This window comes from Pseudomonas sp. p50(2008) (assembly GCF_015351605.1).
Taxonomy (GTDB): domain Bacteria; phylum Pseudomonadota; class Gammaproteobacteria; order Pseudomonadales; family Pseudomonadaceae; genus Aquipseudomonas.
In genome coordinates, this window is the sequence record NZ_JACMYF010000010.1 from 115,344 (window position 1) to 230,686 (window position 115,343).

Annotated in this window: 97 protein-coding genes and 1 riboswitch (2 of these 98 cut by a window edge); of the genes, 55 read left to right on the forward strand and 42 right to left on the reverse strand. The window is 58.4% G+C overall.

Annotated features, from left to right (window positions below):
• Positions 1-257, reverse strand: the start of a protein-coding gene (locus tag H7698_RS25845) for a LysR family transcriptional regulator (RefSeq protein WP_194693224.1). The gene continues 664 nt to the left of window position 1, outside the view; only the first 257 of its 921 coding nucleotides appear in the window; it begins with the start codon at positions 255-257; its stop codon lies off the left edge, out of view.
• 86 nt (positions 258-343) lie between these two features.
• On the reverse strand, positions 344-784 hold the full coding sequence (locus tag H7698_RS25850; RefSeq protein ID WP_194693225.1) for a carboxymuconolactone decarboxylase family protein: 441 nt from the start codon (positions 782-784) through the stop codon (positions 344-346).
• A 204-nt stretch (positions 785-988) separates the two neighbouring features.
• Between H7698_RS25850 and pdxR the strand changes: the two genes are divergently transcribed.
• From pdxR to H7698_RS25885, 7 genes are all read left to right on the forward strand, one after another.
• A complete protein-coding gene (gene pdxR / locus H7698_RS25855) occupies positions 989-2,422 on the forward strand; it encodes a MocR-like pyridoxine biosynthesis transcription factor PdxR (protein WP_194693226.1) in 1,434 nt (477 codons plus the stop codon).
• A gap of 123 nt (positions 2,423-2,545) precedes the next feature.
• Positions 2,546-2,839: an antibiotic biosynthesis monooxygenase family protein gene (locus H7698_RS25860; RefSeq protein ID WP_162436736.1), complete on the forward strand. Its 294-nt coding sequence runs from the start codon at positions 2,546-2,548 to the stop codon at positions 2,837-2,839.
• Between the two features lie 199 nt (positions 2,840-3,038).
• On the forward strand, positions 3,039-3,455 hold the full coding sequence (locus H7698_RS25865; protein WP_194693227.1) for a cupin domain-containing protein: 417 nt from the start codon (positions 3,039-3,041) through the stop codon (positions 3,453-3,455).
• Positions 3,456-3,685: 230 nt separating this feature from the next.
• Positions 3,686-4,396, forward strand: coding sequence for an ATPase (locus H7698_RS25870; RefSeq protein WP_194693228.1), 711 nt, complete (start codon positions 3,686-3,688; stop codon positions 4,394-4,396).
• 182 nt (positions 4,397-4,578) lie between these two features.
• Complete coding sequence (locus H7698_RS25875; protein WP_194693229.1) at positions 4,579-5,205, forward strand: hypothetical protein; 627 nt, start codon at positions 4,579-4,581, stop codon at positions 5,203-5,205.
• 82 nt (positions 5,206-5,287) lie between these two features.
• Positions 5,288-5,779, forward strand: a complete 492-nt coding sequence (locus tag H7698_RS25880) for a hypothetical protein (RefSeq protein ID WP_194693230.1) — start codon at positions 5,288-5,290, stop codon at positions 5,777-5,779.
• An 84-nt stretch (positions 5,780-5,863) separates the two neighbouring features.
• Positions 5,864-6,412, forward strand: a complete 549-nt coding sequence (locus H7698_RS25885; protein ID WP_194693231.1) for a hypothetical protein — start codon at positions 5,864-5,866, stop codon at positions 6,410-6,412.
• A 54-nt stretch (positions 6,413-6,466) separates the two neighbouring features.
• Here the strand turns inward: H7698_RS25885 and H7698_RS25890 are convergent, their stop codons facing one another.
• Positions 6,467-11,374: an NAD-glutamate dehydrogenase gene (locus tag H7698_RS25890; RefSeq protein WP_194693232.1), complete on the reverse strand. Its 4,908-nt coding sequence runs from the start codon at positions 11,372-11,374 to the stop codon at positions 6,467-6,469.
• 116 nt (positions 11,375-11,490) lie between these two features.
• On the opposite strand from H7698_RS25890, the gene H7698_RS25895 reads away from it, so the two are divergent.
• The gene (locus H7698_RS25895; protein ID WP_194693233.1) at positions 11,491-11,853 is read left to right on the forward strand and encodes a hypothetical protein; all 363 of its coding nucleotides are present in this window, start codon (positions 11,491-11,493) and stop codon (positions 11,851-11,853) included.
• A gap of 74 nt (positions 11,854-11,927) precedes the next feature.
• Here the strand turns inward: H7698_RS25895 and H7698_RS25900 are convergent, their stop codons facing one another.
• Positions 11,928-13,019, reverse strand: coding sequence for an RHS repeat-associated core domain-containing protein (locus tag H7698_RS25900; RefSeq protein WP_194693234.1), 1,092 nt, complete (start codon positions 13,017-13,019; stop codon positions 11,928-11,930).
• Positions 13,020-13,187: 168 nt separating this feature from the next.
• On the opposite strand from H7698_RS25900, the gene H7698_RS25905 reads away from it, so the two are divergent.
• The 15 genes from H7698_RS25905 (at position 13,188) to H7698_RS25975 (ending at position 33,316) form a co-directional block, all read left to right on the forward strand.
• Positions 13,188-13,544, forward strand: coding sequence for a hypothetical protein (locus H7698_RS25905; protein WP_162436740.1), 357 nt, complete (start codon positions 13,188-13,190; stop codon positions 13,542-13,544).
• 112 nt (positions 13,545-13,656) lie between these two features.
• A complete protein-coding gene (locus H7698_RS25910) occupies positions 13,657-14,367 on the forward strand; it encodes a FadR/GntR family transcriptional regulator (protein ID WP_194693235.1) in 711 nt (236 codons plus the stop codon).
• 107 nt (positions 14,368-14,474) lie between these two features.
• Positions 14,475-15,668, forward strand: coding sequence for an L-2-hydroxyglutarate oxidase (gene lhgO / locus H7698_RS25915; RefSeq protein WP_194693236.1), 1,194 nt, complete (start codon positions 14,475-14,477; stop codon positions 15,666-15,668).
• 60 nt (positions 15,669-15,728) lie between these two features.
• Positions 15,729-17,057 carry an MFS transporter gene (locus H7698_RS25920; RefSeq protein WP_194693237.1) on the forward strand — a complete coding sequence of 443 codons (1,329 nt, stop codon included), beginning with the start codon at positions 15,729-15,731 and terminating at the stop codon, positions 17,055-17,057.
• 691 nt (positions 17,058-17,748) lie between these two features.
• Complete coding sequence (locus H7698_RS25925; RefSeq protein ID WP_235992955.1) at positions 17,749-18,576, forward strand: YcaO-like family protein; 828 nt, start codon at positions 17,749-17,751, stop codon at positions 18,574-18,576.
• Positions 18,577-18,955: 379 nt separating this feature from the next.
• The gene (locus tag H7698_RS25930) at positions 18,956-20,671 is read left to right on the forward strand and encodes an ATP-binding cassette domain-containing protein (RefSeq protein WP_194693238.1); all 1,716 of its coding nucleotides are present in this window, start codon (positions 18,956-18,958) and stop codon (positions 20,669-20,671) included.
• Positions 20,672-20,841: 170 nt separating this feature from the next.
• Complete coding sequence (locus H7698_RS25935; RefSeq protein WP_003218556.1) at positions 20,842-21,801, forward strand: AAA family ATPase; 960 nt, start codon at positions 20,842-20,844, stop codon at positions 21,799-21,801.
• Between the two features lie 5 nt (positions 21,802-21,806).
• Positions 21,807-22,751, forward strand: a complete 945-nt coding sequence (locus H7698_RS25940; protein WP_162436745.1) for a DUF58 domain-containing protein — start codon at positions 21,807-21,809, stop codon at positions 22,749-22,751.
• Entirely contained in the window at positions 22,748-23,242 is a 495-nt protein-coding gene (locus H7698_RS25945) for a DUF4381 domain-containing protein (protein WP_162436746.1), read from the forward strand. Before H7698_RS25940 ends, H7698_RS25945 begins: the two co-directional genes overlap by 4 nt.
• Positions 23,235-24,314, forward strand: a complete 1,080-nt coding sequence (locus tag H7698_RS25950) for a vWA domain-containing protein (RefSeq protein ID WP_194693239.1) — start codon at positions 23,235-23,237, stop codon at positions 24,312-24,314. The genes H7698_RS25945 and H7698_RS25950 overlap by 8 nt, the downstream gene beginning before the upstream one ends.
• Positions 24,311-26,050, forward strand: coding sequence for a tetratricopeptide repeat protein (locus tag H7698_RS25955; protein WP_194693240.1), 1,740 nt, complete (start codon positions 24,311-24,313; stop codon positions 26,048-26,050). Before H7698_RS25950 ends, H7698_RS25955 begins: the two co-directional genes overlap by 4 nt.
• Positions 26,047-27,696, forward strand: coding sequence for a BatD family protein (locus tag H7698_RS25960; protein ID WP_194693241.1), 1,650 nt, complete (start codon positions 26,047-26,049; stop codon positions 27,694-27,696). The genes H7698_RS25955 and H7698_RS25960 overlap by 4 nt, the downstream gene beginning before the upstream one ends.
• A 144-nt stretch (positions 27,697-27,840) precedes the next feature.
• Positions 27,841-29,085, forward strand: coding sequence for an exonuclease SbcCD subunit D C-terminal domain-containing protein (locus H7698_RS25965; protein ID WP_194693242.1), 1,245 nt, complete (start codon positions 27,841-27,843; stop codon positions 29,083-29,085).
• Positions 29,082-32,723, forward strand: a complete 3,642-nt coding sequence (locus H7698_RS25970) for an AAA family ATPase (RefSeq protein ID WP_194693243.1) — start codon at positions 29,082-29,084, stop codon at positions 32,721-32,723. The genes H7698_RS25965 and H7698_RS25970 overlap by 4 nt, the downstream gene beginning before the upstream one ends.
• Entirely contained in the window at positions 32,720-33,316 is a 597-nt protein-coding gene (locus H7698_RS25975) for a glutathione S-transferase (RefSeq protein WP_194693244.1), read from the forward strand. Before H7698_RS25970 ends, H7698_RS25975 begins: the two co-directional genes overlap by 4 nt.
• Positions 33,317-33,610: 294 nt before the next feature.
• Here the strand turns inward: H7698_RS25975 and H7698_RS25980 are convergent, their stop codons facing one another.
• The 7 genes from H7698_RS25980 to H7698_RS26010 all read right to left on the reverse strand — a co-directional run bounded on the left by H7698_RS25980 (position 33,611) and on the right by H7698_RS26010 (position 40,558).
• Positions 33,611-33,868 carry a hypothetical protein gene (locus H7698_RS25980; protein WP_194693245.1) on the reverse strand — a complete coding sequence of 86 codons (258 nt, stop codon included), beginning with the start codon at positions 33,866-33,868 and terminating at the stop codon, positions 33,611-33,613.
• 482 nt (positions 33,869-34,350) lie between these two features.
• A complete protein-coding gene (locus H7698_RS25985) occupies positions 34,351-34,530 on the reverse strand; it encodes a hypothetical protein (RefSeq protein ID WP_162436755.1) in 180 nt (59 codons plus the stop codon).
• Positions 34,531-34,686: 156 nt separating this feature from the next.
• On the reverse strand, positions 34,687-35,856 hold the full coding sequence (locus H7698_RS25990) for a lactonase family protein (protein ID WP_194693389.1): 1,170 nt from the start codon (positions 35,854-35,856) through the stop codon (positions 34,687-34,689).
• Positions 35,849-36,145, reverse strand: a complete 297-nt coding sequence (locus H7698_RS25995) for a DUF5629 family protein (protein WP_194693246.1) — start codon at positions 36,143-36,145, stop codon at positions 35,849-35,851. Before H7698_RS25995 ends, H7698_RS25990 begins: the two co-directional genes overlap by 8 nt.
• Before the next feature lie 355 nt (positions 36,146-36,500).
• Entirely contained in the window at positions 36,501-38,081 is a 1,581-nt protein-coding gene (locus H7698_RS26000; RefSeq protein ID WP_194693247.1) for an aldehyde dehydrogenase (NADP(+)), read from the reverse strand.
• Between the two features lie 10 nt (positions 38,082-38,091).
• Positions 38,092-39,084, reverse strand: a complete 993-nt coding sequence (araD1, locus tag H7698_RS26005) for an AraD1 family protein (RefSeq protein WP_194693248.1) — start codon at positions 39,082-39,084, stop codon at positions 38,092-38,094.
• 151 nt (positions 39,085-39,235) lie between these two features.
• Positions 39,236-40,558 (reverse strand): MFS transporter, encoded by a 1,323-nt coding sequence (locus H7698_RS26010; protein ID WP_162436759.1) that lies wholly within the window; start codon positions 40,556-40,558, stop codon positions 39,236-39,238.
• 193 nt (positions 40,559-40,751) lie between these two features.
• On the opposite strand from H7698_RS26010, the gene H7698_RS26015 reads away from it, so the two are divergent.
• The 4 genes from H7698_RS26015 (at position 40,752) to H7698_RS26030 (ending at position 53,305) form a co-directional block, all read left to right on the forward strand.
• Complete coding sequence (locus tag H7698_RS26015) at positions 40,752-42,488, forward strand: IlvD/Edd family dehydratase (protein ID WP_194693249.1); 1,737 nt, start codon at positions 40,752-40,754, stop codon at positions 42,486-42,488.
• 163 nt (positions 42,489-42,651) lie between these two features.
• Complete coding sequence (locus tag H7698_RS26020) at positions 42,652-43,368, forward strand: FadR/GntR family transcriptional regulator (RefSeq protein WP_194693250.1); 717 nt, start codon at positions 42,652-42,654, stop codon at positions 43,366-43,368.
• Between the two features lie 153 nt (positions 43,369-43,521).
• Entirely contained in the window at positions 43,522-48,207 is a 4,686-nt protein-coding gene (locus H7698_RS26025) for a dermonecrotic toxin domain-containing protein (RefSeq protein WP_194693251.1), read from the forward strand.
• Positions 48,208-48,457: 250 nt separating this feature from the next.
• Positions 48,458-53,305 (forward strand): dermonecrotic toxin domain-containing protein, encoded by a 4,848-nt coding sequence (locus tag H7698_RS26030; RefSeq protein ID WP_194693252.1) that lies wholly within the window; start codon positions 48,458-48,460, stop codon positions 53,303-53,305.
• A 68-nt stretch (positions 53,306-53,373) separates the two neighbouring features.
• Here the strand turns inward: H7698_RS26030 and H7698_RS26035 are convergent, their stop codons facing one another.
• The 8 genes from H7698_RS26035 to H7698_RS26070 form a co-directional block, all read right to left on the reverse strand.
• Positions 53,374-55,758, reverse strand: a complete 2,385-nt coding sequence (locus tag H7698_RS26035; protein WP_194693253.1) for an efflux RND transporter permease subunit — start codon at positions 55,756-55,758, stop codon at positions 53,374-53,376.
• A gap of 28 nt (positions 55,759-55,786) precedes the next feature.
• Entirely contained in the window at positions 55,787-56,839 is a 1,053-nt protein-coding gene (locus H7698_RS26040; protein ID WP_194693254.1) for a WD40/YVTN/BNR-like repeat-containing protein, read from the reverse strand.
• A 398-nt stretch (positions 56,840-57,237) separates the two neighbouring features.
• On the reverse strand, positions 57,238-59,895 hold the full coding sequence (gene pepN / locus H7698_RS26045) for an aminopeptidase N (RefSeq protein WP_194693255.1): 2,658 nt from the start codon (positions 59,893-59,895) through the stop codon (positions 57,238-57,240).
• Positions 59,896-59,905: 10 nt separating this feature from the next.
• A complete protein-coding gene (locus H7698_RS26050) occupies positions 59,906-60,736 on the reverse strand; it encodes a DUF2797 domain-containing protein (protein WP_162436768.1) in 831 nt (276 codons plus the stop codon).
• Complete coding sequence (locus H7698_RS26055; RefSeq protein ID WP_194693256.1) at positions 60,733-60,993, reverse strand: YeaC family protein; 261 nt, start codon at positions 60,991-60,993, stop codon at positions 60,733-60,735. Before H7698_RS26055 ends, H7698_RS26050 begins: the two co-directional genes overlap by 4 nt.
• A gap of 34 nt (positions 60,994-61,027) precedes the next feature.
• Positions 61,028-61,897: a rhomboid family intramembrane serine protease gene (locus tag H7698_RS26060; RefSeq protein WP_194693257.1), complete on the reverse strand. Its 870-nt coding sequence runs from the start codon at positions 61,895-61,897 to the stop codon at positions 61,028-61,030.
• Positions 61,894-62,865: a metallophosphoesterase gene (locus H7698_RS26065; protein ID WP_194693258.1), complete on the reverse strand. Its 972-nt coding sequence runs from the start codon at positions 62,863-62,865 to the stop codon at positions 61,894-61,896. Before H7698_RS26065 ends, H7698_RS26060 begins: the two co-directional genes overlap by 4 nt.
• Positions 62,865-63,755, reverse strand: a complete 891-nt coding sequence (locus H7698_RS26070; protein ID WP_162436772.1) for an NAD(+) kinase — start codon at positions 63,753-63,755, stop codon at positions 62,865-62,867. The genes H7698_RS26065 and H7698_RS26070 overlap by 1 nt, the downstream gene beginning before the upstream one ends.
• Positions 63,756-63,867: 112 nt before the next feature.
• On the opposite strand from H7698_RS26070, the gene H7698_RS26075 reads away from it, so the two are divergent.
• Positions 63,868-64,818: a DUF1853 family protein gene (locus H7698_RS26075; protein ID WP_194693259.1), complete on the forward strand. Its 951-nt coding sequence runs from the start codon at positions 63,868-63,870 to the stop codon at positions 64,816-64,818.
• 165 nt (positions 64,819-64,983) lie between these two features.
• Here H7698_RS26075 and H7698_RS26080 read toward each other — a convergent pair whose 3' ends face one another.
• Entirely contained in the window at positions 64,984-66,267 is a 1,284-nt protein-coding gene (locus tag H7698_RS26080) for an arsenic transporter (protein WP_162436774.1), read from the reverse strand.
• Between the two features lie 255 nt (positions 66,268-66,522).
• Complete coding sequence (locus tag H7698_RS26085; protein ID WP_162436775.1) at positions 66,523-67,083, reverse strand: NADPH-dependent FMN reductase; 561 nt, start codon at positions 67,081-67,083, stop codon at positions 66,523-66,525.
• A gap of 176 nt (positions 67,084-67,259) precedes the next feature.
• On the opposite strand from H7698_RS26085, the gene H7698_RS26090 reads away from it, so the two are divergent.
• Both H7698_RS26090 and H7698_RS26095 read left to right on the forward strand, forming a co-directional pair.
• Positions 67,260-67,520 carry a hypothetical protein gene (locus tag H7698_RS26090; RefSeq protein ID WP_162436776.1) on the forward strand — a complete coding sequence of 87 codons (261 nt, stop codon included), beginning with the start codon at positions 67,260-67,262 and terminating at the stop codon, positions 67,518-67,520.
• Positions 67,521-67,608: 88 nt separating this feature from the next.
• On the forward strand, positions 67,609-68,502 hold the full coding sequence (locus H7698_RS26095) for a LysR substrate-binding domain-containing protein (protein WP_194693260.1): 894 nt from the start codon (positions 67,609-67,611) through the stop codon (positions 68,500-68,502).
• Here H7698_RS26095 and H7698_RS26100 read toward each other — a convergent pair.
• The 5 genes from H7698_RS26100 to H7698_RS26120 form a co-directional block, all read right to left on the reverse strand.
• Positions 68,468-69,082 (reverse strand): GNAT family N-acetyltransferase, encoded by a 615-nt coding sequence (locus H7698_RS26100; protein WP_194693261.1) that lies wholly within the window; start codon positions 69,080-69,082, stop codon positions 68,468-68,470. The genes H7698_RS26095 and H7698_RS26100 overlap by 35 nt on opposite strands.
• A 14-nt stretch (positions 69,083-69,096) precedes the next feature.
• Positions 69,097-71,352 (reverse strand): Orn/Lys/Arg decarboxylase N-terminal domain-containing protein, encoded by a 2,256-nt coding sequence (locus H7698_RS26105; protein WP_194693262.1) that lies wholly within the window; start codon positions 71,350-71,352, stop codon positions 69,097-69,099.
• A gap of 154 nt (positions 71,353-71,506) precedes the next feature.
• Entirely contained in the window at positions 71,507-72,265 is a 759-nt protein-coding gene (gene dnaQ, locus H7698_RS26110; RefSeq protein ID WP_162436780.1) for a DNA polymerase III subunit epsilon, read from the reverse strand.
• Positions 72,266-72,468: 203 nt separating this feature from the next.
• Positions 72,469-72,921 carry a ribonuclease HI gene (rnhA, locus tag H7698_RS26115; protein WP_008028618.1) on the reverse strand — a complete coding sequence of 151 codons (453 nt, stop codon included), beginning with the start codon at positions 72,919-72,921 and terminating at the stop codon, positions 72,469-72,471.
• Positions 72,922-73,013: 92 nt separating this feature from the next.
• The gene (locus H7698_RS26120; protein ID WP_194693263.1) at positions 73,014-73,772 is read right to left on the reverse strand and encodes a methyltransferase domain-containing protein; all 759 of its coding nucleotides are present in this window, start codon (positions 73,770-73,772) and stop codon (positions 73,014-73,016) included.
• A 65-nt stretch (positions 73,773-73,837) separates the two neighbouring features.
• Between H7698_RS26120 and gloB the strand changes: the two genes are divergently transcribed.
• The 8 genes from gloB (at position 73,838) to fabI (ending at position 84,630) form a co-directional block, all read left to right on the forward strand.
• Positions 73,838-74,605 (forward strand): hydroxyacylglutathione hydrolase, encoded by a 768-nt coding sequence (gloB, locus tag H7698_RS26125; RefSeq protein ID WP_194693390.1) that lies wholly within the window; start codon positions 73,838-73,840, stop codon positions 74,603-74,605.
• A 99-nt stretch (positions 74,606-74,704) separates the two neighbouring features.
• Positions 74,705-76,135, forward strand: coding sequence for a transglycosylase SLT domain-containing protein (locus tag H7698_RS26130; RefSeq protein WP_162436782.1), 1,431 nt, complete (start codon positions 74,705-74,707; stop codon positions 76,133-76,135).
• Between the two features lie 315 nt (positions 76,136-76,450).
• Entirely contained in the window at positions 76,451-78,265 is a 1,815-nt protein-coding gene (locus tag H7698_RS26135) for an extracellular solute-binding protein (RefSeq protein WP_442966332.1), read from the forward strand.
• On the forward strand, positions 78,262-80,103 hold the full coding sequence (locus H7698_RS26140; protein ID WP_194693265.1) for an extracellular solute-binding protein: 1,842 nt from the start codon (positions 78,262-78,264) through the stop codon (positions 80,101-80,103). Before H7698_RS26135 ends, H7698_RS26140 begins: the two co-directional genes overlap by 4 nt.
• Positions 80,104-80,107: 4 nt before the next feature.
• A complete protein-coding gene (locus H7698_RS26145; RefSeq protein ID WP_162436785.1) occupies positions 80,108-81,181 on the forward strand; it encodes a microcin C ABC transporter permease YejB in 1,074 nt (357 codons plus the stop codon).
• A gap of 1 nt (position 81,182) precedes the next feature.
• The gene (locus H7698_RS26150) at positions 81,183-82,202 is read left to right on the forward strand and encodes an ABC transporter permease (protein ID WP_162436786.1); all 1,020 of its coding nucleotides are present in this window, start codon (positions 81,183-81,185) and stop codon (positions 82,200-82,202) included.
• Between the two features lies 1 nt (position 82,203).
• A complete protein-coding gene (locus H7698_RS26155) occupies positions 82,204-83,814 on the forward strand; it encodes an ABC transporter ATP-binding protein (RefSeq protein ID WP_194693266.1) in 1,611 nt (536 codons plus the stop codon).
• Positions 83,815-83,835: 21 nt separating this feature from the next.
• The gene (gene fabI / locus H7698_RS26160) at positions 83,836-84,630 is read left to right on the forward strand and encodes an enoyl-ACP reductase FabI (protein WP_008152082.1); all 795 of its coding nucleotides are present in this window, start codon (positions 83,836-83,838) and stop codon (positions 84,628-84,630) included.
• A 160-nt stretch (positions 84,631-84,790) separates the two neighbouring features.
• On the opposite strand, the gene H7698_RS26165 is transcribed toward fabI, so the two are convergent.
• Positions 84,791-85,669, reverse strand: coding sequence for a LysR family transcriptional regulator (locus H7698_RS26165; RefSeq protein WP_162436788.1), 879 nt, complete (start codon positions 85,667-85,669; stop codon positions 84,791-84,793).
• Positions 85,670-85,776: 107 nt separating this feature from the next.
• Between H7698_RS26165 and H7698_RS26170 the strand changes: the two genes are divergently transcribed.
• The gene (locus H7698_RS26170) at positions 85,777-86,202 is read left to right on the forward strand and encodes a VOC family protein (RefSeq protein WP_194693267.1); all 426 of its coding nucleotides are present in this window, start codon (positions 85,777-85,779) and stop codon (positions 86,200-86,202) included.
• 18 nt (positions 86,203-86,220) lie between these two features.
• Here H7698_RS26170 and H7698_RS26175 read toward each other — a convergent pair whose 3' ends face one another.
• From H7698_RS26175 to H7698_RS26200, 6 genes are all read right to left on the reverse strand, one after another.
• Complete coding sequence (locus tag H7698_RS26175) at positions 86,221-86,835, reverse strand: GGDEF domain-containing protein (protein WP_194693268.1); 615 nt, start codon at positions 86,833-86,835, stop codon at positions 86,221-86,223.
• 74 nt (positions 86,836-86,909) lie between these two features.
• Entirely contained in the window at positions 86,910-87,488 is a 579-nt protein-coding gene (locus H7698_RS26180; RefSeq protein ID WP_162436791.1) for a hypothetical protein, read from the reverse strand.
• A gap of 1 nt (position 87,489) precedes the next feature.
• On the reverse strand, positions 87,490-89,658 hold the full coding sequence (locus H7698_RS26185; protein WP_194693269.1) for a xanthine dehydrogenase family protein molybdopterin-binding subunit: 2,169 nt from the start codon (positions 89,656-89,658) through the stop codon (positions 87,490-87,492).
• A gap of 24 nt (positions 89,659-89,682) precedes the next feature.
• Positions 89,683-90,138, reverse strand: coding sequence for a (2Fe-2S)-binding protein (locus tag H7698_RS26190; RefSeq protein WP_162436793.1), 456 nt, complete (start codon positions 90,136-90,138; stop codon positions 89,683-89,685).
• A gap of 203 nt (positions 90,139-90,341) precedes the next feature.
• Positions 90,342-91,520 carry an NnrS family protein gene (locus H7698_RS26195; protein WP_194693270.1) on the reverse strand — a complete coding sequence of 393 codons (1,179 nt, stop codon included), beginning with the start codon at positions 91,518-91,520 and terminating at the stop codon, positions 90,342-90,344.
• Positions 91,496-91,744 carry a transmembrane sensor/regulator PpyR gene (locus H7698_RS26200; protein ID WP_194693271.1) on the reverse strand — a complete coding sequence of 83 codons (249 nt, stop codon included), beginning with the start codon at positions 91,742-91,744 and terminating at the stop codon, positions 91,496-91,498. The genes H7698_RS26195 and H7698_RS26200 overlap by 25 nt, the downstream gene beginning before the upstream one ends.
• A gap of 289 nt (positions 91,745-92,033) precedes the next feature.
• Between H7698_RS26200 and H7698_RS26205 the strand changes: the two genes are divergently transcribed.
• The gene (locus tag H7698_RS26205) at positions 92,034-92,867 is read left to right on the forward strand and encodes an AraC family transcriptional regulator (RefSeq protein WP_194693272.1); all 834 of its coding nucleotides are present in this window, start codon (positions 92,034-92,036) and stop codon (positions 92,865-92,867) included.
• A 30-nt stretch (positions 92,868-92,897) separates the two neighbouring features.
• Here H7698_RS26205 and H7698_RS26210 read toward each other — a convergent pair whose 3' ends face one another.
• Positions 92,898-93,485: a LysE family translocator gene (locus H7698_RS26210; RefSeq protein WP_194693273.1), complete on the reverse strand. Its 588-nt coding sequence runs from the start codon at positions 93,483-93,485 to the stop codon at positions 92,898-92,900.
• A 169-nt stretch (positions 93,486-93,654) separates the two neighbouring features.
• On the opposite strand from H7698_RS26210, the gene H7698_RS26215 reads away from it, so the two are divergent.
• From H7698_RS26215 to H7698_RS26225, 3 genes are all read left to right on the forward strand, one after another.
• On the forward strand, positions 93,655-94,275 hold the full coding sequence (locus H7698_RS26215; RefSeq protein WP_194693274.1) for a LysE family translocator: 621 nt from the start codon (positions 93,655-93,657) through the stop codon (positions 94,273-94,275).
• Positions 94,276-94,336: 61 nt separating this feature from the next.
• Entirely contained in the window at positions 94,337-95,419 is a 1,083-nt protein-coding gene (locus H7698_RS26220; RefSeq protein ID WP_194693275.1) for a bifunctional transcriptional activator/DNA repair enzyme AdaA, read from the forward strand.
• 1 nt (position 95,420) lies between these two features.
• Positions 95,421-96,050 (forward strand): DNA-3-methyladenine glycosylase family protein, encoded by a 630-nt coding sequence (locus H7698_RS26225; protein ID WP_194693276.1) that lies wholly within the window; start codon positions 95,421-95,423, stop codon positions 96,048-96,050.
• Positions 96,051-96,085: 35 nt separating this feature from the next.
• On the opposite strand, the gene mntP is transcribed toward H7698_RS26225, so the two are convergent.
• The gene (gene mntP, locus H7698_RS26230; RefSeq protein WP_194693391.1) at positions 96,086-96,655 is read right to left on the reverse strand and encodes a manganese efflux pump MntP; all 570 of its coding nucleotides are present in this window, start codon (positions 96,653-96,655) and stop codon (positions 96,086-96,088) included.
• A riboswitch (yybP-ykoY riboswitch) is annotated at positions 96,654-96,831 on the reverse strand. It overlaps the preceding gene by 2 nt.
• A 161-nt stretch (positions 96,832-96,992) precedes the next feature.
• Between mntP and H7698_RS26235 the strand changes: the two genes are divergently transcribed.
• A complete protein-coding gene (locus H7698_RS26235; RefSeq protein WP_194693277.1) occupies positions 96,993-97,388 on the forward strand; it encodes a PaaI family thioesterase in 396 nt (131 codons plus the stop codon).
• A gap of 54 nt (positions 97,389-97,442) precedes the next feature.
• Positions 97,443-97,931 carry a GFA family protein gene (locus H7698_RS26240; protein WP_162436802.1) on the forward strand — a complete coding sequence of 163 codons (489 nt, stop codon included), beginning with the start codon at positions 97,443-97,445 and terminating at the stop codon, positions 97,929-97,931.
• Between the two features lie 28 nt (positions 97,932-97,959).
• Here H7698_RS26240 and H7698_RS26245 read toward each other — a convergent pair whose 3' ends face one another.
• Positions 97,960-98,568 (reverse strand): tRNA-(ms[2]io[6]A)-hydroxylase, encoded by a 609-nt coding sequence (locus H7698_RS26245; protein WP_162436803.1) that lies wholly within the window; start codon positions 98,566-98,568, stop codon positions 97,960-97,962.
• Between the two features lie 160 nt (positions 98,569-98,728).
• Here H7698_RS26245 and H7698_RS26250 point away from each other — a divergent pair, with 160 nt between their 5' ends.
• The gene (locus tag H7698_RS26250; RefSeq protein WP_194693278.1) at positions 98,729-99,592 is read left to right on the forward strand and encodes a universal stress protein; all 864 of its coding nucleotides are present in this window, start codon (positions 98,729-98,731) and stop codon (positions 99,590-99,592) included.
• Between the two features lie 139 nt (positions 99,593-99,731).
• Here H7698_RS26250 and H7698_RS26255 read toward each other — a convergent pair whose 3' ends face one another.
• Positions 99,732-100,202, reverse strand: coding sequence for a DUF1289 domain-containing protein (locus tag H7698_RS26255; RefSeq protein WP_162436805.1), 471 nt, complete (start codon positions 100,200-100,202; stop codon positions 99,732-99,734).
• A 511-nt stretch (positions 100,203-100,713) separates the two neighbouring features.
• Here H7698_RS26255 and acnB point away from each other — a divergent pair.
• Positions 100,714-103,323 carry a bifunctional aconitate hydratase 2/2-methylisocitrate dehydratase gene (acnB, locus tag H7698_RS26260; protein WP_162436832.1) on the forward strand — a complete coding sequence of 870 codons (2,610 nt, stop codon included), beginning with the start codon at positions 100,714-100,716 and terminating at the stop codon, positions 103,321-103,323.
• 245 nt (positions 103,324-103,568) lie between these two features.
• On the opposite strand, the gene H7698_RS26265 is transcribed toward acnB, so the two are convergent.
• Together H7698_RS26265 and H7698_RS26270 are read right to left on the reverse strand one after the other, a co-directional pair.
• Positions 103,569-105,221: a SulP family inorganic anion transporter gene (locus H7698_RS26265; protein WP_194693279.1), complete on the reverse strand. Its 1,653-nt coding sequence runs from the start codon at positions 105,219-105,221 to the stop codon at positions 103,569-103,571.
• 94 nt (positions 105,222-105,315) lie between these two features.
• A complete protein-coding gene (locus H7698_RS26270; RefSeq protein ID WP_162436807.1) occupies positions 105,316-106,596 on the reverse strand; it encodes a serine/threonine transporter in 1,281 nt (426 codons plus the stop codon).
• 278 nt (positions 106,597-106,874) lie between these two features.
• Between H7698_RS26270 and H7698_RS26275 the strand changes: the two genes are divergently transcribed.
• The 8 genes from H7698_RS26275 (at position 106,875) to H7698_RS26310 (ending at position 112,580) form a co-directional block, all read left to right on the forward strand.
• Entirely contained in the window at positions 106,875-107,258 is a 384-nt protein-coding gene (locus tag H7698_RS26275; RefSeq protein ID WP_194693280.1) for a tautomerase family protein, read from the forward strand.
• A 29-nt stretch (positions 107,259-107,287) separates the two neighbouring features.
• Positions 107,288-107,872 carry a TetR/AcrR family transcriptional regulator gene (locus H7698_RS26280; RefSeq protein ID WP_194693281.1) on the forward strand — a complete coding sequence of 195 codons (585 nt, stop codon included), beginning with the start codon at positions 107,288-107,290 and terminating at the stop codon, positions 107,870-107,872.
• Positions 107,873-108,097: 225 nt separating this feature from the next.
• Positions 108,098-108,622, forward strand: coding sequence for a DUF4822 domain-containing protein (locus tag H7698_RS26285; protein WP_194693282.1), 525 nt, complete (start codon positions 108,098-108,100; stop codon positions 108,620-108,622).
• Positions 108,623-108,722: 100 nt separating this feature from the next.
• A complete protein-coding gene (locus tag H7698_RS26290) occupies positions 108,723-109,163 on the forward strand; it encodes a hypothetical protein (RefSeq protein ID WP_194693283.1) in 441 nt (146 codons plus the stop codon).
• Between the two features lie 210 nt (positions 109,164-109,373).
• Positions 109,374-110,339 (forward strand): 2-hydroxyacid dehydrogenase, encoded by a 966-nt coding sequence (locus H7698_RS26295; protein ID WP_162436812.1) that lies wholly within the window; start codon positions 109,374-109,376, stop codon positions 110,337-110,339.
• Positions 110,340-110,483: 144 nt separating this feature from the next.
• A complete protein-coding gene (locus H7698_RS26300; protein ID WP_194693284.1) occupies positions 110,484-111,551 on the forward strand; it encodes a phosphotransferase family protein in 1,068 nt (355 codons plus the stop codon).
• Between the two features lie 44 nt (positions 111,552-111,595).
• Positions 111,596-112,363: an SDR family oxidoreductase gene (locus tag H7698_RS26305; RefSeq protein WP_162436814.1), complete on the forward strand. Its 768-nt coding sequence runs from the start codon at positions 111,596-111,598 to the stop codon at positions 112,361-112,363.
• 61 nt (positions 112,364-112,424) lie between these two features.
• Positions 112,425-112,580, forward strand: coding sequence for a hypothetical protein (locus tag H7698_RS26310; protein WP_162436815.1), 156 nt, complete (start codon positions 112,425-112,427; stop codon positions 112,578-112,580).
• 277 nt (positions 112,581-112,857) lie between these two features.
• Here the strand turns inward: H7698_RS26310 and H7698_RS26315 are convergent, their stop codons facing one another.
• The 3 genes from H7698_RS26315 to H7698_RS26325 all read right to left on the reverse strand — a co-directional run.
• A complete protein-coding gene (locus H7698_RS26315; protein ID WP_194693285.1) occupies positions 112,858-113,106 on the reverse strand; it encodes a DUF1652 domain-containing protein in 249 nt (82 codons plus the stop codon).
• A 194-nt stretch (positions 113,107-113,300) separates the two neighbouring features.
• Positions 113,301-114,797 carry a helix-turn-helix transcriptional regulator gene (locus H7698_RS26320; protein ID WP_194693286.1) on the reverse strand — a complete coding sequence of 499 codons (1,497 nt, stop codon included), beginning with the start codon at positions 114,795-114,797 and terminating at the stop codon, positions 113,301-113,303.
• Positions 114,798-115,104: 307 nt separating this feature from the next.
• Positions 115,105-115,343: the final stretch of a LysR substrate-binding domain-containing protein gene (locus H7698_RS26325; protein WP_194693287.1), read on the reverse strand. The gene runs 658 nt beyond the window's last position; only the last 239 of its 897 coding nucleotides appear in the window; its start codon lies off the right edge, out of view — the gene reads right to left on this strand; it ends in the stop codon at positions 115,105-115,107.

Here is a 115,343-nt window from a genome sequence, read left to right on the forward strand (position 1 = left end):
CGCTCATGGGCCAAGGCGATCAAGTGCGCCTGAAACTCCAAACCATCGCGACTCAACGACACGCCATTGTCCGAGGGATTGAACAGCGAACACTGCAGCTGCGTTTCCAGCTGCGCCAGTTGCTTGCGCAATTGGGTCGCCTTGATGTTCAGGCTGCGAGCCGCTTGTGTGAAGCAGCCACAACGGGCGCTGACCCGGAAAGACCGCGCCAGCACGGGATCAATGTAGCGGGTGCGGGTGGTTTCGATCGTTGGCATCGCTGACTCCCTGTCGATCTGTCGGTGAAAGCTTCATCTTGCGCACTATTGATGAATTCACTGTGACAGGTGGGGGCATCAACGCATCAGGCGCTGGGGGTTTGTCTGAAGCTCACGGCCAGGCGATTCCAGCTGTTGATCGCGGTGACGGCAACGGTCAGGTCGACCATTTCGCTTTCATTGAACTGCTCACGGGCCTGGGCGTAGACATCGTCCGGCACGTGGCTTTGCGAGAGTAAGGTCACCGCTTCGGTCCAGGCCAGTGCGGCGCGCTCGCGGGGATTGAAAAAACCGCTGTCGCGCCAGACCACGACTGAATACAGCCGGCGATCGGTCTCCCCCAAACGCCGGGCGTCTACCGAATGCATGTCAGTGCAGAACGCGCAGCCATTGAGCTGCGAGGCACGGATCTTGATCAGGTGCAGCAAGGGCTGTTCGATACTGAGGTTACTGGTCAGCGCTTCCATGGCGATCATGGCTTTCATCGCTTTGGGTGATGCGCTGTAGTAATCCAGACGGGAATTCATGGCGAGCCTCGAGTGTCGATGGATACGCTTTACGGTAGGCGCTCAAGGAGGACGATTACAGGTCCAATTATGCGAAAAAACCGTGGACCACCCTGGCCTCAGACCAATCCTCGGTTTTTCGCCCACGCAACTACTGCGCGAGCCCTCATGCAGGTAATCTGGCGCGACGCACACGCGCTCAACAGCTCCGGGAGCCCCGCCGGTATGGAACTTCATGTTGTCATCAATGGCCGCAAGGACCTCACCGGCCAGCTCTATACACAGCTGCGTAGCGCCATTGAATCCGGGCGCCTGGCCGCCGGGACACAACTGCCTCCCAGCCGTTTGCTGGCGGAACAACTGGGTATTTCGCGCAAGACCATTTCTGATACCTACGCGCAACTGACGTACGAAAACTTCCTCACCGGCGTGATCGGCAAAGGCACTTACGTCAACGCCAGACCGTCAAAAGTCACCCGCAAGCAAAGCCACTCGGAACTGGCCAGTGCCGAGGTCATCGAGTCCTGGCGCAACCTCCCGGTGTTTCTGCGTCACCCGACCCTGGAAGGCTCGCTGCGCTATGACTTTATCGGCGGCGCCACCAGCAAGGGACAGTTTCCCCAGGACGACTGGCGTCGCTGCACCTCCCATGCCTTGCGCCAGATGGCCGGCTCCAAGGGTTTGTACAGCCTGCCTGAAGGTTTGCCGGCGTTGCGCAATGCGATTGCCCGGCACATTGCGTTTTCTCGCGGGGTCAATTGCCAGGACGAAGACGTGGTGGTGTGCAACGGCGCGCAACAGGCGCTGGACTTGATCTCACGGGTAATGACTCGCCCCGGCAACATTGTGGCCATGGAAGATCCCGGCTATCCGCCTGCCCGCCTGTTGTTTGGCAGCCACGGCGCTACCGTGATCGGCGTGCCGGTAGATGCCGAGGGTATCCAGGTGGACAAGATTCCGCTGGGAACGCGACTGATTTATGTGACGCCGTCTCACCAGTTCCCGCTGGGTATTCCGATGAGCCAGGAGCGGCGGATCGCGTTGCTCGAACGGGCCTATGAGCTGGGTGCAATCATCATCGAGGACGATTACGACAGTGAATTTCGTTACGAAGGCCGACCTACCGACTCGCTGCAAAGCATGGATGAGCGGGGCATCGTCGCTTACGTCGGGACATTCTCGAAAACCCTGTTGCCGGAACTGCGCCTCGGTTACGCCATTTTGCCACCGGCGATTCTTGAAGCGGTGATCCGCGCCAAGCAATTGACCGATCTGCACACGTCCACCCTGCCCCAATGGGCGCTGGCCAAGTTCATCGCTGAAGGCTGCCTGCTCAAGCACATTCGACGTTGCCATACGATTTATGCCGGGCGGCGCGAGCGGATTCTCACGCGCGTGGCCACCGACCTTTCTCCTTGGCTGGAGGCGGTGCCTTCCACGGCAGGTTTCCACATGGTGGTTATGTGCAAAGTGCCTATCGATATGCCTTTACTGATCGAACTGGCCAAAAAAGTTGAAGTCGGGCTCTATTCGATTGAAGGCTTTTATTATCAGCAAGCGCCACAGGCCGGACTTCTCATGGGGTTCGGGGCCATCGAAACCCTGGACATCGACACCGCCCTGGACCGCTTGCGCGACATTTTGCAGCAACTGGCCTGACGCATTGGTGTGGGGGTTTATCCGGCGATTGGCTATTGGTGGTCCGGGGGTGCAAGCCTATCCTGCATAGGCGTTATCCCTCAGTGAGCAGGATTCGTCCGGCCTGATTCAGGAGTGTGAGCAATGTCCAATGATGTGATCAACACCGTACAGGTGCAGGCCGCCCCCGGCCGAACGGAAGAGCTGGGCAAGCAACTGCAAAAGATTGTCGAAACCCTGCGCGAACTTCCGGGCTGTGATTCCTATATGGTCGACCGCTGCCCAGAGGACAGTAACCGCTGGAGCGTTAGTGCACGCTGGCAATCGGAAGCGGCCATGCAATCGCATTTCAACTGCCCTGAAGTCCAGGGTTTTATCGGGCTGATTGACAGCCAACTGGCCAATGCCGTGGATTTCAACAGTTTTCCGATTCGCTGAAAAAAACGAAGCCTTGCAGCAACCTTGCAGCAACCTTGTAGCAGCTGCCGAGCCAACGCAGCCTCGCAGGCTCGACAGCTGCTACACGTTTCGCCGCGTTTTGATTGGTCACCTGACCTTCCAGAAAATTGGCCGTTTGTTTGCCGTTACTTGCGGATTAATGTGGTTTACGACAACTACTCTGCGCAGGTGATAAACCATGAAAGCTTTGCGTTTCTGTACCGCTTCCCTCGCCGCCCTGGCCCTGACTGTTTCTGCTGCGGCTTTCGCCCACGAAGGCGACCCTTCGGAAAAAGTCACCGTGTTGCAGGACCAACTGCTGAAAAACGTTCTCGGCAAGAAAGCAATGATGATCGAGGTCGACTACGAGCCCGGCCAATCGTCCATTGCCCACAAACACCAAGGCACCGCGATGGCGTATGTCCTTTCCGGAGAAATAACCTCACAAGTGAAGGGCGAAAAAGCGATCACCTACAAGGCCGGTGAATACTGGTATGAGCCGGCGGGCTCGGAGCATCTGGTCTCGAAAAATGCCAGTGCCACCCAGCCTGCGAAGTTGCTGGTGTTCATGGTGTTGTCGCCGGATGAGAAAGTGCTGATCCCCTTGAAAAACTGATAGCTGAGCACCGATGTATAAATAAAAAGGCCCGAATGACAACTTCGGGCCTTTTTATTTCTCAACGCTATTAATCAGTGCGGGTTAAGCCAAACAAAACTATTCATTTCTCGATATAAGCCGCGAGTGCCTGTTTCATTAGGGAACGACAGGTTTAGTCTAAAACCTGATGCCGGCTACTACCGGCGCTCTTAACTTGCCGACTCAGGTTGTTTCACTGGAGTAACACCATGAAACGTGCACTTGCCAGTACCTTTGTAATAACCATTGCTTTAACCGGCTGCTCAATTCCCACGGCGCCCACGGCGGTGTCGTCGCTCGATGGGATTTTCACTCAACCGGTTGGCCGCAGCAGTGCGACACAGGTTGCCAGCGGTGCGAATGTGTCTCTGGGTATCGTCTATAGCCGAAACACCCAGACCAATCGCGCCTATCTGCAGGATTACCAGGCCAACGCCGGCACCGGTTTCGGCCAGAGCCTGCTGGTGCAGCCCATCCACGACGCCTACGTGGCCACCTCCAAGCCGGATCTGGCAGTGGACTGGGTCAAGGCTTCGTTGCAGCGTCAGTTCGGCTCAGTGTCGGTGTACCCGGACATGGAAAGCCTCAAAGCCGCGAAACCTGATGTGGTCGCCATTGTGGACAGCCGCAGTCAGTTGATCACTTCCCGCAGTTCGGATGTCTCAGCGGATGTCAGCGCGGATTTCTACGACAGAAACTTCAACTACATTGGCACAGCGCATGGGCACGATGCCAAAGCATTGAGTCCGGTATGGGCGGATTACAAACGCAGTGAAGAAATCGTGGCGGATATTAATGAACAGCAAAACGTTCAAGTTCGAGCGCTGCAGAAGTTCGACCAGTCGCTGGCTGGTTTACTGACTCAACAAACCAGTGAAGTATCAATGTTCGACCACCGAAACAACGGCAAATCACTTTGACATGAACGACCTCTTCGGGACTGTTCTCGAAGAGGTTATTCGAAACAAGGTATTCACTACCCTCCCACCCACTTGTCAAAACGACAAGCAACACAACGCAATACTTTGTAAGTATCAATAATCGACCGGTGTATTATTTTAATTCGGCAAAGATGCCACCCTACTCAAACAAGGACGCTATGATGAGTACCGAACAAGAAAGATCTTTTATTGCACGTATCCGATACAACGGTGATTACCTGGGTTTTCTCCAAGAGAAGTATATCCTCAGTGGACCGCAGCCAAACTTGCTGACCAGTTATGATCATGAGGAAAGACTCAGCAGATCTTCATATGGCTGGTCGATGAGCGGAGGACTCCCGGATAGTCGCGCGTTCGCCGAGGAGCGCGTAGGCCAGCAAAACCTACATCTCGAAATGATCGTATATTTCAGGTGCTACGAGAACTACTACAACATACAGATTCGTAATAAATATTTCCTCGGACAGTTTTTCAGCAAGAGTGAAGACGGCAGTCTCGGGGCGTACCCTCCGGCGGGTGGTAACACCACATCATACAATCTGCTCGACGCAAACCTAAACATCATAACCCTGGACGATATTGAGACGGATGAAGCGAGGGTTTATTTCAAAGCCCGGAATGCAGGCCTCATCAATTCACGCAAAAATCAGCTGCGCGATCCAGGCGTCCGGAAAAAACATCAGCAATTCAATACTTTTGGTGATCATTCCGGAACACCCGCTCAGTTCGAGCTGAAGATACTGGAGCGAAATGTTCCTTACCCAACCAAACATGTGCCTTATACCTGATGCTTCCCGCGACATTCGCAGCGACAACGCTAACCTTTTAAGTCTTGCATGACGCAAGGCTCTTCCAGACAAGGACGAACTCATGAGTACCGAACAGGAAAAATCTTTCATCGCTCGCATCCGATGTGGTGCTGCAAAACTGGGCTTTATTCGTGGATGGTTATCAGGCAACGAACCGAACCTGCTGACGACCTCAGATGACAACGATGATTTGATTGCCTACTTCAGATGTTACGAGGATTACTACAACATCCAAATTCGCAGTGCAGCTTGTTTCGGAAACTTTATCAGCAAAAACAGCAATGGGAATCTTGCCGCCTGCCTGCCCGCTGGCGGCAATACCACCTCATACAACTTGTTGGATACCCACCAACGAATCATCACACTCGATAGTATTCAGGGCGACGAAGCCATCATTTACTTGAAGGCCCGAAGCGCGTCGACCATCAAGTTAGAAGAAACCCCTGCCTATGAATGGTTTAGCGGCGACCCTCATGGAAACGTCGTGCAGTTCGAGCTGAAAATTCTCGAGCGAAACGTTCCTTATCCAACTAGTAATGAGCCGTACTCCTGATATCAAGAACACTGTATACAAACCGCCCATCGTTCGCAGTTATGTGAAAAGCTGCACTTCGATACATGCAAACAAAGGGGTAATATGAGCACTGAACAGGAGAGATCTTTTATCGCACACATTGCATGCGACAACTCCGAGATTACTTTTTTCGAGGAAGAGCTGCATGAAAGCTGGTTTCAACTCAGATCACCCTATGATCACAGACCTTCCTTGCAGTGGAACTGGCTAACGACCAATCCAGGAAATTTCCAATTAAAGCAGATGATCGTATATTTCAGATGTTACGAAAACTACTACAACCTACAGATTCGCAGCGCTGGCTATTTCGGAAAATTTTTCAGCACCAATAGAGAGGGCACACTGGGTGCCTATACGGCAGCCGGCGGAAAAACCACTTCGTTCAATTTACTCGACGCCAGTTTCAACATCATCACGCTCGACGACATCAAGACGAATACGACCAGCGTTTATATGAAAGCTCGTAATTCAGGCGTCATCAATGGAGCACAAATGTACGATCCAGACATCTATAGTTACGGTAATAAACCTGGAGATCCGGTGAAGTTCGATCTCACCATTCTCGAGAGAAACGTGCCGTACCCCACCGACAACGAGCCTTACCGCCTTTGAAATAAAAAAAAGCCCCGTATTTCACAATACGGGGCTTTTCAGTTCAACGACTTATCAGGCCGCTGGCTCCAGTTCGGCGCTGACACTGGAATTGGCAATGGCAGGCACTACCGCTTGCCCGCTCAATGCCAGGTCCAGCAACTCACGGTTGGCTACCGCGTACATGGCGTAATCAGTGCCGCTGGCGGCACGGATTTCCACCAGCATGGCACGCCAGCGTTCGATCATGCCGTCGTGCTGCTCCATCCATAGCGCCAGACGGGTTTCCACGTCCTGGGTGCCGTCGCCCTGTTGCAGGACCGAGATGGTGATCGCACGTTGCTGCCAGTCGACGTCATCGCGGAACGCTTCACGGGCCAGGGCTTGCCAGTTGTTTTCAACCGGCAGGGCACTGATCTGTTGCAGGTACCAGGTGATGTCCAGCGCGCTGCCCACAGCGAAGTAAGCCTTCGCCACGTCGGCTGCGTTCTGGCCGGTCACATCGGCGGCCTCGATGATTGGCAGCAGGGTGTACAGGTGAGTGGTGCCTGCAACCATGCGCGCCAGCAACTCAGGTACGCCAGCGGCGACGTAAGCCTGGTAGCGGGTTTGCCAGCCTTCGCGAGTCGGGCCTTCCAGCAGTTCGTCGAGCTTGAGGCCCAGCGCTGCGAGATGTGGACCGAAGTGCGCGACGTCACGGGCAGCGTTCTGCTCGTTGCGACGGCTGCGCAGGAACCAGCGCGTTGCACGGCGACCCAGGCGCATCAACTCGTCCATCAGCTCCAGTTGAACGTCGGCCGACACCTGGTAATCCAGGGCTTCGATCTGACGGAACCAGTGCGGAAGGTGGAAGATGTCACGCACGATCACGTAAGCGCCAGCTACGTTCGCCGGGCTCATGCCGGTCGACTCTTTGAGACGCTGAACGAACGTGATGCCCATGTGGTTGACCAGGTCGTTGGCGATCTGGGTGCTGACGATCTCGCGCTTCAGACGGTGGCGGCGCATGGCTTCGGAGAACTTGCTCACCAGGCTTGGCGGGAAAGCGGTTTCCATGTCGCGCGTCAGGTAGTCGTCGTCCGGCACCAGGGAGTTGAGCAGCTGCTCCTTGAGGTCGATCTTGCTGTAGGAGATCAGTACCGACAACTCGGCACGGGTCAGGCCGTGACCTTCCGCGACGCGTTCGTTGATAGCCTCTTCAGCCGGCAGGAACTCAATGGCGCGATCGAGCTTGCCGCGGCTTTCCAGATCGTTCATCAGACGCTTGTATTCGGCAATACGCGGCAAGGCGCGACGGGCCGCCAGGGACAGCGCCTGGGTCTGCTTGTAGTTGTTGCCGAGCACCAGATTGCCCACTTCGTCGGTCATGCTCGCCAGCAACTGGTTACGTTGCTTGTCGGTCATGTCACCGGCCTGAACCACTTCGTTCAGCAGGATCTTGATGTTCACTTCGTGGTCGGAGCAGTCCACACCACCGGCGTTGTCGATGAAGTCGGTGTTGGAGCCGCCGCCATTGAGGCCGAATTCGACACGACCCAGCTGGGTCATACCAAGGTTACCGCCCTCGCCCACGACTTTGCAGCGCAATTCGTTGCCGTTGACGCGCAGTGCATCGTTGGCCTTGTCGCCGACATCAGCGTGGCTTTCGGTGCTGGCCTTGACGTACGTACCGATGCCGCCGTTCCACAACAGGTCCACCGGCGCCTTGAGCAAGGCATTCAGCAGTTCGGTCGGGGTCAGCTTGTCAGCCTGGATGTCGAAGCGTTCTTTCATCTGCGGGGAAATCGCGATGCTTTTCGCGCTGCGCGAGAAGATGCCGCCGCCTTCGGACATGATGCTGGTGTCGTAATCCGACCACGCCGAACGCGGCAGGTCGAACAGGCGCTGACGTTCGGCGAAGCTGTTCGCCGGCTGCGGATTCGGGTCGATGAAGATGTGCAGGTGGTTGAATGCAGCGACCAGTTGCAGAGTTTCGGACATCAACAAGCCGTTACCGAAAACGTCACCGGCCATGTCACCGACGCCGACCACCGTGATGCTGTCTTTCTGAACATTGATGCCACGTTCACGGAAGTGACGTTGTACGCCAACCCACGCGCCCTTGGCGGTGATGCCCATTTTCTTGTGGTCGTAACCGGCGGAACCACCGGACGCGAACGCGTCGCCCAGCCAGAAACCGTAGTCGATGGCAATGCCGTTGGCGATGTCGGAGAAGGTCGCAGTGCCTTTGTCCGCGGCCACTACCAGGTACGGGTCATCGTCGTCGTGGCGAACCACATTCAACGGTGGAACCAGTGCGCCGTCCTTCAGGTTGTCGGTAATGTCCAACAGGCCCGAAATGAAGATGCGGTAGCAGGCGATGCCTTCGGCCGCGATCTCGTCCCGGCTGCCGCCCAGTGGCAGGCGACGCGGCAGGAAGCCGCCCTTCGCGCCGACCGGCACGATGACCGAGTTCTTCACTTGCTGGGCTTTTACCAGGCCCAGGACTTCGGTACGGAAGTCTTCTTCACGGTCGGACCAGCGCAGGCCGCCACGCGCAACGTTGCCGAAGCGCAGGTGCACGCCTTCGACGCGTGGCGAGTAGACGAAGATTTCGAACTTCGGAACCGGCTTCGGCAGCTCTGGAATCTGGTGCGGATTGAACTTGAAGCTGAAGTAGGACTTGTTCTGACCGTTGGCATCGGTCTGGTAGAAGTTGGTCCGCAGCGTGGCCTTGATCAGGTCCAGGTAGCGACGCAGGATGCGGTCTTCGTTCAACACCTGGACGTCGTCCAGTGCGGTGACGATGGCTTGCTCCAGACGTTGTTGCTTGTCTTCCAGATCATCGCTGGTGAGCTTGCGCGCCAGGTAGAAACGGGTCTTGAACAACCGGGTCAGCTCGCGAGCGATGTCGGTGTGGTTGTTCAGGGTGCTGGCAATGTAGCCCAGGTCGAAGCCAAGACGAATCTGCTTCATGTAGCGCGCGTAGGCACGCAGCAACGCCACATCGCGCCATGGCAGGCCGGCAGTCAGCACCAGCCGGTTGAACGCATCGTTCTCGGCATCGCCACGCACGATGTGGACGAAGGCGTCCTGCAAGGTGTCGTTGAGCTGCTGGATGTCGAGTTCCAGGCCTTCAGCGGCGGTGAACGCGAAATCGTGAATCCAGAACTCGCGACCATTGTTGTGACGCAGGCGATACGGGAACTCACCCAGCACGCGCAGGCCGAGGTTTTCCAGGATCGGCAACACATCGGACAAGGCCAGCGGGGTATCGGCGTGGTACAGCTTGCAGTGCAGTTCGCGCTTGCCGGACACCTGACCCAATGGCTGATAAAAACTCATCACCAGTGGATTTTTTTCGTTCAGGCTCAGCAGGTGCTGCATGTCGACCACAGCCGAATGCGCGGCGAACCGCTCGCGGTAGCCGGCCGGGAAGCCTTTCGGGAAGTCAGCCAGCACGTTGGTGCCGTGGGCTTCACCGAAGCTTTCGACAACCAGGCTCGCGTAGTCGTCCTGCCAGCTGCGGCAGGCCTGCACCACTTCTTTTTCCAGCAGTACGGGGTCGATATCCAGGCGATTCTTCGGATCGACACGCAGGATCAACTGCACGCGAGCCAGCACGGATTCGGAGAAGAAGGTCCAGAACTCGCAGTCCGAGGCTTTCAGGCGATCCATCAGCACTTGCTGGATCTTCTGGCGCACTTCGGTGGAGTAGATGTCGCGCGGCACGTAGGCCAGGCAGTAGCAGAAACGACCGTACGGGTCTTTGCGCAGGAACACGCGAATCTTGTTGCGTTCCTGGATCTGCACAATCGACATCACGGTGGTGAACAGTTCGTCGACCGGGGTCTGGAACAGGTCGTCACGCGGCAGCACTTCGACCACCTGTGCCAGTTCCTTGCCCAGGTGAGCCTTGGCCTGGAAGCCGGAACGGCGTTCGATTTCTTCGACCTTGCGGCGGATGTACGGGATGACCCGCACGCTCTCGCCATACACCGATGAGGTGTACAGGCCCATGAAACGGCATTCCTTGATGACTTTACCGTCGGCATCGATTTCGCGAATCGACACGTAGTCGGGGTAAGCCGGGCGGTGTACACGGCTTGGGTGAGCGGCCTTGGCGAACGACAGCAAAGTCGGTTCGCGCAGGTAGTTCACGGCGTAATCTTCGATGCGCAGGTCATCGTAGGTCAGGCCGGTGCGCAGCAATTTGGTCAGACCGAGGAACGAATCCTGGTCGTAGACGATGTGGCCGCCGTCGGCTTCATCGCGCACCACGAATTCTTCATAGCCGAGGAAAGTGAAGTGGTTGCCCACCAGCCATTCCAGGAAGCTTTTGATTTCGGCCTTTTCTTCTGGGTCGACGTTGAACTGGCTATTGTCCAGACCGGTCAGGATTTCCAGGACCTTGTCTTTCATCGGTTCGAAATCGGCCACCGCGACGCGGACTTCACCGAGAACCTGTTCCAGTTCCTTGCTCAGGACATTCAGCTCGGCCGCGTTGGCACAACGGTCGATTTCCAGGTACATAAGGGATTCTTGCAGGATCCCTTCGCCCTGAGTGCCTTTTGGCAAGATTTCCAGCAACTCGCCCTTGCTGCCGCGACGCACGCTCAGCACGGTGGTTTGCAGGGTATGTATGCTATAGCCGCGACGGTTCAGCTCGGTACGCACCGAGTCGACCAGGAACGGCAGGTCGTGGTGCAGCACTTCGACCGCCGTGTGGGTCGACTGCCAGCCGTGGCGTTCGTAATCAGGGTTGTAGACGCGCACCTGCGGTTGCGCGTGATCGAAGCGCTCAAGCAGGCGCCACGCAGAAAGGGTACAGCCAGCAAGGTCGGACAACCGACGCTGCGTCAGCTCGTCAAGGGAAATGATGCCGAAGAATTGTTCAGCGAACAGCGCCACTTGTGGCAGTGCCTGTTCACTGATGTGCTGCGCCAGTGCCGCTTGCAGTTGGTGCTGGAAGTCGGCTTTGCTGGCTGCGGTGAAGAACGCCATCTGTGGTACTCCGCTTGGGCTTGTTATTGATGGAAGCGTCGCGTGTAACACCCCTTTCGGGGCGATCCGTCACCCTGTTCCTGATTCTCGGGCAGAGGAAACAGGGAGACAGGTGGGTGAAGCTGGACGAGACACTCAGGTCACATTCACCTTCCATGAATGGGCATCTGCAAAAACGCCTGGGCGATCGATTGCGCAAGGTTTTTACGGGTATCCATTCGATGCGCAGCTTACCCAGTGCGGCAAGGCCCGTGCTTGCGGTGCTGCGACATATTCGGTCATCGGTATGCAGCTTGGTGGTGGAGCATCGACTAACACTAGCAGCCGGGGGGCAGTTTTGGACTATTTATGAGCATACAAATGGTATGGCTGCACCAGAAATGACTGATGGGAATGATAACGCCTTCAGAATAGAAGGCTTTTTGTCTACCTTTGCATTTTCTGCCAAACCACTCGACATGTGCACTCCGAAAAATTGAGATCGGGGGGAGAAACGCACTCGTCTTTCAATCAACATTGAGTACCGGTTTTTATTAAGGCTCAATAGACATGGTTAATCGCCTCTCACATTTGTATTTAAACGATCTAGACCTGCAAAGTGGACCGGCCGATATTGCGCACCATACCGTACGAGAGCGCCAGCATCCTTTGCAATTCCGAAGTAATAGGGACCCGCGTAAGTCTCACTTACTTTTAGGCCTTCGAACACGCCTCCAGTATTGATAGCACCCACTACCCCTTCATAGGCTTTAACCGGACGCTTTGCCAATTGACTAAACCCTTCAGCAAAAGAAATATCCGCTATACCATAGATGTTTTTTTCTACATCTGCCGAATGACAAACCACCATCCGAACATAGTCATATTTTTGAACATCGACACCCTGTCGCCTGGCGAGATCATGCAGTTCTAATACACTAAAGCCTTCTCCCACCTCCCCTTGAAAATAATGTCCGTCGAAGGTAAGCCTTGAGCGCCCCTTGTAAACATCTTCAAATGTATAAATGCCTTCGGAGAGCCGCGTTACATTCTTAACAGCTTTAAGTTTAATACCAAGTTCAAAAGATCTGGCCATCGCTGAAACCTTTGAAAGATACTGACTGAGCGCAGAAAAAAAATGCCCCGTTTGATCACTTCGATTTATTGGATCTCCTTGACAATACGCATACGAATTCAGCCCACCCTTTCCAAACGGACTAAAATTATCGGGGCTGTTGAACCGCATCAATACCGGGTTGAACGCACGATAACCATTACCCAACAAATAATGCCCCGTCACCGGTTCCGGTCGCTGCCCATTGAAGCCCAACAAGCTGCTCAAACCACTGTCAACAACCCGATGACCGTAAGCAGAGTACGCAACGGTTCGCATGCACCTCGCTCGAAGCGCGTGAAGTACAGAACGCTGCTGGTCCGCAGCAATCAAGGCACTATCGACCTCACCGCCGTGAAGCCGTTGCTGCGCGAGCAATTGATCGCCATTTTGAACGATTGAAATATGCTCATCGCCTTGAACCTCGGTGACCAAATGACTTGCGCAATAGAAGCGCTGGCAATCGGAGTTGTCCAATTGGCGATGGCTCGATAAACGATCCAGCGCATCGTATCGATAGCGGATAAGCGGGGTTTGCTGCTGGCGCGACATGGGCACTCCGAAAAAACATGACCAGGGACGCCCTTCACTGTCGAACGTTTTGCCAAACACGGCAACTATCAGAACTGCTAGGTTCAACGCGCCCCAGCAAAAAATACCCGATGCTGGCAAAATCGCGCTTTTCCTGCCAACACCGCGCCCAGCGCCAGGACCTCTCACATGCAAATGACCACCTCCCTCTTGATCGTCAACCCATGCGATGACGAAGAAGACAACATGGCCATGCTCGCCTGCCACAGCGATCAGGGCGATATGTTCCTGATGACCCGCTACCCGGACGAGGACGAACTGGAGATCACCCTCGACGGCGAACCGTCCACCCTCGACGGCGTAAAAGTCACTCTCAGCCCTACCCGCCTGCTGATCGAGATTGCCGCGGCGGATGCGGATGCACTGAATGGCGATGATTCGCTGGAAATTACTCACAGCACGGATGCCGGCGATCTGGCGGAAGTGGAAGAAACCTTGCAGAACATTCTCAAGGGGACGGGGACCTATATCAGCGAGCTGGTCTGACAGCTCCAAGAATGATCGTCCGCTGAGCCGATTCCCGGAAGCCTGCAGTTTCTTGACAACAAATAAGCCCACTGGCATTGTCTGACAACCTGATCTGCGAGCCACACTTCTCATGCTTCAGCTACAGCGCCCCGACTCCCTGGTTGAACGAGTGGTCAATGCCATCCGCGAAGAAATCGAATCCGGCCGGCTGACCGCCGAATCGCGCCTGCCCACCGAACAACAATTGACCGAACAGTTGAATGTCAGCCGCTCGGTGGTGCGTGAGGCCGTGGCTCAGCTCAAGGCTGATGGCATCCTGGTCAGCCGCCGGGGTCTGGGCTCTTTCATTTCCCAGAATCCCAGCGGCACGGTGTTTCGGTTTCCCAGCCAGAAAGGCCGCAAGCCAGACCTGGTGCAGTTGTTCGAAATGCGCCTGTGGACCGAAACCCAGGCCGCGTCCATCGCCGCGCAGCGCCGTGACGAAGCGGACCTGCTGCGCATGCGCACCGCCTTGCAGGAAATGCATGACAACCGCAGCGACTTCGCCGCAGCGGCCCTGGCCGACGTCGAGTTCCACCGGGCGATTGCCGACGCCAGCAAGAATGACTATTTCGTCGCGTTCCACGATTTCCTGCGCGGCCAACTGGCCGAAGCCCGACGCACCGCCTGGGAAAACTCCGCAGCGCACTCAGTGGGCGGCTCCGCCGATGCTGGACGCGAGCACCAGGCGCTGTACGACGCCATTGCGGCAGGAGACCGTCACCGAGCGGCCGCCTGTGCTGAAGCGCACCTGCGCGCAGCTGCCAAACGCCTGAAGATTGACCTTCCCAGCATCGACTGATTTCCGGCTGCACCGAGGACGCTGCGATTGAGCGTCTTTTTTACCAATTACTTTGTCTGACAACCTGATAAGCAGACTCTCTGCCAGCAATTCAAGGTGACACCTGCATGATCTATGACTATTGCATCATCGGCGGCGGTATCGTCGGCCTCGCCACCGCCATGGCGCTGCTCAAACGCCAGCCCGGCGCCTCCTTAGTGATCCTGGAAAAGGAACCGATGCTGGCGCAACACCAGACCGGGCATAACAGCGGCGTGATCCACGCCGGCATCTACTACGCCCCTGGCAGCCTCAAGGCCGACCTGTGCAAGCGCGGCGCGGAAGCGACCAAGGCGTTCTGCACCGAGCACCGGATCAAATTCGACGTCTGCGGCAAGTTGCTGGTGGCCTCGACACCGCTGGAAGTCAGCCGCATGCATGCCCTGTATGAGCGCTCGAAACAGAACGGTTTGAAAGTCGAGCAACTGGATGCCACCGAACTGCGCCGCCGCGAACCGAACATCGTCGGTCTCGGCGGCTTGTTTCTCGATGCCACCGGGATTGTCGACTATCGCCAGGTGTGCCAGGCCATGGCCCGGGTAATCGAGGCCGCGGGCGGCGAAATCCACCTGCAGACCAGCGTCACTGCGATCCGCGAGAGCGCCGACAGCGTTACCGTCAGCAGCCTCGACCAGGTCTGGCAGGCCCGACAACTGGTGGCGTGCGCCGGTTTGCAGTCCGACCGGCTGGCGAGAATGGCTGGGGTCAAGATCGACCATCAGATCATTCCGTTTCGTGGCGAGTACTACCGCCTGCCAGCGTCCAGAAACGAGATCGTCAACCACCTGATCTACCCGATTCCCGACCCGGAGCTGCCGTTCCTCGGGGTGCACCTGACACGGATGATCGATGGCAGCGTCACGGTCGGCCCCAATGCCGTACTCGGCCTGGGTCGGGAGAACTACCGCAAGTTTTCGATCAACTGGCGCGACGTCGCCGAGTACGCGGGCTTTCCGGGCTTCTGGAAAACCATCTGGAACAACCTCGGCTCCGGCACCACGGAAATGAAGAACTCGTTGTTCAAACGCGGCTACCTGGAACAGTGCCGCAAGTACTGCCCTTCGCTGGAGGTCGATGACCTGCTGCCCTACGAAGCCGGGATCCGTGCCCAGGCGGTGATGCGCGACGGCACCCTGGTCCACGACTTTTTGTTCGCCGAGACGCCGCGCATGGTGCACGTATGCAATGCCCCCTCGCCGGCCGCGACCTCGGCCATTCCAATCGGCCAGATGATCGCCGAGAAAATTCTTACAAGTCGCTGAACCCGCTGCACGGGTGCCATCACCCTTAAAAATAACTACAAAGACCAAAGGAAATCATCGATGTCTGTACATCAAGCGGCCCCGACCGCCCCGGAAACTCCGCTCCAAAAGCAAAAACGCCTGCGCAAGGTGGCTGCCGCAACAATCTTCGGCTCAATGCTGGAGTGGTATGACTTCTATCTGTACGCCACCATGGCGGCGATTGTCTTCTCGAAGATCTTCTTTGATCCGAGCAATCCGGCGGTCGCATCACTGCTGGCCTTCTCGACCTTTGCCATCGGTTTCATCGCCCGCCCGTTTGGCGGCATCCTGTTCGGCTACCTGGGCGACCGTTTTGGCCGCAAGCAAGTACTGGTCATCACCTTCTGCATGATGGGCGTGTGCACCACCCTGATCGGACTGATCCCCAGCTATGCCTCGATTGGCATCTGGGCACCGATCATCCTGGTGCTGGTGCGGATCATCCAGGGGCTGGGCGCGGGTGCCGAACTCTCCGGCGCAGCCGTCACGTCCTACGAGCATGCCAGCGAAGGCAAGCGCGGCAGCCAGGGCGCCTGGCCTGCCTTGGGCCTGAACCTGGGCTTGCTGCTATCGTCGCTGACCGTCTACGTGCTGACCATGAATGGCAACGAGTTTCTGTTGTCCGGCGGCTGGCGCATTCCGTTCATCTGCAGCATCGTGCTGGTGGGTGTTGGCCTGTGGGTTCGTCGCAGCATTCCGGAAACCCCGCAATTCAAGGAACTCGACACGACCGCCGCCAAAGAACAGGTATCGCCGCTTAAACTGCTGTTCAGGAATGACATGAAGGGCCTGGTGGTGGTGCTGTTCGTGGCGATTGGCTACAACGCCCTGAGCTATATCTTCAAAACCTTTTCCCTGGCCTACCTGACCCAATTCAAAGGTGTCGAAGCCCACGTCACCGCGTTGTCAGTCACCATCGCCAGCCTGGTGGCAATCGTTGCCGTGCCGTGCTTCGGCTGGCTCTGCGACAAGTGGAGCAGCAAAAAGGTACTGATGCTCGGCGGCCTGTGCTCAGCGATATTCGCCTATCCATTCCTGACCCTGCTCAACACCGGCGAGCCGCTGATGATCTATCTGGCCATCGCCATCGGCACCGGGATTCTCGCCCCCATGATGTTTGCCCCCCAAGGCTCGTTCCTTAGCCGCCAGTTTCCGACCCAGACCCGCTCTTCGGGGTTTGGTACCGGTCGTGAAGTCGGTACAGCGATCGCCGGTGGTCTGGCGCCTCTGGGCGGCCTGGCGCTGGTGGCGAATTCGGCGACCCATTCCACCGATGGCGTGGCGGTAATCCTGCTGATCTCCGGGGTGCTGGTGGTGGTTTTTGCGTTGTTTGACCAAGGGCGTAAGCACTCCAGCTTCAAGAACTAACGTTTGTGATGGCAGCGGGCGCCTATCTATTTCTGTGGTAGCGACCGCTGATGGTTTACGACCATTTACGGCGGGTTACTTTGAAGTGGCTGCGCGCCCCAGCGCTCAGTTACCCGTCGTGAAAGCAGAATCACTTGAGGTCGTATTGGCAGAAATGGACGACGATCCTTTGATCTTTACTCTGTCGCGCCTATCAATATCTCTGCGAGAGCCGATAGATAACGCTCGAAAACGCCTCAAAATCGATCGAAAAACTTATATCCTCGCAAAATCTTAAACACTGCAAGGCATTGTATTTAAACCACAAATACCCAGAAACAAGCGAAAACGCAAATCCCGCCCGTTTCCTCCTACCTGATGACAAGAGCTCACCTACATCAGTATCGGAAGGTCTGATCTAGCCCACCAATAACCATCCTGCTATTAATTAGTCACTTGCGAAAAAAACTTCGCAAGTGAGGCGCCTGCTATTGCAGCGCTCAAAAATAAATATCAAAGGAGTTAATTGATATGGGTAACAAACGCTCTGAAATAAACACAATGACCGGGCTGCCGTGGGGACCTAAGGATTGGTTGATGTCTGAAACTGATTTCTTCTGTTCTCTAACTAACTGAAATCACTGATCGACTATTCATCCATAAAAAGATGCCGAAGGGGCCCTTTCGGCATTCATAACTTCAAGAGGGTATTATGTTCGAGCGCGAAACAACATCGTCTGAAGCTTTATACAACATCATGTCCACGATCCACGCGCTAGGTCTAAACCCCATTGCGCGCTACGCAGATGCGACCAAGCTCGTGGCTACAGCTCAGCTTTTTGACAACTGCAATAATTTTGTTGAGTCTGGAGCAGGAAAAGGCCCCGACGCGCTGATAGGTGCGCTGGCCGAAAGTATTGAGCATTTCAGCACCTTCCGCTCGCATACTGACGATCACATATCACAGCGGTCCGAAAGTATAGCCACTCAGAAAACCGCTGAAAACGACGGGCTTTTTATCAATCTGCCGCACAGCGAAGAGCTGATCAAATGCTTCAAACTTACAACTCTCGACAACAAGCAAACCCTCCTTATTCCATGTATCCTTCTTTGCCCTCGCACAGCAGATAAATCTCTCAGCAAAAACAGTTCTGCGGTAAATTTCCTTGATCGGTATTCTTCTAATTCAGGAATTGCTTATGGATGCACAGAAGACGAAGCTCTCCTGCACGGGACCCTTGAGGTAATAGAAAGACACATTCTCTCGCTTTTCTTTATGGCTACTTGCGCAATCGGCCCAAAAATTGACTTATACAAGCCCTCTAAGGACCTGCTTAGAAAATCGTTGCAAAACGATGAATCTTCACTAGAGCGCGCTGACAAGCTCCAAATAATAATCATAAAAGATGTAATGTCGGTCTACTTCTCGGTAGCAATCCCTAAAGAAGGTCCTAGAGGTCTCCATTTGTCATCTATCGGCTCAGGGTGCTCTCTGGATATTTGCACCGCCATTCAAAGGGCTGTTACTGAGCAGTTTTAAGCCGATGTTCTTTATGACGCTGCCGAAGAAGCCAACGATAGAAAAACCCTAGATCTGCTTTCCAGCTCAAAAAACTTAAAATCTCTTATAGACTTCTCACCTATAAAAAATTTAAGGCTACCTACGTTTCATTATCATTCACAAAACTCGAGAATAACTGTGTCAGAGCAAATAAAAACCCTAGACGCAGAGCTACTGAAAACCAACAAACAAATTTTTCGTAGAACTGTGACGCGCTTTTCCGACAAAAGCATAGTTTCCCAAACCTATATCCCTGGACTTGAACGATTCAACATTATCAGAAATGGGCTGCTCGTTGCACCGCAACATATCCTGCGGGGTAATTAACTTAACGCACGTAAAATAATGGACAGCCGCCATGCACCCCATGCTCACTCTAATTAAATCCGCCTGCCAAAAACATACTGCATTACTTGTTTCGACCATTACCACACTAATAATACTAAAACTGATAGTTCTCGCCCCTCCCCTGCTACTAGGAAAAATAGTTGATGCTCTCTACAGCGGCATCGGTGCAACCCACTACACGTTACTAGCGTTCACCGCAGGCCTTGTTCTCGCTGGCTTCATCCACGCCATCGTTAGTCCTTTGCAAACGTTTTTTCTTTCAAGGCTGGTCCAAAACATTGTACTGAACGCCTCTATCAAGTGGTTGGCAGAATTGATGCGCAAAGAGTTTGTGCAATTTAGTTCGTGGCGAATTGGTCTATTCATAAAATCAGTGGAGCGAGGAATAACGGCTCACGAACAATTACTCACCTTCTTCGTCACCACTGGCGTTCCAATTTTCATCGAGTTCCTGATCGTTGGCAGTGCATTCTTATATATGGGAGGCACAGAAGTATTCCTCGCCATGACCGGACTCGGTATCGTTTATCTAGTATTCACCCACAAAATTATCAGATGGCGCAGAAAACATATTGATGCGGTTAATGAGCAAGAAGATGAACTCAGCGCTCTTTTGTTCAACACCCTTGGCGCTGGCAAAGCTATAAAACTTGAAAATGCAGAATCTATGGCAATGCAACCATTGAACCGGGCCTTTGAGCGCTATTCGCAGGCAGCGGTGACGGCTACGACCTCGAGTGGACTTTTGAGCGCAGCCAGAATTCTGTTCATCAGCCTCTCAACGGGCGGATTGCTGGCATGGGGCGTTGTCGATCAATTGTCGGGGCAGCCCAGCATCAGCGTCGGGGAACTGGTTGCCATTTTTTCGATTGCAGGCAGTTTTTTGCTCAATGTGGCTGCATTGACGGAAGGTTATAGGGTTCTGGATCAGTTCCTTGCAGACCAGCGTCGACTTCATGAATTGTTGACGCTACCCGATTTTGATCATTGTGAACGACTGATGAATGTCACGTTCAAGGAGGCTTCATCACTGCAGCTGCATCCGTGCGCGGTGACTGAAGGTGCTGAGGTTCGGTTGTCCATCAGGAAAACACTGTCATTCAAACAAACTCAGTCTGTAGCAATTACCGGCCCCAGTGGTGCGGGAAAATCCACCTTGCTGGAAGCGCTCGCCGGGCTGGATAGTTCGATTAGAAATCAGCTAACCATTGACGGAGTACCGATTTCCACTCTGAACCCGAAAACCCATCTGAATGCATTGAGATACTGCCCTCAGCAGCCCCGGTTTTTGGAGGGAACATTCAGGGAGTCAGTTTTGTTCGGAACGGAAGCATCACCCAATCTGATGCAAGCGATATCACGACTGTGCATTGAGGAAATCGCGTCCCATCGCAACATTAGCGAAAACGCCTCCAACATTTCCGGCGGCGAAGCCAAACGCCTGTCATTGCTGCGCTTGATCAACAAGCCAGGGCAATTCAATCTGTTCGACGAGCCAAGCGCTTCGATTGAACCGCAACTGGCCAACGTCGTATGGGACCTCCTATTCGATACGTTTGATCAGCGCGGTCTGATTTGTGTAACCCATGATGTCTCAAGCCTAGACCGTTTTGATCGAGTCATCGTGATGCAGAATGGAGTGATCGTTGGGGACGGGGCCTGGTGTGAACTCGTCCAGCGATCAGCGATCAAGCACCTGCTCAGCGACCTTCAAACGGAGAAGTAACACGGGCGCGGTTTTGTTGATTTTCCAGCGCAGACGCGGGACAGAGCTCAAATCCCCGCATTTCAAGCAAAAAGCCGTTAGTCGCCACCCCCCGCCATGCATTAAAGTAACGCCCCCAGCCCTGGCGTTATCAGAACGTCTTCGGTCACCCTTTCCAGGAACAGTCATCGATGGAACATCGTGAAGCGCTGCTCGCGCTGCGAACCTTTCTTTCAACGCAGATTCTCGGCCAGGAAAAACTCATTGAGCGCTTGCTCATCGCCCTGCTTGCAGACGGCCATATGTTGGTCGAGGGCGCCCCTGGCCTGGCCAAGACCAAGGCCATCAAAGAACTCGCCGAAGGCATCGAAGCACAATTCCACCGCATTCAATTCACGCCTGACCTGTTGCCGGCCGACATCACCGGCACGGAAATCTATCGTCCGGAAACCGGCAGTTTCGTGTTTCAGCAAGGGCCGATCTTCCACAACCTGGTGCTGGCGGACGAAATCAACCGTGCGCCGGCCAAGGTTCAGTCGGCGCTGCTGGAAGCCATGGCCGAGCGCCAGGTCAGTGTCGGGCGCAGCACGTATGAACTGTCGCCGCTGTTTCTGGTGATGGCGACGCAGAACCCCATCGAGCAGGAAGGCACCTACCCACTGCCCGAAGCCCAGCTCGACCGTTTCCTGATGCACGTGAAAATCGGTTTCCCGGACGCGGCCGTTGAGCGCCGTATCCTGCAACAGGCGCGTGGTGAAGCCCTCAATGGCGAAACCAAGCCCGAGCGCCGCGTCAGCCAGCAAGCCATCTTCGCCGCGCGCAAGGAAATCCTTGGCTTGTACATGGCGGATGCCGTGGAGGAATACCTGGTGCAACTGGTCATGGCCACCCGCACCCCGGCCAAGTTCGATCCGGAAATGGCCGAGTGGATCGCTTACGGCGCCAGCCCGCGCGGTTCGATTGCCCTGGACCGCTGTGCCCGGGCCCATGCCTGGCTGGCCGGTCGCGACTTCGTCAGCCCTGAAGACATTCAGGCAGTGCTGTTCGACGTGTTGCGCCACCGCATCATTCTCTCTTTTGAAGCTGAAGCCGCCGGCATCGACCAGGACCGGGTGGTCCAGCGGATTCTCGACGTCGTAGCCGTCGCTTGACCCCGATGAACGCCCTCCTGCCGCCCGAGCCGGGCATCCGTGTCAGTCTTGCCGAACTGATCGAGATGCGCCACCGCGTGCGTGAAGTGCAGCTGTTTTCCACGCCGAGCCAGCGCAGCCCGTTGATCGGCCTGCACCACTCCAAGCTGCGCGGTCGTGGCGTGGATTTCGATCAGGTGCGGGTTTATCAAGCCGGCGACGATGTGCGCACCATCGACTGGCGAGTCACCGCCCGCACCCAGGAGCCGCACACCAAGCTGTTCCACGAAGAACGCGAGCGCCCGATTTTCATCATGGTCGAACAGAGCCGCCGGCTGTTTTTCGGTTCCGGCCTGATGTTCAAATCGGTACTGGCCGCCCAAGCGGCGAGCCTGATTGGCTGGGCTGCCCTCGGACACAATGATCGAGTGGGTGGACTGGTGTTCGGCGACAACGAGCATTACGAGATCAAGCCGCGGCGCAGCAAACAGAGCCTGCTGCAATTGCTCAACCGTCTGGTGCGCGTGAATCAGTCCCTGCACACCGAAGGCGAAACCAACCGCGATGCGCTGAACCTGGCCCTGCGCCGTGCCCGTGAAGTGCTGCGTCCCGGCAGCCTGGTCATCGTCATCTGCGACGAACGCGCATTGACCGAGGGTTCCGAGCAGCAGTTGAGCCTGCTGTCACGGCATTGCGACCTGTTACTGCTGCCGTTGTCGGACCCGCTCGATCACGCCCTCCCCGCTGCCGGCTTGCTGCGTTTCGCCGAACGCGGCGCGCAACTGGAGCTCGACACGCTGAATTTCGACCTGCGCCAGAGCTACCGGGCCCAGGCTGAAGCGCGCATTGCTCGCTGGGAACTGCTGGCGCAGAAGCTGCGGGTATTGCTCATGCCGCTGAGCACCCAGAGCGAGATGGTCGAGCAACTGCGCGAGTACCTCAACCCGCAGAAACCGGGGAAAGGTCGATGAGCAGCCTCGATCAACTGCAACCGCTGATCACACCGCCCCCGATCAGCTTCTGGCCACCGGCACCGGGCTGGTGGCTGTTGTTGCTCCTGATACCCCTGATGGGTTTCGGCCTGTGGCAATTGCGCCGTTTGATTCCAGACAAGCGTCCGATCGTTCGCGCCGAACAACCGCTGGACCCGGTGCGCCTCGCCGCCCTGGCTGAACTGGCGCTGATGCCCAAACCGTATGACGGCGCGCCTGCCGGTGCCTGGTTGCAACAGCTCAATGGCTTGCTCAAACGCCTGTGCCGCAACCATTACCCCTACAGCCAGAGTCACACCCTCAATGGGCGTAAATGGCTGGCCTTTCTCGACAACCGCTGCCCCGCCGCCGGGCTGACGCGCTGGATGGTGCTGGTGGAAGGCGCCTACAAACCCGAATGCAAACTCGACGACAAGGCCATCGCCGGCCTCACTCAAGCCGTCGACACCTGGATTCGCAAGCATGTTTGAGTTCGCCTGGCCGTGGATCTTTGCCCTGCTGCCGCTGCCGTGGTTGATGCGGGTCGTGCTGCCCGTTGCTGACAGTGGCGAGCCGGCACTCAAAGTCAGCTTTCTCAGCGACCTCGAAGGCCTGGCGCGACGCCGTGCCCGGGCCAATCTACCGGCCTGGCGCCAGCAAGCACCGTTCATTTTGTTGTGGCTGTTGCTGCTGATCGCCACGGCGCGCCCGCAATGGCTTGGGGAGCCGCTGCCAATTGCCGCCAGTGGCCGGGATCTGCTGGTAGCCGTGGACGTGTCCGGCTCCATGGATTTCCCCGACATGCGCTGGAAGGACGAGGACGTCAGCCGTCTATCCCTGGTCCAGCACTTGTTGGGTGACTTTCTTGAAGGTCGCGAAGGCGACCGCGTCGGCCTGATCCTGTTCGGCAGTCAGGCCTACCTGCAAGCGCCCCTGACGTTTGACCGCCGCACGGTGCGGGTGTGGCTCGACGAAGCGCGAATCGGTATTGCCGGCAAGAACACGGCCATTGGCGATGCGATCGGCCTGGCCCTTAAACGCCTGCGCCTGCGCCCGGCCCAGAGCCGCGTGCTGATCCTGGTCACCGACGGTGCCAACAATGGCGGAGAAATCGACCCGTTGACAGCGGCACGCCTGGCGGCCAACGAAGGGGTAAAAATCTACCCGATCGGCATTGGCGCGGACCCGGAGGAAAGCGGCACCTTGGGCTTCCTCGGGGTCAACCCGAGCCTGGACCTCGACGAGCCCGCCTTGAAGGCCATCGCCGAGGTCACCGGAGGACAATACTTCCGCGCCCACGATGGCAAAGAACTGCAAGCGATCAAGGACACCCTCGACACACTGGAACCGGTGACACAACAACCGACCCAGGCACGTCCCGCGCAATCGCTCTACCACTGGCCGCTGGCCCTGGCTTTACTATTGAGCATGCTGCTGGTGGCCCGTGAGCGCTGGCCGAACAATCCGCTGCAGCGACTGTTTACCAAGGATCTGTTTTTGCAAACGCAACTCCCTGACTGGCGCCAGCGCCTGAAACGACTGCGTCTGCGGAGACGCCGATGAGCGCGCTCTGGCCTTTCTGGTTCCGCCCGGCGTGGCTGCTGCTGTTGCCGCTGCTCGGCTGGCTGCTGTGGCAACTCTGGCACCGGCAAAAGCGTGCCGGGCGTTGGCAGATGATTCTGCCACCCGCCTTCCACGCGGCGTTGCTCAGCGGCGGTAATGGACGCGACAGCAAACTGCCGTGGGTCGCCCTGGGCGTGGCGTGGATGCTGACACTGCTGGCGCTGCTGGGGCCAAGCTGGGAGCGTGTCGAACAAACCAGCCAGAAACCGGCCGACCCGATGGTGGTGCTGCTGGAATTGACCCCGGAAATGCTCGCCACCGACGTGACGCCAAACCGCCTCGAACAAGCGCGGCGCAAGGTGTTCGACCTGCTGCAACACCGCAGCGATGCGCAGACCGCAATTGTCGTTTACGCCGGCAGTGCGCACACACTGGTGCCGCTGTCGGACGACCTGGCCACCAGCCGCAACCTGCTGGATGCGCTCAAGCCTTCATTGATGCCCGAGCCTGGTCATCGCGCCGATCTGGCGGTGATCAAGGCCCTCGCGCTGCTGAACCAAGGCTCGCTGGGTGACGGGCGAATCCTGTTGATCGGCGCTTCGCTGACCGAACAGGAACGTCAAGGCATTCGGCAGGCACTGAATGGCAAGTCCACGCAGTTCCTGATGCTCGGCATTGGTACCGCCGACGGTTCGCCGATCACCCAGGAGGACGGTAGTTTCCTCAAGGACGAACAGGGCGCGATTCTGGTGCCGCGTCTGGACGAGCCGAGCCTGAAAGCCTTCGCCGATGCCGTGGATGGACACTATCGTCACGCCCGTCTGGACGATGCAGACCTGCGTGCCCTCGGCTTGTTCGATGGGCCTCGGATGCTGCGTGACGACGGCCAGACCTTGCGCCTGGACACCTGGGCCGATCAGGGTTACTGGCTGCTGTTACCGCTCCTTTTTCTGGCGGCCTGTGCTGGACGGCGCGGCTGGTTGTTCTGCCTGCCGCTACTGTTCCTGATGCCCCAACCGAGCTACGCCTTCGACTTCGAGGACCTGTGGTTGCGCCCCGATCAGCAAGGCCTGCACCTGCTCAAGCAAAAACGACCGGCTGACGCGGCGCAGCATTTTGAAGACCCACAATGGCAAGGTGTGGCGCTTTACGAAGCCGGCGACTACAGTGGCGCCGCCCAGCGGTTTGCCCAAGGCAGCGACGCTCACGCCCACTACAATCGTGGCAACGCCTTGGCAAAAAGTGGTGAGTTGGAAGCCGCGCTGGATGCCTATGACCAGGCACTGGAGCGACAACCGGATTTGCGCCCGGCCTTGACCAACAAGGCGCTGGTGGAAAGTCTGCTCAAGCAGAAAAACACGCCACCGCCCGAGGAACCGGAAAAAAAGCCGGATGAGCCAGCTCAGCCCGCGGAGCAGGAACCACCGCCCGGCGCGGCCACTCAACCAGCGACCGAAGGCGATTCCAAAACCGAGGCACAGCAGGCCACGTCAGAGGCAGAAGAACCGTCCACGACGCCGCCGAAACCCGGCGCCAATGAAATCCCGGGCAGCGAACTGGGGGACGAACAACACACCACGCCACCGTTGCGTCCCGCCAGCGACACGATCGATGGTGAGCAGCGTCAGGCACTTGAGCAATGGCTGCGCAAAATTCCGGATGACCCGGGTGAATTGCTCAGACGCAAATTCTGGTACGAACAGCAACAACATCAGGATCAGGGAAAAACTCGATGACCCGCTTCACCGTCTTCATGCTTGCACTGTTGCCCGCCCTGCTGATCGGCACCGTTCAGGTCCAGGCTGCGGAACTGGTGGCCAGTGTTGACCGCAGTCGCCTGAACACCGGCGAAACGGTGGAACTGACACTGGAATCCAGCGATGTGACGCAGTTTGGCAAGCCTGACCTGACACCACTGGAACCTGCCTTCGAAGTCCGTGGCACCCGCCAGGTCAACCAGTTGACCACGTTGAACGATGGTAATCAGGCCACCACTCGCTGGATCATCACCCTGCTGCCTCGCCAAAACGGCAGCGTGGAGATTCCGCCGCTGCAACTGGGCGATGTACAGAGCCAGCCGCTCACCGTGCAAGTGCTCGAAAGCGAAAACCAGGACAGCCCGAAGAAGCTGAGCCCGGTCTTCCTCGAAGCCAGCCTCGATCAACCCAGCGTGTACGTCCAGGCCCAGGCGATCCTGACCCTGCGTATCTACCACTCGGTGTCGCTCTACGACGACAGCAGCCTGACGCCCTTGCAGATTCCCGATGCGCGAATCGAAGCCCTGGGCGATTCGCGAACCTACGAGAAAGACATCAATGGGTTGCGCCACGGTGTGATCGAAATGCGCTACGCGATCTACCCGCAACACAGCGGCGAATTGACCATCCCGGCGCAGGTTTTCAGCGCCACGCTGGTTGACGCACAACCCGCGCAAGAGGCAGATGGCCAGGCACCGAAATCCGGCAAGATGATGCGCGTCGCTTCCGCCGAGATCATGCTCAACGTCAAGGCCAAACCTGCGAGCTACCCGACCGATGCAGCCTGGCTGCCGGCGCGCCGTATCAGCCTGAGTGAAAACTGGAACCCGGACCCGGAGCATGCCCAGGTGGGCGACTCCCTGACCCGCAGCCTGACCTTGAAAGTCGAAGGCCTGGCCAGTTCGCAACTGCCGCCGCTACCGGCCACCGACGTCAATGGTTTGCGTCGCTATCCGGATCAGGCGGTGCTCGGTAACGAAAATACCGAGCGTGGCCTGGTCGGCAGCCGTGAGGAGCGCGAAGCCCTGGTGCCAACCCGTAGCGGTGAAATCGAGTTGCCGGCGGTGGACGTGATCTGGTGGAACACCTTCGAAGACCATCTGGAACACACCAGCCTGCCGGCGCAGACACTTCAGGTAGCGAACAATCCAAGCCTGGTGGTCGATACCCCCGCCAGCACCCCACAAGTCATGGCCGGCGACAGCGAAACCCTCTGGTGGTGGAAACTCAGCACGCTGATCCTCGCCTGCACCACCCTGCTCGGCTTTGGCCTGTGGTGGCGTGCCCGCTGGCAACCCGCCATCCTGCGCGCTGCGCAAACCGGCCCCAGCCCGCGCACCGTACTTGACGACCTCAAGCGCGCCTGCCAGGCCAACGACTCTCACGCCACTCGCCAGGCACTCGATGCCTGGGCCCGGCAACAACCGGAAACCCTGGCCGATATGGCCGCGCGCTTCGTGCCGTTGTCCGATGCCCTCGACGGGTTGAATGGCGCGCTGTATAGCGAGACCGGGCAGCACTGGCAAGGTGACGATTTGTGGCGGGCGATTCGGGCGATCCCCATTGCGGAACGGGTTCACGATCCCGTGGGTGACAGTGGATTGCCGCCGCTGTATCCGAAATAGGCCTGCTGCGTCCTGATGTGGCGGCTGTCGTGGCTGAAAGCCGGGGTGCCCGACCACATCCCATCCGTTTGCCAGTAAACTCTCTGCCTTTTCGCCGCTTCCATTTTCCTCGCGGCCATTACCTTATTTCCTACGGAGTTTGCCTTGCGTCTGTTTCACACCTCCGACTGGCACCTTGGGCAGAACCTGCACGGCCAGGATCGCGACTTCGAACACGGCTGCTTTCTCGAGTGGCTACTGCGCCAGCTGAAGCTCGAACAGCCTGATGTGCTGTTGATTGCCGGCGATATCTTCGACACGGTCAACCCGCCGGTCAAAGCCCAGGAACGCCTGTACGACTTCATCGTCAGCGCCCATGAGCAACAACCGAAGCTGACCATCGTCATGATCGCCGGCAACCACGACTCCGGCTCGCGCATCGAATTGCCCGCACCGTTGATGCGTCGTCTGCGCACTCACGCGCTGGGTCGGGTGCTGTGGCTGGATGACGGGCAACTTGACGCCGAACGCCTGCTGCTGCCGCTGCCGAACGCGAAAGGAAAGGTCGTGGCCTGGTGCCTCGCGCTGCCATTCCTGCGGCCTGCCGAAGTGACCGGGGCCCACTTGGGCGACAACTATTTACGCGGTATCGGCCAGGTGCATGAATGGCTGATCGAGGCGGCGAATGCCAAGCGCAAGCCCGGTCAGGCACTGATCGCGATCAGTCATGCGCACATGGCTGGCGGGTCGGTTTCCGAAGACTCGGAACGCAGCCTGATCATTGGCAATGCCGAAGCGCTGCCCGCCAGCCTGTTCGGCCCCAGCATCAGCTATGTCGCCCTCGGCCATTTGCACAAGCCGCAGAAGGTCAACGGCGAAGATCGCATCCGCTACAGCGGCTCGCCGATTCCCTTGTCGTTTTCCGAAATCGGCTATCAGCATCAGATTCTCGACGTCGTGTTCGAGGGTGAAACGCTGGTGAGCGTCGAACCGAAACTCATCCCACGCGCGGTCAACCTGCAACGCATCGGCCCTGCCCCCTTGGCGGACATCCTGCTGCAACTGGCTGACCTGCCGAACATCGACCTGCTGGCCGACATCCAGCGCCAGCCCTGGCTGGAAGTGCGAGTACGCCTTGATGAGCCGCAGCCCGACCTACGCTATCAAGTCGAAACCGCGCTGCAAGGCAAAGCCGTGCGACTGGTGCGTATCGCTGCGGAATACGCGGGCAGCGGCAGCCGCGACGGCCTTGAGGATGGCGCCACGTTGATCGAACTGGATCAGCTCACGCCTCAGGAACTGTTCAGCCGCGCCTGGCAGGACAATTACGGCAGCGAGGTCGATGAGCAAACGCTGAAAGACTTTGCCGAGCTGTTGCAGGACGTGCAGATGGAGAGCGAACAGCCATGAAGATCCTCGCGATCCGCCTGAAAAACCTGGCCTCCCTGGCCGGTCCGTTTGAAATTGACTTCACCGCCGAACCCCTGGCGAGCGCCGGTTTGTTTGCGATTACCGGGCCAACAGGCGCGGGAAAAAGCACCTTGCTGGACGCCTTGTGCCTGGCGTTGTTTGGCGCCGTGCCTCGACTGAGCAATGCCCAGATGTCCGCCAAAGCGCCAGACGCTGACGGCGAAATCAGCACCGGCGACCCGCGCACACTGTTGCGTCGCGGCACCGGTGAAGGCTATGCCGAAGTGGATTTCGTGGGCATCGATGGCCGTCGCTACCGCGCTCGGTGGGAAGCCAACCGCGCGCGGGAGAAAGCCGGTGGCAAGCTGCAAGCCAGCCGCCAGAGCTTGCGCGATATCGATCAGGACCAACTGCTGGCCAGTCAGAAAGTCGACTTCAAAACCCAGCTCGAAGCCGTTCTCGGCCTGAACTTCGAGCAGTTCACCCGGGCCGTTTTGCTCGCCCAAAGCGAGTTCAGCGCGTTCCTCAAGGCCAACGATAACGAGCGCAGCGAACTGCTGGAAAAGCTCACTGACACGGCGCTCTACACCCGTCTCGGTCGCCGCGCGTTCGACAAGAGCAAAGAAGCACGCGAAGCCCACAAGCTGCTGCAGGACCAGGCCACCGGCGTCACGCCGCTGCCACCTGAAGCAAGAGCCGAACTCGATGAGCGCTTCAACGAGGCTCAGCAGCAACTCAAACTCCAGCAGGCGCAACTCAAGCAACTGGAGTTGCAACACGCGTGGCTCAAAGAACTACGGCTGGTGCAAGACGCGCAGCAAAGTGCCGCCGAGCAATTGCACAGCGCGCAGCAACAGTGGGAAAGCCTGGCAGGCGAGCGCCTGATGCTCACGCGCCTGGAACAACTGGCCCCGCAACGGCACCAGTTCGCCCGCAAATCCGAACTCACCACGCAGCTCACCCCGCTGATTGCGCAGATCCGCCAGCACCTGCAACAGCAGACGGAACTGACCGCGCGCCAGGGGCAACTCGAACAGACCTTGAGCGCCGCGCAAACCGCACGCGCCGAAGCGCAAAACCAACATGCCAGCAACGCGCCGCTACTGCGCCAGGCCTTCGAGGAGCAGAGTGCCCTCGCCCGGTTGATTAAAGACGCGAGCCTCGGCGCCGATCTCAAGCAACAGGTGGACCAAGCCTGTGCACAAGGCCAGAGCACGATTCAAGGTTTGGTCGAGCAACAAGAGCGGGTGGCCGCTCGCCTGCAACGCATTGCCGCACAACTTGAACAAAGCGTCCATCTGGCCCCGTTGAGCGATGCCTGGAACGCTTACCGGGATCGCCTGCAGCAGCTGATGTTGATCGGCAATCGCTTGAACAAGGGGCAGGCTGAACTGGCTGCCCTGGAGCAAAGCGCGGTCCGTGCAGCGGATGAATTCGCCACGCAAAAGCAGAGCCTGGAAGTGCTTTACAAAGAAGCCGGTGCCGAGCCCGAAGCCGTGGCCGAACAGATCCAGTTGCTGGGCAATCTGCTGCAGGACAACCGCAAGCAACTGCGTGCCTTTGAAGAGCTGACACGCCTGTGGGCCAGTCAGCAGGATCTGGATAAACGCGGTACCGACCTTCAGCAGCGCCAGTCTGTCGTGCAGCAAGAGCGGGATCGGCTGACCCAGGACGGGGTAAAAACCAAACACGAATTGGTCATCGCCGAACAGACTCTGACCGTCACCCGCGAGCTGCTGGAGCGTCAGCGGCTGGCCCGCAGTGCCAGTGTTGAAGAACTGCGCGAACAGCTGCAGGACGACCAGCCCTGTCCGGTCTGTGGCAGCCCGGATCATCCCTATCATCAGCCTGAAGCACTGCTGCAGAGTCTGGGTCGGCATGATGAAAGCGAGCAGGCCAACGCCCAGAAAGCCGTCGACCTGCTCAAGGAAAAGCTCACGGATTTGCGTGCGGAAGTGGGCGGCCTGATTGCTCAGCAAAAAGAACTGCTGCAGCAGCAGGAACACCTTGAGACTCAGCGTCAGAGCCTGGCGCCGGCCCTCGAAGCGCACTCGCTGTCGACACAGTTGCTGGCTAGAGACGCCAATCAGCGCGACACCTGGCTGGCACAGCAAAACACCCAATTGAATCAGAGCATCTCCCAGGATGAGCAACGGCAAACCGCCCTGCTCACCCTGCAGCAGGACGCCGCGCGTCTGGCGCAGCAGTTGCGCACTGCCGAAACGGCGAGCCTGCAAGCCGCTCAACACCTGAGTAACCAGCAGCGCGAACTCAGCAGTGATCGCCAGCGCCTGGATGAAGAACTGACAGCCTTCAGTACGCTGCTACCCGCTGAAACGCTGGAGGCCTTGCGCAATGAACCAGCCGCAACGTTCATGCAATTGGACCAGCAGATCGCGCAGCGCCTGGAACAGCTCGATCAGCAACGGGATGAAATCAGCGACCAGCAGCAACGCCAGCAAGTGCTGGAGAAAGAACAGGATCGCCAGCTCACCCGCCTTCAGCAGCAGGAAACCGCGCTGGCGCAGTTCAATGCCCTCGCTGAACAGCAGCAGGCTTGCCAGCAGAAACTGACGCAGTTACTGGGCGATCGCACCAGCGCCGAACAGTGGCAGCAGCAACTCGATCTTGCCGTCGAACAGGCACGCAACGCCGAAACGACGGCCCATCAGGAACTGCAAACCGTGCGCACGCAGCTGGTCCAATTGGCCGCAGAGCTCAAGGCCCACCAGGAACGCCTCTCGGCCCTGGAAACCGAGGACCGCGAACTGGGCAGCAAGATTGCCGATTGGCGAGCGCTGCATCCGGAGCTCGACGACGGCGGACTGGAGACGTTGCTAAGCGTCGACGATCAGCACGTCAGTGAGTTGCGGCAACGGTTGCAGCAAAGCGAAAAAGCCATTGAGCAAGCCAAGGTGTTGCTGCTGGAGCGGGATCAGCGTCTGCTGAATCATCAGGCGCAGCACAACGGCAATCTCGACGCCGAACAGTTGGCCAGTGCGCTGGCGGACCTGCAAACCCAGTTCACCGCCAGCGAGCATCGATGTGCGGAGTTGCGCGCAGAACAGGCCGAAGACCAGCGTCGGCAAAACGCCAATCAGGCACTGGCCCAACAGATTGACGCGGCCTACGCCGAGTTCCAGCGCTGGGCGCGGTTGAGTGCCTTGATCGGCTCGGCCACGGGCGACACCTTCCGCAAGATTGCCCAGGCCTACAACCTCGATTTGCTGGTGCACCACGCCAACGTGCAGTTGCGCCAATTGGTCCGACGCTATCGCCTGAAACGCGGCGGCAGCATGCTCGGTTTGCTGGTGATGGATACCGAGATGGGCGACGAATTGCGCTCGGTGCATTCACTGTCCGGTGGCGAGACGTTCCTGGTGTCGCTGGCCCTGGCCTTGGGGCTGGCATCGATGGCGTCGAGCACGTTGAAGATCGAGTCGTTGTTCATCGACGAAGGCTTCGGCAGCCTTGACCCCGAATCCCTGCAACTGGCCATGGACGCCCTCGATGGCTTGCAGGCCCAGGGTCGCAAGGTCGCGGTGATTTCTCACGTCCAGGAAATGCATGAACGGATTCCCGTACAGATCCAGGTCCACCGCCAGGGCAATGGCCTGAGTACGCTGGAGGTGAAATGAATACGCTGTATTCCTTCCGCCGCTGCCCTTACGCCATGCGCGCACGAATGGCCCTGCGTTACTCGGGGGTTGCCGTGGACATTGTCGAAGTGAGCCTGAGGGCCAAACCGGCCGAGATGCTCGCGTTGTCGAGCAAAGGCACGGTGCCGGTCCTCAACGCTGATGGCCAGGTGATCGATGAAAGCCTGTCGATCATGCGCTGGGCGCTGGCGCAGAACGATCCGCAGGATTGGCTGCTCAAGGATGATTCGGCGGGCCAGGCGCAGATCGACACGTTGATTGAAGAGAATGATCAGGTGTTCAAGGTGCACCTCAATCGCTACAAGTACGCCGAGCGCTATCCTGAGCAGCCGATGGAGGTGTATCGCGCCGAAGGCGAGGTGTTCCTGCGCAAGCTCGATGCGTTGCTGGCAGGACGGGATTACTTGCTGGCCGGGCACCCTAGCCTGGCGGACGTGGCACTGATGCCGTTCGTGCGGCAGTTCGCCCATGTGGATCGCGAGTGGTTTGCGCAGACGTCTTATGCGCGATTGCAGATGTGGTTGCAGCGGTTTCTGGAGTCGGCGTTGTTTACTGGTGTGATGCAAAAGTAGGTACGCCGAATTACATGTAGCAGCTGGCGAAGCCTGCGTTCGGCTGTGATGCCTGTTTCGACTGTGCTGGCCAGGTTACCTGTGGCGAGGGGATTTATTCCCGTTCCAGTGCGTAGCACTGGCAATTAATCTTGGGGTCGCTGCGCAACCCAACGGGGATAAATCCCCTCGCCACAAGGCATAGGGCACAGGGCACAGGGCACAGGGCATAGGGCACAGGGCATAGGGCATAGGGCATAAATAGGGCATAAATAGGGCATATGGCACAGGCCATAGGGCACTCAGGATTCGTGTTTACGCCAACACCTCACACATCTGCAACGCCGAGCAATCCACCTGGAACGGTCCGAAAAAATCTCCCTGGCGTTTCATCGGTGGATTGCCAGCCAGCATGCCCAACGCTTTAGCCGTCTGAATGTTATGCGCCATGTTGTGATTGGCTTCGATGGACCGCGCCACCGCCCCTGCCGAACCTTGCCCGAACCCCAACAACGAAGCGCCGTTAGTCATGAACGCCAAAATGGCGAGCAACCAGAATTTGTGCCCTTTCATGCGCCAGCAACTCCCAAACGCTCAGCCTGATCGACCGTGGCGAGGGGATTTAGCGAAAAGTCGCACCGCCCCGTTCCAGTGCGAAGCGCTGGCAGACAATCCTGGGGTCGCGCGCGACCCAACGGGGCGGTGCGACTTTTCGCTAAATCCCCTCGCCACAGGAGAGCGATGGCCAGATAGGCGCCGTGTTTGGCTGAGGTGAGGATAGCGCTGGCCATGGTGTTCTCCGTGGGCATGTTTCAGAGCCCACAGAATCATTGAAAACCACCGCGGCGACCAACAAGGCTTATCTATAGTGACTATCAGTTTCGTTGATCGTGAATTCCTGAAACTGCGCAGGGGCATGCGCCAGGGAAGCCAGTATTTAAAAGGCCCGCAAACGCGTTATGCAGGAGCGACATCACTCATGGCTTCTCGACGCAACGGCTATCGAGCTGTCAAAAGTGACTTCGCTCCTGCATAAAAAGTGCAGGGCCAGAACTTCAGGCTTGGGTTTTGTGATCCAGGGCTGCGTGGAAGTTGGCGCTCTGTTGCAGGTATTTCGGGGTGTAGCTTTGGGTGTGGGATTTTTTGCTGCTGATCTCGACGCTGGCACTGGTTGGCAGCGCTACGGTGGCAGAGATAGCGGAAGCGGCAATGATGGAGAAAAGATTGAAGTTCATGGCGGTATTCCTCGGAGTCAGTTGGCTTGCTTGCCCGGTGGGGCCGTGAAGCAAACTTAACCTTCGAAGGTGATCGCCTTGAAATGCTTTGTAGCACTTCCACATATCAGTGTCATTGATAGAAGGATGCAGGCCCCATCAACCGGGGCCTGCGGCCTATTGACGCACCAGGAATTTGAGATCGCTGGGCGCGTCCATGGCTAGCTTCTGCACGGTTTTACCCAACAAACCGCTTTTGGCATCGCGCTCGACGACGACAATCTGGTTGCTCTTCTGGTTGGCAATCAGCAAAAACCTGCCACTCGGGTCGAGGCTGAACTCACGCGGGTGATCACCTTCTACCGAGCGACGCTGCAACTCCGTGAGGTGGCCGGTGGCCGGATCGATGGCAAACACCAACAGTTGATTGGCAGTCCCGCGGTTACTGACGTACAGGAACTTGCCATCTGTCGAAGCATGCAACGCCGCAGCGGCCTTGTCCGAGACCGGCTGACCCGCCGCCAGATCGACCATTTGCGTCTGCTCAAGCTTGCCGTCCTGGTAATCGAACACCGCGACCTGCGCGCTCATTTCCATGGTCAGCCAGGCATGCTTGCCATCCGCGCTGAACAGCAAATGTCGCGGTCCACTGCCCGGTGGCAGCTGAACCGACGCCGGGGCGGCGGCGGTCAAGGGCAGTTGCGGATTGGCCTTGGGGTCGAAGCGATAGACAAACACCTTGTCCGCCCCCAGGTCATTGGAAAACACATAGCGGCCGTCCGGCGACGAGATCGTCGAATGCACATGCGCCGACATCTGCCGCTCAGGATTGACCCGACTGGACGGATGACTGCTCATCTGCACCACCGGTTTGAGCGTGCCATCGGCGCTGACGGGCACGACCGCCAGGGTGCCACCCGGGTCTTCCACGACTGAGTAGTTGCTGACGAAAAGGTGACTGGCGTCAGCACTCAGGCTCGAATGCGTGGGCTCGTTGCCCAGGCTCTGAACCTGGTTGATCAGGCTCAATTGGTAGGACTTGGGATCGATCGAATAGCTGCTGACGCGGCCTACCGGATCAGCCTGTCCCGGACCGTTTTCGTTGACCACGAACAGACGTTGCTGATCCTTGGACAAGGTGAGCCAGGACGGGTTTTCGGTTTTGATCACTTGCAGGGGTTTAGCGTCGATCTGCCCGGTAGCGCTGTCGAAATTCAGCCGATAGATGCCCTGGCTCTGGCCGGCGGTGTAGGACCCGACCAGCAATTGGAAGTCATCGGCCGGCGCTGCCTGAACACCCATCGCGCCGACGCTGCCGGCGATCAACAGTGGCCAGAAATTACGCATCCTCATTCCCTTCGTCCTCGTCGTCACCACCGCCGAACGCTGTCAGGCAGACCAGTCGATGCTCGCCGGAGTCACCCGTGATCACCCAGCTCTGCAAGGTGGGGTCGAACGTGGCAGCCTGAATCTGCGCCGGGGTGAATTCCCAGTGTTTGGCCGCACGGCCGTCCATGCACTCGATGTGCAGGTTGTCATCCTCGTCCAGCGAGAATTCAAAGGCGTGCAGGCCGTCGATTTCAACCATGTCGCAGTGTTCGAGGGTGTTGAGCAAGGTGTCGTTTGCGGCAGTCATGGCGGTCAATCTTTGAAAGGGGAAAGACGCAATGATAGCTCAATGTGGGGGTGGGTCTGCGCGTGCCACGTTATAGATATCGATGCGCCCCCTGTGAGAGCGAACTTTTGTGGCGAGGGGATTCATCCCCGCTGGGCTGCGAAGCGGCCCTTGTAGGAGCGAGCCTTTGTGGCGAGGGGATTCATCCCCGCTGGGCTGCAAAGCGGCCCTTATGGGAGCGAGCCTTTGTGGTGAGGGGATTTATCCCCGCTGGGCTGCGAAGCGGCCCTAAAAGTTCTGCGACTGCTTCGCATTCGAACGGGGATGAATCCCCTCGCCACAAAGGCTCCCTCCTACAGGAACGTGCGTTTCGTCCTTAGAGGGCATCAGTGGACGGTTTGCCATCCACAAGGCGCTGAATGCGCAGCGGATTGCCGTTCTTCAACGCATCCGGCAGCAAACTCTCAGGGTAGTTCTGGAAACACACCGGACGCAGGAAACGGTCGATCGCCAAGGTGCCCACCGATGTACCACGGGCATCGGACGTTGCTGGATACGGCCCGCCATGGACCATCGAATCGCAGACCTCCACACCGGTCGGATAACCATTGAGCAGGATGCGCCCTACCTTCTGTTCCAGCAGCGGTGTCAACTCGGCGAACTGCTCGAAGTCTTCCGGCTCGCCAATGAGGGTTGCTGTCAGTTGCCCGTGCAGGCCATTAAGTGCAGCGCTAAGCTGCGCCTGATCCGCGACTTCGACGAACACCGTGGTCGGACCGAACACCTCTTCCTGCAACACTTCATCGCCGTGGATCAACAAATCCACATTGGCCTTGAAGAGTTGCGGCTGTGCCTGATTGCCCTGTTGCGACTGGCCGGCCAGGTGCTCGATTGACGGGTGCGCGAGCAGCTTCTGCAACCCTTTGCCATAACTGCTGAGCGTGCCGGCATTGAGCATGGTTTGCGCCGGTTGGTCATTGATCAGCGCCGCTACCTGTTGCACGAACGCGCTGAACTGCGGCGAACGAATGCCGATCACCAGACCGGGGTTGGTACAGAATTGACCACAGCCTTGAACCACCGAAGCGGTGAGGTCGCGGGCGATGGTGTCGGCCCGCGCTTGCAGCGCCTGCGGCAAGATGATCACTGGGTTGATGCTCGACATCTCGGCGAACACCGGGATAGGTTGTGCACGGGCTGCGGCCATGTCGCACAAGGCTCGGCCACCCTTCAATGAACCGGTAAAACCGACAGCCTGAATCGCCGGATGTTTGACCAGCGCTTCACCGACCCCGCCGCCGTAAATCATGTTGAAGACGCCCGCGGGCATGCCGGTTTTTTCCGCCGCGCGAATGATCGCATCAGCAACGAACTCGGCGGTGGCCATGTGACCGCTGTGCGCCTTGAACACCACCGGGCAACCGGCGGCCAATGCAGACGCCGTGTCGCCGCCGGCAGTGGAAAATGCCAACGGGAAATTGCTCGCGCCGAACACCGCCACCGGACCGAGGCCGATGCGGTACTGGCGCAAATCGGGACGGGACAGCGGTTTGCGATCCGGCAGTGCCTGATCGATCCGGGCGCCATAGAAGTCGCCGCGACGCAGCACGTTGGCGAACAGGCGCATTTGCCCGCTGGTACGGCCACGCTCACCTTGAATGCGTGGCGCGGGCAACGCGGTTTCGCGGCAGACCAGTGCGACGAAATCATCGCCCAGGGCGTCCAGTTCATCGGCAATCCCATCGAGGAATTGCGCGCGGCGTTCGGCACTCAGACGCCGATAGGCCGGGTACGCGGCAGCTGCCGCCTCGGCCGCGGCATCAACTTCTGCCGGTGTTGCCTGATAGAAGTCATGGGGCAACGCCTCGCCGGTAACGGCGTCGACGCTCTGGAGTGTGAGGGTGCCGGCAGCGCTGCGCTGCCCGCCTATGTAGTTATGACCAAGAATGCGGGACATGCATGTATCCTTAAAGTGTGCCGACGGTGCCAGGTTCAAACGCTGCTTCCACGGGTGTGATGCCGTTAATCAGCGGCGCGCCGAATTCGGCCTGGCTGATCTCGAACAGATCACCGGGTCGGGTGCGAATGCCCTCGGCAAAGGACAGGGTGGCGGTGCCGAAGAAGTGAATGTGCACATCCCCCGGCCGCAGGAACTGGCTGTATTTGAAATGGTGGTACTCAAGGTTTTCCAGGCTGTGACACATGTTGGCCTCGCCGCTGAGAAACTCGTTCTGCCACAGCACTTCGCCGTCGCGCAGAATACGGCTGGTGCCCGCCAGGTGTTGCGGCAGTTCACCCAGCCGAAGCTCCGGGCCGTAGCTGCAGCTGCGCAGTTTTGAATGCGCCAGATAGAGGTAGTTCTTGCGTTCCATGACGTGGTCGGAAAACTCGTTGCCCACCGCATAACCGAGGCGATAGGGCCTGGCGTCGGGACCGATGACGTACAAACCACTGAGCTCCGGCTCTTCCCCGGCATCTTCAGCGAACGGCGGCAGTGGAAACGGATGACCAGGGCGTACAACGATGCTGCCGTCACCCTTGTAAAACCATTCAGGCTGTACACCCGCCTGCCCTGCTGCGGGTTTGCCGCCCTCCACGCCCCATTTGAAGATGCGCATGGTGTCGGTCATCGCGGTTTCGTCGCCGATCTGCTGGTGCATCTTGTCGCGAGCCGAGGCGCTGCCCAGGTGGGTCAGGCCGGTACCGCTGATCAGCATGTGCGCCGGGTCCGGGTGATCCAGCGGTGGCAGGATGCGACATTGGGTCAGCAGGTCTGCATAGTCGTGACTGAGGCCCAGCCCCAATGCCTGGACCTGTTGCTCAAGATTTTTACCGGCCTCAATGGCCGCCAACGCCAGATCGCGAACCGTGCGCGCATCCTGCACCTCACGCACCAGCCCCTCCTCGACCACGCCAACCCGGCGCTCGCCGTTAATCAATTCGAACTGAACCAAACGCATGGTTTTCTCCTTTAAACAAACCTTTCAACAGCACTGCAAAATCCTGTGGGAGCTGGCTTGCCAGCGATAGCGAACTGTCAGGTACATCAACGCACAACGCGCTGCCGTCATCGCTGGCAAGCCAGCTCCCACAGGGGGCGGAGTCAGTTGTTCAAGTACGCGTCGCACCCCGTGCGCTGGCGGCGAATTGGTCCGCCGGCAGCACATGTTTGCGCTCCAGCAAGCGGTACACCACGCCGGTCAACACGAGCCCGAAGACCATCACGCCGGACAGGAAATACAGCCCCGAGGCGAGATTTCCGGTGTATTCCTTCAACGCACCAATAACGAACGGACCGATGTAGCCGCCCAGGTTGCCCACCGAATTGATCAAGGCGATGCCCGCTGCGGCACTGGCGCCGGCGAAGAAACGACCCGGCAAGGTCCAGAACACGGCGGTGCACGAGAACAGCGCGAACGCCACCAGACACAGCGCCGCCAATTGCGCCACCGGCATCGTCAGCCAGGCGCTGAAGAACAGACCGATCGCGCCCAGTACATAGAGCACCGCGAGATGACCGTAGCGATCATTCAGTCGGTCTGAGCTGCGCGGGATGATCAACAAGCCAATGATCCCGAAAATGTACGGCACCGATGACACGAACCCGGTCGTCAGGTCGCTGCCGCCAAATTGCTTGATCAGCGTCGGCAGCCACAGACCGAGCCCATAAATGCTCAAGGTCACTGGCAGATAGAACAACGCCAGCAGCAACACCCGTTTGTCCTTGAGGGCGTGCAACGGATTGCCGTGGCGAGTCTGGCCATATTCCTGAAGGTCCTTTTGCAGTTCGCCGGTCAGCCAGTCCTTCTCGGCCTGGTCCATCCATTTAACCTGTTGCGGACCGTCCGGCAGCCAGCGCAGCACCGGCCAGGTCAGCAGGATCGCCGGGGTGCCGATGACGATGAACAGCCATTGCCAACCGTGCAGCCCGAGGGTGCCGTCCATGCCGAGCAGACCGCCGGACACGGGGCCGGTGATCATCATTGCGATGGGTTGCGAGAGGATGAACAGCCCCAGGATCTTGCCGCGATGGCGCACCGGGAACCATTGGGTGATGTAGTAGAGAACGCCCGGAAAGAACCCGGCTTCGGCGGCACCGAGCAGAAAGCGCATGACATAAAAACTGTGCGGCCCCTGAACGAAAGCCATGCCGATGGTGATCGCGCCCCAGGTCACCATGATCCGCGCAAACCAGCGCCGCGCGCCGAAGCGTTCGAGCATCAGGTTGCTGGGAATCTCCAGCAGGAAGTAACCGATGAAGAACAGCCCGGCGCCCAGTCCATAGGCAGCGTCGCCAATGCCGATGTCCGCGCCCATGTGCAGCTTGGCGAACCCTACGGCGGAGCGATCCACATAGGCGATCAGGTACAGCAGGATCAGGAAAGGAATCAGTTTCAGCGTGATGCGACGTATCAGCCGCAGTTCCTGGCTCATGAGATCGGTCTCCGATTGTTGTTGTTATAGAACCTCGGGGGACGCCTCTCGCAGAAAACCGCCAGGGCAATCCCTCCGTTGCGACCGACTATATAGTATTACTATTTACTCAACAACACTTCCAAACCGTCGATTTAGCGCTTATGTTATCCATCAGCCGGAACAATATAGTCATACAATAAGAGAATCGATCATGTCTGATAAAAAACCCAATCTGCGCTCTGCCCAATGGTTCGGCACGGCTGACAAGAACGGCTTCATGTACCGCAGCTGGATGAAGAATCAGGGCATTGCCGACCACCAGTTCCATGGCAAGCCGATCATCGGGATCTGCAATACCTGGTCGGAACTGACCCCCTGTAACGCGCATTTCCGCCAGATCGCGGAGCACGTCAAACGTGGGGTGATCGAGGCAGGCGGCTGGCCGGTTGAGTTCCCGGTGTTTTCCAATGGCGAATCGAATCTTCGTCCGACCGCCATGTTCACGCGAAATCTGACGAGCATGGATGTTGAGGAAGCGATTCGCGGCAACCCGATTGATGGCGTCGTGCTGTTGACCGGCTGCGACAAAACCACGCCTGCCCTGTTGATGGGCGCAGCCAGTTGCGACGTGCCGGCCATCGTCGTGACCGGCGGGCCGATGCTCAACGGCAAGCACAAGGGTCAGGACATCGGTTCCGGCACCGTGGTGTGGCAACTCAGTGAGCAGGTCAAGGCGGGCACCATCACCCTCGATGACTTCCTCGCGGCCGAGGGTGGCATGTCCCGTTCGGCGGGCACCTGCAACACCATGGGCACCGCCTCGACCATGGCCTGCATGGCTGAAGCCCTGGGCACTTCCCTGCCCCACAACGCGGCGATTCCAGCCGTCGACGCACGCCGTTATGTGTTGGCGCACATGTCCGGCATGCGGGCGGTAGAGATGGTTCGCGAAGACTTGAAGCTGTCGAAAATCCTCACCAAAGAAGCATTCGAAAACGCCATTCGCGTCAACGCCGCCATCGGTGGTTCGACCAATGCCGTTATCCACCTGAAGGCCATTGCCGGCCGCATCGGTGTGGACCTGGAGCTGGATGACTGGACCCGCATGGGTCGAGGCATGCCGACCATCGTCGACCTGCAACCGTCCGGTCGTTTCCTCATGGAAGAGTTCTACTACGCCGGAGGCTTGCCCGCCGTACTACGCCGCCTCGGCGAAGCCAATCTGATTCCCCATCCGGACGCGTTGACCGTCAACGGCAAATCCATTGGCGAGAACACCAGGGACGCGCCGATCTATGGCCAGGACGAGGTCATTCGCACCCTCGACAATCCCATCCGCGCCGACGGCGGCATCTGTGTGCTGCGCGGCAACCTGGCGCCGCTCGGTGCCGTGCTCAAACCGTCCGCCGCCAGCGCTGAGCTGATGCAGCATCGCGGTCGTGCGGTGGTGTTCGAGAACTTCGACATGTACAAGGCGCGGATCAACGATCCAGAGCTGGACGTGGATGCGAACTCGATACTGGTCATGAAAAACTGCGGCCCGAAGGGTTATCCGGGCATGGCTGAAGTTGGCAACATGGGGCTGCCCGCGAAGCTGTTAGCCCAAGGCGTGACGGACATGGTGCGCATTTCCGACGCGCGCATGAGCGGCACGGCGTACGGCACGGTGGTGCTGCATGTCGCCCCCGAAGCCGCTGCCGGCGGGCCTCTGGCGACGGTGAAGGAAGGTGACTGGATCGAACTCGATTGTGCCAACGGGCGACTGCACCTGGATATTCCGGACGCGGAGCTCGCGGCGCGCATGGCGGATCTGCAACCACCGCAGCAACTGATTGTGGGCGGTTATCGTCAGCTGTACATCGATCATGTACTGCAAGCAGATCAGGGCTGTGACTTCGATTTCCTGGTCGGATGCCGAGGCGCCGAAGTCCCCCGCCACTCGCATTAAGCGCAAAAGATCGCAACCTGCGGCAGCTCCGACATTGGAATGCATTTCCCCTGTGGGAGCCAGCCTGCTGGCGCCCACATTTGGTTTGTGTATCCACCTCAATACTGTGTCGTGCCTGCTATCATGCGCGGCATCTCCATCCCACAGGATCGCGCCGTTCCCCATGGATTACCGCAAACCCTCCGACCGCAAAAGCATGCACTCGCGCATCGTCCAGGAACTGGGCATGCAGATCGTTTCCGGGCGGTTCAAACCGGACGACAAGTTGCCCGCCGAAGCGCTGTTGTGCGAAGAGTACGCGGTCAGCCGACCGGTGCTGCGCGAAGCCACGCGGGTACTGGTTGCCAAAGGCCTGGTGTATTCCCGTCCGCGCGTCGGCACGGTGGTCAAGCAGCGCAAGGAATGGCACATGCTCGACCCGGACGTGTTGCACTGGCTGATGCAAAGCAGTCCGCAAAATGAATTCTTCGACCTGCTGACCAGTGTGCGCAGCATCATCGAACCCGCTGCGGCCGCCCTGGCCGCCCAGTTCGCCACCGACGCGGACATCGCCTCCATCGGTGAAGCCTATCAACGCATGGAAGCCGCGCCGACACCGGAAGCCTTGCTGCAACCGGACCTGGATTTCCATAGCCGGATCGCCGATGCGACGCACAACGATTTGCTGGCGAACCTGTGCAACATGCTCTCGGTCGCGATTGCCGAAGCGCTGAAGCATTCCAACCAGCGACCGAACCTGCACGAGCTGGCATTGCCACGGCATAAGGCAATCCTCACCGCCATCGAAAACCGCGACGCTCTCGGTGCACGGCATGCGACGCTGGTGCAGCTGGATGATGCGCGCAGTGCGCTGAACGTGGTGTTGGGTAGCGATTTCTGACAGCCAGCGAGGCGTGTCTATGTTTTACGATGTTTATCGGCCCACTGAGTGCTGCTGACCCATTGAACGGTTGATGTGCGATATCCCTTTACCGCACGTTAAGCCTGCTGCCGTTCTATGTTGTGCAATCCTGAACGTGCCAAGGATTGCACCATGCCAACATTACCGACACCGACCTCACTGGACTCAACCAGCATCATCGCGCGTGCCGTCAGCGCCCGATTCGACAACCGACCGACATTACGCTCGCAAACCGCTCGCCTGCTCAAGGAAGGTTTGCTGGAAAAGTACCCCGAGCTCGACTTCGACCCTTATCAAACCAAGCTTGCCCAGCCCATTCCGAACGGCGCGTGGCGTCTGTCTTTATTACTTGACGAGGTGCTGGAGTACCTCGCCAGCGGCGTGAAACTCGATCTTGGAGATCAATACGGTCGCAACTGCTTCCTGACCAATAAAGTGCCCAAGCAAATGGGGGTCAGCAAAACCACCTCGCGTTTGCCTGACATGCGGGTCATTGAAGCGGTTATCCTCGAGCTCCCGGACATTCTGTACATTGGTTTACAGGAAGCCCTGACGGCTTACTGGAATGACGATACCGGCGCGGGGGGCAGCCGCTGGGAATGGCTTGGCGATCTCCTCGCTGGCCTGCTGAAAACGGCAGCGGTCCGCCACACAGGTCTTGACGCCTCACAAGCCGGGGTCTTGACGGAACTGGCCAACCACCCTGATCGTCAGGTCCGTTTGCAAAAGCCGTGGTCCGGAGGCGTTATTCAAGCCTGTACGCTTCAGACCACTCTGAGCAAAGGCACTGTCTCGGCCAGCCTGCAGACGCCCGACCTGCTGCTCAGTTGCGCTGAAACCCACCTGTTGTGCAGCTTGACCGGCGGTGTCGAGGCGTACTCGTCACTGGAGGAATTTGGTCGGGCCTGGGCGGAGCGTTTTCAGCAGGACTTTACTGTCGACACCATCATCTGGAAGCGGTTCGAGCCGGCGGGCAACATCTTCGACACCCAGGCCGCCTTACTGCTGAATCAGCAGCTGGAAAACCTGGCGGCACTCAAGTTTCCCGCGAATCAAAGCCTGGACGCACTGCAACAGCGCATCGACGCCATCACCGATGTCGCCCGTCTGTTCATTGACACGCTGAGTGATCCCCGCAACCTTCAACCGATACAAGCGACCCTCCCGGAATGGTTGCAAGCGGCCAGCGCCACAGATCGCATGGCTTACCGGCAACATATCCTGGCGCTCGCCAGCACCAAACAGCAAACCCACGGGCGCTCATATCGCGATGGCATTGATGACCTTCACACCTTCGCGAAGAAAGCGCTGCACAAGCAAATGCTGGAAGATCAACCACAGGCCCCCGGTTACAACGCCGACGAACTGGAACTGACCTTCCACGTGCCTGTCGGTAACATGGGCAGCGGCTACATCGAACCAGTGAAGATGTCCCTGACCGAGCTGGCAATCAAGAACCTGGCAGGCAAACCCAAAGGCCGGATGACCATTCGTCACACGGGCAATCAACTGATCCAGGATTGGACCACCGAAACTTACCTGCTGGATCTGGTGACGCGCGTCGATGTCGGTAAGCACTACCCCGAACTGATCGATAGTCTGCTGCTGGGTGATAGCGCTGAAGCGCGCGAACGTGAAAAGCTGTTCTCGCTGGAACTGGCCATTCAGTTACCACTGCAGGCGCTCGAACACTCTATCCGGGGCGAGCATGGTTTCAACCGACTGGGCTATCAATACGTCAATGCGCTGATGAAAAAAACGGCCACCGAACGCATAGTCGAAGAGCAGGTGATTGTCATCAGGCCCTTGGCGTTTCAACGCAAAGCAGCCGCGGACTGCGATGTGGTCGCCAACATGTTTATCATCGAAGCCAAAGACCTGAACGCCGACGGTCCCCATGTTCTTTATCGACCACTCTACACACCCGCCCTGCAGCAATACGCTACCCGCAATGACCTGCTGAAAGCGATCGCCCTTGCCGGACCGTTGCAAAGCAGCGTGCTGACGTGGCTCAGCGATCGTGCAACGCCGATCTATGCCAACAATGGATTCAACGAACCGCACATCGTCCATTATCATGTCGGCGACGACTTCACCCCTTTCGAAAAACCTGCGCCGGCAATCCTGGTGGGCGATGCGGCGGCAGCGGATTGGTTGAAGGCTGTCGAAGAGGATCGATTACTGGCCCGTCTGTTCATCAGCAACGTTCGAGCATTGGTCGAGCTCGCAGACCGGCAATCCGTGTCCGATGCGCAGAGTCGTTGGGCGATCATTCTTGAAGGCGGTTGGCTGGTCTTCAACCTCCTGATTCTGCCGTTACGCGGCCCTGCCATGGCCGTAGGCTGGATGTTACAAATCACCCACAGTCTGATCAACGATATTCCAGCACTGGACAGCGAAGACGCTGTCACCCGAAATCTGGCGTGGACCGATCTGTTTTTGAACATCGGCCTGGTGCTGCTGCATGGGGCGAAAGAACCCGACATGGCAACGCTACCCGACAGGGTAGAAAAGCTCGCCCCGATCGCACTGGAGCCGTTGCGCCATCCTTTACGTTCGTACCCGACGCCACTGGATCCAGTCATCCACCAGAGAGCACCCGGCTTACCCTCGCAGCCTCCTGGCAGTGGCAATACGCTCTTGGATTTCAACCTGTCGATGGCTCGGGATTCGGCCTCAGCCAGACTGTTCAACACCTTGCTGGAGGTTCAGGTCCCATGGCCAGAACCTCTGCCCGAGCCCGTAGCGGCCGGTGCGTTCAAAGGGCTGTACCTGATAGATAACAAATGGCACGCAACGCTTGCCGGTTTGCTGTTGCGCGTGCGCATCGTGCCCGGTTTCGGCGAGGTGTTTCTGATCCATTCGGACCATCCGGGCATCAAGTTGAAAAGCAATGGAAAGGGTCAATGGAGTCTGGACTACGGTTTGAAACTCGTCGGTGGCGGCCGAGAGTCAAGAATCAAGGCCCAACGTCGAGAGGCGGTAGATCGCATCAATCTTCTCGATCGCAATTACGAGGCGTTTCTCGGTCAGCAGGTGGAGGTGCAGCGAGGCGTGGATATTGCTGAACAACTGATGAACCAGCAAAGAGACCTTCCTACCGCTACCGAACAGGTGCGAGCGAGGTTCAGGCAGATTTTCAACAGTAAGCTGGACAAGCAGACCGACACTTATGTGACGCAGATCGCCGCACTGAAGGAAATTGCCGCACTGAAAAAAGCGGATCTTCCACAGCCCCGAATGGCGGCCCTGCTGGAGAACACTATAAACAACGTCCGCAAACGGATTGTTACCGCTGATATGGACCGTCAAGCCAATGTCAGCAACTATCCTGAATTCAACAATGGCCTCGAGCGGATGGATGCTGCACTGTTTGACGGCGGTGTTGCCGCGAGGGATCGCTACCTCGAATTCCTCCGCAAAACTGCCGATATCAACGACACCATGATCAAGCTTTACGAAGAGGTGGACACTCGACTGCTGGAGTTAAAAGAAATTTCCCGCCAGGGGCGAGATGCCTGGCAGCGATTGACGAGCAATCGATCCGGCAAAGAATTTACAGCACTGCGCCTCAAAGCTTTTCATCTGGAGATATTGCGCCCGCTCAGTATCAAGCGCTGGGGGGTTCGAACCGTCCTGGAGCTGGACGAGGCTATGGTTCCAGTGGTGTTATTGTCTCGTTCGCATTCTGAACTGCAAGGCTCGACAGTCTATGAAAGTGCCGATCGTATCGCGGTGCTTGATAATCTTGTCGGCCGCTACAGTAAGGCGCAGGACGCGTTGGAAAGTATTGGCATTTTCAGCAATGATGAATTGGACGCCACCGCGTTCAATCGTCTACGCGAGATCATCGGCGAATTACGGCTCGATGCCGAGCGTCGCCTGGCGGACGAATTGCAAAGCCTGCCAGCGTTGGAATCGCCTGGCCCTTCGTCTGGCCCCAACCATCCCCCTGCCAAACCTCCCGCGCCGAGAGCGAGCCGAAAGAGGGTCATCAAAACCGACACCAACGGCACATTGATTGGCGACCTGCGTCCACGGGTGACCAATCAGGTGGCAGACATTGTCGACATCAAGAGCCCCTTGGAAGGCAGCACCCTGGCTTCTTTCCACGAACAAGAGCCAAACGTTTGGGTAGCAATCGAACCAGTGCAACCGGCACCTCGTGCGCTCGCGACCCCCTACCCGCAACTCAAAGGCGATGCCCGCAAAGCCTTGGCCAACGTTGACAATCAGGTGCAGAAAATCGAGGGTTATGCACGGCGAGCGAGTTCTCCCAGGGAAATTGAAGAACAGTTGCAACGCGAGGCGCAGAAGCTGACCGGTTATGCGGACAAACTCGAGAGCCACGAAAATGCTCCGGTCAATCCAGGGCAGGATGTGGGCCTGATTAGCGGACTGCGGGCCAAGGCAAACACTCTCGAGAGCAAAGCGACTGAACTTCGCACGCAGATAACGTTGGCCAGGCCACCGACTAGCGATGGGGTGGCGTATCTGCTGCGTAACAACGCGATTTACGTCCGGGTCTTTAGCCATCGGGTCCAGTTGAAAACCGGTCGAAAAGACTTCATGCAGGAGTACGTTCTGCTCGACAGCCAAAATCAACCCTTGTGGTACGCCCACTTTCACTATGCAAACGCAGTAGACGGGAAAGCCAATTACACCCGCGCCCATCTGAAAACCAAAGACCAGCAATTTGAAACCTATGAATCGGCCATGTTGAAGGCCAAGGATCCGCAGCAAAAAATCGATGTTTATCATGGGATCCTCAGCGAAGAGCTCGCGAGCCGCGAATTCCTGCCATTGGAACCGCGCTGATTCGAGACATCGATCAGGAGGCGGCCTCACCTCCGTCGCCCTCTCACACCCAGAGCAGATCCAGCTGATCCGATAGTTTTTCGGTAGCGCCGGATTCATATGCGACGCAGAGCGTCGTGAGTCATAGCGGTAGTATCCCGATACCGCACTCATGATGACGAAATGCGATTTCCTGTGACGGACCGCTCAGCGGTCCGTTTTCCCCGCAGCCACGACGGCACCGGGTTCACACAGGAAAAAGGACGTTGTCATGCCCGCTTCAAACACCGACGCAAAGTCGACCCTCCCGAGTCAATTGGCCGCCGTGGCCATTCATAAACGCTTCGCCCATCGCCCTTCGTTTTTTTCAGTGGTTTTCAATGCGCTGCGCGATCGAATCATGGAGCACTATCCCACTCTCGAAATCGACCTGCGAGACGTCAAACTCGCCAGCCCACACCCCGATGGAGGATGGGAATTCAAACTGTTGAGTAATGTCGCAACGGAGCATGTGCTTAATCCGCAACTCCTGGATCTGAGCCCTCGGCGCGAATTGCCGTTTTACCTCACTCAAAACATCCCCACCCGCCTGAAGTCCCCAGCCCCGCCTTACGTACTGGACATGCAGGTCATCGCCGACATCATCGCCGCTCTACCCTCGACCCTTTACATCTATTTCCAGCAGGCGCTGGCTGACCACTGGAGCGAGTCCGATACCCAGGGCAGCAACCGCTGGCAATGGTTCGGTGAGTTTCTCAAGGGTCAGATGATGGCCGCTGCCGCGTCGCGGTCGGACCTGGATCCCACGCAGCGTGACATGCTGTCTCTCGTCGCCGCGTGGCCGGAACGGCTTGCGCGTTTGTCACGCTCAACCCCCGTCACTGGCGCCTCTTTCATCGAAACAACCCTCAAGAAAGCTGGAAAAGAAGAGCGCCTGCTAACACCGGACCTGCTGCTCATACGGGGCAAACAGGTGTTGCTGTATGGCGTGGCCGGAACCATCGAGCTGTTTGACTCCATCGATGCTTTCGGCAAAGCCTGGGGTCTGCGAATGCAGCGTCGGTTCGAGTTCGACAGCATCAGTTGGCGGCGCAACGAACCTGACGGCAATGTGTTTGAACAGCAGGCCGGCCTCATTCTTAACCAGCAACTGGAAGACCTCGGAACAATGAAGTTTCAGGGCCAGAGCGAACGAGCCCTTGAGCGGCGCCTGGACACACTCACGGACCCGGCGCTGCTGTTCTCCAAAGTGCCTGAAGCCACATCTGCCCAGCTCGAACAGGTCCGCACTCACCTGCCCGAGTGGGTGACGCAAGCCAGCGTTGCAGACCGGTTTGCCTATCACCGTCATATGCAGGACATGGCCCAAGTGCTAAAGCAGAACCAGGGCCGATCATTCAACGAAGGGATTGCGAGCATCCATACCTTCAGTCGCGACGCCTTGCGCAGACAGATGCGCACAGATCATGGCGATCAGGACCCGGACGATGTGGTGCTGGATTTCTCTGTGGCCGCCGGGTACCCGGGCGGCGCGGGTTTTATCGGGCATGTGAAGATGTCGTTAACGGAACTGGCCCTCAAGAATCTTGCTGGCAAACCGAAAGGCACTCTCAAGCTGTCCTCGAAAAGCGGCAAAGCACTGCCGAACTGGCTTGATGCGGATTACGTGCTGGGGAGCAAAGGGCTGATTCAACGCGTCGACATCGGCGCGACCTACCCACAGAAAATCAAGGATCTGTTGCTGTCCGATACCCTAGACGCCCGTCGACGAGAGACGCTGTTTACCCGTGAACTCAAGGTCAGTTTGCCCACGCAGGCGCTGGAATTTGCCATGCGTAAACAACACGGGGTTACTGTCCAAGGCTACCGCTGTGTAAAGGCCGTGTTGGGTGAAACAGTCCGGGATAGAAGCATCGACGGACAGGAGATCGTTCTGCGCCCATTGGCTCTTTGCAGAGCCGCCGGTGCTACACCCGATACTGTAAACAACATCTTTATTATCGAACCCCGCGACACCAACGTCGGTCCGCACCTGCTGTACCGGCCGCTGTACGCCGACTGCCTGTACGAATACCCGACACGCCAGGCCCTTCTGGACGCCATCGCCACACCCGGTGAACTGCAGACCAGTGTATTGATGTGGCTGACGGACAAGGCTCGGCCCATTTTTGACCACGGCGGAATCAAAGAACCGCACATCATTCGCTTCACGCTGGGGGGTGAGTTCGATCCTTACAGTAAGCCGTCACCCGCGACCCTGGCCGTCGACGACGGGGGCGACAGATGGTTGCAGGCGCAAGCCGACGGACAGTTGCTCAACCATCTGTTCCACAGCACCGCGGGGGCGCTCGTCGAACTGGCCGATCGGGATTCGGTGTCCAACAGCGAAAGCCGCTGGGCCATCGTGATGGAAGGTGCGTGGCTGCTGTTCAATACCCTGGTATTGCCGTTGGTCCAGGGGCCGGCCATGTTGGCGGGCTGGTTCCTGGTGTTAGTCAGCAGCCTGGAACAGGATCTGGCAGGACTCGACAGCGACGACCCGACCACCAGAGAGCTGGCGTTGATCGACCTGTTGCTTAACACCGCGATGGTGCTGCTGCACGCGGCATCCAACCCCAAGCGGCAACCGTTGCCGGAGCCCGCCGCGCATGACAGCAACCTGCACCTTGCCTCATGGCTGCGTTCTTCAGCGCCCCACCCTGAGACCCCGCCGCTGGTGCGGCAGAATCCGCTCGCGTTGTCTGGTGAACCGCCGGCGACAGGACGTACGGCGTTGGATTTCAGCCGTTCGCTTGCCAGTGCCGGGGCCAGCGCAAAATTGCTGGACGCGTTGCTTTCGGTCCACGTGCCGTGGCCCTCCCCTCTGCCGACTCCGGAGGCCAGCGGTCGCTTGAAAGGCTTGTACCGAATAGACAATCTCTGGCATGCCAGCGTCGGCGGTTTGCTCTTTCAGGTCAGCATCGAACCCGGCTTCGGTGATGTTTATCTGGTCGATCCCAAGCACTCCCATCACCCCGGCTTTCAGCTTGCCAGCGATGGCTTGGGTCATTGGCGCTTGCGACGCGGCGTCAGGCTGGAAGGGGGAATGCCCAGGGAAAGAGTTCAACGATGGAGAGCCGAAAACCAGGATCATCTGGATCAGTTAAGCGCCCAAACCGACGCGCTCAGAATTGAGATCTCGCCGCTGATACCACCTTTGCGAGAAGCCAGGGAGGCATTGCAAACATCCCGCGTAACGTTGGATAAACAAAAGAAACGCTTGAGAGTGCTCTGGAATCTGACGCTCGCTGACGCAGGTCCTGAAAAGAAAGCCGAGTACCTCAAAAAGCATGAAGAGCAACGAAACATCACGGCCGTCGCGAAGGCTGGCATGGACATCGAGCTCGACAAATACCTGGACGCCGTCGCAGCGATTGCTCCTTTGATTCTCAAAATTGTCGAGAAACGTACCGAGCAAATGGCAGCAGACCTGACGAATGGGAATCACCTGACCCTGCGCAACCAGTCGGCGTTGATGGAGTTCAATAACTGGAACATCGCTTTTGACTATCTGGTCACAGCTCGCATGGACCTTTTGGAACTGGAAAGCGGTGAGCACATCGATGAACTAAGCGTCCGTATCAACGATGAGTTGAGTAAGGGCATTACTACTGCCTACAACACATTTCTTAACATTCAAAAACAACTGCTTGCAATAGAAGAAAAACAGATTCCAATCGCCATGCGGATAGAGGCGCAATTGGATCAGGCGGATCCCGCTCTGCGTCAGTACTTGCTGACAGTGACGCCACTCGACCAGTACGTCTTCGCTGACCCCTTGGAGCAATCCAAGCTGCTGACGCTTCTTGAGCTGTCAATTGACCGGAGTTTCCAGCCTGGAGAACCCGTGCAGTTTTTCTTGGCGCTAAAGCTAATGGATTCTCGGATATTACAAAGCGTTCTTGCGCATTCGGAAATGCGTTCCCGCTCAGGCTACTCGACACTTGAGAAAACGACGGTCCTCCAGGATGTATTAGAGCACTACAAGCGTGTTGAGAACGCGTTCAATTCGTTGTCCGACATGCGGTCAGGTTACATTCGGGACGAATACCGGGAAGCCTTTCTGAAGCAATTCAGTGATGCCCGTTCCAGCCTTGAATCGCAACTGGCCGACCTGATCCTTGTCGAAGAAGGCTTCTTGCCTGAGCCATCCCCCGAAAAACCGGTGAAGGCGAAAACGCCAAACAAAAGAGTCATCAATACCAGCAAGGGCAGCCTGGTGGGCGACCTGCGTCCTTCTGACAGAGGAACTCAAGGCAGGGTTGTCGACGTCATAGACTCAAGTACCGGGCAGACCGTTGCTTCCTATCAGGAGCAAGGCACTACAGGTCTTTGGGAAGAGGTCAACGAGACAGGTTCTGCGACGCCACAGGCCGGAGTTCCGGACGTACCTGCGGGCCCTTCTGTTCGTTCACTGAAAAGGATAAAGGCAGACGCGGAAAAGATAGTGAACGAGCGGGCACGCATCGAGGGCAACATCCGCTTTGAACAGAGGCAGCTAAAGGATCCTCGCCGCATTGAAGACCTCCGCCCGTGGGAGTGGGATCACATGCTGACCAGGCCTGCCGAACAGCTCGAGTCCCTGGCCAACGAAATACAACGCGGGCACGCCGCCGATGCTAACGCAGTCAAATTAGCGGGTACTTATCTGGCCGAGGCGCAGGCGATGAAGACACAGGCTCGCGAATTCTGCCGCGAAGGGTACCTGTTACAACGCCCAAGAGCCTCCAACATCGAGTATCTGTTGGCGAATGATTTCGTCAAAATCACCCTCGTCAAAACTCACTTCCCATTGCAGGCGGGTGACTTTCTGACCGAGTACGCCGTGCACGACAAACGCAGGATCGGACAAGGTAAACCGGATGACAACAATGCCCTGTGGTACGCGCATTTCCATTACCCAACGGTTGATACGCCGAAACTGCAACCGCAGTTCGCCCACTTGAAGACGCATGCAGAGCGTTTAGTCACCCGTCGACAACTGTTTGAACAGGCGCAAAAGGACGCCCGAGCCGTCATCAATCTGAACAAAGAAATCATTGCACTGCCTTTGGCTAAAAAGCTGTTCCTCGAGATGTAAAACCAGAAGTGAAGTGAAAAAAAAGCCCGGGCACAATGCCCGGGCTATTTTTTTGCTGCGGTCAACTATCAGTGAGCAAACAACGAATTGCCTTTCTGCCCCGCCAGTTTCTCCGGCTTGATCAGGAACCGTGCCAGCGCTGGCAACAGCCACAGCGCGCCGAACATATTCCACAACAGCATGAAGGTCAGCATCAGGCCCATGTCGGCCTGGAACTTGATCGCCGAGAAGATCCAGGTGCACACGCCGATGGCCAGGCACAGGCCGGTGAACAGTACGGCTTTACCGGTGGATTTCAGCGTCTGGTAGTACGCCTCTTGCAGCGGCAGACCGGCACGCAGGAAGCTTTCCAGGCGGCTGTAGATGTAGATGCCGTAGTCCACGCCAATCCCCACGCCCAGTGCCACGACCGGCAAGGTCGCCACTTTCACGCCGATGCCCATGAACGCCATCAGCGCGTTACCGAGTACCGACGTCAGCACCAGTGGCAACACGATGCACAAGGTCGCCGCCCAGGAACGGAAGGTGATCATGCACATGGTCGCAACGCAGATGTACACCAGAATCAGGATGGTCAGCTCGGATTCCTTGATCACTTCGTTGGTCGCCGCCTCGATCCCGGCGTTACCCGCCGCGAGGATGAATTCCAGGCCGTCCTTGTTGTTCTCCTTGGCGAAGTCCTGCACCGCGTGAACCGCTCGGTCCAGGGTCGCGGCCTTGTGGTCGTTGAGGAACACCAGCACCGGGGCCAGGGAACAGCTGTTGTTGTACAGGCCATCTGCCCGGGCGATGGAGTTGTTCAACACATCCGGGTTACGTGACAGGGTTTCCCATTTCAGGTTGCCCTCGTTCATGCCCTTGATCATCTGCTTGGACACGGTCACCAGCGAGATCGCCGACTGCACGCCCTCGGTGTTCTGCATCTTCCACATCAGCTCGTCGATCGGCGCCATGGCTTCGTAGCGCGAGCAGCCTTCGGCCTTGGTTTTGACCATCACCACCAATACGTCAGAGCTGGTGGAGTAATTGCTGATGATGAAGTTGTTGTCCTTGTTGTAACGCGAGTCCGGACGCAGCTCCGGAGCGCCCTGGTCCAGGTCGCCAATTTTCAGATTCTGGCTGTACCAGAGGCCGCCACCGAAAGCGATCAGTGCCAGGGCAATCGACACCGGGGCGACTTTCGGGCTGGCGAAATTCGACAGCAGACGCCAGAACGGATGCTCGCGCACCGCGTCCTTCTTGCTGCGCTCCACGGCGCGCTTGCTGATGCCGACATAGGAAATCGCCACCGGCAACAGGATCAGGTTGGTGAACACGATCACCGCCACGCCGATGGACGCGCCGATGGCCAGTTCACGAATCACGCCGATGTCGATGATCAACAGGGTAATGAAGCCCACCGCATCCGCGAGGATCGCAATCATCCCCGGCAGAAACAGTTGACGGAAGGTCCGTCGTGCGGCGGTCAGAGCGTTGTCCGCCTCGCTGGACTGCAAGGCGATACCGTTGATTTTCTGTACGCCGTGGGAGATACCGATGGCAAAAATCAGGAACGGCACCAGCATCGAATAGGGATCGAGCCCGAAGCCGAAAAAGTGCATCAAGCCGAGTTGCCAGACCACCGCCACCAGCGTGGTACTGAGTACCGCCACGGTGCTGCGCATGCAGTTGGTGAACCAGTACAGCAGGATCAGGGTGATCACGAAGGCGATGCCGAAGAACATCACCACCATGACCAGACCATCGATCAGATCGCCTACTTTCTTGGCGAAACCGACGATGTGGATCTTGATGTTGGGGTTCTGTTTCTCAAACTTGTCGCGGATCTTGTCTTCGAGCTCGTGGGAGAACTTGCGATAGTCCAGGGCCAGCAATTTGCCCTGGTCCTGCGGGTCCGGGTAGGACTCCAGCAATGGAATATCGACGATGCTCGACTTGAAGTCGTTGGACACCAGTCGCCCGACTTGCCCGGACTTGAGCACGTTGTTGCGCAGCAGATCGAGGCTTTCCTGCGAACCGTTATAGCTTTGCGGGATCACTTCACCACCGGAGAAGCCTTCTTCCGTCACCTCGGTCCAGCGTACGCTCGGACTCCACAGCGACTTGAGACCGGAGCGGTCGACGCCGGAGATATAGAACACTTCGTCGTTGATCTGACGCAGGGTCTCCATGTACTCCTTGGAGAAAATGTCGCCGTCGGTGGCTTCAACCGAGATCCGCACCGTGTTGCCCAGGTTCGCCAGGTCGTTGCGATGCTCCATCATCTTCTGAATGAAGGGATGTTCCAGCGGGATCATTTTTTCGAAACTGGTGGACGGACGAATCAGCGTCGCCTGCCAGAACAGGAAAATACTGACCAGCAGGCAGATCGTGATCACTGCCGGGCGGTTGTTGAAAATCAGGCGTTCGAGAAATGTCGCCTTGTCTTGGTGATGGCTGCTTAGGGATGTCATAGACCCGCCTTCTTATTATGTGCCCGGCTCATTTGCCCAACTCGGCGCCCGATGGCGAAGTAGCGCGAACGCCGCCCTGTCCTGCCAGAATCAGATTTCCGTTGCCTGCGGCAGTGACAGCCGACACGGAAATGCGATCCGCACGGTTGAACACGCTGAAGGTTTCGCCGTTGTCGTTGCTGCGGATCACCGAGCCACCATTACCAACGATCACGATGGAACCGTCATCGAGCAACGTAGCTCCGGACAGACCAAACTCCAGCGCGCCACGGGTGGCCTTGAGTTCAACCGGCTCCCAGGTGGTGCCGAAATCGGTGGAGCGGAACAGGTTGCCGCGCAATCCGTAAGCCAACAGGGTGTTGGCTTGGGCCGTACCGATCACGCCGAAAAGAGAACCTTCGTACGGGCCTTCGAGTTTTTCCCAGGTCTGACCCCAGTCCGCAGAGCGGAACATGCTGCCCTGCTCTCCGACGATGAACAGCCCGGCATCCTTGACGGCTGCGATGCCGTTGAGGTGAAACTGGTCTTCGTTATCGAGGCGGTCGCTGGCGTCTTCCCAGTGCTTGCCGCCATCGGTGGTTTCCAGCAATGCGCCATAGGCACCCACGGCAAAGCCGCTGTTGGCGTCCTTGAACCAGACGTCCAGCAGCGGCGCTTCGCGTGTCAGATCTTCGTATTGTTTGGTCCAGGTGACGCCGCCGTCCTCACTGGCGAGGATCTGCGCGTCATGACCGACGGCCCAGCCGTGTTTGTCGTCGACGAAAAATACCGAGGTCAGCAGTTGCCGGGTCGGTACCTTGGCCTGCGTCCAGGTAGCGCCCTGGTCATCGGAATAAAGGATGTGCCCACGATCACCGACGGCCACCAGCCGCTTGCCGGCGTGCACGACATCGAGCATCAGGCTTTTGCTGGCCTTGGCGGATTCAACGGAATAGACAACATCGGATGCCGGCGCGGCCGCGGCCAGCACAGGAGCCGACAACATGGCAGTGCCCAACAGCGAGAGCGCTGTAGCCAGCAACGCGAATTTGCGTAATGCCGGCGGGCGGCAGATACCCACACCCATGACAGGCTCACTCATAGACCTTCCCCCATTATTATTGTTAGGTCGTTCAACCTTTCAGGGCGCCGTAAGGGTGTTCATCCTGATCGGCTTTCTGGAGCATAGTCCTGAAATGCGCAATCTAGAGCCCCTTCGGAAGCTGGCTTATCCTATCGGGGTTTGGAAAGGTCTGACAATCGACGCCACGTTATCTTTTGTTAACTGGCGGGATAAGGGCTGGAGGTGAATGAGGCGGTATTCGGAGAGGTGATGTGGAAGAAGATCGTTCCCACAAATTCATCTAGATCATTCTCACGCTCTGCGTGGGAATGCCTCACTGGACGCTCTGCGTCCGCTTTGGGAGGCGGAGCGTCCCGGGCTGCATTCCCACGCAGAGCGTGGGAACGATCAGAACAGGTTTAAGGGATGAGCCAGCGTCAGGCCAGGCTTTTGCTGACCACTTCGAACACGTCGCTCGACAGCTGACCCGAAGCCCGAATCCGCTCCAGCTCACCCTTCATCAACGCCTGACGAGCGTCGTCGTATTTGCGCCAGCGAGTCAGCGGCGCCAGTTGACGGGAAGCAATCTGAGGATTGAACCCGTTCAGCTCGATCACCAGGTCCGCCAGGAAGCGATACCCCGAACCATCCGCCGCATGGAAGTTGATCAGGTTCTGCCCGGCAAACGCGCCTACCAGTGCCCGCACCTTGTTCGGGTTCTTCATGTTGAACGCCGGGTGCTGCATCAGCTGACGCACCCGCTCCAGGCCACCAGGCAACGTGCTGCCGGCCTGAACGCTGAACCACTGATCCATGACCAGCGGATTGTCCTTGAAGTGCTCGGCAAAACTGGCCAGCGCCTTCGCTTTCTCTTCGTCGAATGGCGAATTGACCAACACCGCCAGCGCCGTCAGGCGTTCGGTCATGTTGTCGCTGAACTCGAACTGTTCAAGGGTCGCGGCCAGGACTTCCGGTTTTTCGCTGAGCATCAGGTACGACAGCGCAATGTTCTGCAGCGCACGACGAGCAAAGTGCTCGGCCTCGGCCACATAAGGCGTCTTTTTCGACAGGTCGCGATTGGCCTGATAACGCAGCCATAGCGGCTCGAACAGGTTGTCCGCCAGTTGCTCGCGAGCAAACTCGCGGGCGATGTGGATGGCGTCAACGTCAGCAACCTCGCTGATTTCTGTCAGATAGGCTTCACCCGGCAGCGAAAGCATTTCCGCGACCATGGCCTGGTCCAGCGTTTCGTCGGTCAGCACCGAATGCAGGGCCGTGATCAGTCGTTGATCCAGCACCAGCTTCTCACCCTTCTGGTGATCGGTGATCAGCTCTTGCAGCACCTGGACCGACAGTTGCTGGCCGGCGTCCCAACGGTTGAAACCGTCAGTGTCGTGCTGCATGAGGAACATCAATTGGTCGCGGCTGTACGGGAAGCTCAGCTTCACTGGCGCCGAGAAACCACGCAGCAACGAAGGCAACGGCTGTTCCGCGACGTCTACGAAGGTGAACGTCTGCTCGGCTTCGGTCACCGAAATCACTCGCGAAGTGCCCTGGGCGCTTGCTTCACCTTGCAGGCGCAGGGCGATTTCGCCGCCCTTGCTGTCCAGCAGGCCCAGCTCGACCGGGATCACGAACGGCAGCTTCTCAACCTTGTCCGGAGTCGCCGGGCAGCTTTGGCGGAAGGTCAGGCTGTAGGTTTTCGCCACGGCGTCGTAAGACTCACTCACCGCCAGGCGTGGCGTACCAGCCTGGCTGTACCAGCGTTTGAATTGGGTCAGGTCGACGCCATTGGCGTCTTCCATGGCCTTGATGAAGTCGTCGCACGTCACGGCCTGGCCGTCATGGCGGTCAAAGTACAGGTCGCTGCCTTTGCGGAAGCCTTCGGCACCGAGCAAGGTGTGGATCATACCGACCACTTCCGAGCCCTTCTCATATACGGTCAGGGTGTAGAAGTTGGAGATCTCTATGAAGCTGTCCGGGCGCACGGCGTGGGCCATGGGGCCAGCGTCTTCGGCGAACTGGTGAGTACGCAGGTAGGCCACGTCCTGGATGCGCTTGACCGTGGCCGAGTTCATGTCGGCGGAGAAACCGGAATCACGGAACACCGTGAAACCTTCCTTGAGCGACAGCTGGAACCAGTCGCGGCAGGTCACGCGGTTCCCCGACCAGTTGTGGAAGTATTCGTGGGCGACGATGGCTTCAACGCGCTGGTGAGCGGCGTCGGTCGCGGTTTCGGCCTTGGCCAGCACGGCGCTGGAGTTGAAGATGTTGAGGCCCTTGTTCTCCATGGCGCCCATGTTGAAGTCGTTCACGGCGACGATCATGAAGATGTCCAGGTCGTACTCGCGGCCGTACACCTCTTCGTCCCAGCGCATGGATTTCTTCAGGCTGTTCATGGCGTGCTGGCACTTGTCGATGTTTTCCGGCTCGACATAGATACGCAGCGCCACGGAACGCTCGGTCATGGTGGTGAAGGTGTCTTCGACGCACCAAAGATCACCGGCCACCAGCGCAAAGAGGTACGCCGGCTTCATGAACGGGTCTTCCCAGGTCGCCCAATGCCGGCCTTCTTCGCCGGGGCCTGAGGCAACCGGGTTGCCGTTGGACAGCAACACCGGGTAGCTGTGCTGCTCGGCGACCACCGTGGTGGTGAACTTGCTCATCACGTCCGGGCGGTCGAGGTAATAGGTGATCTTGCGGAAGCCTTCAGCCTCGCACTGGGTGCAGAACATGCCGCTGGATTTGTACAGGCCTTCCAGCGCGGTGTTGGTTTCCGGGTGGATCCTGACGCTGGTGTCGACCGTGAACGTGGTGCTGGTCGGGTGCAGGGTCAAGTGATTCTCGGTCAACTGGTAGTCCGTGTCGCTCAGCTCTACATCACCGAGGTTCACCGACAGCAATTCAAGCTGCTGGCCATCCAGCACCAGCGGCGGCAAGCCTGGGCCACGCTCGGGATTGCGGCGCATCACCAGTTGCGCATGGACCAGGCTGTGGTCCTCGAACAACTCGAAGGTCAGGTGCGTCTCGTCGATCAGGTACTCGGGCGCCTGATAGTCCTTCAGGTAGATCATCTTCGGTTGTTCGGTGCGCATGCTGGAGTCCTTACTGATGCACGGCGAGCTGGTAAGCCGTGTATTTACGAATATTGATGACGCCGGTGTCGAAGATCAGGTACTGGCCCTTGATCCCCAGCAGCGTGCCTTCGGCAATCGGGTTCTTGTCCAGATTGAAGCTGACGATCTTGGCCGGGTACTGCTCGACCGGGTAGCGGATTTCAATCGGTTCGACATCGGCAATGGTCTGGATCGCCTGCAGTCCGAAACGTTCCTGCAAACCTTGCAAACCTTCGGCGCAGCTGTCGAACAACTGATCGCGAACAGCTGCCAGGTCCACCGAAACCGCTTCGCCCTTGAGTAAAGCACGCCAGTTGGTCTTGTCCGCCACCTGGCTGCGAAACAGGTCCTCGACGAAGCCCGATTGCTGACGCGTCGACACACGCATGATCGGCAACGCCTGACGGGCGCCCTGATCGATCCAGCGCGTTGGCAGCTGCGTAGCGCGAGTAATACCGACTTTCACGCCCGACGAGTTGGACAGGTACACGATGTGATCGGTCATGCAGAACGTCTGGCCCCACTCGGGTTCACGGCAGGTGCCGGCGTCGAAGTGGCAGCGCTCAGGGCTCATGATGCAGATATCGCACTGCGCCAGCTTGGTCATGCACGGGTAGCAATAACCCTGGCTGAAACTGGTTTTGGTCTTGCGTCCGCAATGGGAGCAATGGATCGCTCCCAGGTATTCCAGGCGCACTGTGGTCCCGATCAACGGATTGACCGGGACCTCGACATCACCCAGACGAAACGCGTACTGCACGTCCGGCCCGTCAAGGCGTGCCGACATCTTGCTGATTGCACCGCGGCCAATCTCGATCAATGGATGGCATCCGACTTGAACAGAATATTAGGCACTTCAATCGACTTGGAGCTGCATTCCTGAGGACCCATGTAGCCGGTGCGCTCTTCTTCGGGCAGGTTCTTGATTTCCCAGGCGATCATGGCCTGCAACGACAGTTCGCGCTGTTCGGCGGTGAGTTTGCCACCGTCGGACCATTTACCGATTTCCACCGCCAGTTTCAGGCTCTGGTAGATGTCGGGGGTGATGTTCTTGATCATTTCGTTAAAAGAGGACATTGGGTCTCCGCGCTCTTGAATCTGCACAAAAATTTTAGACGGCCAGTTTACGGCGGTTGTACAAACCACCCAACAAACCGGTGAAGCATCCGATGAGTAACCCGCCGACATGGGCTGCGTTGGCAATTTCACCGAAGCCGATCATCGAGACCAGCCCGGACAGGCACAGCAGCAGCCAGACCAGCATCATCACCAGCACGCCCCGTGGCAGGCGATAAGCCGGGTTCGGCGACAGCATCTGGAAGATCCAGCAATGCCCGAGCAAGCCGTACAACACGCCGGACAACCCGCCGAACAACGTCGCACCGCTGAACAGATATTGGGCATAGTTGGAGACCAGGCTGAACAGCAGGGTCAGGCCAATCAGATTGATGCTGCCCTGGCGGGATTCGATCCGCCGCCCCAGCTCCCAGTACCACATGCCGTTCATGGCCAGGTGCAGGATGCCGAAGTGGATCAGCATTGGCGTTACCAACCGCCACCACTGCCCCGCTGCCAGGCTGTCTGCCAGTGGCACGAAATGGATGTACTCGCCGACCACACGGAAATCGAGGAAGGTCAGCCAGTGCATCGTCTCTAGATTTTCGCCCAGCAGCGTGATGACGCCGACGATCATGCTCAGCACCAACACCACGCCAGTCGCCTTGGCGTAGCGCAGTTGCTCGACGAAGCCCGGGCGCTTGGTGGTCTGCGCAACCGGGATGTCCAGCTGCTGATCGGGATCACCCGCCGGAAAGCGTTCGTACAGCGAGCGCACGTCTTCGCTGATGTTGGCGGGTACCCACAGCACCTGTTCGCCAGATTCCTCGCTGACCCGATGCGGAACCTGCATGCGCTGCAGCAGTTTGACGAACCCGCTCAGGTCCACCGCCAGTGGCAGGCGCAGTACGGCGACGGTACTCATTGCAGCACCTCCGGACGCTCGACATCGACCCAGACGAACTTGTTCGGATCCAGTTGTGTTTCCTGATCCAGGCGATAGGCGACGAGTTTGCCGTAGAGCACCGCGCTGTAATCCAGGCAACCGAGGTTTGGACGGATCGGCGCGGGTTTGCCGCTGCGCCAGTAATGACCGACGAACAGCAGCGGCTCGTCGACGCCGTAGCGCAGCAAGGTGTTTTTTTCGTTAGAAGACAGTGGCGTCTTGGCCACCGGGTCAGGCAAGGCATCAGGCTGGAACACAATGTCTCCGTAGGTTTGCGGGTCGTCTTCCCAGAATTTGGTGCGAAAGAACGATCGCGTCAGGCCATCGCCACTGGTCATGGTCAATCCGTCCGGCAGGCGCATGTCGGTGCCGCGCAACAGGCGGTCGAACACGGTGCAGGCAAAACTGCCGGGCACCGCAGAGGCCTGGAGGAAATGCTCATCGACGCACCCATTGGGGAACTGGGCCCGCAACGGTGCAATCAGGCCGGCATCCCAGCAGGCGTGCACCACCCGGAAACGCCCGGCATCGACGAACAACGGCATCTCATAGAACCATTGCAGGAAGTCGTGCCAATCGGCGGGATGGTTTTCGAATTGGGTCAGGGTTTCGGCCAACAGGCGGGCATGGCGCGGAGTGTGTTCGCGCACGTATTGCTTGCCGCTGCCCGGTGGCGCAGGTGTGCTCCAGCCGAGGGCATTGAACTCGTGGTTGCCCATGATGCACAACGCCTGGCCGGCTTCGACCATGTCGTGGACGATGTACAGCGCCTCGCGAATCCGCGGGCCACGGTCGATGATGTCTCCGACGAACACCGCCATACGCGACGGATGGCGCCAGACGCCACCTTGTTTGTGATAACCGAGTCGGTCGAGCAAGTGCTCAAGGGTCAGAGCGCAACCGTGCACGTCACCGATCAGGTCGTAGCTACGCGCGGGATCAAGCATCAGTCGCCTCCACCACCCAGCCGACTGCCCCAGCCGAGCTTGGTCCGGCAGACTTCATAGTAGTTGTGGTCCAGCGGGTGGATCAGCCGCAGTTTCTGGGCTTTCTTGCTGACGGTGATGGTGTCACCCGGCGCGCAGGTGAAGTGGTTTTGCCCGTCACAGGAGACTTGCGGGTAGATCTGCATATCCTTGGACACGACGATTTTCAGCTCACTGTTGCCATCGACCACAATTGGCCTGCCTGACAAGGTATGGGGGTACATCGGCACAATCACAATAGCGTCGAGCTTGGGGTGCATGATCGGGCCGCCGGCTGACAGCGCATAAGCCGTCGAACCGGTGGGCGTGGCGACGATCAGGCCGTCGGCCTTCTGGCTGCACACGAACTGGCCATCGATATACAACTCGAATTCGATCATTCGCGTGGATTTGCCAGGGTGCAGCACCACGTCATTCAGCGCATCGCCCTGCCCGATGGCTTCGGCGTGGCGGCGGACTTCGGCCTGGAGCAGGAAGCGGTTTTCAACCAGATAATGGCCGTCCAGCACTTCAGCCACTTTGACTTCCAGCTCATCCGGGCGGATGTCGGTCAAAAAGCCCAGGCTGCCGCGGTTGATACCCAGCACCGGAATATTGTGCCGGGCCAGTGCCCGGGCCGCGCCGAGCAGGCTGCCATCACCACCGACCACAATCACCATGTCGCACACTTCGCCGAGCATCTTGCGCGACGAGGTTTGCAGGCCATGACCTGGCAGCACTTCGGCAATGGTGTCTTCGAGGATCACATGCAGGTGACGATCGAGCAGAAACCGTTTCAGTCGGCGGACGGTATCCAGCACCTGCGAACTGCCGAGGCGACCGATGATGCCGATATTACGAAATTGCTCCATGGGGCTTCCAGGCTCTGCGACGGCGAAAAACACGATTATGGGCGAAAGCGCGGCATAGACAAAATCCTTTCAGCGACAAGGGTGTAGTCACGTTTAGAGCTATGCTCGCAAGATGATCCTATTTCCAGACTTGCTTCAGTTGCCCCACCAGTTACGCCATCCGGAGGTGCGTGACCTGGCGTGGGTGATCCTCGCGCCGCCCATGCTCAGCGATACGCCATGGCCGCAGCGTCACCCGCTGGCCGGCAGTGACTGGGTGCAGACACCCGAACGCCTGGAGAGCTGGCTCAGGCAACTGGATCGCGACAGCTACGACTTGCTGCACTGGCTGGCCCAGGCACGAACCCGTCGACTGGGTTTGTACTACGAGCGCCTGTGGCAGTACGCGGTGCGCCACGCGCCGGGTATCGAGTTGATTGCCGCGAATCTGCCGATTCGTCGCGAAGGTCACACGCTGGGTGAGCTGGACATGCTGTTGCGCGATCGCGATGGAGTGCACCACCTGGAACTGGCGATCAAGCTTTACCTCGGCCCGCAGAATGGTGACGGGACCGATCCGGCGCAGTGGCTCGGACCTGGCTGTCATGACCGGCTGGACCGCAAGCTGGCACACCTCAGCCAGCATCAACTGCCCATCTCGGCACGCCCGGAAAGCCGCGAGGCGCTGGCGGCGCTGGATATTCAGCAGTTCAGCGCTCATTTGTGGCTAGGGGGTTATCTGCTGTATCCGTGGCCCGGGCAGGCCCAGGTGCCGCGCGGTGCGCATCCGCAGCACCTGCGTGGAAGCTGGCTGCATCAGAAGGATTGGGCGCACTTTGTCGCGCAACGTCCGTCAGGTCGCTGGCAACCCCTGCCCCGTCACGCCTGGCTGGCACCGGCGCACTACCCCGTCGAGCAGACGTGGAACGATGAGCAGTTGAACGCCTGGCTGGGCGAACTGGATCCGCTGGCGCCCGCGCAGTTGCTGGTGAGATTGACCGAGAATGCCGAAGGGGACTGGGAGGAAGCGGAGCGGCTGTTTCTGGTGGCGGATCTTTGGCCGAATGTGCCGGGGAATGGTTGAGAGGTGTTGAGTCTTGGCCGGCCCCATCGCGAGCAGGCTTACTCCTACAAGGGATTGTCGTATGGCAAAAATCCAGTATTGGGGCCAGTCGCCCCTGCACCGAATGTGTGCAGGGCGGAAGATCCAATGTGGGAGTGAGCCTGCTCGCAATGGGGCCGGCCCGGTCTAAATCGACAACCGCACAGCCAGCGCCGCCAGCGTCACCAACAACACCGGGACCGTCAACACGATCCCGACCTTGAAGTAATACCCCCACCCAATGCGGATGCCCTTGCGCTCCAGCACATGCAACCACAGCAATGTCGCCAGACTCCCGATTGGCGTGATCTTTGGCCCCAGGTCACTGCCGATGACGTTGGCATAGATCATCGCCTCTTTCACCGCACCCGTTGCCTGGCTGGCATCGATCGATAGCAGGCCGATCAACACGGTCGGCAGATTGTTCATGATCGAAGACAGCAGCGCCGTCAGCACCCCGGTGCCCATCGCCGCGCCCCAGACGCCGTAACCGGCAAACCCGTCCAGCCAACCGGCCAGATAGCCCGTGAGCCCCGCATTACGCAGCCCGTAGACCACCAGATACATGCCCAGCGAGAACACCACGATGTGCCACGGGGCCTCTTTCAATACCTTTTGGGTGGAGATCTTGTGGCCGCGGGCCGCAATCGCCCAAAGCAACGCGGCACACACGGCGGAAATGGCACTGATCGGAATGCCCAGGGGTTCGAGGGCAAAGCAGCCCGCCAACAAAATCACCAGGACCACCCAACCGGCATAGAACGTTGCCTTGTCATGGATTGCACTGACAGGGTCCGCGAGTTGTGCGGGGTCGTAATCCTTGGGAATGTCACGACGGAAAAACCACATCAACACCAGCAGCGTCGCAGCGACACTGACCAGGTTGACCGGAATCATCACTGCCGCGTAGCGATTGAATCCGATGTTAAAAAAGTCGGCGGAAACGATATTTACCAGGTTCGACACCACCAGCGGCAGGCTCGCAGTGTCGGCAATAAAACCTGCACCCATCACAAAAGCGAGGGTCGCTGCCGGTGAAAAACGCAACGCCAGCAACATGGAAATCACGATGGGTGTGAGGATCAGTGCAGCCCCGTCATTGGCAAACAGCGCCGAGACCAGTGCGCCGAGCAACACCATATAGGCGAAAAGCTTGCGCCCGCTGCCACGCCCCCATCGGGCGACGTGCAGGGCTGCCCAGTTGAAGAAACCGGCCTCGTCCAGCAGAAGACTGATGATGATCAGGGCGACAAAGGTACCGGTAGCGTTCCAGATGATTTGCCATACCAGCGGAATGTCGCTCAGGTGTACCGCGCCGAAAATCAGCGCCAATACCGCGCCGAGTACCGCACTCCAGCCGACGCCAAGGCCTTTGGGTTGCCAGATCACCAGAGTAATGGTCAGCAGGAAAATCAGTGACGCCGTGAGCATGCGATGCAACCTTGGAAAAACGATGAAACATACAGCATCTCGACGACTGCCTCTATCCTGCCAATGCCGAACCTGAGCCATAAACCTTGTAGCAGCTGCCGAGCCTGCGAGGCCGCGTTCGACTGCGAAGTGGTCGCTGTCGGGAAGGCGAGGACTTCGTCCTCGAACGCGGCCTCGCAGGCTCGGCAGCTGCTACAGGGAATGCGGGGGATGCATCCAATAGTTACGACAACAAATACCGTTGCTACAGACGCATCAGGCTTTTTTGTGTTGCTCGACCCACTTCCCGTACGCATCGATGAATTTTTGCAAGAACGGTTTGACCGACTCGGACAGATTGCCCGCCTCATCGAATGCCGAACCTGCGCCGCCAAGGTAGGCTTCCGGCTGCTGCATGCACGGTACATCAAGGAAAACCAATGACTGGCGCAGGTGGTGGTTGGCGCCAAATCCGCCAATCGCGCCCGGTGAAACGCTGAACACCGCACCCGGCTTGCCGCTCCAGGCGCTCTTGCCATAAGGACGCGAACCGACGTCGATCGCATTTTTCATGGGGGCGGGTACAGAGCGGTTGTATTCCGGGGTCACAAACAGCACCGCGTCGGATGAACTCACTTCTTGTCGGAAAGTGCTGTAGGCTGCCGGCGGTGAAGCGCCATCGATATCTTCGTTGTAGAGCGGCAATTCACCAATTTCGACAATGTTCAGCTTGAGATTCGCAGGCGCCAGATCGGCCAACGCCAGTGCCACCTTGCGATTGAGCGATTCCTTTCTCAAGCTGCCGACTACTACGGCGATTGAATAAACATTGCTCATGGAAGATTCTCGACTGTTCAACGGAAAGAACTTGTAGTTATAGATGACGATTCAAGCAGCGGGCGACTGAAAATTGCCGCCCCTGACTATTTTTTTCTTGCAGGAAAACTTACTTCACTCAGCCACGGTCTACCCAACCGCAAATTGAGTGATTTATCTCCAGAGGTTCTAAGCAGATGGCAGCAGTACTCGTCGGTCAGTTCCATGCAAGAGACGCGGAAGGCCGTGTTTATTCGGTGCATGAGTTCCAGGAATCCAACCCGTCGGCAGACGGCCTGACCGGCTCCGTGCCCGTCACCACCTACAAACTGGCAATTGGCGACCGCGTCAAAAAGCTCGATGACAATCAGTTTCTGCTGATTCAATCGGACGTCACCATCGTTCGCGAACCCGACACCTATGTCGGCAGCCGCCCGGAAACCACCGTCGCTTCATAACCTTGCGTTATGAGCAGAAGTCATATGCGCGGACTTGGGTTAGGATTCAGCCACTGACTCCCTCACCTGCTGAACATGGACTTCACGCATGCGTTTACGTCATATCGAAGTGATCCAGGCGCTGTTGCAGACCGGTCACCTGGGTACTGCCGCCGAATGGTTGCAGTTGCCGGTGACCGAGGTGGAACGCATTTTGCGCGACGCTGAGGATCAGCTGGGTTTCATGCTGTTTTCCAGCGTGCGTGGACGCCTGCAGGCCACGCGTGAAGCGCGGGAGTTGCAAGTTGAAATTGCACACGTCTACGAAGCGCTGGAGCCGCTGCAGCGTCTCGCCAGCAGCCTGAAGCAATACCAGGCGCCTCCCCTGAGAATCATCTGCACGCCGCCCTTGGCCCAACAACTGTTGCCACAGAGCATCGCGGCCCTGCGCCGGCACCTGCCCGACGCACCTTGCACGCTGTTGAGCCAGCCCACCCGCGAAATCGTCAAAAGCCTGTTGCTGCGCGAAAGCGACCTGGGCCTGAGCCTGCACGATCCCGATCACGCCGACATTCAGTGCCAATTGATTGCCCAGGGCAAACTCCAGTTGCTGGCGCCCCACGGCTGGGTCAAACCGAAGCAGAAGTACATTTCGCTGCAGGATCTCGCGGGGCAATCATTGGTGGGTCTGGAAGGGCACGATCCGCTGAGCCCGGCGTTCGATAACAAACTGCATGCACTGCGCCCTGCCCCGGTCATCCACACACGGGTTCAGACGCATCAGATGATGCGCAGCATGGTGGAGGCTGGGGAAGGCCTGGCGATCGTCGATCCGTTTACCGCGCTCGGCGCCCGATCGGCCGGCCTGGACGTCTGCCCACTGGCGCCAGCGGTGCCCATCAGTCTCTATGCCCTGACGTTGAAAAACGGCGAACCGTTACCGGCGGTTCAGGCGCTGCTGGAAATCGTTACGGAACAAGCCGTGGCGATGTTGGCGAACTGAGCGGGTTTTCCAGCGGATTATCAAACAGCCGGTACCAGAACAGTGCGACTTCGGCAGTGTTCGGATCAATACCGCGATAGCGCAAGTAATCGATCCCACCGACTACGTATCCACAACGTTCATAGAGCCTGCAAGCGCCCAGGTTGTTGTTCTGGGTTTCGAGCATGATGCCCGGCAGTTTCTTTTTTCGACTCCAGAACTGCGCCACGTCCAGCAGCGCCTTGGCGACACCATGCCGACGGGCCGGTGCATGCACCGCCAGTTCGTCGATGTGGGCAAAACCGTTCCAGTTGGTGCTGACCACCAGATGCCCCACGGGCTCGTCATCGAGAAACGCCATGAAGATCGCGCTGTCGGTCGCGTCACGGAAACTGCTGAACTCTTCAGGATCGATGCCATAGCACTTGCGGTAGGGGGTGATTGGCGTCACAGGCCACTGCGCCACCGGCTTGCCAACTTCGGCTCCGCCGTAGGCAGTGACTTCAAAACTGAAATCACTGCCCCAGATATAGGCGGCAAAGCCATCGTCGGCAACGCGCACCGACAGCCCTGGGTATTTTGGATTCATAACGGGTTGCATACTGGGAAAAGTCCTCATTCCTTGATGCAATCAACGGTGTAGTGCCGTCCATTGCCCTCGTCTTCGTGTTGCAAACCATGCACATCAGCAACGAACCCCGGGAAGCTGCTATCGAATGTGCGGGCAAACGCCAGGTAATCGATGATTGAGCGGGTTGCCTCGGTAAAACGTTCCCCGGGCATGATCAGCGGAATCCCCGGTGGATACGGTACCAGCATCACAGCGGCGATCCGCCCATCCAGAGCATCGATCGACACCGCTTCAATATCGCCGCGTACCAGTTGATCATAGGCGTCAGAGGGCTTCATGGCGATTTGCGGCATCACCGTGTACATCCGCTTGAGATGTTTGGCCGTGGCATTGCTGCGGTAACAGGCGTGCAACTGATCGCAAAGATCGCGCAGGCCCATGCCGCGATAGCGTACGCCGTCCTCTTGAGCCACGCACGGCAGGCAGGCCGTCAAACTGACGTTGGCGTCGTAGCTGCGCTTGAACTCCAGCAACTCCGTCAGCAACGTACTCCACTTGCCCTTGGTGATGCCCATGGAGAACAGCACCAGAAACGAATACAGCCCGGTTTTTTCCACGACCAGGCCGCGCTCCCATAGGAACTTGCTGACCACCGCCGCCGGGATCCCGCGCTCGCTCAACGCGCCGCCAGCCGTCAGGCCGGGCATGACCAGCGTGACCTTGATCGGGTCAAGTAACACATAGTCGTCCGTCACACCGCCAAAGCCGTGCCATTCCGCATCCGGTTGCAACAACCAGTCTTCAGTGACGACCCGATCAATGCCTTCCACAGACGGCGGCTGCCAGATCGAAAACCACCAGTCATCCGCGGCGATGTGTTGACGCAAGTTGGCCAGGGCGCGGCGAAAGCTCAGCGCCTCATCGAACATTTCCTGCAGCAATGACCGCCCCGCCGGCCCTTCCATCATGGCCGACGCGACATCCAGCGAGGCAATGATGCTGTATTGCGGCGACGTGGAGATATGCATCATGAACGCTTCATTGAAGCGATCGCGGTCCAGCTGCCGGGCGCCGCCGTCCTGCACATGAATCATCGAGGCCTGACTGAAGGCCGCCAGCAGTTTGTGCGTGGAGTGGGTGGTAAACACCAGTGGGCTGTCTTCACTGCGCGATGTGCCCATGCCGTAGCGGCCGGAGAAGAACTCGTGAAACGCCGCGTAGGCGTACCAGGCTTCGTCGAAGTGCAAGACCTCGACGCTGTTGCCCAGACTTTGCTTGATCAGCTCTGCGTTGTAACAGAGGCCGTCATAGGTTGAATTGGTCACGACGGCGAGTTTGACCTTGGGCGCGCGGCCTTTGGTCAGCGGGCTGGCGTCGATTTTGGCTTGAATTGATTCGCGGCTGAACTCGCTGAGGGGGATCGGCCCGATGATTCCCAACTCATTGCGTTCCGGGCACAGGTACAACGGAATGGCCCCGGTCATGATGATCGAATGCAGCACCGACTTGTGGCAGTTGCGATCTACCAGCACCAGGTCATCGCGAGCGACCATGGAGTGCCAGACGATCTTGTTGGCGGTGGACGTGCCGTTGATTACGAAAAACGTGTGATCGGCGCCGAAGTTTCGCGCGGCGCGCGCTTCAGCTTCCGCCAGTGGCCCGGTGTGGTCGAGCAACGAGCCGAGCTCCGGCACTGACACCGACAGATCGGAACGCAGGGTGTTTTCGCCGAAGAACTGGTGGAACGCCTGCCCTACAGGACTTTTGTGATAAGCCACGCCACCACCGTGACCCGGCGTGTGCCACGAATAATTGGAGTCGGCCGTGTGCTGAACCAATGCCTTGAAGAATGGCGGCAGCAGGCCATCAAGGTATTTGCGGGCGGCCCGTGCGACCTGGCGTGCGAGAAAGGGCACGGTGTCTTCGAACAGGTAAAGAATGCCGCGCAACTGGTTGAGTTCGGCCATGGCATCGGCCGGGGCATTTTCCAGGGTCACCTGCTCGCCCAGCGCGAAGATCGGCAGGTCCGGCGCACGAACCCGCGCAAGACCGATCAATTCGGCCATGTTCTGTAACAAATGGGAGTGAGCGCTGGCATCTTCACTCGCGATCAACATGCACGAGAGGCCATGGTGGGTCGAGGCGACCAGGCGTCCTTCGGTGTAATCCACCGCCGAGACAATGCTGAAGCCTTCCTGCTCCAGCTCCCGGGCAATGCCACGTACTCGATCACCGGCAACGGTGTCGGCCTTGATGTCGCGATGGACAATCAGGACCGGAAATTTCAAATCTTTATACATGGGGCTCAGTGTCCTGAGGCGGCAGACCATGGTCGGCCAATCACCTCAGGGTAGAGGGTTGAAGCGAATGTGGCGAGTGTGGATGCCCCAATCCAGGTCACTGACGACGCCTGATGGTGCAAGTACGCACCCTTGCAGCAGCTGCTACAGAGAATCAGGCCTGCGCCTTGGCATCCGCCAGTTGCTGCCACAGCGATGCCGCACCGGCCGCCTTGGCAACCGCTTCAAGCCGCGCGAGGTGTTGGGACAGGTCGTCCTCGCTGGCGCGGATAATCCGTGTTGGCTGGCGATCAGCCGGCAAGCGTCGAATTTCGGTGGCCGAGTTGTCCGCCCCTTCGCCGGAACCGTTGCCATCGGAGGCATTGCCCGCCAGCGAAAGGCTGGTCTGGCCACCGGTCATGGTCAGGTAAACGTCGGCGAGAATCTCGGAGTCGAGCAAGGCGCCGTGCAGTTCACGGCCGGAGTTGTCGACGCCATAACGTTTGCACAAGGCATCCAGGCTGTTGCGCTGCCCAGGGTGACGTTCCCGGGCCATCATCAAGGTGTCGAGGATCGAACAGTGTTGCGTGATGTCCGCGCGATCGTGCTGACCCATCAGGGCAAATTCGTTGTTGATGAAGCCAACGTCGAACGCCGCGTTATGGATGATCAGCTGAGCGCCTTTGATGAACTCGTAGAATTCTTCGGCCACTTCATTGAAGCGCGGCTTGCCCACCAGGAATTCGTTGGTGATGCCGTGGACGCCGATCGCGCCTTCGTCACTTTCACGGTCTGGCTGCAGGTAAACGTGGAAATGCCGGCCCGTCAGGCGCCGACCAATCAACTCGACACAACCGATTTCGATAATCCGGTGGCCGTCGGTCACCGGCATGCCGGTGGTTTCGGTATCGAGTACAACGGATCTGGTGGCCATCAGTGCTCAGCTCTCAACGGGTCAAACTTGAAAAAGGGGGCGATGTTAACACGCTCGCGAAATCAGGCGCATGCAGCGCGGTGAACCTGCAAACTACTGTATTAGCAAAGCTTGCTCGCGATGCAGACGCTACGGTTCTTGGGGCTATGCGCGTTAACGTTCATCGCGAGCAAGCGTTGCTCCCACAGGGATTGGCAGCGCTTTTAAGCTTGCTTGTACCCGCGAACCTCATCGACCCCACGGTTGGCCAACTGATCCGCGCGTTCGTTGCCATGATGGCCAATGTGCCCACGTACCCACTTCCAGGTGACGTTGTGGCGATTGACCTGCTCATCCAGCAGCTTCCACAGGTCAGCGTTTTTCACCGGTTCCTTCGCGGCGGTTTTCCAGCCGCGCTTTTTCCAGTTGTCCATCCACTCGTTGATGCCTTTCATTACGTACTGCGAGTCGGTGACCAGCAGCACGTCACACGAACGCTTCAGCTCTTCGAGGCCGCGAATCGCCCCCATCAACTCCATACGGTTGTTGGTGGTGTTGGCTTCACCGCCCCAGAGTTCTTTTTCCACGCCCTTGCACACCAGCAACGCGCCCCAGCCGCCTGGACCAGGATTGCCCTTGCAGGCGCCGTCGGTGAAGAGTTCTACGCTATCGCTCATGCCAGTCTTTCCAGAAAATGCGGTGGCTCGCCGATCTGTGATCGACGATGCCCGAGGCCGGGGCAAACCCGGCCGGGAATTAAAAGAGGGTATTACGGTTCGATGCGGCGACGGTTGACCTTGGCCATCGGCAGTGGAATCAGCTTGCCCATCGGCTCGCGGCGCTCCTGACGGACAGGGCGCAGCCCTACCACGATCTTGCGTGCCACTAATAAATAGAAGCCTCCGCCCGACAGCTGCCAGTCACCGGCCTTGCGTTCCCAACCGGCCAGACGGGTCTGCCATGCCGGGGACGCAAGCGGCGGACGATAGCACCCGAAGCGGCGTTTCTCCAGCGCGAAGCCCAGCAGGTTCAACCAGTCACCGACTCGCGACGGAGAGATGCAACGTGCCTTGCTCAGGGCATCATGGGCGAACACATGACGCAGTCCCCAGCTACTCCAGGGGTTGATGCCGATAATCAGCAAATGGCCACCGGGGCGCACGCTGCTTGCCGCTTCGCGCAACAGACCGTGGGGTGACAGGCAAAAATCCAGCCCATGCTGCAGCACCACGACATCGGCTGCATGTTCGCTGAGTGGCCAGGCTTGTTCTTCGCAAACGATCTCGACACCCGGCAACGGCGCGCCGAGCCGCACATTGCGCTGAACCTGCGGCGCCGAAGGCGGTGTCTCGGCCGACGGCCCGTAGTGCACCAGGTAGCCACCAAAGAACCGTCCCAACTCGTCCTCGAGCATGCGACGCTCTTCATTCAGCAGGAATTGCCCGATAGGACCGGACAGCCATTCACGGGCTGCGCTGATCAGTTCCAGCCAGTCTGGATCGGCCTGTGCGAACGCTTTATCGGTCATTGCATTCTCCAACGCGCCAGGAAGCTCTAAGATGCGCCAATGTTTTCCGCTTGGCGAATTCGACGATGATACAGATCAGTGCCCTACCCGCCTTTACCGACAACTACATCTGGTTGTTACAAGATCACGGTACCCAACGCTGCGCCGTGGTCGATCCGGGCGATGCAGCGCCCGTCCAGGCCTGGCTTGCCGCACACCCTGGCTGGGTGTTGAGCGACATTCTGATTACGCACCACCACCATGATCACGTCGGTGGTGTCGAGCAGCTGAAAAAGGCGACGGACGCGACAGTATATGGCCCCGCCAGCGAAAGTATCCCGGCCCGGGACGTCGCGCTCAAGGACAACGACCGCGTCAGCGTTCTGGGTTGGGAATTCGATGTCTTCGCCGTTCCCGGCCATACCCTGGGGCATATCGCCTTTTATCATCATGGTTTGCTGTTTTGCGGCGACACCCTGTTCGCTGCTGGTTGCGGCCGTCTGTTCGAGGGCACGCCGGAGCAAATGTTCACCTCGCTGACGCGGCTCGCCGCGTTGCCTGAAGATACGCTGGTGTATTGCACACATGAATACACCCTGAGCAATTTACGCTTTGCCGCGGCGGTCGAAACGGGCAATCAGGACACTGCCGAACGGCTCGCAAAAGTCGCTCAACAGCGCGAAGCCGGGATCATGACGCTGCCTTCGACGTTGGCCCTGGAAAAACTGACCAATCCGTTCCTGCGTGCCGGCGAAACATCCGTTAAACAAAAAGTGGACGAACGGAGTGGCACTGATAATGCCAGTCCGAGTGCGGTTTTTGCTGCCTTGCGTGCGTGGAAAGACAAGTTCTAGGGGGGCTACTCATCGGTACAAGAATTCTGAATGGTTGACCGCAGGGGGTGCGCTTTCTAGAATCGCCCGACATTTTTGCCCGGAACTAACTTCCAGCCAATGTCGTCATCTATTCGTAAAGCCATCAATTCAGACGCATTGACCCGCCTGGCTCAAGCCATCGCGGTGGCTGTGTCCGCCACCCTGGCGGGCTGTTCAAGCCATGTGCCGCAGACCGAAGCGGCACACACCCCGAATATCGCCGCACGAGCCAAACAGAAGCCCATCTGGCTCAGCGAAAAACCTGTACCGCAAATCCCGCAGGATGTCTGGGAGCGCATGCGCCAAGGCTTCCAGCTGCAGGACGGCCTGGGCGTCAACCCGCGCATCGAGCAGCAGCGCCTGTGGTTCGCCAGTAACCCGTCATTCCTGGAAAACGCCGGGGATCGCGGCAGTCTCTATATCCATTACATCGTCGAACGCCTTGAAGAACGCAACATGCCACTGGAACTGGCACTGTTGCCGGTGATTGAAAGCGCCTACAACCCGATGGCCTATTCCCGGGCCAACGCGGTGGGTCTTTGGCAATTCATCCCTTCCACCGGGCGTTACTTCAACCTGCGTCAAACCCGTTTTTACGATGGCCGACGTGATATCACCGCCTCGACCACCGCGGCGATGGATTACCTGACCAAACTGCACGACATGTTCAACGGCGACTGGCTGCTGGCCCTCGCGGCTTACAACGCGGGCGAAGGTACGGTCAGCCGTGCTATCGAGCGTAATGAAAAGCTGGGCCTGCCAACCGATTACTGGAACCTGCCGCTGCCGGCTGAAACCCAGGCTTATGTGCCGAAACTGCTGGCACTGTCGCAAGTGGTGCTTTCGCCTGAAGCCTACGGGGTGAACCTCAACCCGATCGCCAACGAACCCTACTTCCAGGTTGTCGAAATCAACCAGCGCATGGACCTGTCCAAGGTTGCAGCGGTCGCCAACATCGACGAAGACGAGCTGTTCCAGCTCAACCCGGCGTTCAAACAGCGCACTACCATCGATGGCCCCCAGCATCTGCTGGTGCCAACATCGAAGGCACAGCTGTTAACGACCAGCCTGTCGACCATGCGTCCCGACGAGTTGATCAGCAAGCGGCCGCTCAAACCGGTTTTCGAAGGCGTAGACAGTCGTGAGGTGGCGACCCTCAAGCGCACCTATCGGGTCAAGCGTGGCGACAACCTCGGCACGATTGCCAAAGCCAACAACGTCGACGTCAAAGACCTGCAACGCTGGAACAAGCTGACGGGCAAGAACCTCAAGGCCGGTCAGACCCTGGTGATGCAGGACAACACCAAACGCAGCGCTGGACGTATCAACACGGTAGTCGCGTCGAACAGCAAGAAGCAGCAGACGAAATACAAGGTCAAGCAAGGCGACTCGTTGTACATGGTGGCCAAACGTTTCAACGTTGAAATGCAGCACCTCAAGCGCTGGAACCCGCGCGTAGGCCAGGCCCTCAAGCCTGGACAGATGCTGACGGTCTACTCCCCGCATTAAAAAAAGCCCCTGACTTCAGGGGCTTTTTTTTGCTCGAGAGCATTATGCAAATCCCCTGTAGCAGCTGGCGAAGCCTGCGTTCGGCTGCGAAACAGTCGTCAAACCTGCGTCACGATTTTCCCCAAAACCCGTGCTGTCTCAATTCACGACTGCTACGCAGCCGAACGCAGGCTTCGCCAGCTGCTACAGGTCTCGCTGCATGAATTAAGGCGTCATTAATCTCCGTCTTTTTCCTGTCCATACAAGCTGTTACTGTACGGACCACAAAGCCCAAGCCGCCTGGATCGGATCTCTGACTTGAAGCGTCCCCTCCTCCTGCTCCTGATCAGCCTGGCCTTGAGCTCCACCGCAAGCGCGACGATCAGCGAAAGCCATGGTTATGCGCAGTTCGGCACACTCAAGTACCCGGCCAGATTTACCCACTTCGACTGGGTCAACCCGCAAGCGCCGAAAGGCGGTACGTTGCGGGTGATGGCGTTTGGCACCTTCGATACGCTCAACCCCTACACCTTCAAGGGCTTAAGCCCGGTTTCCACGCCGAACTTCCCACAATATGGCATCAACGAGCTCAACGAGCCGCTAATGGTCGGCACCGGTCAGTACGCACCCTCCGGTGACGAACCAACCTCCAGTTACGGCTTGATCGCCCAAACGGTCGAATACAGCGAAGACCGCAGCTGGGTGGTGTTCAACCTGCGCCCTGAAGCACGCTTTCACGACGGCTCACCGATCACCGCGTACGACGTCGCGTTTTCCTACCGGCTGCTACTCAAGGAAGGGCATCCGCAGTACCGCACCAATCTCCAGGAAGTGTTGCGGGTCGACATCCTCAACCCGCATCGCATCCGGTTCGTCTTCAAGCGCGCCGGCAATCCTTTGCTGATCCTGCGCCTGGGCGAGTTACCAGTGCTGCCACAGCACTACTGGAAAGATCGTGATTTCAAGGCCACCACCTTCGAACCCCCGCTGGGCAGCGGACCTTATCGCATCACCTCGGTCACTCCGGGGCGCCAGCTCATATTCGAGCGGGTCAAGGATTACTGGGGCAAGGACCTGCCGGTCAATCGCGGCAAATACAACGTCGATCGCATGGAGGTCGAGTTCTACCGCGACAGCGACGTCGCCTTCGAAGCCTTCAAGGCCGGTGAATTCGACATCTACATCGAACACCAGGCGAAAAACTGGGCAAACGGCTACCGCTTCCCGGCCGTCACCCGGGGCGACGTGATCAAGGCACAGATCCCGCACCAGATCCCGACCCAAAGTCAGGGCCTGTTCATGAACACCCGTCGGGCAACGCTCAATGACCCCAAGGTCCGCGAAGCATTGGGGCTGATGTTCGACTTCGAATGGACCAATCGCACGTTGTTCAGCGGCGCCTACAAGCGCGCCATGAGCTACTACCCCAACAGCGAGTTTTCCGCCACCGGCCTGCCGGTCGGCCATGAATGGTTGATGCTCAAGCCCTACCGTGACCAGTTGCCGGCAAAACTCTTCACCGAGCCCTTCAGCCTGCCCCAGACCGATGGCCGCGGTATCCCGCGGGACACGTTGCGCAGGGCGCTGGGCCTGCTCGCTGAAGCGGGCTGGAAACTCAATGGCCAACGCGTGCAGAACGCTGCCGGCCAACCGCTGCGGCTGGAGATTTTGCTGGTCAACCCCAACCTGGAACGCATTCTTCAACCCTATGTGGAAAACCTCGCCAGCATCGGCATCGATGCCCGGCTACGCACGGTTGATCGCGCCCAGTACAAACAACGCCTGGATCAGTTCGATTTCGACATGATCCTGATAACCCTCAATCAGACACTGAGCCCGGGCCTGGAGCAATGGCAGTACTTCCATTCGAGCCAGGTCGGGGTCAAGGGCAGTAAAAACTACGCGGGGATTGCCAACCCCGTTGTCGACCATCTGCTTGAGCAATTACTCGCGGCCCAGACCCGAGACGAACAAGTAGCCGCCGGCAAAGCCCTGGACCGGGTGCTGTTGTGGCAGCACTACATCATTCCCAACTGGTACCTCAATTATCACCGCCTGGCCTACCGCAACCGGTTCGCCTTTGTTACCACGCCGCCCTACACCCTGGGCCTGAGCGCGTGGTGGCTGAAATCTTCGGAGAAGGATCGATGAAACCCGTACGTGCCTTGCTCTTGCAGGCCAGCGGTCTGTTGTTTGCCGGACTGGCCTGCGCCGCCCCGCAACACGCCCTGACCTTGTACAACGAGCCGCCGAAATACCCCGCTGACTTCAAGCATTTCGATTACGTGAACCCGGACGCCCCGAAAGGCGGGATTTTTCGGCAGGCGGGATTTGGCGGCTTCGACAGCCTTAATCCGTTCATCAGCAAAGGTGTCCCGGCCGATGACATCGGCATCATCTACGACACCCTGGCCAAACAGGGGCTGGATGAACCGTTTACCGAATACGGCCTGGTCGCCGGCAAAATCGAAAAAGCCCCGGACAACAGCTGGGTGCGTTTCTACCTGCGCCCGGAAGCACGATTCCACGACGGTCACCCGATCCGCGCCGAAGACGTGGTGTTCAGCTATGACATGCTGACCAAAGAAGGTGCGCCACTCTATCGCGGCTACTACAGCGACGTCGCGGAAGTGGTCGCCGAAGACCCGCTGACGGTGCTGTTCAAATTCAAGCACAGCAATAACCGCGAACTTCCGTTGATCCTCGGCCAATTGCCGGTCCTGCCCAAGCATTGGTGGGCCACCCGGGATTTCAACAAGGGCAATCTGGAACTGCCGTTGGGCAGCGGTCCCTATAAAGTCAGCCAAGTGAAGGCCGGACGCTCGGTGCGTTATGAACGGGTCAAGGATTACTGGGGCAAGGACCTGCCGGTCAACCGTGGTTTCTATAACTTCGACGTCATGACCACCGATTACTACCGCGACAACACCGTGGCCCTTGAAGCCCTCAAGGCCGGGCAGTTCGATTACTGGCTGGAGATGACCGCGAAAAACTGGGCCAACGCCTACAACATCCCGGCGGTCACCGAAGGTCGATTGATCAAGGAACAGATCCCCAACGGCAACCCCACCGGCATGCAGGGCTTCGTGTTCAACCTGCGCCGCCCGGTATTTCAGGACGTGCGCGTGCGCCAGGCCCTGACGCTGTTGCTGGACTTTGAATGGACCAACAAGCAACTGTTCAACGGCGCTTATGCGCGCACCCGCAGCTACTTCGAAAATTCGGAGATGGCCGCCACGGGCCTGCCGGACGCCGATCAGCTGGCAATCCTCGATCCGTTTCGCGGCAAGATCCCCGACCAGGTATTCAGCGAGGCGTTCCAGAACCCGGTGACTGATGCCAGCGGCATGATCCGCGCCCAGCAACGCAAGGCCTATCAACTGCTGCAGGAGGCCGGCTGGAGAATCGTCGACGACAAGATGGTCGACGCCACGGGTAAACCGGTGACCATTGAATTCCTGCTGGCCCAGACCGAATTCGAGCGCGTGCTGCTGCCATTCAAGCGCAACCTCAGCGACCTCGGTATCGATCTGGTGATCCGTCGGGTCGACGTCTCCCAATACATCAACCGTGTGCGCTCCCGGGACTTCGACATGATCGTTGGCGGCTTCCCGCAGTCCAACTCGCCGGGTAACGAACAGCGCGAATTCTGGATGTCGGCCGCCGCCGACAAGCCCGGCAGCCGCAATTCCATGGGCCTCAAGGACCCGGTGGTGGACCAGTTGGTCGAGCAGTTGATCAATTCCGATTCGCGCAACAGCCTGGTGGCTCACGCCCGCGCGCTGGACCGCGTGCTGCAATGGGGCTACTACGTGATCCCCAACTGGCACATCAAGACGTGGCGCGTGGCTTACTGGAACCATATCGGCCATCCGAAAATCTCACCCACGTACGATGTCGGCATCAACACCTGGTGGATCAAGCCCGACGCGAAACCGGCGATAGAGATCGAAACCAAACTGCAAACCGACGCTGCGGGCACGGAGTAATCAGATGCTGGCGTATATTTTTCGGCGACTGCTGCTGATCATTCCGACGTTGCTCGGCATTTTGCTGATCAACTTCGTCATCATTCAGGCTGCACCGGGTGGCCCTGTAGAGCAGATGATCGCCAAGCTCGAAGGCTTTGAAGGCGCCACCAGCCGCATCGCCGGCGGTGGTGCGGAGGTGTCGGTCGCCGGCTCGGCCTACCGCGGTGCCCAAGGCCTGGACCCGGCGCTGGTCAAGGAAATCGAGCACATGTACGGCTTCGACAAATCGGCGCCGGAACGCTTGTGGATCATGATCAAGAACTACGCCACGCTGGATTTCGGCGACAGCTTCTTCCGGGACGCCAAGGTCATCGACCTGATCAAGGAAAAGATGCCGGTGTCGATTTCCCTGGGCCTCTGGAGCACGCTGATCATGTACCTGGTGTCGATCCCGCTGGGGATCGCCAAGGCCACTCGACACGGCAGCCATTTCGACGTCTGGACCAGCTCGTTGATCATCGTCGGCTACGCGATTCCGGCGTTCCTGTTTGCCATCCTGCTGATCGTATTGTTCGCCGGCGGCAGTTACTTCGACTGGTTCCCGCTCAGGGGCCTGACCTCGAACAACTTCGACGAACTGAGCATGGGCGGCAAGATTCTCGACTACTTCTGGCACCTCGCGCTGCCGGTGACGGCCCTGGTGATCGGTAACTTTGCGACCATGACCTTGCTGACCAAGAACAGCTTCCTCGATGAAATCAACAAGCAATACGTGGTCACGGCCAAAGCCAAGGGCCTGACGAACCATCGCGTGCTTTACGGTCACGTCTTCCGTAACGCGATGCTGCTGGTGATCGCCGGCTTCCCGTCGGCGTTCATCGGGATTTTCTTCACCGGCTCGTTGCTGGTGGAAGTCATCTTCTCGCTCGACGGTCTCGGGCTGATGAGTTTTGAAGCGGCGATCAACCGCGATTACCCGGTGGTGTTTGGCACGCTGTTCATCTTTACCCTGTTGGGGTTGGTGGTGAAATTGATCGGTGACCTGACGTACACCTTTGTCGATCCGCGCATCGACTTCGAAAGCCGGGAGCATTGAGATGAATCTTTCCCCGCTCAATCGACGACGTTTCGAACTCTTCAAAGCCAACAAGCGTGGCTGGTGGTCACTCTGGCTGTTTCTGGTGCTGTTCGGCCTGAGCCTTGGCGCCGAACTCATCGCCAACGACAAACCGCTGGTGGTGCACTACGACGACGGCTGGTATTTCCCGGCGCTCAAGCGCTACCCGGAGACCACCTTCGGCGGCGAATTTCCGCTGGAAGCCAACTACAAAAGTCCCTACATCCGTGAACTGCTCAAGGCCAAGGACGCCTGGGTGCTGTGGGCGCCGATCCCCTATAGCTACCAGAGCATCAACTACGACCTGAAGGTGCCAGCTCCGGCGCCGCCGTCGGCCGACAACCTGCTGGGCACTGACGATCAGGGCCGCGACGTGTTGGCCCGGGTGATTTACGGCTTCCGGATTTCGGTGCTGTTTGCCCTGACGCTGACCGTCCTCAGCTCGATCATCGGTGTGATCGCCGGCGCCTTGCAGGGGTTCTATGGCGGTTGGGTCGACCTGGCCGGTCAGCGCTTTCTGGAGATCTGGTCCGGGCTGCCGGTGCTGTACCTGTTGATCATCCTCGCCAGCTTCGTCCAGCCGAACTTCTGGTGGCTGCTGGGGATCATGCTGCTGTTCTCCTGGATGAGCCTGGTCGACGTGGTACGCGCCGAATTCCTGCGCGGCCGCAACCTTGAGTACGTCCGCGCAGCCCGTGCCCTGGGGATGCAGAACGGTGCGATCATGTTCCGCCACATCTTGCCCAATGCCATGGTGTCGACCATGACGTTCATGCCCTTTATTCTGACCGGCGCCATCGGCACCTTGACCGCACTGGATTTCCTCGGCTTCGGTTTGCCAGCTGGTAGCCCGTCGCTGGGGGAGCTGGTGGCACAGGGCAAATCCAACCTGCAAGCGCCGTGGCTAGGCATGAGTGCCTTTGCCGTACTGGCGTTGATGCTGAGTCTGCTGGTATTTATCGGTGAGTCCGCTCGCGATGCCTTCGACCCGAGGAAGTGAAATGAATCAGGACAATCTGATCGAAGTACGCGACCTCTCCGTCGAGTTTGTCGTGGGAGAGCGCTGTCAGCGCGTGGTTGAAGGTGTCAGTTTCGATATCAAGCGCGGTGAAACCCTGGCACTGGTGGGTGAAAGCGGCTCCGGAAAATCCGTGACGGCCCACTCCATCCTGCGGTTGCTGCCCTACCCGCTTGCCCGGCATCCCTCCGGGACCATCGAGTATTCGGGACAGGACCTGCTGAGCCTGAAAGAAAAAACCATCCGGCATATCCGCGGTAACCGGATCGCGATGATCTTCCAGGAGCCGATGACCTCGCTCAATCCGCTGCACTCGATCGAGAAGCAGATCAACGAGGTGCTGGGCATCCACAAAGGCCTGGTCGGTAAAATCGCGACGAAACGAACCCTAGAATTGCTGGAAATGGTCGGTATTCCCGAACCGCACAAGCGCCTCAAGGCGTTGCCCCATGAATTGTCCGGCGGGCAGCGACAGCGCGTGATGATCGCCATGGCGCTGGCCAATGAGCCGGAACTGTTGATCGCCGATGAACCGACCACTGCGCTGGACGTGACCGTTCAGCTGAAAATCCTCGAACTGCTCAAGGAATTGCAGGCGCGCCTGGGCATGGCGTTGCTACTGATCAGTCACGATTTGAACCTGGTGCGAAGAATTGCGCATCGAGTATGTGTCATGCAGCGCGGTTGCATCGTCGAACAGGCATCGTGCGAAGAGTTGTTCCGCGCGCCGCAGCATCCGTACACTCGGGAGCTGCTGGCAGCGGAGCCCAGCGGCAAGCCGGCGACCAATGTCATCGGCCCGCCATTGCTGCAGGTCGAGGACTTGAAAGTCTGGTTTCCGATCAAGAAAGGCTTGCTGAAAAAGACGGTCGATCACATCAAGGCGGTAGACGGAATCAACTTCAGCCTGCCTCAAGGCCAGACCTTGGGAATTGTGGGGGAAAGCGGTTCCGGCAAATCGACACTGGGTCTGGCGATTTTGCGGTTGATCGGCAGCAAAGGCGCGATCCGTTTTGAAGGCAAGCAGCTAGACTGCCTGACGCAGCAACAGGTTCGACCGCTACGGCGGGAGATGCAGGTGGTGTTTCAGGACCCGTTCGGCAGCTTGAGTCCTCGGATGTGCGTAAGCCAGATCATCGGCGAAGGCCTGCGGATCCACAAGATGGGCACCGAGGCTGAACAGGAACAAGCGATTATTGCAGCACTCAAGGAGGTAGGCCTGGACCCGGAAACCCGGAACCGCTACCCCCACGAATTTTCCGGTGGGCAGCGGCAGAGAATCGCCATTGCCCGGGCATTAGTGTTAAAACCGGCGCTGATTCTGCTGGACGAGCCAACCTCGGCGCTCGACCGGACAGTGCAACGCCAAGTGGTGGTGCTACTGCGTTCACTGCAAACCAAGTACAACCTGACGTATCTGTTTATCAGCCATGACCTGGCTGTCGTCAAAGCGCTGAGCCACCAGCTGATGGTGGTCAAGCATGGCCAAGTGGTCGAACAGGGAGACGCGCAAAGTATCTTTGCCGCCCCCCAACATCCGTATACACAGCAGTTGCTGGAAGCCGCTTTCCTGGCACCAGCCACTGCGCAATAACCTGAAAGAGAGGAGCAACACATGGGTTTTCTCGCCGGTAAGCGCGTACTGATCGTCGGTGTCGCCAGCAAGCTGTCCATCGCATCCGGCATCGCTGCCGCCATGCATCGCGAGGGCGCTGAGCTTGCCTTCACTTATCAGAACGACAAACTCAAGGGTCGTGTCGAAGAGTTCGCACAAAGCTGGGGTTCGAACCCGGACCTGTGCTTCCCGTGCGACGTGGCCAGCGATGAAGAAATCGCCAAGGTCTTCGTTGAATTGGGCAAGAAGTGGGACGGCCTGGATTGCATCGTGCACTCCGTAGGCTTCGCACCGGGCGACCAGCTGGATGGCGACTTCACCGAAGCCACCACCCGTGAAGGATTCCGTATCGCTCACGACATCAGCGCCTACAGCTTCGTGGCCTTGGCCAAAGCCGGTCGCGAAATGATGAAAGGCCGCAACGGCAGCCTGCTGACTCTGTCGTACCTGGGCGCTGAGCGCACCATGCCTAACTACAACGTCATGGGCATGGCCAAAGCTTCCCTGGAAGCTGGCGTGCGTTACCTGGCCGGCTCCCTTGGCCCGGACGGCACCCGCGTCAACTGCGTCTCGGCAGGCCCGATCCGCACCCTCGCCGCTTCCGGCATCAAGAACTTCCGCAAGATGCTGGCCGCCAACGAAGCGCAAACTCCGCTGCGTCGTAACGTCACTATCGACGAAGTCGGCAACGCGGGCGCCTTTCTGTGCTCGGACCTGGCTTCGGGCATCAGCGGCGAAATCATGTACGTAGACGGCGGTTTCAACACCACCGCCATGGGCAGCCTCGAAGAGTAATCTTCAGCTCGCCAATGAAAAAACCCGCCTCTTCTGGCGGGTTTTTTTACGCCTGCAATTTACCGAAAAACACAAATCCCTTGTGGAAGCGAACCTGCTCGCAATATCGGTATGTCATTCAGCATGTATGTCGCCTGGCAAGCCACTATCGCGAGCTGGCTCACTCCTGCAGGGTGGCTGATTCGCCTCTCAGGCACTGCGCAAACAATTGCTGGATCGGCTGCATACGATGGCTGTACCGCTGCAACAACACCATCTCCCGATAAAACGTCAGTTCGCCCAACGGGATCACCCTGACCTTCGCGCCATACTCCAGCCACAGCCCGGCCCGAGGCAGCAACGAAACGCCCAGCCCGCACTCGACCATTTTCACGATGGCCTCCAGCTCATCCAGCTCAAGAGCACTCTGCACGTCGATCCGCTGCTCACGCAAAAAGCGCGTCACCAGGCGTCCGCCGAACGAGTTACGGTCATAGCGCACATGGGGATGGTCAGTCAGTAACTGCAATGGGTCATCGCCCGGCTGATCGAGTGGAACAATCAGGACAAAAGGCTCCCGCCGAATAACCTGCGCCGACAGTTCCTTGGGCAGTTCGAACGGCGGTTTGATCAGGATTGCCAGGTCCACTTCTCCCGTGTCCACCTGACTCAATAAGTTCAGTGATACCCCTGGCACCAGTTTCGGTTCCAGCTGGGGCGCCTGTTGCCGTAAACGCAGTAATGCCTGTGGCAGCAATCCGGTTTGCGCCGTCGCTACCGCCCCGATTTTCAGCTCTCCCCGGTATTCGCTCACGTCATCGCTGATCGCCATGCGGCTGAACGTGTCGAGCATGTCCCTGGCCATCGGCAACGCGCGCAGCCCCGCCGCATTCAGCAGTGCCTGGCGCCCCGTGCGATCGAACAGGCGAATACCCAGTGCCTGCTCGAGATTACGAATCTGCGCGCTGACCGCCGACTGGGTAAGGCCGATGTGCATGCCCGCCGCGGCAAAGGTGCCGTAGCGCGCGACAGCGAGGAAGGTTTTCAGCTCTCGTAACATTGGCGTCTCAACTGATCGAAATAATTCATGCTCGGCGCAAAAACTATCGTCTTTCAAACACAATTCACAGAGATAAACTCAGCGTTCACTCTATCGAGATCCAGCCTATGTCTCTTTCTCCTTTTCACCTGGCCATCCCGGTTTACGACCTCGCCGCCGCGCGCCATTTTTACGCGGCCGTGTTCGAGCTGGAAGAAGGCCGTTCCAGCGATCATTGGGTCGACTTCAACTTCTTCGGCCATCAGCTTGTGATCCATCTGGCACCGAAGAATGCTTCCCAGGAAGCCGCCCACACCAATGCCGTCGACGGCCACAACGTGCCCGTGCCGCATTTCGGCGTGGTATTGGGGATGTCGGAATGGGAGGCCCTGGCCGAGCGTTTGCAATCCCTGGGCACGCGCTTCGTGATCGAGCCCGGCATCCGATTTCAGGGGTTGGTGGGCGAGCAGGCCACAATGTTCCTGTTCGATCCTTGCGGTAACGCACTGGAGTTCAAGGCCTTCAAGGACATCGATCAGCTGTTTGCCAAATGAGTGAGAGACGCAGGACGCTTAAAACCGGACCGATCCCTGGTGCCGTGCAAGATCAATCGCGGCCATCAGGCCATCAACAGTGCCGTGAGTCTCAGGATCGAATTCGATTTGTTCAATGCTGAAGCGAATGTCGTAACCAGGGTGCGCGGTGGCAAGGCGCTCATCGAGCATTTCCTGAACCCTTGCCCTGATACCGGCGATTTCTACCGCAGACGAGCCGGCCAACAGCACCGCGAACTCATCACCGCCTACGCGTCCAACCACGTCACTTTCGCGAAAGGCGATACGCAAAACATCGGCAAAGGATTTCAGGGCTTTGTCGCCCTCGCCACGCCCGTACACGTCGTTGATCTGGTTGAAATAAGTCAGGTCGAATAGCAGCAACGTCGCCGGTTTCTCCAGCTGCTGACAGGCATCCAGCCACAACTGGGCCAGAACCAGAAACCCGTGAAGGTTCGTCAGCAGGGTCAACTCGTCCATGCTTGCCATTTGCACCGCCGTTAGCTGTTGCTCGAACGAACGTGCCAGCTCTCTCATCCGTTCCCGATCTTGCACTGCATTTTCGAGAACACTGCGTTCGCATGAGAGCTCTGTGTGAGCACCGGATTTACCCGGTTTTCCTGAAACGACCATCAGTCACTCCGCAGGAGGGTATATACATTAGAGACCCCCTTTCCCGGTATGACTCACTATTTTGCTACCGCTGGTCAGATACCCTCGACGGGGCAAGGCCCTCCTGCATCAGCCCAAAGCTTGAACTGGGCGACAAAAATGTCGTGTGGAACCGGTACCGGCGCTCGTCCTGCACCAGGGTTCCAGCCCCATAACACCAGCTTGTCATCGCTGACATGTTTGATCAGCGCCGCAAAATCCCGGTCGCCATTGCTGGAACGGTCCTTGATCATCGCGCACAGTTTGTCTGCCGGAAGTCCGATCCAGGCCATTTTGTGCGCTGCTGGCGGCAGGCTCCAATGCGGTGCTCCGGGCGGTGCATTGGGACCGTAACTGGCCGGCGGATTGGCTTCCGCATGGCAGGTAGCACAGGGCAAACCCGCCGCGCCCTTCCCGTCCATGCCACGGACCACATTCATGGCGTGGGGAACGCCGGCGTCGAACTGCAGTGGAGAATCGCCGGGAATGTGGCAGTTTTGGCAACGGGGGCTCTGGAAGACTTTCTGCACCGTCTCGAACGCCTTCAAGGCTTCTTTATCGTCGGCGAACAGGTCTTCGGCATACGCTGCCAGGCCGAACAGAATCACCGCACCCAGTACCAGATGTCGTCTCATCTCACACCCCCGACAGTTGCAGCGGCAGTTCCCGCAGCCGTTGCCCGGTCAATGCGAATACCGCATTGGCCACCGCAGGTGCCGTGGGCGGTACCCCCGCCTCGCCAATGCCTCCGGGCTTGTCGGTACTGGGCACGATATGCACTTCGACCACGGGCATTTCGTTCAGGCGCAGCACTTGATAGTCGTGGTAGTTGGACTGCACCACTTTGCCGTCCTTGAACGTCAGTTTGCTGTGCAACGCAAACCCCAGGCCGAAGGTGATGCACGATTCCATCTGCGCCGCGATGCTTTGCGGGTTGACCGCAATCCCGCAGTCCACCGCACAGACCACGCGATGCACACGGATCGCCAGGTTGTCCTGGGACACTTCGGCCACTTGCGCGACGTAGCTGCCGAACGACTCATGCACCGCCACGCCCAGCGCGTGGCCGTCCGGCAGCGGCGCTGTCCAGTTGGCTTTTTCGACGGCAAGGTTGAGTACGCCGAGATGCCGTGGGTGGTCCATGAGCAAAGTGCGTCGATAGTCGACCGGGTCCTTGCCCGCCGCCTCGGCCAATTCGTCGATCAGCGACTCCATCACGAACGCCGTATGACTGTGTCCGACCGAGCGCAACCACAACACGTTGATGCCGGTTTTCGGCGAATGCAGCTCGACCTGATGATGCGCCAGACCTTCGAGATAGGGACTGTCCGCCACCCCTTCAACCGAGGTTTTGTCGATGCCACCCTTGACCATCGCCTCTTCGAGCATCGTACCGGCCATGATCGATTGCCCGACCATGACATGCTTCCATGCGATGGGCATCCCGCCAGCATCCATGCCGATACGCGCCTGATGCAGAAACGCCGACCGGTAGTAGCCGCCACGTATGTCGTCTTCTCGCGACCATACGGTTTTCACCGGACCACCTGCGGCTTTGGCGACCTCCACCGCTTCCGCGACGAAATCCGAGGTCGGGTTGGCTCGCCGACCAAACCCGCCGCCGAGAAATTCGGTGTGAATAATGACCTGCTCAGGCTTTAGCCCGGTGATTTTTCCGGCGATCATTTGATCCAGTGTCTGAAACTGCGTACCCGTCCAGATCTCGCATTTGTCCTGGGTGATTTTCACGGTGCAGTTAAGCGGCTCCATCGGAGCGTGGGCCAGGTAAGGCACGCTGTATTCGACGTCGATCGTTTTCGCCGCCTTGCCCAGCGTGCCCTGGGCGTCGCCGGCCGTGCTGGCTGGCAGCCCTGTGGTGCCAGCGAGCTTGCGGAAACTCTCCAACAGGATTTGGCTGTCGAGGCCGGTGTTCGGGCCCAGGTCCCAATCGACCTTGAGTGCATCGCGGCCCAGTTTCGCGGCCCAGTAATGATCGGCGATGACGGCGACACCGCTGGGTACCTGCACCACTTTGTGCACACCCGGAATCGCCAGCGCCTCGGCGCCTTCGAAGGATTTGACGCTGCCGCCGAACACCGGCGAACGCGCGACCATCGCCGTCATCAGGCCTTCGAATTGCACGTCGATGCCGAACCTGGCCCGCCCGGTGATTTTCTCTGGTGTGTCCAGCCGTTTAGTGGGCTTGCCGATCAGTTTCCAGTCCTTGGCTTCTTTGAGTTTGATCGAAGCAGGGTCGGGCACGGGTAGCTTGCCGGCGTCGTCCGCCAGCTCGCCATAGGTGGCGCGGTTGTCGCCTGCGATGACCACGCCGGACTCGGTACGAATGGCCGAAGGCGCTACGCCGAAACGTTTGGCTGCTGCGTCGATCAGCATTAACCGGGCTGCCGCGCCGGCCTGGCGGTAACGGTCGAATTCCATCCAGGTCGACGTTGACCCACCCGTAATCTGCATCCCGCCAAACCCGGCCAGGCCATAGTCGGCAGCCGATGCCGGTGAGTGTTCGACGATGATTGTCGACCAATCGGCATCCAGTTCCTCAGCGATCAGCATGGTCAGGCCGGTCCAGATGCCCTGGCCCATTTCCGAATGCCCGAGCAGTACCGTGACGCTGTTGTCATTGCCGATTCGCAGAAAAGCATTCGGTGCAAACACGTTCCCCTGGTTCTCGGCGCCCGTCGCGAACCGGTGGGCACCGGGGATGACGAACGCCACCACCAGCCCGCCACCCAACACGACGCTGCCTTTGAGAAATCCACGCCGCGATAACGGATTGAAGCTGTTCATTACTCACCCTCCCTCACCGAGGCATCAACCGATTTGTGCAGCGCGTTTCACCGCCGCACGAATGCGCGGATAGGTGCCGCAGCGGCAGATATTGCCGGACAGCGCCTGGTCGATATCGGCGTCAGTGGGCTTGGGGATTTTCGCCAGCAGCGCGGCGGCCGACATGATCTGACCGGACTGGCAATAACCACACTGGACCACATCGAGCTCGGCCCAGGCTTGCTGGACCGGATGCGAACCGTCGGTGGACAACCCTTCGATGGTGAGAATTTTCTGCCCATGGGCCACGGCGGTGGCGGGCGTGATGCATGAGCGCAGCGGCGCGCCGTCAACGTGCACCGTACAGGCGCCGCATTGAGCCATGCCACAGCCGAATTTGGTGCCAGTAAGGTGCGCGACATCGCGCAGGACCCACAGCAGCGGCATGTCCGCGGGGACATCCAGCGCCTGGTCCTTGCCATTGATATTCAGGGTCAGCATTGCGGTTACCTCAGACTCACGGGGACGCGTTTTTTCGGTGGGAGCACGCGTTGCTCCTACCGCACGGCGCGTCTTTGCGCGCCTGGTTCATCCCTTACAGCTAAGCGCAAATTGCCGAACCAGACTGGCGCATCGACCACCGGTCACGCAGTCACTGTCCTGAGGCAAGCGCCGAGTGGCGTTTTGCGCTTGCACCCATGTCGCTAAACCCTTGGCCCCAGCAAGATGCCGGTATAGCGCATCAGGAACAGCCCGAACGCAACACACCAGAGCAACGCCGAGATGCCCAGGCCGACAGTGGAAAACGGCACCAGCAAGACGCGACAGACCGCACCAATGGACAGCAAGGCGAATCCAAGGATGATTGCCTTCGATGGCTGCAACGGTCGCCCGGTATGACCGAGACTGACCCGCGCAATCATCGCCAGGATCAAACCGCCGATTCCTCCCACCGCCAGCGAATGCGTGGCGAGGCTTTGTTGCGGCATCAGCCCCGCATGCCACAGCGCCATCGCCAGCGCTGCAACCACCAGCCAGGCATAGGCAAGGTACAGCGACCAGAGCAACGGCACACGCCATATACCCCGGTCGTACCAGCGCCAGAGCCGCAGCAGATGCAAACCGCCCATCAGCCCAAACAAAACGGCGAGCCAGCGGTTAGGGACGTTGTCCAACCCTGCGGCAAACGACAGCGCCGCCAGCATCCCGCCGAGTAGTAACCCTTTGAACAGCCAGGGTTGCGCCACTGAGGCGGTGGGGCGATTCAAACCTCTTTGGATGAAGAACGGAATCACCCTCCCGCCGATTACGCTCATCAGCGCGCCGATTAACCACAACGCCGCCAGTACGCCCCGCCGTTGCAGGTCGACATCCTCGGTGGAGATCCCCGCCAGCGTCATGGCCTGGCACCCCGCGAGCAAGGCGATCACCAGCAGAATCGGATAGTTGTCGCGCTTGCCGGCAGCGATCAGCTCGCGGCCCAACATCCAGGCCAGTAACGGCAGAAACGGGATTTGCAACGCAATCAATACCACCGACGGCATCGGCAGCCACCAAGCGAGTCGCGCCGTCAGCCACACCAGCAAAAGACCGATAAGCGGCCCGCCGTGCAGACCTGGACGCCCGGTCCAGTTCGGCACTGCCGTCAGCAGAAATCCGCCAATGATCGCCGAGGCGAACCCGAACGGCATCTCATGCCGATGCCAGACCAGCATGCCGCCCACGGGTTGCGCCGCTGGAAACCAGCCGTATAGCCACAGGCCCCAGACCGCAACGGCAATCGCCGCAAACCCCGCGCCGGCCAGAAAGAACGGCCGAAACCCCAGCGTGAACACCTGCGCCCTGGCGAACTTGCGCGTCACACTCCAGCTCCGACCGGGCATTGTCCCAGCCGATGCTGGGACAGCAGGCGCATGACGTAGCCGATTTTGAGCAAGGTCGGTCCGATGATCGTCATCGCGTGCAACGACACCAGCGCGACGATGGGCAAATGACCTTCGTACAGATAGGCGCCGTAAATGCCAGCGAGCAACAGTGCAAGACCTGCGCCCAGTACGCGATTCGACAGCTGAAGAACATTGTGGGGATTGGTGAAGAAGTCGAACATTTTTCGGTACTCCTGAAGTCGTTCAGTTGTACCGGGGATGTATCAAGAGCCGTGCCAGGTGTTAAGCCCTTTTAAATCAATGAGATCAGAGGCTCGATGTCATTTAGACCATATTCAACAAGAGTCTTTATGACATCATCTCGAGTCATTACGACTCCATAATGATGAATCTGACGAGGGATCACGCATCACAAAACGGATGCAGAAAACTCGACATCAACGCGCGGGGACGAGCCTTTGACGGCGAGAACAAATACACTCAGGCGCTGACCTGCCGAGGAACCTAAGCATGAAGCACGCCGTTGCCAAAGACGCAGACAAGGCCCCGCGCTTCTGGCGCGATGACGCCCTACCCTTCATTGAAGCCCGCTCCATCGCTGACGGGCGCGAGGTCTGCTACACGCGTCATTCTCACGAACACTTTTCGATCGGCGCCATCACCGCCGGGCGCAGCACCTACATTCACGAACAAGCCCGGTTTCAGGTCAGCGCCGGCACCGTCGTGCTGATGAATCCCGGCGATGTCCATGCGTGCAATCCGATCGACGACGAACCGTGGTCGTATCTGATGCTGTACATCGACACCGCGTGGCTCACTGATCTGCAGCACCAGCTGGGCTTCAGCTCCGACTTGGCGTTCCGCCGTTTTTCCATCACCCATGACCGCGACACCCAGCTATTCGACGGACTGGTGGCGCTGTATGAGGTGTTGGTGGACACAATGCAGGACCACCTGCAAAAACACAGCACAGTGGTGGAGTTTTTTACCGAGGTGCAGCAACGGTTCAATCCGGCCGAGCAACCGCTACGCGAACCTAACTTCAAGCTGGAGCGGGCCGCCGAATTCATTCGGGATAACTGTACGCAATTGCTCAAGCTCGAAGACATTTGCGCAGCCGCGCAGCTGTCGCCGTCCTACCTGATCCGTGCATTCAAGCAACACTTCGGCATGACGCCCCACGCCTTCCTGGTCAACCGACGCATCCAGTTCGCCCAGGAGAGACTGCGCAGCGGCAAACTGATTGCCGACGTCGCCCTCGAGGCGGGCTTCGCCGACCAGGCCCACTTTCAACGCGCGTTCAAACAGCACCTGGCCGCCACGCCGGGGCAGTATCGCGGGTGACGTAGGTCTGTGAGCGCTCTTCAGGCAAGATCAAGGCAACAACAAATACCCCGCGCTCACCGCCAACAACGCTACCATTCCCCGGTTGAACATCCGCATACCCGCCGGGTTGTTCAGGTAGCCGCGCAAAAACGTCCCCGCATAGACCCAGCAACCGACGGACACATAGCAGATCACCAGATACACCGCCGCAAACTGCCAGACCAATCGCGCCTCGCCATCGGCAACAAAAGCCCCCATGCCCGCCACACAAGCCAGCCACGCTTTGGGGTTGAGCCACTGCATGACGGCACCGTAGAGCATTGACGGCGCCCGGCCCGAATCCTTCGCATCGAGACGCCCATCGTCGGCGGCCAGTTTCCAGGCCATGAACAACAAAAACGCCACCCCCGCCAGTTGCACAACCCGGGTCAGACCCGGCCAGATCTGCAGCACTTCGTGCAGTCCCAACCCCATCAACACCAGCAACAACACGAACCCCAGTGTCGCGCCGGCAACATGCCGCTGACTGGCGCGAAAACCAAACCGCGCACCGGAACTCAACGCCACGATATTCACCGGCCCCGGCGTTATCGAAGCCACCAATGCAAACGCCGCCATGGAGACAATCAGACTCATCACACACCCTCTTCAATTCAGTGGTACCCGCCATGACGGTAAGGTGCGACTCAATTCCTGTATTGAACAAAACACCCCCTCACCTGTACCGCGACGACCGTCAATCACTGTACGGGTCGGCTGTTAAACGACCGTGGTAAAAATACCGTTCTCGCTTCTGGAGCCGATCATGGACCTCACCACCCTCTCCCTCTTTCTTCCCGCCTGCTTCGCGCTGAACATGGCGCCGGGTCCGAACAATCTGTTGTCGGTCAGCAATTCCACCCGTTATGGCTACCGCACCGCGTGCATGGCGGGCCTGGGTCGGCTGCTGGCGTTTGCCGGAATGATCGCCCTGGCGTCTGCGGGATTGGCGGTTGTGCTGCAAACATCCGAACTGTTGTTCTATGGGATCAAGATTCTGGGTGCGGCCTATCTGTTCTACCTCGCCTGGCAACTGTGGCGAGCCGACTCTGGCACTGAAAACGTCGCACAGGGCGCGCCCGTCGGGCTTTTAGCGCTGGCACGGCAGGAGTTTCTGGTCGCGGCCGGCAACCCGAAAGCGATCCTGATCTTCACCGCATTCCTGCCGCAGTTCGTCAATCCGAACCAGGCGATCACGCCACAATTCGCCGTGCTGGGCGCGCTGTTCCTGGTCCTCGAATGGATTGCCATCGCTGCTTATGCCTATATGGGTCTGCACATGCGCCGCTGGTTTGCCAAACCCAGTGGCAAACGGATCTTCAACCGCTGCTGTGCAGGTTTGCTCTCGGCGGCCGCATCGGTGTTGCTGATGGCACGCCGGGCCTGATGAGGAATTCTCTGTCGATTTTCCGGTGGAGACACTGACCGACGCCCCCTATGCTCACGTCATGAACCTACAAAACGCTTTGCTTCCGCCCCACGCCGAGATGGTTCGCGCCATGCTCGAACGAGACACCTCCTACGAGGGAGTGTTCTTTACGGCCGTCAAAACCACCGGCATCTTTTGTCGGCCCAGTTGTACGGCGCGCAAGCCAAAACCGGAGAACGTCGAGTTCTTCGCCCATGCCGATGAATGCCTGTCGGCGGGTTATCGCGCGTGCCTGCGCTGCAAGCCTCTGGATGCTGCCGCCATTGCGCCGGACTGGGTGCAAAAACTGCTCACCTGCGTCGACAGTGATCCCGACCAGCGTTGGACCGATGCCCAACTACTGGCCGAAGGCGTGGAGCCGCTGAAGCTGCGGCGCTGGTTCAAACAGCATTTCGGCATGACGTTCCACGCCTGGCTACGTACCCGGCGTCTGGGCATGGCGTTGGGCGGGATCAAACAGGGCGATTCCATAGATAACGCCGCGTTCGACTCGGGTTATGAGTCCCTGAGCGGTTTCCGCGATGCCTTCCAGAAGTCCTTCCACATCACCCCCGGCCGCGCGGCCCAAAGCGAACCGCTGCTGTTCACCCGCCTGACCAGCCCGCTCGGGCCGATGATCGCCATGGCTGAACAGCGAGGGTTGGTGCTGCTGGAGTTTCTTGATCGACCGGCGCTGACGCGGGAAATCCAGGCTCTGCAGAACCGCCACGGGTATGCCGTCGCACCCGGACACAACGCTCACTTGCAGCAAATCGAAGCAGAACTGGCAGCCTATTTCGCTGGAAAGCTGACCGAGTTCAAAGTCCCGCTGCACCTGCCCGGCAGCGAGTTTTTCAGGCAGGTCTGGGCCGAACTGGCGAAAATCCCTTATGGCAAGACGAGCACCTACGGCACCATCGCTGCGACGCTGGGCAAGCCCGGCGCCAGTCGTGCGGTGGGCCTGGCGAACGGGCAAAACCGCCTTTCGATTGTCTTGCCCTGCCACCGGGTAATCGGGGCGGATGGCTCGTTGACGGGCTATGGTGGAGGACAACCGCGCAAGGCATTTTTGCTCAGGCTGGAAAATGCTGCGCTACAGATCACTCGACAACTTGCGTTCTGACATGCCCGATCCCTACCTGCCCGCGAGCGTTTTTCTGTCGTCCATCGATGACGACTGGCGGCGACACATTGCCGCCATCGGCCCTTGCCTGCATCAACCACACCCGGCACGCGATCCTTATGAATCGCTGGTGCGGGCCATTGCCTATCAGCAACTGCACGCCAAAGCCGGCGACGCCATTCTCGGGCGATTACTCGCGTTGTTCCCCTCGGGCTCTTTTCCGAGGCCTGAACAGATGGTGGCGACCGGGTTCGATCAGCTGCGCAGTTGCGGATTCTCGGCCAGCAAGATCACGACCATTCAAGGCATAGCCCAGGCAGCGTTAAGCGGTGAGGTACCGGACTACACAACGGCGTTGGCGATGGACGACGAGGCGCTGATCGAGCGCTTGATCACATTGCGCGGGGTCGGTCGCTGGACCGTTGAGATGCTGCTGATTTACAGCCTGGAACGCCCGGATATCTTGCCGGCGGATGATTTCGGTGTTCGTGAAGGCTACCGACGTTTGAAAGGGCTAGAGGTGCAGCCGACGCGCAAGCAGATGATCGAAATCGGCCTGGCGTGGCGCCCCTATCGCACGGTCGCGGCCTGGTATTTGTGGCGAGTGCCACGTCCGATCCAGAACATGTAGCAGTACAAACCGCGTAGTGTCAGTGAAGATTTAAGTCAAACCGACAAATGCTCGTACAAGATCGTCGCGCCGACGATGATCAACACCACGCCACCCAGAATTTCAGCACGTTTGCCCATCACGCTACCGATGACACGGCCCAGCATCACGCCGATCGTCACCATGGTCAGGGTCGCCAGGCCGATCAGTCCGGCCGCCAGCCAGATGTTGACGTCCACAAACGCCAGACCTACACCCACGGCCAATGCATCAATGCTGGTGGCAAATCCCGTGACGGCGAGCAGCCAGAAACCATGTTGCTTGGGCTTCTCGACCTCTTCTTCGGGCTCTTCGTCTTTCACCCCGTTATGGATCATGTGCAATCCGAGCAGCAGCAACAGGGTGAAAGCGATCCAGTGGTCCCAACTGGCCACGAATTGCGACGCGGCCTGGCCGATAAACCAGCCGATAATCGGCGTGATGGCTTCGATCACGCCGAAGATCAGTCCGACACGCAAGGCTTCGAGAAATTTGGGTTTGTGCAGGGCCGAGCCTTTACCGATAGCGGCCGCGAAGGCATCGGTGGACATGGCGAAAGCAAGGAAAACAAGAGAGGCTGGGTTCACGCTGTAGTACCGGTCGGGCTTGAGTCCACGACATATCCGCGCGCCCGACTTCAGCGCAGGTATGTCGATGGTCTCACCAACCAGAAGGTGCCCGCACCACGGCATGTTGCCGAGAATGTTGATACGGGCGCTTGCGACGAATCGCAAACAGGCTACTCCCCAAAGAGGCGCGCAGGGTAACCGGTGGGATGTGAAAAAATCATGAATAGCTGGCCTGAGTCGCAATGAACAGATGAACACATTCACCACAAATCCAACGGCACATCACCCTCCTTTATAGACAATGACACCCTAAGAACCCAGGCGCATCTTGGCTCCTCATTCGGAGGGATTCGTCATGCTGAACACGCTCAAACAGATCAACTCAACCTCAGCGTTCAATCGTTGGGCCGGGCTGGAAGTCACCCGTGCGCAGAGCGGTGAAGTGGAACTGACCATGGCCTTTCGCGAAGCGGACATGGCGCAATATGCAGGGTTCCTCCACGCGGGCCTGATCGGCGGCTTGCTCGACACGGCCTGTGGTTTTGCAGCAGGAACGGTGGCGGGCAACGTGCTGGCTTCGCATTTTTCGGTCAATTGCCTGGCGCCTGCCATCGGCGAAGTGTTCATCGCCCGGGGCCGGGTGGTGAAGACTGGAAAGAAGCAGGTGTTCGCTCGCGCCGAGCTGTTCGCACAAACCGGTGATCAATTGAAACTGGTGGCGACGGGCGACGCGATTCTGGTACCGGTCTAGGAGCGCTGAGGATCTAAGCTGTCCCGGTGAGTTGAAGAACTACCGGAGGTTTCCATGCAGCTCGAAGGTTCCTGCCACTGCGGCGCCGTGTCGTTCAGTTTGACCAGCGTCCACCCTTACCCTTATCAGCGCTGCTATTGCTCGATTTGCCGCAAGACCCAAGGTGGCGGTGGTTATGCGATCAATATCAGCGGCGATGCCGACAGCCTCAACGTGCGTGGGCGCAAACACATCACGATTTACCATGCACGACTCAAGGAGGACGGCGACAAACGTGCCCATAGAAGCACCGCCGAGCGGCATTTCTGTTCCCTCTGCGGTTCCGGCTTATGGCTGTTCAGCCCTGAATGGCCGACATTGATTCACCCGTTTGCGTCCGCCATCGACACCCCGCTGCCGGTGCCACCGGAACACACGCACCTGATGCTTGGCTCGAAGGCGCCGTGGGTCGAGGTTGAATCAACACCGGGGGATCAACAGTTCGATGTCTACCCTGAAGAATCCATCGCCGACTGGCACACCCGCCTGGGCCTGAGCGGCTAGGCGCGCTCGCGAATGTTGTTCCTGCGACTCAAGCGGCTACTGGCACGCCACTGTGAAACCGAAACTCGACGTCGGGGGATTCAATCAGCTCTTGCTCGGCGGCACGAACCCTGTCGATCACTTGCGCGATGTCCTTGGCGTCCCCGTACTGGTAGGCCAGCTTCAGGTAACCCTGGAAATGCCGGGCCTCGCTTTTCAGCAGACCAAAGTAGAATTTGCCCAGTTCTTCATCCAGATGCGGTACCAGCGCCTCGAAACGCTCGCAGCTGCGCGCCTCGATGAACGCGCCGACCACCAGCGTATCGACCAGCTTCACCGGCTCGTGACTACGTACTACTTTACGCAGGCCCGACGCGTAGCGCCCGGCGGACAATTGACGGAGTTCGATCTTGCGTTTTTTCATCAGGCGCATGACCTGTTCGTGATGCACCAGCTCTTCCCGGGCCAGGCGTGACATGAGGTTGATCAGATCGACATGGGAGTGGTACTTGGCGATCAGACTCAACGCCGTACTCGCGGCTTTGAATTCGCAGTTCTTGTGGTCGATCAGCAGCGTGTCCTGATCGGCCAGCGCGGCCTGGACCCAGCCGTCGGGAGTGCGGCAGCCGAGGAACTCGTGAATTTCGGGAAGGATCATGGGGCTCACGGATAGAAGGTTCAAAACGAAGGGCGCCGATTATACCGGCCTGCCCGCAGACCACCAGTCGCTAACCGTTGATATGCATCAAGTCCCGAACTCGCGACCAGCAACTATAGTTGTCCCACGCAGTATTTTTTACTTCCTGGAGATCCCGAACATGCAAGCCATTCGTAGCATTCTGGTGGTCATCGAGCCCGAACACTCGGAAAGCCTGGCGCTCAAACGCGCCAAATTGATTGCCGGCGTGACCCAGGCCCATTTGCACCTTCTGGTGTGCGATCGCAAGCACGACCACAGCGGCATGCTGGGCGTGCTCAAAGCCGCGCTGCTGGAGGACGGCTATAGCGTCACCACCGAGCAGGCCTGGAATGAAAGCCTGCACGAAACCATCGTCGATGTGCAGCAGGCGGAAGGTTGCGGGCTGGTAATCAAGCAACATTTCCCCGACAGCCCATTGAAAAAGGCCCTGCTGACACCGGCGGACTGGAAACTGCTGCGTCACTGCCCGAGCCCGGTGCTGCTGGTGAAAACCGCGAAGCCGTGGAAAGACGGGGTTATTCTGGCCGCCGTCGATGTTGGCAATACCGATGGCGAACACCGCCAACTCCACTCCACCATCATTGATTACGGCTACGACATCGCCAGCCTGGCCCACGCGCATCTACACGTGATCAGTGCCCATCCGTCGCCGATGCTGTCCTCGGCCGACCCGACATTCCAGCTCAGTGAAACCATCGAGGCGCGTTACCGCGAACAGTGCAAGGCGTTCCAGGCCGAGTTCGATATCGACGACAGTCACTTGCATATCGAGGAAGGCCCGGCGGATGTGCTGATTCCGTTCATGGCGCACAAGCTCCACGCGGCGGTGACTGTGATCGGTACGGTGGCGCGGTCCGGGTTGTCCGGGGTGCTGATCGGGAATACGGCGGAGGTGGTGCTGGATGCGGTGGAGAGTGATGTGCTGGTGCTGAAGCCGGAGGGGATCATGGATCATCTGGAAGAGATCGTGGCTCATCATTGAGGTTTAAAGCGGCGGACAGAACGCTACCGCGGGCAAGCCTTGCTCCCACAGGATGTTCACTGAAGATCATTTGTGGGGACGCACCCCATAGAGCGCTCACTGAAGATCATTGTGGGAGCAAGGCTTGCCCGCGATGCTTTTAACCGCCGAAGGCATCCTTGAGAAACCCCGGCGCAATGTAGCGCTGGTAATGCGCCTCGGAGAGCAAAAAGAACTCGCGATCAATCGCGTCTCTCAATTCCGGCAGGTTCCAGTCCCGAAACTCCGGCATCAACACCATCCCGTAGGCTTCCAGGTTGTTGATCACCCGCGCGCCCCGCGCGATGAGCTGATAGGCCCAGCAGTATTCCGACTGGTGCGGCACAAAGCGGATCTTGCGTTGTTCCAGCTGCACACGCAGGCGCTGGGGATCGAAAACTTCCAGCTTACTGGCCATCACCTGGGACAACAGCTGTTCCAGACGCAACCACACGGCGCGCTTTTCCTCCTCGTTGTAACCATTCCAGTTGATCACTTCGTGGTGGAAACGCTTGCAGCCACGGCACACCAGGTCACCGTAAACAGTGGAGCAGAGGCCGACGCAGGGGGTCTTGATGGTCTGATTGGGCATAGGTAAGGAGAGCACGGGAAAGCAGGACAGGTCGGCATGTTAGCCCTTTGTCCCACATTGATCACCCCTCAACGTCGAGGGCCTTTGGGTCGACTGGATTTCGCCACGCGTCGTGACCGCCGCCCGCGCCTTGCTTCACAGCAGTTCCCCCGGCAACGCAACTCTCCACCAAAGTCCAATAGGCACTGACTTACCTTTAAATTTTTTTTGCCGTAGAATCAGCCAGCCTTTTAAGGCGCCAATGTCCGTTAGAAGCTGTTTTCAAAGCGTCACGAGCACAGTCGTTCCTTCAGAGCGGTGTTGGCGAAGGGTTTTTCCAGCGGGGAAAAGCCCAACGCCAACCCTCATCAGCTCCCCGTTCTGCAGGCGTAAAACTTTGAAAGCAGCTTCTGTAAGGAATTGTCGGTAATTCTGGCTAAGTGGCCCACAACGCCACGCAGCGCATGAGTACGGCAATTTCGGGATGAGCGTCCCGGACACCCATTTGGGACCACTGATGAGGGTAATAACTGTGCTTGAAGCCTACCGCAAACATATCGAAGAGCGTGCAGCACTGGGTATCGTTCCCCAGCCGCTTAACGCCGAACAAACAGCCGGCCTGGTCGAGCTGCTGAAAAATCCCCCGGCTGGCGAAGAAGCTTTCCTCGTTGACCTGATCACCAATCGCGTTCCGCCAGGTGTGGACGAAGCAGCCTATGTAAAGGCTGGTTTCCTGTCCGCCCTCGCCAAAGGCGAAGTCTCCTCCCCTCTGATCGACAAGAAACGCGCTGTTGAACTGCTCGGCACCATGCAAGGCGGCTACAACATCGTGACCCTGGTTGATCTGCTGGAAGATGCCGAACTGGCACCCGTAGCCGCCAAAGAACTCAAGCACACCCTGCTGATGTTCGACGCATTCCACGACGTCGCGGAAAAAGCCAAGAACGGCAACGTTCACGCCAAGGCCGTGCTGCAATCCTGGGCTGACGGCGAGTGGTTCAAGAACCGCCCTGTACTGGCCGACAAGATCAGCCTGCGCGTGTTCAAGGTCACCGGCGAAACCAACACCGACGACCTGTCCCCTGCCCCGGACGCCTGGTCCCGCCCGGACATCCCGCTGCACGCCCTGGCCATGCTGAAAATGGCCCGTGAAGGCATCGTGCCTGACGTCCAAGGCGTCACCGGCCCGATGAAGCAAATCGAAGAAATGCGTAACTCCGGCTTCCCGATCGCCTACGTCGGTGACGTGGTCGGTACCGGTTCTTCGCGTAAATCGGCCACCAACTCGGTGCTGTGGTTCTTCGGCGACGACGTTCCTTTCGTGCCGAACAAGCGTGCTGGCGGTTTCTGCTTCGGCAGCAAAATCGCTCCGATCTTCTACAACACCATGGAAGATGCTGGCGCACTGCCAATCGAATTCGACGTTACCAACATGAACATGGGCGACGTGATCGACCTGTACCCACATGCTGGCAAAGTCTGCAAACACGGCACCGACGAAGTCCTGACCACCTTCCAGATGAAGACTCCGGTTCTTTTGGACGAAGTCCGTGCTGGCGGCCGTATCCCGCTGATCATCGGTCGCGGTCTGACCGACAAGGCTCGTGCCGAACTGGGCCTGGGCCCTACCGACCTGTTCAAGCTGCCTGAAGCACCTGTCGACACTGGCAAAGGCTTCACCCTGGCACAGAAAATGGTCGGCAAGGCGTGCGGTCTGCCAGAAGGCAAAGGCGTTCGTCCTGGCACCTACTGCGAACCGAAGATGACCACCGTCGGCTCCCAGGACACCACCGGTCCAATGACCCGTGACGAACTGAAAGACTTGGCATGCCTGGGCTTCTCGACCGATCTGGTGATGCAGTCCTTCTGCCACACCGCGGCCTATCCAAAGCCGATCGACGTGACTACCCACCACACCCTGCCTGACTTCATCATGACCCGCGGCGGCGTTTCCCTGCGTCCGGGCGACGGCATCATCCACAGCTGGCTGAACCGCATGCTGCTGCCGGACACCGTCGGTACCGGTGGTGACTCCCACACCCGTTTCCCGATGGGCATTTCGTTCCCGGCCGGTTCCGGTCTGGTCGCGTTCGCCGCAGCCACTGGCGTTATGCCGCTGGACATGCCGGAATCGATCCTGGTGCGCTTCAAAGGCAAAATGCAACCGGGCGTCACCCTGCGTGACCTGGTTCATGCCATTCCTTACTTCGCGATCCAGGCTGGCCTGCTGACCGTCGAGAAGAAAGGCAAGAAAAACGCCTTCTCCGGCCGCATTCTGGAAATCGAAGGCCTGGACAACCTGAGCATCGAACAGGCTTTCGAGCTGTCCGACGCCTCGGCTGAACGTTCGGCTGCCGGTTGCACCATCAAGCTGTCGAAAGAGTCGATCACCGAGTACCTGAACTCCAACATCACCCTGCTGCGCTGGATGATCGGCGAAGGCTACGGCGATGCACGTACTCTGGAACGTCGCGCTCAAGCGATGGAAGCCTGGGTTGCCAACCCTGAGCTGATGGTTGCCGATGCTGACGCCGAATACGCTGAAATCATCGAAATCGACCTGGCCGACATCAAGGAGCCTGTGCTCTGCGCGCCAAACGATCCGGACGACGCCCGTCTGCTCTCCAGCGTTGCTGGCGAGAAGATCGACGAAGTATTCATCGGTTCGTGCATGACCAACATCGGCCACTTCCGCGCTGCCGGCAAGTTGCTGGAGCAGGTCAAAGGTCAACTGCCAACTCGTCTGTGGCTCTCGCCTCCGACCAAGATGGACGCTCACCAGCTGACCGAAGAAGGCTACTACGGCATCTACGGCAAAGCTGGCGCACGCATGGAAATGCCGGGCTGCTCGCTGTGCATGGGTAACCAGGCACGTGTAGAGCCGAACTCGACTGTAGTCTCCACGTCGACCCGTAACTTCCCGAACCGTCTGGGTGACGGCGCAAACGTCTACCTGGCTTCGGCTGAGCTGGCGTCTGTTGCTTCCATCCTGGGTCGCCTGCCGACCGTCGAGGAATACATGGAATACGCTGGCCAGATCGACAGCATGGCGGCTGATGTATACCGCTACCTGTCCTTCGACCAGATCGCCGAGTTCCGTGAAGCTGCAGCGAACGCCAACATCCCGGTCGTTCAAGCCTAACGTTACACAGCAATAAAATACGCCGCCCATCGTGAGATGGGCGGCGTTTTTTTGTCTGTAAGAAAGGTGCTTATAGTGCTGACCTCATCGCGGGGAAGCCCGGCTCCCACAGGGTTTGTGATGTGTCTAGATGCAGTGCTCGAACGCAGTCACTGTGGGGGCCGGGCGTGCCCGCGATAGCGGTATGTCAGTGGGTACATGGCCAGCTGTCACACTGTCGCAAACAGCCTCACTCTCACGTTGGGTCAAGTGTTCAGCCTCAAGGCCTGCTGAACCGCCCCATCCACGCTCAATCCACTCAGCACCACGCTGTTAGCCTCTACCTCCGGCAACTCAGTCAGCGCGATTTGCGCGCGATACTTGAGACGGGCCAACACCAGCCGTTTACCTTCGCCATGCACGCGTCGAAAAAACTCCTGCAACGCTTCAATACTGGTGCCATCGAGGTCCGGCGACTCCTCCAGACTTAAAATCACCGTGTGAATCGGCGTCTGCGAATGCCGGATCAAGTGCAAAGCGCCGCCTAGAATCCGTTCGACGTTAGCAAAAAACAACGCCTCACTCGGCCTGACAATCAGCACACCGGGTTCCGTTACAGCCGCGGGATGGCGCTGCACATCGACAAAATCGTGTCCGTCATCGATGCGGCCGAGCACCTGGATATCCGCAGCCGACAGCTGCTTGAGCATCAGCAACACACTTATTGCCACCGACACCAGCAAGCCATCCAGTACACCCAGGACCAGCACCGCGGCGACGGCACAGATCACCAGCACTCGATCACGGCGCCAAATGAAATACCGCCCCAACGGTTGCAGGCTCAAACCACGGCCCAAGGCATGAATGACGATGGCAGCGAGAATGGGCTCCGGGGTCAGGGCAATGTAGGGCAGCACGGTCAAGAGAATCAGCAATACCACCATCGCCGCCACACCACCGGCCAGGCGTGAAGTGGCGCCCGCGGCTTCATTGGCCGACGTCGCCGAATACCCGGCTCCCGCCGGCATGCCGTGAAACAGGCCCGACAGCAGATTGGAGGCACCCAGGGCCAGCAGATCGCGGTTCGACGTGACGCGATCCCCGTGTTTGAGTGCATACGAACTGATCGAACCATAGGACTCGGCGTACAGGATCATCACCATGGCAAACGCCAACTCGCCCAGCCGCAGCCAGTCGGTAAATGGCAACGCCGGCCAGGTGGGCACATCCAGGCTCAGGTCGATGACACCGATCAGCTTCACCCCATAGGCCGACAGGTTCAGCCACTGCCCCGCCATGATACCGATCACCACCACCAGCAACCCGCCCGGCAGGCGCCGAAAGCGCGCGAACAGACACAACAAGGCCAATGCCACGGCGCCCACCGCTGCCGCCACCCAGTTCCATTGCGGCAGTTGTTCCAGCAATTGCGGCAGAAACCGCACCAGATTGGTTTCGGTCAGGTGCACGCCAACCACGCTGGCAACCTGCTTCAAGATGATGGTCAGGGCCAGGCCAAAGGCAAAGCCGCGCAGTACCGGTTTGGCGATGAAGGATGTCACGCTCCCCAACTTGAACAGCCCCGCGAGCAGGAAAAACGCGCCCGTCATCAGCACCAGGCCTACGGCCAGGGTTGAGCGCAGTTGCGGATCACCGTCGGCCAGCGTCGCGGTGGCAGCAGCCAACACCGCCGCAGAGGAGGAAGTCGCTGAGACAATGGCAAATCGGCTGGTACCGAACACGCCATAACAGAGCAAACCGGCAAACAGCGCGATCACTCCAGCCTGGGGGGCCAGCGCGGCGATACTCGAATACGCGACCGCTTCCGGCAGCAGCAGGCCGGCAATCGACAACCCGGCCAACAGGTCCCGCCAACGGTTGGGCTGTTCGGTAGAATTTGAGGCTTTGGCACTGGGCAATCCGCTGTCTCCAGGCGAAAAAAAACCGCTGCAGGTAACGCCTGCAGCGGCCACTGTAACTGTCATTCAGGCACTGCGCGAGCAGGCCGGGCGATCACGCACTCAACGAATAAATCAACGCCGAAATCGCCACCAGACCTACCGCCGTCACGAACACATTGGAAGCCTGCCCACGGTAACGCGCCATCGCCGGAACCTTGCGGATCGCGTACATCGGCATCAGGAACAGAATCGCCGCAATGATCGGTCCGCCAAGGGTTTCGATCATCCCCAAAATACTTGGATTGAGCGTCGCAACGATCCAGCACACGATCAACATGAACGCCGCCGTCATGCGATCCAGGGTCTTGGGCGCCGGACGCTTGCCGCTTTTCGCGATCAGGCCCTTGAGACCTTCACTGGCACCGATGTAATGCCCCAGGAACGACTTCGAAATCGCCACAAAGGCAATCAACGGCGCCGCAAAGGCGATGGTCGGATTGCTGAAATGGTTAGCCAGATACGAAAGGATCGACAGGTTCTGCGCCTTCGCTTCTGCCAACTGCGCCGGTGACAAGGTCAACACACAGCTGAAGACGAAGAACAGCACCATGACCACCATCAGCGCGTGGGCGCGCGACAGGATCTGCGAGCTGCGCTCTTCGGCATGCGCACCGTAGCGACGTTTCTGATCCACCGCGAACGCCGAGATGATCGGCGAATGGTTGAACGAGAACACCATCACTGGAATGGCCAGCCACAGCGTGTGCAACAGCGCCGACGGCTCGGGAAGCGTCGACGCGGTGGCCAGGATGCCGCCATTCCAGTGCGGAATCAGGAACACTGCCAGGAACAGCAACGCAACGATGAACGGATAGACCATCAGGCTCATCGCCTTGACGATAACCTGCTCACCGCAGCGCACCACGGCCAACAGGCCAAGAATCAGCACCAACGACAACACGGCGCGCGGTGGCGGCATGATGTGCAGTTGATGCTCGAGGAAACTGCCCACGGTATTGGTCAGGGCCACGCTGTAGATCAGCAGGATCGGGAAGATCGCGAAGAAGTACAGCAATGTAATCAGCGCGCCAGCCTTGATCCCGAAGTGCTCTTCGACCACTTCGGTGATGTCGGCACCTTCACGCCCGGACAACACGAAGCGGGTCAGGCCACGGTGCGCATAAAACGTCATCGGGAACGCCAGCACCGCGAGCACCAGCAACGGCCAAAAACCGCCCAGCCCTGCGTTGATGGGCAAAAACAACGTGCCTGCACCGATTGCAGTGCCAAACAGGCCCAGCATCCAGGTGGTGTCATGGCGATTCCAGCCTTCGAGGCTGGTCGGTTTCGCCGTTACATAGCGTTCGTCGACGCTATTGGCCTGATCATTCATCCGGTGGGATCTCCGCATTCCGGTCAGTTGCTACCCGGTCAGGACGAGTCGGAAAAATCCGACAGGCAGCGCCCTGGCCGAAACAGGGGCGCGATTGTCCGGGATTAATGAACAGAAGCAAAGACTTAGCTGAGGAGTGGTTGTACGGATCAAATGATGTACGCGAAATCACCCGCCTACAGGGCCCCGTTGCATTAAAGGAGAACCGTCATTCCCCGCTTGATAAAGGTCCTCCATCATGTATTTTGGCTTGACTGACAATTGACTGGAGTCATCCCATGCCACTGGTTCGCGTCGACATCAAAAAAAATCAGGACCCCACCTTCGCCAAACGTGTTGGTCAGCAGATTTATGCCGCGATGCGTAGCGCCATATCTGTGCCGGAGAACGATAATTTTCAGGTCCTGAACGAACACGACGAAGATCATTTCATCTTCGATCCCCAGTACCTGGGCATCCACCGCACCGACAATTTGGTAATGATCCAGATCACCCTGAGTGAAGGCCGTTCCGATGACCTGAAGAAACTCCTCTACAAGACCATCGTCGACAACCTTAATGCTGAGCTGGCGGTGCGCCGGGAGGATGTATTCATTAATCTGGTGGAAGTGAAGAAAGAAAACTGGTCGTTCGGCAACGGAATTGCCCAGTACGCCCTCTGATTTCCCACCTTTATAGCTGTGAGCCGCCCATGCCCCGTGTTTCCCGCAAACAAGCTGATCTCAACCGCGAAATCATCGTTGATTCCGCCACGCGCCTGTTCCGTGAGCGGGGGCTGCACGGAATCAGCGTCATTGATGTCATGGCCGCTGCAGGTCTGACCCACGGCGGCTTCTATGGCCATTTCGAGTCGAAGGAAGCCTTGGCGCGGGAGGCCAGTGATCGCGCGTTCCAGCAGTCGGGTGAGCGTTGGCAAGCCAGAATCGCTGAGAGTGCGGATAACGACACTGCCCGCCGCGCCCTTATCGAGCCTTACTTGTCAGCCGCCAGTCGCGACAACCCGGGTGACAGTTGCCCGGTAGTGGCCTTTGCCGGGGACATGTGCCACGAAGCCGTCGATAGTGGATTGCATCAGACATTCAATGAAGGGCTCAACCAATTGCTACAAATTTTTGGATCGTTGCAGAACACTGGCGACGACGCTCAGGATCGAAAGCAGGCGCTGGTGCAGTATTCGTTAATGGTGGGGGCACTCACTCTGGCCCGAGCCACTCGGGGCGAACCGTTATCCGATGAGATTCTCGAGGCCGCACGGTGTTTTCTGAGCCAGGCTTGAAATACTCTTCTAGCAATATGTTCTATCACTTTATATAAGCAGGAATAGTCCTACAGACAAAACATATAAAAACCTATACAGCGCACTACTTTAAACATAAACACTTAATTGTAACAAGCAGCCATCCGCTATTGAGCGACCCGTCTTCTCGGACTATATTTTTTGCGCTTTTACTGTTTACGCCTAAAAAGCGGCAATCAATAAATCTGAGAAGGCGATAGTTCCATGCATAAAAAAACGATGACGTTCAGATGCCTGCTTCTGGCGGCACTGTTGTGTCCACTCGCTAGCGTTGCACAACAAGCGCCCGCCACGGCCGATATTCGGGACCTGGCCTCCTCTCCTCGATGGCTGACCACCAAGGTGTATATCGAGGGTGCCCCACAAACGGACGTGAAAGCCAATTATCCAGGCGTGGTCGGAATATCGACGTGGGACCCGGAACGCAATCGCTATGAGTTTTTTTACACCGACACAGGAAAATCAAAGTACGACAATGGAGGTGGCGGGTACTTCTTTATCACCGGCGATCATAAAACCCACGTTCTGGTTCCCGATGTCGGGCCGACCAAGACAATGGTCAGGCGGCTGGAAACATTGAATCAGTGTGAGTTTACCTACTCTCGTGAAGTGCCCCGAGACATGGTAGAAAACAACCCGCTTGTGCGCATTCATGTCGTTCATGCCCCTTACACTGGAACTGTAGAGACACTCTCTGCGCTTAAGCCGGGCACACCTGCAACTCCATAAATCAATCGATCATCTCTACATTATCTCTCTGCCGGGTCCTGACCCGAATTGTAACTTTATTTGAATTACCATCGACCAAGTTCAAACATGGAGATTCACCGTGCAGAAAACAATCAGGACATTGCTGGTATCTACGCTATTTGTTTCCGCAGCCTTCTGCGGCGCGGTCAATGCGCAGACAACAACAAACTCCGCTGCTAAAACTGCCGTTGCCACACCGGAAAATGCCGTCATGCTGACAGTTTTTTTAAAGCATGATCAGTCAAGGCCCCTGGGCGAACTGAAAGCTCAGCTTGCCCGCCAAGGCTTCTATAAGACATTCCCTCCCGCGGGAGTCGAGGTTGTCAGCTGGAACATCATGATGGGCATCGGACAAGTCGTCACACTGCGACTTCCAGCCTCTCGTTTGGCTGAAGTAAACCTTGCACTCGAAAATACGGCGTGGGGAACCTACAGAACCGAGTTCTACCCGACCTATGATTTCAAAGCCATCGCACTGGCGGAACAAAACAAGGCTAACCAGTCGCTAACAACCCAGTGACACTTAAGCAGCACACTGCATTTGCAGTGTGCTGCGCCATGACGTCAAAACCCTTGCAGGTACCTGAGTCGTAAATTTGCTTCTTGCGCGAAGCAGGCCAGACTGAAAAACACCGACACGGCGATAACCACCATTGCCAAGTGGTTCTGTAATCAGCACTCTGAAACGACGTATGACGCCCGACACGCCTACGACCACAGGAGCATAGTAATGCCCGCAACCGTTCTGATACTGGTTGAAACCATCAATGACTACCTGCCGATTCTCGAACACCAGGGCTTCCACCTGATTCTGGCCCCGACACCTGCCGAACGCGCGGCAGCCATCACCCGCCATGGTGCTCAAATCGACGCAGTCCTGACCCGTGGCCCGCTGGGTTTATACGCCGATGAAATTGCCGCACTGCCGGCGCTCAAGATCATCTGCGTGATCGGTGCCGGTTATGAACACGTCGACCTGCAAGCCGCTGCCGACCGGGGCATCACCGTCACCAACGGCGCCGGGGTCAACGCCTCCTCGGTTGCCGACCACGCCATGGCCATGCTGCTGTCGCTGGTGCGCGATATCCCCCGCTGTGATTCTGCCGTACGCCGGGGCGAGTGGCCGAAGATCATGCGCCCTTCCCTGGCAGGCAAACACCTGGGCATTCTCGGCCTCGGTGCCGTCGGCATGGCCATCGCCAAACGCGCCGCCCTTGGCTTCGACATGACGGTGAGCTATCACAACCGGCAACACCGCAAAGACGTGCCGTACGATTTTTGCTCCACCCCAACCGAGCTGGCGCGTGCATCGGACTTCCTGGTGGTGGCAACACCCGGCGGCATAGGCACCCGGCACCTGATTAACAGGCAAGTGCTCGATGCTTTGGGCCCGAACGGCTTTATCGTCAACATCGCTCGTGCCAGTGTGGTCGCAACCGCAGACCTGATCAGCGCCCTTGAGCAACGCAGGATCGCCGGAGCGGCCCTGGATGTCTTTGACAATGAACCCCATGTCCCGGATGCCCTGAAAGCCCTGGCCAATGTGATCCTTACTCCGCATGTCGCCGGGCTGTCGCCCGAAGCCACTCAAGGCACCGTGGAATTGGTGGGTCGCAATCTGGTGGCGTTCTTCTCGGGCGAGCCGGTGCTGACACCGGTCAGCCTGCCGACTGCCCTGAGTAGCGCAGTGCTGTAAGCGCAATTCAAACAGCTGTATCAAAAACAATGATCGCCCGGCAACACGCTCACCTATAAGGGCGGTTGGTGGTTGTGGGTGCCGGGTGTGCGCATTAGATTAGCCAATAGTTTCAGGCCACCAGAATAAGCAGAAGGGATAAGCATGGCGCTTACTGACCAGTCCACCCGTACTCGCACCGGCGAAGAACTCGATGCCAGCCTTATCGACCCCTACCTCAAGGCCCACATTCCTGGCTTGAGTGGCTTGCCTCGCATCAGCCAGTTCCCGGGTGGCGCATCAAACCTCACCTATCTACTGGAATACCCCGAACAAGAGTTTGTCCTGCGTCGGCCACCTTTTGGCCACAAGGCCAAGTCCGCGCATGATATGGGCCGCGAATTTCGCATCCTCAATCAACTGCGTGACGGCTTCCCGTACTGTCCCAAAGCCTACGTACACTGCACCGACGAATCGTTGATCGGCTCCGAGTTCTATGTGATGGAACGGGTCAAAGGCATCATCCTGCGCTCTGAACTGCCCCCGGAACTGGGGCTCGATGCCGCGAACACCGAAACCCTGTGCAAGAGCTTCATCGACAAGTTCGTCGAGCTGCACCAGGTCGACTACAAGGCCTGTGGCTTGGGCGACCTTGGCAAACCCGAAGGCTACGTGGCGCGGCAGATCCGCGGCTGGAGCGATCGCTACGAAAAAGCCCTGACCCCGGACGCCCCTCAATGGGAAGTGGTGAAAGCCTGGCTTAATGACAAGATGCCCGCCGATCACCCAACGTCGAGCATCGTTCACAACGACTACCGCTTTGACAACGTAATCCTCGACCCGAACAACCCGATGCAGATCATCGGTGTGCTCGACTGGGAACTGACCACTCTCGGCGACCCGCTGATGGACCTGGGCAATACCCTCGCCTACTGGATCGAGGCTAGTGATCCCGCGCCGGTCCAACTCATGCGCCGCCAACCGAGCCATGCGCCCGGAATGCTCACGCGCCGCGAGTTCGTTGACTACTACGCCGAGCGTGCGGGCATTCAGATCGACAATTTCGATTTCTACTACACCTACGGCCTGTTTCGCCTGGCCGGGATCGTGCAGCAGATCTACTACCGCTTCTTCCATGGTCAGACCCAGGACAAACGCTTCGCGCAGTTCATTCACATGAACAAACTGCTGGAGCAGATGAGCTTGCAGGTCATCCAGAAATCCAGCCTTTGATAACGCTTCAGGCCCAATAACAAGACTTTTTACAAGGGAATTCCATGTCCAAGACTCAGTTGTTCGACCTCGACGGTAAGATCGCTTTCGTCTCCGGCGCCAGCCGCGGTATCGGTGAAGCCATCGCCAAACTGCTGGCCCAGCAAGGTGCCCATGTGATCGTCTCGAGCCGTAAGCTCGACGGTTGCCAGCACGTCGCCGACGCGATCATCGCGGCAGGCGGCAAAGCCACCGCCGTCGCTTGCCACATTGGTGAAATGGACCAGATCAGCCAGGTCTTCGCCGGTATCAAGGAACAGTTCGGTCGTCTCGATATCCTGGTCAACAATGCCGCGACCAATCCGCAATTCTGCAACGTATTGGACACTGACCTCAGCGCCTTCCAGAAAACCGTCGACGTGAACATTCGCGGCTACTTCTTCATGTCGGTGGAAGCCGGCAAGCTGATGCGCGAGAACGGCGGCGGCAGCATCATCAACGTCGCGTCGATCAATGGCGTTTCGCCGGGCGTGTTCCAGGGCATCTATTCGGTGACCAAGGCCGCCGTGATCAACATGACCAAGGTCTTCGCCAAGGAATGCGCGCAGTTCGGCATCCGCTGCAATGCGCTGCTGCCGGGCCTGACCGACACCAAGTTTGCGTCTGCATTGGTGAAAAACGAGGCCATTCTCAATACCGCACTGCAGCAGATCCCGCTGAAGCGTGTGGCCGATCCGAGTGAAATGGCAGGGGCGGTGCTGTACCTGGCGAGCGATGCTTCGAGCTACACCACCGGTGTTTCCTTGAACGTGGATGGTGGATTCCTTTCCTGATACAACAGCGTCCCCCTGTGGGAGCGTGGCGTGCCCGCGATGGCCGTTAACGATGACGCGTATGTCCAGTAAGAACACATCATCGTTGACGACCATCGCGGGCAAGCCTTGCTCCCACCGGGTGCGGTATTTACTGAGTGATACAGCGCGTCAATTCGGTCTGACGCGTTACCTGACCATCACCTCGCATATCACCTTGCACCTCAGTGCTTTGTGATGTTTCACAGGTGCGTTCGAGCGGCGGTGGCGGAGCGGGAGGTGGCGGCGGTGGCGGACTGGAACAACCCGCCACAATCAGTGCGCAAAGGACAAGCGACAGCGGCGAAAAAATGCGTTTCCCAAGACTGTTCATAGGCTGACCCGCGGTAAGTAATCGACACTTTCCGCGACACGACGACAACACCGCGAAATCGCGGACCGGTCACAGAAAATAATACCCTCGCTTTCCTTATAGCCTAGCCAGCGCTCAATGCCAGTAAATGGCCACTCTGTGACTACAAAGGGCCGAGTTGATGCAGATTGTTACTTTCAAGCTCGTAGCGCAGCTCTTCTACCAGCGCCACCACCGCATTGGGCGTTCTGAGGTTGTGCAGGCTCAATCCACTGACCACCAGGTCCACCTGCCCTGATGCGGGATGGTAAAGCTTCACCGTTAACGAGTTGTCACCCGTCAAACTACAATCACAGGCCAAGGGTGAAAAACTCCGCTCCAGTTCGGTACGCAATTGCACTAGAGAAATCATAAGAATTCACCTCGGCAGCGGCGCAAAATCGACCGGCGGACTGCTGTGTTCGTTGTCAATATTGCAATTCCTTCAGCGGGTTCACAAAAACGCAACCAGGGTCTGGACCCCCATGTCGCATTCTTTACAGGCTACGAGTAGCACCTCCCGCACGACACGTACATTTGCACCCCCTCCCTTAGTGCATTTGCACCCTATCGCTGTCCTTTGGTTCTCCATTCACCCGAAAACAAGCCACGCTCCCTCGCCCAGACAATCGCCTCACTCCGGCTGTGTATATTGAGCTTCGAATAGATGGTCGATACGTGATTACGCACCGTGTTGGGCGCCAATTTCAGTCGAGCGGCAATTTCCTTGTCAGCCAGGCCTTCACAGATCAACTCCAGCACGTCACGCTCGCGCGCCGTCAGATCAGTAAAAGACGCGCTGAGGAGTTTCGGCGAATTGACGCTTTTCACATTGGCAAGCTTCTCGATCAGCGTGCGACTGAACCATGACGCGTCTTTCATCACTTCTTCGATCGCCGCCACCAGCTCCAACTCAGTGCGTTTACGCTCGGTGATGTCCATCATCACCAGCAGGTAGCAAGGGTTGTCCTGAATGTTCACGGTGTCGGCCGACACGGCGCAGTCGATCAGCTCGGCGTTTTTCTTTCGCAGGCTGACATCGATGCGGTCCAGGCTGGCCGATTTCTCCAAGGCGGCAAACAGGCGTGCCTGAGCACCCTTTTCATGGATAAAGCCGATTTCCGTAATGGTCTTGCCCAGCACTTCTTCACTGGGATAAGCGAAGGTGTCGAGGAAGGCTTCATTGATATCCATCACCACCTGATCGCTGGCGCCGCATACCAGGATCGGTACCGGAGTCAGGCGAAAAGCCTTGGCGAACCGCTCTTCACTTTGACGCAGCGCTACCTCGACCTTGCGCCGGGGTTCCATATCGACAAAGGAAAACAACATGCAGTCCTCTTCGTTGAAATCCAGCGGCTGCCCGGCAACGATTACCTGTTTGCTACCGCCCTCAGGAAGTTTCAATTCAGCCTGCATTTGCGGAATGGTCGCGTGTTCACGCAATCGTGCGATTGCCAGGTCCTTCTTTTCAGCACCCTCCAGGATATCCAGCTCATAGGTCGAAGCACCGATCACTTGATCGCGGGTGTAACCGGTCATCTCCAAAAAGCCCGAGTTGACCTTGATGTAGCGCAAATCGCTGAGACGGCAGATCACTGCCGGCGCCGGATTGGCATGGAATGTCTTTTCGAACCGCTGTTCAGCGCTGGCCCATTCCGTCACATCGTCCATGATCAGCACCAGCGACTCAGGGTCGCCGGCACTGTCGGTCAGCACCATGCTGCGCACGTTGTGTACCCAGACGCGTTCGTCATCGTCAACCGGGGTCACTTCAACCAGCACGTCACCGAAGGTCTCGCCACGGGCAACGCGGTTGATCGGGTAGTTTTCGACGGCGACCGGGTGATTATTGCGATAGCGCAAGGCAAAACGCTTGGCGTACTCCGTGGAATCGGCGCCCAGATCGCTGATGCGACCCACACCGTGCATCGTCAGTGCAGCTTCGTTCGCCCACAGAATGGTCTGGTCAAGTTCGAGCAGGATCACACCATCAGACAGGCCGGCGATGATCTGCTGCAGTTGGCGGCGATTGGTTTCGGTGGTCAGGACGTCCTGGCTCATTGGCTCTCCACTTATAGGTCCGCACCAACTTGCGGTGCTCAGTGAAGATGTCGACCTCAGCGACTTGCGATAGTGCAAAGACCTTCAACGGCCGCTGCAGTTTCCCTATGTAGCAGCTGTCGAGCCTGCGAGGCTGCGTTCGGCTGCGGTGTGGCGAGGGGATTTAGCGAACCGTCGCACCGCCCCGTTGGGTCGCGCAGCGGCCCCAAAATCTTTGCGACTGCTGCGCAGTCGAACGGAGATAAATACCCTCGCCACACCGCAGCCTCGCAAGCTCGACAGCTGCTACAGCTGACGACGCCGGTTGTTACTGGTTTTTCGTGTCCTCCAGGACCAACTCCCGCAAGGTATCCAAAAACAGCTTCAGCACCGGCGATTCGTCGTCGGCGCGGTACGTGGCGTACAGCGGCACTTCCGGCAATGCCGGCGTCAACCGACGAAACACCAGTCCTGCAGGCGCCAACTGCTCAATAGACGCAGGCAACAGCGCCACGCCGAACCCGGCCCGCACCAGGCTGAGCAGCGTTTGTACTTCGATCACCTGCT

Excerpts from the sequence above, each read along its gene's own strand:
- H7698_RS26220 (WP_194693275.1), top strand. The coding sequence starts at position 94,337 with ATGAACCTACAAAACGCTTTGCTTCCGCCCCACGCCGAGATGGTTCGC.
- H7698_RS26085 (WP_162436775.1), bottom strand. The coding sequence starts at position 67,083 with ATGAGCAATGTTTATTCAATCGCCGTAGTAGTCGGCAGCTTGAGAAAG.
- H7698_RS25865 (WP_194693227.1), top strand. The coding sequence starts at position 3,039 with ATGAAAGCTTTGCGTTTCTGTACCGCTTCCCTCGCCGCCCTGGCCCTG.
- H7698_RS25940 (WP_162436745.1), top strand. The coding sequence starts at position 21,807 with ATGAACGCCCTCCTGCCGCCCGAGCCGGGCATCCGTGTCAGTCTTGCC.
- H7698_RS26270 (WP_162436807.1), bottom strand. The coding sequence starts at position 106,596 with ATGAATGATCAGGCCAATAGCGTCGACGAACGCTATGTAACGGCGAAA.
- H7698_RS26195 (WP_194693270.1), bottom strand. The coding sequence starts at position 91,520 with ATGCCCGGTCGGAGCTGGAGTGTGACGCGCAAGTTCGCCAGGGCGCAG.
- H7698_RS25850 (WP_194693225.1), bottom strand. The coding sequence starts at position 784 with ATGAATTCCCGTCTGGATTACTACAGCGCATCACCCAAAGCGATGAAA.
- H7698_RS26315 (WP_194693285.1), bottom strand. The coding sequence starts at position 113,106 with ATGATTTCTCTAGTGCAATTGCGTACCGAACTGGAGCGGAGTTTTTCA.
- H7698_RS26245 (WP_162436803.1), bottom strand. The coding sequence starts at position 98,568 with ATGATCCTTCCCGAAATTCACGAGTTCCTCGGCTGCCGCACTCCCGAC.
- H7698_RS26185 (WP_194693269.1), bottom strand. The coding sequence starts at position 89,658 with ATGAACAGCTTCAATCCGTTATCGCGGCGTGGATTTCTCAAAGGCAGC.
- H7698_RS25925 (WP_235992955.1), top strand. The coding sequence starts at position 17,749 with ATGTTCGAGCGCGAAACAACATCGTCTGAAGCTTTATACAACATCATG.
- dnaQ (WP_162436780.1), bottom strand. The coding sequence starts at position 72,265 with ATGGCCACCAGATCCGTTGTACTCGATACCGAAACCACCGGCATGCCG.
- H7698_RS26140 (WP_194693265.1), top strand. The coding sequence starts at position 78,262 with ATGAAACCCGTACGTGCCTTGCTCTTGCAGGCCAGCGGTCTGTTGTTT.
- H7698_RS26145 (WP_162436785.1), top strand. The coding sequence starts at position 80,108 with ATGCTGGCGTATATTTTTCGGCGACTGCTGCTGATCATTCCGACGTTG.
- H7698_RS26295 (WP_162436812.1), top strand. The coding sequence starts at position 109,374 with ATGCCCGCAACCGTTCTGATACTGGTTGAAACCATCAATGACTACCTG.
- H7698_RS25975 (WP_194693244.1), top strand. The coding sequence starts at position 32,720 with ATGAATACGCTGTATTCCTTCCGCCGCTGCCCTTACGCCATGCGCGCA.
- H7698_RS25875 (WP_194693229.1), top strand. The coding sequence starts at position 4,579 with ATGAGTACCGAACAAGAAAGATCTTTTATTGCACGTATCCGATACAAC.
- H7698_RS25920 (WP_194693237.1), top strand. The coding sequence starts at position 15,729 with ATGTCTGTACATCAAGCGGCCCCGACCGCCCCGGAAACTCCGCTCCAA.
- H7698_RS26180 (WP_162436791.1), bottom strand. The coding sequence starts at position 87,488 with ATGAGACGACATCTGGTACTGGGTGCGGTGATTCTGTTCGGCCTGGCA.
- H7698_RS25910 (WP_194693235.1), top strand. The coding sequence starts at position 13,657 with ATGCTTCAGCTACAGCGCCCCGACTCCCTGGTTGAACGAGTGGTCAAT.
- H7698_RS25935 (WP_003218556.1), top strand. The coding sequence starts at position 20,842 with ATGGAACATCGTGAAGCGCTGCTCGCGCTGCGAACCTTTCTTTCAACG.
- H7698_RS25955 (WP_194693240.1), top strand. The coding sequence starts at position 24,311 with ATGAGCGCGCTCTGGCCTTTCTGGTTCCGCCCGGCGTGGCTGCTGCTG.
- gloB (WP_194693390.1), top strand. The coding sequence starts at position 73,838 with ATGATACAGATCAGTGCCCTACCCGCCTTTACCGACAACTACATCTGG.
- H7698_RS26105 (WP_194693262.1), bottom strand. The coding sequence starts at position 71,352 with ATGTATAAAGATTTGAAATTTCCGGTCCTGATTGTCCATCGCGACATC.
- H7698_RS26065 (WP_194693258.1), bottom strand. The coding sequence starts at position 62,865 with ATGCTTGATCCCGCGCGTAGCTACGACCTGATCGGTGACGTGCACGGT.
- H7698_RS26210 (WP_194693273.1), bottom strand. The coding sequence starts at position 93,485 with ATGAGTCTGATTGTCTCCATGGCGGCGTTTGCATTGGTGGCTTCGATA.
- H7698_RS26300 (WP_194693284.1), top strand. The coding sequence starts at position 110,484 with ATGGCGCTTACTGACCAGTCCACCCGTACTCGCACCGGCGAAGAACTC.
- H7698_RS26040 (WP_194693254.1), bottom strand. The coding sequence starts at position 56,839 with ATGAGTGAGCCTGTCATGGGTGTGGGTATCTGCCGCCCGCCGGCATTA.
- H7698_RS25905 (WP_162436740.1), top strand. The coding sequence starts at position 13,188 with ATGCAAATGACCACCTCCCTCTTGATCGTCAACCCATGCGATGACGAA.
- H7698_RS26035 (WP_194693253.1), bottom strand. The coding sequence starts at position 55,758 with ATGACATCCCTAAGCAGCCATCACCAAGACAAGGCGACATTTCTCGAA.
- H7698_RS26200 (WP_194693271.1), bottom strand. The coding sequence starts at position 91,744 with ATGTTCGACTTCTTCACCAATCCCCACAATGTTCTTCAGCTGTCGAAT.
- H7698_RS26175 (WP_194693268.1), bottom strand. The coding sequence starts at position 86,835 with ATGGTCGTTTCAGGAAAACCGGGTAAATCCGGTGCTCACACAGAGCTC.
- fabI (WP_008152082.1), top strand. The coding sequence starts at position 83,836 with ATGGGTTTTCTCGCCGGTAAGCGCGTACTGATCGTCGGTGTCGCCAGC.
- H7698_RS25930 (WP_194693238.1), top strand. The coding sequence starts at position 18,956 with ATGCACCCCATGCTCACTCTAATTAAATCCGCCTGCCAAAAACATACT.
- H7698_RS25885 (WP_194693231.1), top strand. The coding sequence starts at position 5,864 with ATGAGCACTGAACAGGAGAGATCTTTTATCGCACACATTGCATGCGAC.
- H7698_RS25970 (WP_194693243.1), top strand. The coding sequence starts at position 29,082 with ATGAAGATCCTCGCGATCCGCCTGAAAAACCTGGCCTCCCTGGCCGGT.
- H7698_RS26285 (WP_194693282.1), top strand. The coding sequence starts at position 108,098 with ATGCATAAAAAAACGATGACGTTCAGATGCCTGCTTCTGGCGGCACTG.
- H7698_RS25985 (WP_162436755.1), bottom strand. The coding sequence starts at position 34,530 with ATGAACTTCAATCTTTTCTCCATCATTGCCGCTTCCGCTATCTCTGCC.
- H7698_RS26015 (WP_194693249.1), top strand. The coding sequence starts at position 40,752 with ATGTCTGATAAAAAACCCAATCTGCGCTCTGCCCAATGGTTCGGCACG.
- H7698_RS26030 (WP_194693252.1), top strand. The coding sequence starts at position 48,458 with ATGCCCGCTTCAAACACCGACGCAAAGTCGACCCTCCCGAGTCAATTG.
- H7698_RS26120 (WP_194693263.1), bottom strand. The coding sequence starts at position 73,772 with ATGACCGATAAAGCGTTCGCACAGGCCGATCCAGACTGGCTGGAACTG.
- H7698_RS26250 (WP_194693278.1), top strand. The coding sequence starts at position 98,729 with ATGCAAGCCATTCGTAGCATTCTGGTGGTCATCGAGCCCGAACACTCG.
- H7698_RS26255 (WP_162436805.1), bottom strand. The coding sequence starts at position 100,202 with ATGCCCAATCAGACCATCAAGACCCCCTGCGTCGGCCTCTGCTCCACT.
- H7698_RS26155 (WP_194693266.1), top strand. The coding sequence starts at position 82,204 with ATGAATCAGGACAATCTGATCGAAGTACGCGACCTCTCCGTCGAGTTT.
- H7698_RS26025 (WP_194693251.1), top strand. The coding sequence starts at position 43,522 with ATGCCAACATTACCGACACCGACCTCACTGGACTCAACCAGCATCATC.
- H7698_RS26305 (WP_162436814.1), top strand. The coding sequence starts at position 111,596 with ATGTCCAAGACTCAGTTGTTCGACCTCGACGGTAAGATCGCTTTCGTC.
- H7698_RS26310 (WP_162436815.1), top strand. The coding sequence starts at position 112,425 with ATGTCCAGTAAGAACACATCATCGTTGACGACCATCGCGGGCAAGCCT.
- H7698_RS26130 (WP_162436782.1), top strand. The coding sequence starts at position 74,705 with ATGTCGTCATCTATTCGTAAAGCCATCAATTCAGACGCATTGACCCGC.
- H7698_RS26275 (WP_194693280.1), top strand. The coding sequence starts at position 106,875 with ATGCCACTGGTTCGCGTCGACATCAAAAAAAATCAGGACCCCACCTTC.
- rnhA (WP_008028618.1), bottom strand. The coding sequence starts at position 72,921 with ATGAGCGATAGCGTAGAACTCTTCACCGACGGCGCCTGCAAGGGCAAT.
- H7698_RS25945 (WP_162436746.1), top strand. The coding sequence starts at position 22,748 with ATGAGCAGCCTCGATCAACTGCAACCGCTGATCACACCGCCCCCGATC.
- H7698_RS26000 (WP_194693247.1), bottom strand. The coding sequence starts at position 38,081 with ATGTCCCGCATTCTTGGTCATAACTACATAGGCGGGCAGCGCAGCGCT.
- araD1 (WP_194693248.1), bottom strand. The coding sequence starts at position 39,084 with ATGCGTTTGGTTCAGTTCGAATTGATTAACGGCGAGCGCCGGGTTGGC.
- H7698_RS26100 (WP_194693261.1), bottom strand. The coding sequence starts at position 69,082 with ATGCAACCCGTTATGAATCCAAAATACCCAGGGCTGTCGGTGCGCGTT.
- H7698_RS26190 (WP_162436793.1), bottom strand. The coding sequence starts at position 90,138 with ATGCTGACCCTGAATATCAATGGCAAGGACCAGGCGCTGGATGTCCCC.
- H7698_RS26165 (WP_162436788.1), bottom strand. The coding sequence starts at position 85,669 with ATGTTACGAGAGCTGAAAACCTTCCTCGCTGTCGCGCGCTACGGCACC.
- H7698_RS26010 (WP_162436759.1), bottom strand. The coding sequence starts at position 40,558 with ATGAGCCAGGAACTGCGGCTGATACGTCGCATCACGCTGAAACTGATT.
- H7698_RS25980 (WP_194693245.1), bottom strand. The coding sequence starts at position 33,868 with ATGAAAGGGCACAAATTCTGGTTGCTCGCCATTTTGGCGTTCATGACT.
- H7698_RS26095 (WP_194693260.1), top strand. The coding sequence starts at position 67,609 with ATGCGTTTACGTCATATCGAAGTGATCCAGGCGCTGTTGCAGACCGGT.
- H7698_RS25960 (WP_194693241.1), top strand. The coding sequence starts at position 26,047 with ATGACCCGCTTCACCGTCTTCATGCTTGCACTGTTGCCCGCCCTGCTG.
- H7698_RS25990 (WP_194693389.1), bottom strand. The coding sequence starts at position 35,856 with ATGCGTAATTTCTGGCCACTGTTGATCGCCGGCAGCGTCGGCGCGATG.
- H7698_RS25995 (WP_194693246.1), bottom strand. The coding sequence starts at position 36,145 with ATGACTGCCGCAAACGACACCTTGCTCAACACCCTCGAACACTGCGAC.
- H7698_RS26225 (WP_194693276.1), top strand. The coding sequence starts at position 95,421 with ATGCCCGATCCCTACCTGCCCGCGAGCGTTTTTCTGTCGTCCATCGAT.
- H7698_RS26215 (WP_194693274.1), top strand. The coding sequence starts at position 93,655 with ATGGACCTCACCACCCTCTCCCTCTTTCTTCCCGCCTGCTTCGCGCTG.
- lhgO (WP_194693236.1), top strand. The coding sequence starts at position 14,475 with ATGATCTATGACTATTGCATCATCGGCGGCGGTATCGTCGGCCTCGCC.
- H7698_RS26080 (WP_162436774.1), bottom strand. The coding sequence starts at position 66,267 with ATGCTCACGGCGTCACTGATTTTCCTGCTGACCATTACTCTGGTGATC.
- H7698_RS26205 (WP_194693272.1), top strand. The coding sequence starts at position 92,034 with ATGAAGCACGCCGTTGCCAAAGACGCAGACAAGGCCCCGCGCTTCTGG.
- H7698_RS25900 (WP_194693234.1), bottom strand. The coding sequence starts at position 13,019 with ATGTCGCGCCAGCAGCAAACCCCGCTTATCCGCTATCGATACGATGCG.
- H7698_RS26090 (WP_162436776.1), top strand. The coding sequence starts at position 67,260 with ATGGCAGCAGTACTCGTCGGTCAGTTCCATGCAAGAGACGCGGAAGGC.
- H7698_RS26170 (WP_194693267.1), top strand. The coding sequence starts at position 85,777 with ATGTCTCTTTCTCCTTTTCACCTGGCCATCCCGGTTTACGACCTCGCC.
- pepN (WP_194693255.1), bottom strand. The coding sequence starts at position 59,895 with ATGCGCACCGAACAACCGAAGATGATCTACCTGAAGGACTATCAGGCG.
- H7698_RS25890 (WP_194693232.1), bottom strand. The coding sequence starts at position 11,374 with ATGGCGTTCTTCACCGCAGCCAGCAAAGCCGACTTCCAGCACCAACTG.
- H7698_RS26240 (WP_162436802.1), top strand. The coding sequence starts at position 97,443 with ATGCAGCTCGAAGGTTCCTGCCACTGCGGCGCCGTGTCGTTCAGTTTG.
- H7698_RS26020 (WP_194693250.1), top strand. The coding sequence starts at position 42,652 with ATGGATTACCGCAAACCCTCCGACCGCAAAAGCATGCACTCGCGCATC.
- H7698_RS25870 (WP_194693228.1), top strand. The coding sequence starts at position 3,686 with ATGAAACGTGCACTTGCCAGTACCTTTGTAATAACCATTGCTTTAACC.
- H7698_RS26235 (WP_194693277.1), top strand. The coding sequence starts at position 96,993 with ATGCTGAACACGCTCAAACAGATCAACTCAACCTCAGCGTTCAATCGT.
- H7698_RS25860 (WP_162436736.1), top strand. The coding sequence starts at position 2,546 with ATGTCCAATGATGTGATCAACACCGTACAGGTGCAGGCCGCCCCCGGC.
- H7698_RS26060 (WP_194693257.1), bottom strand. The coding sequence starts at position 61,897 with ATGAGTACCGTCGCCGTACTGCGCCTGCCACTGGCGGTGGACCTGAGC.
- H7698_RS26055 (WP_194693256.1), bottom strand. The coding sequence starts at position 60,993 with ATGTCCTCTTTTAACGAAATGATCAAGAACATCACCCCCGACATCTAC.
- H7698_RS25950 (WP_194693239.1), top strand. The coding sequence starts at position 23,235 with ATGTTTGAGTTCGCCTGGCCGTGGATCTTTGCCCTGCTGCCGCTGCCG.
- H7698_RS26150 (WP_162436786.1), top strand. The coding sequence starts at position 81,183 with ATGAATCTTTCCCCGCTCAATCGACGACGTTTCGAACTCTTCAAAGCC.
- H7698_RS25880 (WP_194693230.1), top strand. The coding sequence starts at position 5,288 with ATGAGTACCGAACAGGAAAAATCTTTCATCGCTCGCATCCGATGTGGT.
- pdxR (WP_194693226.1), top strand. The coding sequence starts at position 989 with ATGGAACTTCATGTTGTCATCAATGGCCGCAAGGACCTCACCGGCCAG.
- H7698_RS26280 (WP_194693281.1), top strand. The coding sequence starts at position 107,288 with ATGCCCCGTGTTTCCCGCAAACAAGCTGATCTCAACCGCGAAATCATC.
- H7698_RS26075 (WP_194693259.1), top strand. The coding sequence starts at position 63,868 with ATGATCCTATTTCCAGACTTGCTTCAGTTGCCCCACCAGTTACGCCAT.
- H7698_RS26070 (WP_162436772.1), bottom strand. The coding sequence starts at position 63,755 with ATGGAGCAATTTCGTAATATCGGCATCATCGGTCGCCTCGGCAGTTCG.
- H7698_RS26320 (WP_194693286.1), bottom strand. The coding sequence starts at position 114,797 with ATGAGCCAGGACGTCCTGACCACCGAAACCAATCGCCGCCAACTGCAG.